This is a genomic window from Sphingobium sp. TKS (assembly GCF_001563265.1).
In the GTDB taxonomy this organism is placed as follows: Bacteria; Pseudomonadota; Alphaproteobacteria; order Sphingomonadales; family Sphingomonadaceae; genus Sphingobium.
Genome location: NZ_CP005085.1, coordinates 115,344 through 230,686, shown reverse-complemented (window position 1 = coordinate 230,686; position 115,343 = coordinate 115,344). Strand labels below are relative to the sequence as shown.

The 115,343-nt window shown below is 62.5% G+C and carries 103 protein-coding genes and 3 pseudogenes (1 of these 106 only partly in view); 60 read left to right on the top strand and 46 right to left on the bottom strand.

The annotated features are described in order from the left end of the window. Nucleotides 1–103: 103 nt before the first annotated feature. Genes K426_RS26310 through ectA form a run of 8 tightly spaced genes read right to left on the bottom strand, consistent with a single transcriptional unit; the run spans nt 104 to nt 8,598 of the window. On the bottom strand, nt 104–1,375 hold the full coding sequence (locus tag K426_RS26310) for a mechanosensitive ion channel family protein (protein WP_021243596.1): 1,272 nt from the start codon (nt 1,373–1,375) through the stop codon (nt 104–106). Further along, nucleotides 1,372–2,709: an MFS transporter gene (locus K426_RS26305; protein ID WP_021243595.1), complete on the bottom strand. Its 1,338-nt coding sequence runs from the start codon at nt 2,707–2,709 to the stop codon at nt 1,372–1,374. Before K426_RS26305 ends, K426_RS26310 begins: the two co-directional genes overlap by 4 nt. A gap of 9 nt (nt 2,710–2,718) precedes the next feature. Beyond that, a complete protein-coding gene (locus K426_RS26300; RefSeq protein ID WP_021243594.1) occupies nt 2,719–3,957 on the bottom strand; it encodes an MFS transporter in 1,239 nt (412 codons plus the stop codon). Between the two features lie 20 nt (nt 3,958–3,977). After that, the gene (locus K426_RS26295; RefSeq protein ID WP_021243593.1) at nt 3,978–5,417 is read right to left on the bottom strand and encodes an aspartate kinase; all 1,440 of its coding nucleotides are present in this window, start codon (nt 5,415–5,417) and stop codon (nt 3,978–3,980) included. Then, nucleotides 5,414–6,334, bottom strand: a complete 921-nt coding sequence (thpD, locus tag K426_RS26290) for an ectoine hydroxylase (RefSeq protein WP_031290523.1) — start codon at nt 6,332–6,334, stop codon at nt 5,414–5,416. Before thpD ends, K426_RS26295 begins: the two co-directional genes overlap by 4 nt. 24 nt (nt 6,335–6,358) lie before the next feature. Next, on the bottom strand, nt 6,359–6,772 hold the full coding sequence (locus K426_RS26285) for an ectoine synthase (RefSeq protein WP_021243591.1): 414 nt from the start codon (nt 6,770–6,772) through the stop codon (nt 6,359–6,361). A 12-nt stretch (nt 6,773–6,784) separates the two neighbouring features. Continuing rightward, complete coding sequence (ectB, locus tag K426_RS26280) at nt 6,785–8,092, bottom strand: diaminobutyrate--2-oxoglutarate transaminase (protein ID WP_021243590.1); 1,308 nt, start codon at nt 8,090–8,092, stop codon at nt 6,785–6,787. A gap of 29 nt (nt 8,093–8,121) precedes the next feature. Continuing rightward, the gene (gene ectA / locus K426_RS26275; protein WP_031290522.1) at nt 8,122–8,598 is read right to left on the bottom strand and encodes a diaminobutyrate acetyltransferase; all 477 of its coding nucleotides are present in this window, start codon (nt 8,596–8,598) and stop codon (nt 8,122–8,124) included. Nucleotides 8,599–8,876: 278 nt separating this feature from the next. Between ectA and K426_RS26270 the strand changes: the two genes are divergently transcribed. Both K426_RS26270 and K426_RS26265 read left to right on the top strand, forming a co-directional pair. Next, the gene (locus K426_RS26270) at nt 8,877–9,365 is read left to right on the top strand and encodes a MarR family winged helix-turn-helix transcriptional regulator (protein ID WP_021243588.1); all 489 of its coding nucleotides are present in this window, start codon (nt 8,877–8,879) and stop codon (nt 9,363–9,365) included. Next, the gene (locus K426_RS26265; protein WP_021243587.1) at nt 9,366–10,709 is read left to right on the top strand and encodes a chloride channel protein; all 1,344 of its coding nucleotides are present in this window, start codon (nt 9,366–9,368) and stop codon (nt 10,707–10,709) included. 86 nt (nt 10,710–10,795) lie between these two features. Here the strand turns inward: K426_RS26265 and K426_RS26260 are convergent, their stop codons facing one another. The 3 genes from K426_RS26260 to K426_RS26245 all read right to left on the bottom strand — a co-directional run bounded on the left by K426_RS26260 (nt 10,796) and on the right by K426_RS26245 (nt 13,072). Then, a complete protein-coding gene (locus K426_RS26260) occupies nt 10,796–11,320 on the bottom strand; it encodes a hypothetical protein (RefSeq protein ID WP_021243586.1) in 525 nt (174 codons plus the stop codon). A 465-nt stretch (nt 11,321–11,785) separates the two neighbouring features. Beyond that, a complete protein-coding gene (locus tag K426_RS26250; protein WP_021243584.1) occupies nt 11,786–12,424 on the bottom strand; it encodes a response regulator transcription factor in 639 nt (212 codons plus the stop codon). A gap of 78 nt (nt 12,425–12,502) precedes the next feature. Further along, nucleotides 12,503–13,072 (bottom strand): PilZ domain-containing protein, encoded by a 570-nt coding sequence (locus K426_RS26245; RefSeq protein ID WP_021243583.1) that lies wholly within the window; start codon nt 13,070–13,072, stop codon nt 12,503–12,505. A gap of 274 nt (nt 13,073–13,346) precedes the next feature. Here K426_RS26245 and K426_RS26240 point away from each other — a divergent pair, with 274 nt between their 5' ends. After that, a complete protein-coding gene (locus K426_RS26240) occupies nt 13,347–13,727 on the top strand; it encodes a BLUF domain-containing protein (RefSeq protein ID WP_236614710.1) in 381 nt (126 codons plus the stop codon). A gap of 441 nt (nt 13,728–14,168) precedes the next feature. On the opposite strand, the gene K426_RS26235 is transcribed toward K426_RS26240, so the two are convergent. Together K426_RS26235 and K426_RS26230 are read right to left on the bottom strand one after the other, a co-directional pair. Then, nucleotides 14,169–14,753 (bottom strand): response regulator transcription factor, encoded by a 585-nt coding sequence (locus K426_RS26235; protein ID WP_021243581.1) that lies wholly within the window; start codon nt 14,751–14,753, stop codon nt 14,169–14,171. Further along, on the bottom strand, nt 14,750–16,366 hold the full coding sequence (locus tag K426_RS26230) for an MASE1 domain-containing protein (RefSeq protein WP_082749227.1): 1,617 nt from the start codon (nt 16,364–16,366) through the stop codon (nt 14,750–14,752). Before K426_RS26230 ends, K426_RS26235 begins: the two co-directional genes overlap by 4 nt. A gap of 258 nt (nt 16,367–16,624) precedes the next feature. On the opposite strand from K426_RS26230, the gene K426_RS26225 reads away from it, so the two are divergent. The 3 genes from K426_RS26225 (at nt 16,625) to K426_RS26215 (ending at nt 18,730) form a co-directional block, all read left to right on the top strand. Beyond that, nucleotides 16,625–17,269: an outer membrane protein gene (locus K426_RS26225; RefSeq protein WP_021243579.1), complete on the top strand. Its 645-nt coding sequence runs from the start codon at nt 16,625–16,627 to the stop codon at nt 17,267–17,269. A 410-nt stretch (nt 17,270–17,679) separates the two neighbouring features. Continuing rightward, the gene (locus K426_RS26220; protein ID WP_021243578.1) at nt 17,680–17,880 is read left to right on the top strand and encodes a DUF5818 domain-containing protein; all 201 of its coding nucleotides are present in this window, start codon (nt 17,680–17,682) and stop codon (nt 17,878–17,880) included. A gap of 556 nt (nt 17,881–18,436) precedes the next feature. Then, nucleotides 18,437–18,730, top strand: a complete 294-nt coding sequence (locus tag K426_RS26215; protein WP_021243576.1) for an HU family DNA-binding protein — start codon at nt 18,437–18,439, stop codon at nt 18,728–18,730. Nucleotides 18,731–18,884: 154 nt separating this feature from the next. Here the strand turns inward: K426_RS26215 and K426_RS26210 are convergent, their stop codons facing one another. Further along, nucleotides 18,885–19,535, bottom strand: a complete 651-nt coding sequence (locus tag K426_RS26210) for a winged helix-turn-helix domain-containing protein (protein WP_046766109.1) — start codon at nt 19,533–19,535, stop codon at nt 18,885–18,887. A 404-nt stretch (nt 19,536–19,939) separates the two neighbouring features. Here K426_RS26210 and K426_RS26205 point away from each other — a divergent pair, with 404 nt between their 5' ends. The 12 genes from K426_RS26205 to K426_RS26150 all read left to right on the top strand — a co-directional run bounded on the left by K426_RS26205 (nt 19,940) and on the right by K426_RS26150 (nt 38,418). Then, on the top strand, nt 19,940–20,788 hold the full coding sequence (locus K426_RS26205) for a DUF7146 domain-containing protein (protein ID WP_031290520.1): 849 nt from the start codon (nt 19,940–19,942) through the stop codon (nt 20,786–20,788). A 112-nt stretch (nt 20,789–20,900) separates the two neighbouring features. After that, entirely contained in the window at nt 20,901–23,093 is a 2,193-nt protein-coding gene (locus K426_RS26200; protein ID WP_082749210.1) for a strawberry notch family protein, read from the top strand. Between the two features lie 90 nt (nt 23,094–23,183). After that, nucleotides 23,184–24,416, top strand: a complete 1,233-nt coding sequence (locus K426_RS26195; RefSeq protein ID WP_007015824.1) for a site-specific integrase — start codon at nt 23,184–23,186, stop codon at nt 24,414–24,416. Next, on the top strand, nt 24,413–25,768 hold the full coding sequence (locus K426_RS26190) for a tyrosine-type recombinase/integrase (RefSeq protein WP_009823940.1): 1,356 nt from the start codon (nt 24,413–24,415) through the stop codon (nt 25,766–25,768). Before K426_RS26195 ends, K426_RS26190 begins: the two co-directional genes overlap by 4 nt. Further along, a complete protein-coding gene (locus K426_RS26185) occupies nt 25,765–26,769 on the top strand; it encodes a site-specific integrase (protein WP_009823939.1) in 1,005 nt (334 codons plus the stop codon). The genes K426_RS26190 and K426_RS26185 overlap by 4 nt, the downstream gene beginning before the upstream one ends. Nucleotides 26,770–27,213: 444 nt before the next feature. Continuing rightward, on the top strand, nt 27,214–28,941 hold the full coding sequence (locus tag K426_RS26180) for a strawberry notch C-terminal domain-containing protein (protein WP_237230213.1): 1,728 nt from the start codon (nt 27,214–27,216) through the stop codon (nt 28,939–28,941). 75 nt (nt 28,942–29,016) lie between these two features. Then, entirely contained in the window at nt 29,017–31,104 is a 2,088-nt protein-coding gene (locus K426_RS26175; protein WP_046766323.1) for a ParB/RepB/Spo0J family partition protein, read from the top strand. Nucleotides 31,105–31,182: 78 nt separating this feature from the next. Further along, on the top strand, nt 31,183–31,932 hold the full coding sequence (locus K426_RS26170) for an ArdC family protein (protein ID WP_046766322.1): 750 nt from the start codon (nt 31,183–31,185) through the stop codon (nt 31,930–31,932). Nucleotides 31,933–32,089: 157 nt separating this feature from the next. After that, nucleotides 32,090–33,439, top strand: a complete 1,350-nt coding sequence (locus tag K426_RS26165) for a tyrosine-type recombinase/integrase (RefSeq protein ID WP_066553252.1) — start codon at nt 32,090–32,092, stop codon at nt 33,437–33,439. Next, nucleotides 33,436–35,223, top strand: a complete 1,788-nt coding sequence (locus tag K426_RS26160; protein WP_066553254.1) for a hypothetical protein — start codon at nt 33,436–33,438, stop codon at nt 35,221–35,223. Before K426_RS26165 ends, K426_RS26160 begins: the two co-directional genes overlap by 4 nt. Further along, complete coding sequence (locus K426_RS26155; protein WP_066553256.1) at nt 35,220–37,382, top strand: integrase; 2,163 nt, start codon at nt 35,220–35,222, stop codon at nt 37,380–37,382. Before K426_RS26160 ends, K426_RS26155 begins: the two co-directional genes overlap by 4 nt. Nucleotides 37,383–37,551: 169 nt before the next feature. After that, nucleotides 37,552–38,418: an ArdC family protein gene (locus K426_RS26150; protein WP_066553259.1), complete on the top strand. Its 867-nt coding sequence runs from the start codon at nt 37,552–37,554 to the stop codon at nt 38,416–38,418. Between the two features lie 84 nt (nt 38,419–38,502). On the opposite strand, the gene K426_RS32890 is transcribed toward K426_RS26150, so the two are convergent. After that, nucleotides 38,503–38,634, bottom strand: coding sequence for a hypothetical protein (locus K426_RS32890; RefSeq protein WP_257721804.1), 132 nt, complete (start codon nt 38,632–38,634; stop codon nt 38,503–38,505). A gap of 159 nt (nt 38,635–38,793) precedes the next feature. Between K426_RS32890 and K426_RS26145 the strand changes: the two are divergent. From K426_RS26145 to K426_RS26125, 5 genes and pseudogenes are all read left to right on the top strand, one after another. Continuing rightward, a pseudogene (locus K426_RS26145) lies at nt 38,794–39,030 on the top strand (zincin-like metallopeptidase domain-containing protein); the annotation flags it as partial. A 75-nt stretch (nt 39,031–39,105) separates the two neighbouring features. Continuing rightward, complete coding sequence (locus tag K426_RS26140) at nt 39,106–39,717, top strand: DUF6927 domain-containing protein (RefSeq protein ID WP_021243570.1); 612 nt, start codon at nt 39,106–39,108, stop codon at nt 39,715–39,717. A 39-nt stretch (nt 39,718–39,756) separates the two neighbouring features. Beyond that, nucleotides 39,757–39,963 (top strand): hypothetical protein, encoded by a 207-nt coding sequence (locus tag K426_RS26135; RefSeq protein ID WP_021243569.1) that lies wholly within the window; start codon nt 39,757–39,759, stop codon nt 39,961–39,963. Between the two features lie 234 nt (nt 39,964–40,197). Beyond that, nucleotides 40,198–40,632 carry an antirestriction protein gene (locus tag K426_RS26130; protein ID WP_021243568.1) on the top strand — a complete coding sequence of 145 codons (435 nt, stop codon included), beginning with the start codon at nt 40,198–40,200 and terminating at the stop codon, nt 40,630–40,632. 1,124 nt (nt 40,633–41,756) lie between these two features. Further along, nucleotides 41,757–42,785 carry a hypothetical protein gene (locus tag K426_RS26125; protein ID WP_158511791.1) on the top strand — a complete coding sequence of 343 codons (1,029 nt, stop codon included), beginning with the start codon at nt 41,757–41,759 and terminating at the stop codon, nt 42,783–42,785. Between the two features lie 218 nt (nt 42,786–43,003). On the opposite strand, the gene K426_RS26120 is transcribed toward K426_RS26125, so the two are convergent. Beyond that, entirely contained in the window at nt 43,004–43,273 is a 270-nt protein-coding gene (locus K426_RS26120; RefSeq protein WP_237230206.1) for a hypothetical protein, read from the bottom strand. A 404-nt stretch (nt 43,274–43,677) separates the two neighbouring features. Then, nucleotides 43,678–44,154, bottom strand: coding sequence for a hypothetical protein (locus K426_RS26115; RefSeq protein WP_082749226.1), 477 nt, complete (start codon nt 44,152–44,154; stop codon nt 43,678–43,680). 27 nt (nt 44,155–44,181) lie between these two features. Here K426_RS26115 and K426_RS26110 point away from each other — a divergent pair, with 27 nt between their 5' ends. From K426_RS26110 to K426_RS30725, 4 genes and pseudogenes are all read left to right on the top strand, one after another. Then, the gene (locus K426_RS26110) at nt 44,182–45,204 is read left to right on the top strand and encodes a deazapurine DNA modification protein DpdA family protein (RefSeq protein ID WP_046765010.1); all 1,023 of its coding nucleotides are present in this window, start codon (nt 44,182–44,184) and stop codon (nt 45,202–45,204) included. Between the two features lie 130 nt (nt 45,205–45,334). Then, complete coding sequence (locus K426_RS26105; RefSeq protein ID WP_046765011.1) at nt 45,335–45,979, top strand: hypothetical protein; 645 nt, start codon at nt 45,335–45,337, stop codon at nt 45,977–45,979. A gap of 49 nt (nt 45,980–46,028) precedes the next feature. After that, nucleotides 46,029–46,157: pseudogene (locus tag K426_RS32710) on the top strand (prevent-host-death protein); the annotation flags it as partial. Further along, nucleotides 46,147–46,426, top strand: a pseudogene (locus K426_RS30725) (type II toxin-antitoxin system RelE family toxin). The pseudogenes K426_RS32710 and K426_RS30725, both read left to right, overlap by 11 nt. A 72-nt stretch (nt 46,427–46,498) precedes the next feature. Here K426_RS30725 and K426_RS26090 read toward each other — a convergent pair. Together K426_RS26090 and K426_RS31915 are read right to left on the bottom strand one after the other, a co-directional pair. Further along, nucleotides 46,499–47,143, bottom strand: coding sequence for a plasmid pRiA4b ORF-3 family protein (locus tag K426_RS26090; protein ID WP_145907784.1), 645 nt, complete (start codon nt 47,141–47,143; stop codon nt 46,499–46,501). Between the two features lie 199 nt (nt 47,144–47,342). Next, nucleotides 47,343–47,495: a hypothetical protein gene (locus K426_RS31915; protein WP_157035819.1), complete on the bottom strand. Its 153-nt coding sequence runs from the start codon at nt 47,493–47,495 to the stop codon at nt 47,343–47,345. A gap of 29 nt (nt 47,496–47,524) precedes the next feature. On the opposite strand from K426_RS31915, the gene K426_RS26085 reads away from it, so the two are divergent. The 11 genes from K426_RS26085 to K426_RS26030 all read left to right on the top strand — a co-directional run bounded on the left by K426_RS26085 (nt 47,525) and on the right by K426_RS26030 (nt 53,696). Further along, nucleotides 47,525–47,851: a hypothetical protein gene (locus K426_RS26085; protein WP_046765013.1), complete on the top strand. Its 327-nt coding sequence runs from the start codon at nt 47,525–47,527 to the stop codon at nt 47,849–47,851. A gap of 147 nt (nt 47,852–47,998) precedes the next feature. Then, complete coding sequence (locus K426_RS26080) at nt 47,999–48,475, top strand: DUF736 domain-containing protein (RefSeq protein WP_046765014.1); 477 nt, start codon at nt 47,999–48,001, stop codon at nt 48,473–48,475. A gap of 124 nt (nt 48,476–48,599) precedes the next feature. Continuing rightward, nucleotides 48,600–49,112: a hypothetical protein gene (locus K426_RS26075; RefSeq protein ID WP_046765015.1), complete on the top strand. Its 513-nt coding sequence runs from the start codon at nt 48,600–48,602 to the stop codon at nt 49,110–49,112. Next, the gene (locus tag K426_RS26070) at nt 49,105–49,578 is read left to right on the top strand and encodes a DUF6878 family protein (protein ID WP_046765016.1); all 474 of its coding nucleotides are present in this window, start codon (nt 49,105–49,107) and stop codon (nt 49,576–49,578) included. The genes K426_RS26075 and K426_RS26070 overlap by 8 nt, the downstream gene beginning before the upstream one ends. A gap of 2 nt (nt 49,579–49,580) precedes the next feature. Further along, the gene (locus K426_RS26065) at nt 49,581–49,949 is read left to right on the top strand and encodes a DUF6915 family protein (RefSeq protein ID WP_046765017.1); all 369 of its coding nucleotides are present in this window, start codon (nt 49,581–49,583) and stop codon (nt 49,947–49,949) included. A 266-nt stretch (nt 49,950–50,215) separates the two neighbouring features. Next, nucleotides 50,216–50,410 carry a hypothetical protein gene (locus K426_RS26060; RefSeq protein ID WP_046765018.1) on the top strand — a complete coding sequence of 65 codons (195 nt, stop codon included), beginning with the start codon at nt 50,216–50,218 and terminating at the stop codon, nt 50,408–50,410. An 88-nt stretch (nt 50,411–50,498) separates the two neighbouring features. Then, nucleotides 50,499–51,269 (top strand): hypothetical protein, encoded by a 771-nt coding sequence (locus tag K426_RS26055; RefSeq protein WP_332307423.1) that lies wholly within the window; start codon nt 50,499–50,501, stop codon nt 51,267–51,269. Nucleotides 51,270–51,723: 454 nt separating this feature from the next. Continuing rightward, complete coding sequence (locus K426_RS26045) at nt 51,724–52,050, top strand: type II toxin-antitoxin system prevent-host-death family antitoxin (protein ID WP_021243547.1); 327 nt, start codon at nt 51,724–51,726, stop codon at nt 52,048–52,050. Further along, complete coding sequence (locus tag K426_RS32245) at nt 52,034–52,423, top strand: hypothetical protein (RefSeq protein WP_046765020.1); 390 nt, start codon at nt 52,034–52,036, stop codon at nt 52,421–52,423. Before K426_RS26045 ends, K426_RS32245 begins: the two co-directional genes overlap by 17 nt. Nucleotides 52,424–52,984: 561 nt before the next feature. Beyond that, nucleotides 52,985–53,314, top strand: coding sequence for a single-stranded DNA-binding protein (locus K426_RS26035; protein WP_021243545.1), 330 nt, complete (start codon nt 52,985–52,987; stop codon nt 53,312–53,314). Nucleotides 53,315–53,366: 52 nt separating this feature from the next. Then, nucleotides 53,367–53,696 (top strand): hypothetical protein, encoded by a 330-nt coding sequence (locus K426_RS26030; protein ID WP_066564177.1) that lies wholly within the window; start codon nt 53,367–53,369, stop codon nt 53,694–53,696. Nucleotides 53,697–53,812: 116 nt separating this feature from the next. Here the strand turns inward: K426_RS26030 and K426_RS26025 are convergent, their stop codons facing one another. Beyond that, nucleotides 53,813–54,205, bottom strand: a complete 393-nt coding sequence (locus K426_RS26025; RefSeq protein WP_197672834.1) for a hypothetical protein — start codon at nt 54,203–54,205, stop codon at nt 53,813–53,815. 625 nt (nt 54,206–54,830) lie between these two features. Between K426_RS26025 and K426_RS26020 the strand changes: the two genes are divergently transcribed. The 3 genes from K426_RS26020 (at nt 54,831) to K426_RS26010 (ending at nt 57,511) form a co-directional block, all read left to right on the top strand. Continuing rightward, nucleotides 54,831–55,820 (top strand): DUF2493 domain-containing protein, encoded by a 990-nt coding sequence (locus K426_RS26020; RefSeq protein ID WP_066564174.1) that lies wholly within the window; start codon nt 54,831–54,833, stop codon nt 55,818–55,820. A 189-nt stretch (nt 55,821–56,009) separates the two neighbouring features. Then, nucleotides 56,010–56,390, top strand: a complete 381-nt coding sequence (locus tag K426_RS26015) for a hypothetical protein (protein WP_237230205.1) — start codon at nt 56,010–56,012, stop codon at nt 56,388–56,390. Between the two features lie 899 nt (nt 56,391–57,289). After that, nucleotides 57,290–57,511, top strand: coding sequence for a hypothetical protein (locus tag K426_RS26010; RefSeq protein ID WP_066564168.1), 222 nt, complete (start codon nt 57,290–57,292; stop codon nt 57,509–57,511). A gap of 121 nt (nt 57,512–57,632) precedes the next feature. Here K426_RS26010 and K426_RS26005 read toward each other — a convergent pair whose 3' ends face one another. Next, a complete protein-coding gene (locus K426_RS26005; RefSeq protein WP_021243667.1) occupies nt 57,633–57,851 on the bottom strand; it encodes a hypothetical protein in 219 nt (72 codons plus the stop codon). A gap of 681 nt (nt 57,852–58,532) precedes the next feature. Here K426_RS26005 and K426_RS26000 point away from each other — a divergent pair. The 3 genes from K426_RS26000 to mobF are packed head-to-tail and all read left to right on the top strand — an operon-like array spanning nt 58,533 to nt 64,135. Further along, a complete protein-coding gene (locus K426_RS26000) occupies nt 58,533–58,823 on the top strand; it encodes a hypothetical protein (protein ID WP_066564166.1) in 291 nt (96 codons plus the stop codon). Beyond that, on the top strand, nt 58,813–61,107 hold the full coding sequence (locus K426_RS25995) for a type IV secretion system DNA-binding domain-containing protein (RefSeq protein ID WP_066564164.1): 2,295 nt from the start codon (nt 58,813–58,815) through the stop codon (nt 61,105–61,107). Before K426_RS26000 ends, K426_RS25995 begins: the two co-directional genes overlap by 11 nt. Before the next feature lie 4 nt (nt 61,108–61,111). After that, nucleotides 61,112–64,135, top strand: coding sequence for a MobF family relaxase (mobF, locus tag K426_RS25990; RefSeq protein ID WP_066564328.1), 3,024 nt, complete (start codon nt 61,112–61,114; stop codon nt 64,133–64,135). A gap of 467 nt (nt 64,136–64,602) precedes the next feature. Here the strand turns inward: mobF and K426_RS25985 are convergent, their stop codons facing one another. Next, nucleotides 64,603–65,589 (bottom strand): hypothetical protein, encoded by a 987-nt coding sequence (locus K426_RS25985; protein ID WP_145907781.1) that lies wholly within the window; start codon nt 65,587–65,589, stop codon nt 64,603–64,605. Then, complete coding sequence (locus K426_RS25980; protein WP_066564159.1) at nt 65,589–66,281, bottom strand: hypothetical protein; 693 nt, start codon at nt 66,279–66,281, stop codon at nt 65,589–65,591. The genes K426_RS25985 and K426_RS25980 overlap by 1 nt, the downstream gene beginning before the upstream one ends. Nucleotides 66,282–66,590: 309 nt before the next feature. On the opposite strand from K426_RS25980, the gene K426_RS25975 reads away from it, so the two are divergent. Next, nucleotides 66,591–66,986 (top strand): cupin domain-containing protein, encoded by a 396-nt coding sequence (locus K426_RS25975; RefSeq protein WP_066564156.1) that lies wholly within the window; start codon nt 66,591–66,593, stop codon nt 66,984–66,986. Between the two features lie 121 nt (nt 66,987–67,107). On the opposite strand, the gene K426_RS25970 is transcribed toward K426_RS25975, so the two are convergent. The 12 genes from K426_RS25970 to K426_RS25915 all read right to left on the bottom strand — a co-directional run bounded on the left by K426_RS25970 (nt 67,108) and on the right by K426_RS25915 (nt 78,309). Then, nucleotides 67,108–68,109, bottom strand: coding sequence for a site-specific integrase (locus K426_RS25970; RefSeq protein WP_066564154.1), 1,002 nt, complete (start codon nt 68,107–68,109; stop codon nt 67,108–67,110). After that, on the bottom strand, nt 68,109–68,969 hold the full coding sequence (locus tag K426_RS25965) for a nucleotidyl transferase AbiEii/AbiGii toxin family protein (protein WP_066564153.1): 861 nt from the start codon (nt 68,967–68,969) through the stop codon (nt 68,109–68,111). Before K426_RS25965 ends, K426_RS25970 begins: the two co-directional genes overlap by 1 nt. Further along, on the bottom strand, nt 68,962–69,648 hold the full coding sequence (locus tag K426_RS25960; RefSeq protein WP_066564152.1) for a type IV toxin-antitoxin system AbiEi family antitoxin domain-containing protein: 687 nt from the start codon (nt 69,646–69,648) through the stop codon (nt 68,962–68,964). The genes K426_RS25965 and K426_RS25960 overlap by 8 nt, the downstream gene beginning before the upstream one ends. 6 nt (nt 69,649–69,654) lie before the next feature. Continuing rightward, nucleotides 69,655–70,104, bottom strand: coding sequence for a hypothetical protein (locus K426_RS25955; RefSeq protein WP_145907778.1), 450 nt, complete (start codon nt 70,102–70,104; stop codon nt 69,655–69,657). A 251-nt stretch (nt 70,105–70,355) separates the two neighbouring features. Further along, nucleotides 70,356–70,814: a hypothetical protein gene (locus K426_RS25950; protein ID WP_046765024.1), complete on the bottom strand. Its 459-nt coding sequence runs from the start codon at nt 70,812–70,814 to the stop codon at nt 70,356–70,358. Between the two features lie 217 nt (nt 70,815–71,031). After that, on the bottom strand, nt 71,032–71,856 hold the full coding sequence (locus K426_RS25945) for a universal stress protein (RefSeq protein ID WP_046765025.1): 825 nt from the start codon (nt 71,854–71,856) through the stop codon (nt 71,032–71,034). Nucleotides 71,857–71,958: 102 nt separating this feature from the next. Beyond that, the gene (locus tag K426_RS25940; protein WP_046765283.1) at nt 71,959–72,714 is read right to left on the bottom strand and encodes a TerC family protein; all 756 of its coding nucleotides are present in this window, start codon (nt 72,712–72,714) and stop codon (nt 71,959–71,961) included. A gap of 488 nt (nt 72,715–73,202) precedes the next feature. After that, nucleotides 73,203–73,760 (bottom strand): hypothetical protein, encoded by a 558-nt coding sequence (locus K426_RS25935; protein ID WP_046765026.1) that lies wholly within the window; start codon nt 73,758–73,760, stop codon nt 73,203–73,205. Nucleotides 73,761–74,026: 266 nt separating this feature from the next. Next, nucleotides 74,027–75,832 (bottom strand): PAS domain-containing sensor histidine kinase, encoded by a 1,806-nt coding sequence (locus tag K426_RS25930; protein ID WP_052757477.1) that lies wholly within the window; start codon nt 75,830–75,832, stop codon nt 74,027–74,029. 31 nt (nt 75,833–75,863) lie between these two features. Continuing rightward, nucleotides 75,864–76,232, bottom strand: coding sequence for a response regulator (locus K426_RS25925; RefSeq protein WP_046765027.1), 369 nt, complete (start codon nt 76,230–76,232; stop codon nt 75,864–75,866). 32 nt (nt 76,233–76,264) lie between these two features. Next, complete coding sequence (locus K426_RS25920) at nt 76,265–77,695, bottom strand: ATPase domain-containing protein (RefSeq protein ID WP_046765028.1); 1,431 nt, start codon at nt 77,693–77,695, stop codon at nt 76,265–76,267. Between the two features lie 164 nt (nt 77,696–77,859). Then, on the bottom strand, nt 77,860–78,309 hold the full coding sequence (locus tag K426_RS25915; RefSeq protein ID WP_066564140.1) for a universal stress protein: 450 nt from the start codon (nt 78,307–78,309) through the stop codon (nt 77,860–77,862). Between the two features lie 251 nt (nt 78,310–78,560). Here K426_RS25915 and K426_RS25910 point away from each other — a divergent pair, with 251 nt between their 5' ends. Beyond that, the gene (locus tag K426_RS25910) at nt 78,561–79,571 is read left to right on the top strand and encodes a 2-hydroxyacid dehydrogenase (protein WP_021243687.1); all 1,011 of its coding nucleotides are present in this window, start codon (nt 78,561–78,563) and stop codon (nt 79,569–79,571) included. Nucleotides 79,572–79,781: 210 nt separating this feature from the next. Here K426_RS25910 and K426_RS25905 read toward each other — a convergent pair whose 3' ends face one another. Next, nucleotides 79,782–80,348 carry a hypothetical protein gene (locus tag K426_RS25905; protein ID WP_066564137.1) on the bottom strand — a complete coding sequence of 189 codons (567 nt, stop codon included), beginning with the start codon at nt 80,346–80,348 and terminating at the stop codon, nt 79,782–79,784. Nucleotides 80,349–80,682: 334 nt separating this feature from the next. Between K426_RS25905 and K426_RS25900 the strand changes: the two genes are divergently transcribed. Then, complete coding sequence (locus K426_RS25900; protein WP_021243689.1) at nt 80,683–80,958, top strand: HU family DNA-binding protein; 276 nt, start codon at nt 80,683–80,685, stop codon at nt 80,956–80,958. Nucleotides 80,959–81,022: 64 nt separating this feature from the next. Then, entirely contained in the window at nt 81,023–81,874 is an 852-nt protein-coding gene (locus tag K426_RS25895) for a hypothetical protein (RefSeq protein ID WP_237230203.1), read from the top strand. Nucleotides 81,875–81,999: 125 nt separating this feature from the next. Here the strand turns inward: K426_RS25895 and K426_RS25890 are convergent, their stop codons facing one another. Then, on the bottom strand, nt 82,000–82,410 hold the full coding sequence (locus K426_RS25890; RefSeq protein WP_046765032.1) for a MarR family winged helix-turn-helix transcriptional regulator: 411 nt from the start codon (nt 82,408–82,410) through the stop codon (nt 82,000–82,002). A 74-nt stretch (nt 82,411–82,484) separates the two neighbouring features. Here K426_RS25890 and K426_RS25885 point away from each other — a divergent pair, with 74 nt between their 5' ends. After that, the gene (locus tag K426_RS25885; protein ID WP_046765033.1) at nt 82,485–84,278 is read left to right on the top strand and encodes a chloride channel protein; all 1,794 of its coding nucleotides are present in this window, start codon (nt 82,485–82,487) and stop codon (nt 84,276–84,278) included. Nucleotides 84,279–84,368: 90 nt separating this feature from the next. Here the strand turns inward: K426_RS25885 and K426_RS25880 are convergent, their stop codons facing one another. Further along, nucleotides 84,369–85,229 carry a serine hydrolase gene (locus K426_RS25880; protein ID WP_237230202.1) on the bottom strand — a complete coding sequence of 287 codons (861 nt, stop codon included), beginning with the start codon at nt 85,227–85,229 and terminating at the stop codon, nt 84,369–84,371. Nucleotides 85,230–85,681: 452 nt separating this feature from the next. Here K426_RS25880 and K426_RS25875 point away from each other — a divergent pair, with 452 nt between their 5' ends. The 5 genes from K426_RS25875 to gdhA all read left to right on the top strand — a co-directional run bounded on the left by K426_RS25875 (nt 85,682) and on the right by gdhA (nt 89,215). Beyond that, the gene (locus tag K426_RS25875; protein WP_066564128.1) at nt 85,682–86,056 is read left to right on the top strand and encodes a DUF4168 domain-containing protein; all 375 of its coding nucleotides are present in this window, start codon (nt 85,682–85,684) and stop codon (nt 86,054–86,056) included. A gap of 98 nt (nt 86,057–86,154) precedes the next feature. Continuing rightward, nucleotides 86,155–86,652 carry a DUF2141 domain-containing protein gene (locus K426_RS25870; RefSeq protein WP_021243696.1) on the top strand — a complete coding sequence of 166 codons (498 nt, stop codon included), beginning with the start codon at nt 86,155–86,157 and terminating at the stop codon, nt 86,650–86,652. A 29-nt stretch (nt 86,653–86,681) separates the two neighbouring features. Then, on the top strand, nt 86,682–87,062 hold the full coding sequence (locus K426_RS25865) for a Rap1a/Tai family immunity protein (protein ID WP_021243697.1): 381 nt from the start codon (nt 86,682–86,684) through the stop codon (nt 87,060–87,062). 313 nt (nt 87,063–87,375) lie between these two features. Then, entirely contained in the window at nt 87,376–87,786 is a 411-nt protein-coding gene (gene rnk / locus K426_RS25860) for a nucleoside diphosphate kinase regulator (RefSeq protein WP_021243698.1), read from the top strand. 79 nt (nt 87,787–87,865) lie between these two features. After that, a complete protein-coding gene (gdhA, locus tag K426_RS25855; RefSeq protein WP_066564127.1) occupies nt 87,866–89,215 on the top strand; it encodes an NADP-specific glutamate dehydrogenase in 1,350 nt (449 codons plus the stop codon). Nucleotides 89,216–89,596: 381 nt separating this feature from the next. On the opposite strand, the gene K426_RS25850 is transcribed toward gdhA, so the two are convergent. The 3 genes from K426_RS25850 to K426_RS25835 all read right to left on the bottom strand — a co-directional run bounded on the left by K426_RS25850 (nt 89,597) and on the right by K426_RS25835 (nt 92,905). Then, a complete protein-coding gene (locus K426_RS25850) occupies nt 89,597–90,586 on the bottom strand; it encodes a rod shape-determining protein (protein ID WP_066564125.1) in 990 nt (329 codons plus the stop codon). A 143-nt stretch (nt 90,587–90,729) separates the two neighbouring features. Then, entirely contained in the window at nt 90,730–90,990 is a 261-nt protein-coding gene (locus K426_RS25845) for a hypothetical protein (protein ID WP_066564120.1), read from the bottom strand. 988 nt (nt 90,991–91,978) lie between these two features. Further along, nucleotides 91,979–92,905: a M48 family metallopeptidase gene (locus tag K426_RS25835; RefSeq protein ID WP_066564118.1), complete on the bottom strand. Its 927-nt coding sequence runs from the start codon at nt 92,903–92,905 to the stop codon at nt 91,979–91,981. Nucleotides 92,906–93,562: 657 nt separating this feature from the next. On the opposite strand from K426_RS25835, the gene K426_RS25830 reads away from it, so the two are divergent. The 6 genes from K426_RS25830 to K426_RS30655 all read left to right on the top strand — a co-directional run bounded on the left by K426_RS25830 (nt 93,563) and on the right by K426_RS30655 (nt 108,970). After that, nucleotides 93,563–94,327, top strand: a complete 765-nt coding sequence (locus K426_RS25830) for a metallophosphoesterase (protein WP_237230201.1) — start codon at nt 93,563–93,565, stop codon at nt 94,325–94,327. A gap of 384 nt (nt 94,328–94,711) precedes the next feature. Continuing rightward, complete coding sequence (locus tag K426_RS31570; protein WP_158511790.1) at nt 94,712–103,411, top strand: autotransporter-associated beta strand repeat-containing protein; 8,700 nt, start codon at nt 94,712–94,714, stop codon at nt 103,409–103,411. Nucleotides 103,412–104,362: 951 nt separating this feature from the next. Further along, entirely contained in the window at nt 104,363–104,962 is a 600-nt protein-coding gene (gene nusG, locus K426_RS25820; protein WP_066564114.1) for a transcription termination/antitermination protein NusG, read from the top strand. 70 nt (nt 104,963–105,032) lie between these two features. Next, nucleotides 105,033–106,337 carry a sugar transferase gene (locus K426_RS25815; RefSeq protein ID WP_066564111.1) on the top strand — a complete coding sequence of 435 codons (1,305 nt, stop codon included), beginning with the start codon at nt 105,033–105,035 and terminating at the stop codon, nt 106,335–106,337. A gap of 139 nt (nt 106,338–106,476) precedes the next feature. Next, the gene (glmS, locus tag K426_RS25810) at nt 106,477–108,300 is read left to right on the top strand and encodes a glutamine--fructose-6-phosphate transaminase (isomerizing) (RefSeq protein WP_066564108.1); all 1,824 of its coding nucleotides are present in this window, start codon (nt 106,477–106,479) and stop codon (nt 108,298–108,300) included. Between the two features lie 373 nt (nt 108,301–108,673). Then, nucleotides 108,674–108,970: an excalibur calcium-binding domain-containing protein gene (locus K426_RS30655; RefSeq protein ID WP_082749207.1), complete on the top strand. Its 297-nt coding sequence runs from the start codon at nt 108,674–108,676 to the stop codon at nt 108,968–108,970. A gap of 637 nt (nt 108,971–109,607) precedes the next feature. Here K426_RS30655 and K426_RS25800 read toward each other — a convergent pair. The 5 genes from K426_RS25800 to K426_RS25780 all read right to left on the bottom strand — a co-directional run. Continuing rightward, on the bottom strand, nt 109,608–110,435 hold the full coding sequence (locus K426_RS25800) for a hypothetical protein (RefSeq protein WP_046765045.1): 828 nt from the start codon (nt 110,433–110,435) through the stop codon (nt 109,608–109,610). Between the two features lie 195 nt (nt 110,436–110,630). After that, nucleotides 110,631–110,885 (bottom strand): hypothetical protein, encoded by a 255-nt coding sequence (locus K426_RS25795; protein WP_046765046.1) that lies wholly within the window; start codon nt 110,883–110,885, stop codon nt 110,631–110,633. A 518-nt stretch (nt 110,886–111,403) separates the two neighbouring features. Continuing rightward, nucleotides 111,404–112,300, bottom strand: coding sequence for a hypothetical protein (locus K426_RS25790; RefSeq protein ID WP_145907774.1), 897 nt, complete (start codon nt 112,298–112,300; stop codon nt 111,404–111,406). Nucleotides 112,301–112,590: 290 nt separating this feature from the next. Then, entirely contained in the window at nt 112,591–114,798 is a 2,208-nt protein-coding gene (locus tag K426_RS25785) for a GumC family protein (RefSeq protein WP_237230200.1), read from the bottom strand. Next, on the bottom strand, nt 114,798–115,343 hold the 3' portion of the coding sequence (locus K426_RS25780; RefSeq protein WP_046765048.1) for a polysaccharide biosynthesis/export family protein. It continues 192 nt past the right edge of the window; the window shows 546 of its 738 coding nt (coding positions 193–738); its start codon lies beyond the right edge, outside the window; the stop codon is at nt 114,798–114,800. Before K426_RS25780 ends, K426_RS25785 begins: the two co-directional genes overlap by 1 nt.

Below are 115,343 nucleotides of genomic sequence, written 5' to 3'. Positions count from 1 at the left end.
TTGGGCGGCGCGCGTGGACAGATGAACCGCCTCTCAAATCCTGTCGCCAACGCCTGCATCTTGCAAACCGGGTTGCCCGGTCCGCTCCTGCAGGAAGCCTGCGCTACGCAGCTTTTGTCGAAGGCTCGGGCAGGACCGCCAGCATGGAGAGATCGGCGCCCGTCGGACGCTGAAACAGCTGCAGACCAAAATCAGGCAGTATCGCGATCAGATGATCGAAGATGTCAGCCTGTATGCCTTCATATTCCGCCCAGACCGTACTGGTGGCGAAGGCATAGATCTCGAGCGGCAGCCCGTTCTCGCTGGGCGCAAGCTGGCGTACGAGCAAGGTCTTGTCCTGCGCGATATCCCGCCGGGATTGCAGATAGGCCAGCACATAGGCGCGAAATGTGCCGACATTCGTCAATCGTCTGCCATTGACCAGGTCGTCGGCGCCATGCTCCCTGTTCCAGCGGTCGATTTCCTGTCTCTTCGTCTCGAGATAGGGGCGCAGAACGAGGAAGCGGGCCATCTTCTTGACATCGTCCTCGTCAAGGAAGCGCACGCTGTTCTGGTCGATCATCACTGAGCGCATGATGCGCCGTCCACCCGATTCCGACATGCCGCGCCAGTTGCGGAAGCTCTCCGAGATCAGCCGGTGCGTGGGCACCGTGGTGATCGTCTTGTCGAAATTCTGGATCTTCACCGTATGCAGCGCGATATCGATGACGTCGCCGTTCGCGCTGAGCTGGGGCATTTCAATCCAGTCGCCCACCCGCACCATGTCATTGGAGCCGATCTGGACCGAGGCGACCAGGGACAGGATCGTGTCCTTGAACACCAGCATCAACACGGCAGCCATCGCGCCAAGCCCTGACAGGAGCAGCAGCGGCGACTGGTTCATGAGCGCGGCGATGATCAGGATCGCGGCCGCGCCATAGACCAGCAGCTTGCCGAGCTGCACATAGCCCTTGATGGGGCGGTTCGCAGCGTTCGGGCGGCGCTGGTAGAGGTCATTGAGCAGCGCCAGGCCGCCGCTCACCGCTATGGCGATCGTGAGGATGATGAAGGCCGTGCACAGGCTTCTAACGAACGCGCTGGCCCCTTCGGGCAGATGGGGTACAGCGCCGATGCCGGCCGCGATCGCCAGGGCGGGCACGATGTTCGACAGACGCGCGACGATCGCGCCGATATGCTGTGCTTCAATGCGAAAGGGCAGGTGGTTCAGCAGCCGCAGCAGCAGCCGTAGCACGATGCGCTTGGCGATCCAGTTGGCAGCCCATGCGAATATGCCAAGCAGCAGCAGCGCCAGCGCGCTCTGCACCCACGGCTCATTCACATAGCCGCGCGTCAATATCGATATGCTGTCGCTGGAAACCGGAAGGTTGGTAATCACGCCCGTTTCTCCGCGAAGGGATCGCCATGGAGCGAGCGGCCCGCCGTCTCGGGCATGAAGTGCAGCGCGATCAGACCGACGATGCAGGCCAGCATCATGTAAAAGGCGGGCATGAGTTCATTGCCGGTGAGGCTGATCAGCCCGCTGCCGATCGCCGGCGCGGTCCCGCCAAAGATGCTCGTCGATACATTATAGGCAATGGCGAAGCCCGCAAAGCGCACCCTGGTGGGGAACAGCGCGGGGAAAGTGGCCGTGATCGTCGCGAGTTGCGGCACATAAAGCAGCCCTAGAACGGCAAATCCTAGAAGGGCGCCCGCAAGCCCCGTCGCCATCAGCAGATAGAGCGGCACCACAGCGACGAGCAGCCCGATCAGCGATATGCGCCACATCGCCCGTCGGCCAACCCTGTCGGACCAGGCGCCGGCGAAGGGCAGGAACGCCATCATCGCGAGCATGCCGATGATCGGGACGATCAGCGCCTCGTCGGCCGATAATCCGATCCGGCGGTGGAGATAGGTCGGCATGTAGCTAAGAAGCGTATAGTTGACCACATTGAGCGCCACGACCAGCCCGGCGACCACCAGCATGGGGCGCCAGTGCCGGCGCACAAGAAGAGGAAGGCGAGGCGATGGCTGCCCCGCATCATGGAGCGCCGCCGCTCGGAAGACGGGCGTATCCTCCATCTTCGATCGCAGATACATGCCGACCAACCCCATGGGCGCCGCGACCAGGAACGGCACGCGCCATCCCCAGGCGTGCATCGCCGCATCGCCCAGCAGCAGCGAGAAGCCCAGCATCAGGGCCGCCCCCAGCGAAAAGCCTGCCAGCGTCCCGAATTCGAGGAAGCTGCCGTAAAAGCCGCGCCGCTCGTCGGGCGCATATTCGGCCATGAAGGTGGCCGCACCGCCATATTCGCCGCCGGTCGAGAAACCCTGCACCATGCGCAGCGCGATGAGCAGCACCGGCGCCCAGAAACCGATGCGCGCATGATCGGGTATCAGACCCACGCACAGTGTCGCGCCCGACATCAGCAATATGGTGAGCGCCAGTACGGATTTGCGCCCAAGCCGGTCTCCAAGCGGACCCCAGAAAAGCCCGCCGAGCGGGCGCACGAGGAAGGAGATCGCGAAAGTCGCCAGGGCGAACAAAATGGCCTGTTGCGTGCTGCCTGGCAGCAGCGCTGCGGATATGTAGGTGATCCCGTAAGCATAGATGCCGTAGTCGAACCACTCGGTCGCATTGCCAAGGGCAGACGCCGCGATGGCACGGCGCAGCGTGGCGGCATCGGTCTGCCTTGGGGAAGGGAAGGGGTGAATGGTGGCAGAGGTCGTCATCGTCTCACGTCATCCTGCGGCGGTTTCATCATCCGAGACATTGGGGTCGAGCAGCGAGGCCATCGGTGTCGTGCGCGGCACGATCTGGAAATCCTGCTGATATTTTCCCGGCACAGGCGCACAGGCCTGCTGCCGCCATAACCCGACCGCCATGGCCAGCCCGGCGCTCAGAGCTATGAACAGGAACAGTCCTCCCGTTCCCGCCACGGTCATGAAGCCCGCGCCTATGAGCGGCCCCAGCGCCGCGCCCACGGAGTAGATCAGCACCAGCCGGCCGCTCGCCGCTACCCTTTCTGTTTCCAGCAGGCGGTCGTTGCAATGCGCCACGCACAGCGGATAAAGAGCAAAGCTCAGGCCGCCGAACAGCGCGCCCAGCCCCATGAGCAGGGGGCCGCCGCCGATCAGCGATAGCGCCAGACTGACCAGTGCCGCCGCGGTGAAACTGCCCACGATCACCTGACGCCGGTCATGCCGGTCGGACAGACGTCCCAGCGGCCATTGCAGCGCCACTCCGCCCAGGATCACGATGAGCATGAACCCCGCGGTTTGCGAAAGGTCGAGGCCCAGCCGCCGGACATGGACCGCCGCCAGGCCGTAGAAGGCGCCGAGCATCATCCCGGTGGCGAGGGCGCCCCACGCGCCGAGCGGCGATGCAGCGAGCAGCGAACGGATCGAGAAGGCGCTCGCCTCGACCGGCGCGGGTGCGGCACTGCGCGTGAGGCACAAGGGGATGATGGCGAGCGAAATGAGAATGGACGCGAGCTGGAAGGGGATCGCGGGCAGCGACCCGCTCGCTCCGAGCAGCAGTTGCCCGATTGCCTGCCCTGAATAGAGCGCGACCATATAGGCGGCAAGCACGCTGCCGCGCATCTGCGGCTCTGTGCGATCGTTGAGCCAGCTTTCCAGGCACACGAAAACGCCTGCCACGCAGATGCCGTCGATCAGCCGCAAGAGCATCCAGAACAGCGGCTGCGTCCACAGCGCATAGGATAATGTGCTGGCCGACAGCAGGGCGACGAAAGCGGCAAAGGCGCGAATATGGCCTACCCGCCGCACTATGCCGCCCGCCCGCAGCGACCCGATGATCAGCCCGCCGAAATAGGCGGTGGCGACGATGCCGATGGTCATCGTGCCGCTGCCCGCCCGATTGAGCCGCAGGCTGATCAGGGTTGCCAGAAATCCGCTGCCCGCCATCAGCATGAAGATGGACAGCAAAAGGCTGCGCACGGGTTGGATGGCCAATAGCATGACAGTCGATCGGACGCCGTTCAGGCGGCGCGCCGTCCTTCCAAAGCCGTCTTGTCGCGCTCCACCAAGGCGCTGTGCAGCGCCCGGACGGCGGCATCATAATGTTCGACATCGACGATGAACTGCACATCGACATTGCGGATCTGGTGCTGCATCGCGATGACGCCGATCCCTTCATCGTCCAGCGCGCGCAGCGCATCGGGGACCAGAGAGGGCCGGGATATGTCGCTTCCGATTACCGACACCATCGCGACCGGATGAGCGGAGATCGAGGCATCCAGATAGCGTTGCTGGAGATCGTCGATCACCCGCTTCACCATCGCCGCATCTGCCGACAGATAATGGGTGATGGTGTTGGCGTTGGACGATTTGCTGACGATCCAGGCGCCATGCCGCGTGAGCGCCTCCAATATGGCGGCGTCATAGCCCTTCACGCCGACCATGTCCTGTTCGAAGAACTGGAGTGCCTGGGCGTGGCGGATGCCCGTCACGATCTCGACGCGCGGAGTCTCCGACACATAATCGCCGCAGATCAGCGTCCCGCCATCCTCCCGGTCGAACGTGTTGCGCACGCGCAGCGGAATATTGGTCTGGCGCAACCCGCGCCCGGCGCCCGGATGGATCGCCTCCATGCCCAAATTGGCGAGCTGATCGGCGACGTCATAATTGGTCCGCCCGATCTTGCGCGCCTTGTCCGTCCCGACCAGCTTGGGGTCGGCGCTCGACAGGTGAAATTCCTTGTGGATGATCGCCTCGCGCGCCCTGGTCAGCACCGCTATCCGCGAAAAAGTCATTTCCGAATAGCCGCGCGCATAGCGGCGCACCATGCCCTCGCTGCAGCCTGCATAGCCCGTGACGATCGGCATGGTGGAAGACAGATCGATCGGAGCGAGCGCCGTCATGATCCGCTCGTCGAGTTGCTGCATATTCTGCTGATGCCAAAGCGTCAGGTCCACGAAGACAGCATTGACGCCCCGGTCGCGCAGTAACAGGGCGGTGCTGTGGGCGCTATGCGCCTCGCCCAGCCCGGCCAGCATTTCGCGCACGGTTGCGAGCTGCTCCTTGACGCAGAAGCGCCCATGGCTGCGCAGCCGCGCCAGATCGTTCAGACAGGCCGCCGCTGCATCGATCCGCATATCGACGAAAGCGTCGGCTTCCCGCTGGCTGTCCGCTCGCGCGAACATCTGTGCATTGCGCGATTGCATGGCGGCGCGCACCGCTTCCATCGCCTCGCGCCAGCCGTCCGCGCCATCATCCGCGACGAAGCGGCCGTAGACGCCCGGCTGACCGCTCTTCTTATGTTCCAGCAGCAGGTCGGTCATCCCCGCATAGGCGGACACGACGAAGATGCGATTGTAGAGCTCAGTCCCCTTTCGGCCTCCAATCAGCACATTGTCGAACAGCGTGGCTGTCTCGGCCATGGATGTGCCGCCGATCTTCTCGACGCTATGGTGGTTCATATCAGCACCTCCTCGGCCAGCGGACCTGATACAGGTACGATCGGCTGCGGCTCGCCGCGCGCCGCGATGAATTCCGGGCGCGGCTTGTCGACCCCGAAGGGCGCGGCCAGCCGGTTGCTGACGGCATTATAGACCAGGAAGGCGTTGGCGCGGGGGAAGGGCGTGATATTGCCGTTCGACCCATGCATGATGTTGCAATCGAAAATCACGACCGAGCCGGGCTTGCCCGTTGGCGCCACGATGCCATGCTTGTGCGCCAGCTCGGCCAGGCTGTCCTCGTCCGGTACGCCATATTCCTGTTGCTTCAATGACATGCGGTAATGATCCTCGGGCGTTTCGCCCACGCAGGTCAGGAAGCTGCGATGCGAGCCGGGGATCAGCATCAACGGCCCGTTGTGGGCTGTGTTTTCAGCCAGCAACACCGACATCGAAAGCGCCCGCATACGCGGCATTCCATCCTCGATGTGCCAGGTTTCAAAATCGCTGTGCCAATAGAATTCCTTGCCCCGAAATCCTGGCTTATAGTTGAGGCGGGACTGATGAATATAGACGTCGTCGCCCAGCAGGAATCGCGCGACATCGGCCAGCCGCCGATCTGCCGCGAGACGCGCGACGACCTGGCTTTGTGCATGGATGCGGAAGATCGATCGGATTTCCCGGCTGCCAGGCTCACTGATGACTGTTTCTTCTTCCAGCGCGTCGGGATCGGCCAGAAGCCTGCCGGCTTCGCGCTGGAGAAAGGCGATCTCCTCGTCTGAAAAGAGATTGTCCATCACCAGATAGCCATCGCGGTCAAACTGCGCCGCCTGTTCCATGCTGATGGGCGCGTCCGCGTTCCAATCGCTGTGAACGACCGGGTCGAGGCGCGGCAAAAACTCCGCCACTTTCGCGTGGCGGGATGGGTAGACGTCTTGCAAGGGACTTCCCCCCTTTCGTAAAGGTCAGTTGGTCAGTGCGGCCTCGCGGTTCATGTCCGCTTCGGCCGGATAGGCGCCGCTTTCATCATGGACTTCCTGGCCCGTGACGGGCGGATTGAAGACGCAGGCGCACAATATGTCGGTGGTTGGCCGCACCACATGCCTGTCATGGGCATTGAGCGCATATATGACGCCGGAAGCCAGCTGGTGCGTGATGCCGGTGCCCAGATCCTCGATGGTCCCGCTTCCCTTGAGAACCAGCACCGCTTCGAGATGGTTCTGATAGTGCATCCTGATTTCCTCGCCAGCGTACATGGTGGTGACGTGGAAGGAAAAGCCCATGTTGTCGTCCTTCAGCAGAAGACGAGCGCTTTCCCACTGAGCAGATTTGACGTTGCGATCAGACTTGCGGATGTCCTGAAGTTTACGAACGATCATGATATCTCCTTCTTATTCGGCGGCAACGCCGTAGGGGAGGGCGAGCGCTTCGCGAATGCAGCTGGCCAATATGTCGAGCCCGGAAGAGAACAGCGCATCATCGATGATGAGCGGCGCCAGGACCTTGACCACCTCATCGCGCGCGCCGCTGGTTTCGATGATGAGGCCGCGCTCGAAGCAGGCCGCGGTAACCGCGGCCGCCGCCTCGCCTGATCCCATGTCGATGCCGCGCATCATGCCGCGTCCCCGGGTCGAGAGGCCATGTTCGGCCGCCATCGCGTCCAGCCTGCGCTCCAGCAGGGCGGCGCGGCGCGCGACGTCCCGTTCGAAGCGCCCGTCGCTCCAGAAATGGCGCAGCGCGGCCGTCGCGGTCACGAAGGCGTGATTATTGCCGCGGAAGGTGCCGTTATGCTCGCCCGGCGCCCATTGGTCGAGTTCGGGGCGCAGCAGGGTCAGGGCAAAGGGCAGGCCCATGCCCGAGAGCGACTTCGCCATGGTGACGATGTCGGGCGTGAAGCCCAGCCCCTCAAAGCTGAAGAAGCCGCCGGTGCGGCCGCAGCCCGCCTGGATGTCGTCCACGATCATCAGCGCGCCGTGCCGCCTGGCGATAGCGTTGATCCTGCGCAGCCAGCCGGGCGATGCAGCGTTGAGCCCGCCTTCGCCCTGCACCGTCTCGACGAGGATCGCGGCCGGGGCGTCAAGGCCGCTCGAGGGATCGGCAAGGCGCCGCTCCAGCAACGCGGCCGTATCGACATCCGCCCCATGATAGCCGTCATAAGGCTCGTGCGCGACATGGCTGAGCGGCACGCCCGCACCCCCGCGCTTGGCGGCGTTGCCGGTGCAGGCGAGCGCCCCCAGCGTCATGCCGTGGAAGCCGTTGGTGAAGGCGATCACCATCTCGCGGCCGGTCACCTTGCGCGCGAGCTTGATCGCCGCCTCGACCGCATTGGTGCCGGTTGGGCCGGTGAACATCGCGCGATAGTCGAGGCCGCGCGGCAAGAGGATCAGTTGCTCGAGCGCCTCGAGAAACGCAGCCTTGGCGTCTGTGTGCAGGTCAAGGCCGTGCGCGATGCCGTCGGCGGCCACATAATCGAGCAGCGCCTGTTTGAGCACGGGATGATTGTGGCCGTAGTTCAGCGTGGAGCAGCCTGAGAGGAAATCCAGATAGCGGCCTCCTTGATTGTCATGCATCCACACATTGTGCGCCCTGGCGAACTGGCGCGGCATCGACCGCGCATAGCTGCGCACGGCGGACTCGCGCCGCTCGTAGAGGCTTGTGTCAGGCGTCCGGGACGTGGGTCTGGGACCGGTGGGGATCATCTTGTTCCTCCTGTTGATAAGCGGCGCGCTCAGCGCGCCAGCGGACCGATGCGCGCTTCCCATTCGGTCGGGTGCGCGCCGGCAAAATGGGTATCGCGCTCGAAGAGCGGGCGGCGGTGAAGCGGTGCCCCCCAACGCGCCGCCAGCCCCTCGAAGAGCGCCCATGACGAGCCATTGTCGCCGGTCACGGTGGTGAGAAGGTGCGTGGCGCTCCTGACCGCGGGCCTCTCGAGCAGTGCCTCGATCATGCGGCCGGCAAGGCCCATGCCGCGCGCGGCCGGCGATACCGCCACCTGCCAGATGAAGAGAGCATGAGGGTCGCTGGGCGGGCGATAGCCCGACACCCAGCCGGCGGTATCGCCCTTCTGCTCGGCAATCACGCAAGTGTCGGCGAAATGCGTGCACTGGAGCAGGTTGCAATAAGCCGAGTTGGGATCAAGCGGCGGGCAGGCGCCCACCAGGCGGGTGACGGCGGGACCGTCGGTTGCAAGCGGCCGGCGCAACACGACATCTGCACGAGCCTCTGGCGCAGGGCGCGCGCCGACCCTCGGCGGCGGAACCGCCGTGTCGGTCAAACGATCGAAGATAATTAATCTCCCGAACCATATTATCAGGCAGCATGGTCTGCCTATTCAATTTTGGCGTGTTATATGCGCGTTTTGACTCGGTTTTCAACCCTTGAAGGGGAAAATCCATCCTTCGACCGATAAAGCATCTGAGAAAAATGCTTTATTTGACTAAGGATTTTGCTAGGGGATTTCGCTATCATTTCAGTAGACAGGCCATGGAACCACAACTTGCCTCGCTCACGCTCCGTGCCCTTCGCCGCGTCCTGCGGGCGACCGAGATCGGCAGCCGCCAGCTCGCCGCGGCGACGGGGCTTACGCCTTCGCAATTGCTCGTGCTGCGCGAAATCGCCGGCCGAACGGCCGCCACGCCCAGCGCCGTCGCCAGCGCCCTCCAGTTCAGCCAGGCGACGATCACCACCATCGTGGACCGGCTGCAGGAACTCGGCTTTGTCCAGCGCCAACGCAGCGAGCGGGACAAGCGTCAATTCATCCTCACCGCCCAGCCCGCAGGCAGGGCGGCTCTCGCCGACGCTCCCGATCCGCTGCAGATGACGTTTACCGGCCGCTTTGTCGATTTGCCTCCATGGGAGCAGGCGATGATCCTTGCCGCTGTCGAGCGTCTCGCCATGCTGATGGACGCCCAGGACATCGACGCCGCGCCGCTGCTCGACAGCGGCTTGATCGACCGGTCGGAGCCTGCCTGAATGCCGGCAGGTCACGACCGATCCGGACATGGGCGCTTCAGCCGGACATTTCGTCTTGTCCGCCTGCTGCTGCGGCGTCATGGACCCCAGGCTTTGATATGGCGGCGGCGCACCGCCATATTGGGCGGCGCTGTGCTGGTTGGCCTTGTCGCGCTGCTCTTTGCCCGTCTGGCCGACACGGCGGCCGAGCTGTTTCTGGAGGGAGCACGCCGCTGGTGGTGGGCGCCGCTGGTCTTGACGCCGCCCGGCTTTGCGGTTCTCGCATGGCTGACTTGCAAGGTGGCCCCGCTGGCGTCGGGCTCGGGCATCCCGCAGGTGATCGCCGCCTCGCGCGATCCTGAGCGCGGCCTGGAGGCCCTCGCCTCTGCGCGGACCGTTTGCGTGAAGTTCGTGCTGACCATCGCAAGCCTGTTCCTCGGCGCTTCGGTGGGCCGTGAAGGCCCCACGGTCCAGATCGCCGCGTCGATCATGGGCCATGCCCATCGGCTGATGGGCGTGCCGCTGCGGGCATCTGTGTATATTGCAGGCGGCGCGGCGGGGGTTGCGGCAGCCTTCAACACGCCGCTTGCCGGCGTGGCGTTCGCGATCGAGGAACTGGCCGCCGCCTATGAGCAGCGCATGACGCTTCTCGTCATGGCGGCCGTCCTGATCGCGGGCATGGTGAGCCTCGGCATATCGGGCGACTATGTCTATTTTGGCGAAATGCGCCAGACGCTGAGTGCGCGCGACGCGCTGGTGGCCGCGCCGGTCGCCGGCGTGCTGGGGGGGCTGGCAGGCGGTCTCTTCTCGCGCCTGATGCTGGGAGCAGGCACAACGATGTTCGCGCCGATGCGCTGGATGCGGGCACGGCCGGTTCTCTTTGCCGGGGCGTGCGGCGCGCTCGTGGCGCTTGTGGGCACGATCACCGGTCTCACCTGGGGGACGGGCTACCAGACCGCGCATGCGGTCATTGCCGGCGCGGACGTACCGGTCTGGTTTGGCGGCGCCAAGTTCCTGGCGAGCCTCGCGACCGCCGTATCCGGTCTTCCCGGCGGCATCTTCGCGCCATCCCTCTCGGTGGGCGCGGGGATCGGCGACATGCTTCGAAGCCTGTTTCCCTCCTATCCGCCCGGCGCGATTGTCCTGCTGGGCATGATCGCCTATTTCACAGGGGTCGTGCGCGCGCCGCTGACGGCGGTGATCATCGTATCGGAGACGACCGCAAGCCGGGGTCTCATGCTGCCTTTGCTCGCTTCGGCCCTGGTTGCCGATTTTGGAGCGCATCTCCTGTGCAAGGAACGGCTCTATCACGGCCTGTCCAGGCGCTTTGCCGCAGCCTCGCCGCCGATCGCCAGACAGGACTGAGAATGGCTTGGGTCAGGCCGTTGCGTTTTTCACCAGGATGATCGCCACGATGAGACGGTTGCAGGGCTGAACCGCCCGCGCTTCCCTCATTTTTCAGCGTCCCGCGCCTGTTCCTGCGAAGTTGCCGGCGGGCTCATGATCTTGCAGCTCTTGGCGGCCGCCAGCCCACGAAGATAGCCGCGCCGGGCGATCCCGGCCGTCACCGCCGCCTGCAAGCGCCGTTCGGCGGGCGCAGCGCCGCTTATTTCCCGCACCAGACCGCGAAAGGGAATGAGCGAATTGACAACGCTCTTGCCTACGGCTTCGGCGATCTTGCCCGCACGATTCTCGTTCGCATTTTCGCTGGTGGTGAAGTCGGAGCCGAGCACGGCGTTCAGGTCTTCCAGCGAGGCTTTCAGTCCCTTGCAGCTGCGCGAAGGCGGCCGCTTATAAGGGTCTTCCATCGCCTCTTGCAGGACCTGGGGTATTTCCTTCTTGTCGAGGCCGACGTCACGGACGGGTTGAGTGGCAATGTCGCCGGCCTTTTTGAGCGTCTCGTCCTTCTTGTCCTGTTGCTGCGCCCATGAGGCACTCGAGCAAAGCAGCAGCGCAGCCACGCCGATCCATTTCATCGTCGATTTTCTCCCTGGATGTCTCAAGCGCCTGGATTTGCACGCGGTTCCAAATTCGCATGGCGGATGATGCATATCAGGCGGAATGCGGTTCGGCATCCCGGTCGCAGGCGCTGCGCTTGTCAGGCAGCAGGAGAGATCGTTCCATCCGGGAATTTCCCCGGACGGATTGGTACGGCCCGATTCATCTGCGGACCTGAGGGCCGGCAGCCAGGAATTGATGCAGGCCATTCTGGCCGGCTCGCCTTTGCTCGAGGGTAAGGCGGCGATCGCCAACTGCGGCGGCATGGACCTGGCCGCGTTCATCCGGTGATTCTGAGAGACTGCGACGGTTTGTGGAAGCGCATCGGCCCGCATCAAGCCGGCAATTCATCAAATTCCCGAATTTGCTGATGACCCCAATGTAAATTCCAGAGCTGTGCGATCGTCGTAGAACCACCTTAGATCGTCATTGCCGGCTCGCCTTCAACAGGCCTTCTCGGGGAAGGGCGCGCGCGAAACCCCGGCTGCGGACAGCAAAAGCAAGGCATCGGAAAATCTGGTGACGCCTACCTTTCTCATTATGCGCGTCCGATAGGATTCAACCGTTCTGACGCTCACCTGATATTGCTCGGCGACTTTTCCATTATCCCTCTCCAGCGATAGAGAGATCATCATATGGAGCTCTTTCCTCGTGAGCTTATCAAGCTGCTTGGCTGCGCTGCATCGACGCGCGGCAAACTGGATTTTCCTGCCAAGTTCCGGGATGGCGTGCGCGACGAGCTGCACGATGGCATCGTCCTCGAAGGGCTTTTCCAGAAAGTCGTCCGCTCCCTCCTTGATGGCCTGGACTGCCGTACGGACGTCCGTGTTCGCCGCCATCATTATCAAAAGCATGTCCGGACGGCGGCCCTGTGTCTTCCGAAGCACGTCCAGGCCATCCATGTCGCACAGGCGCATGTCGATGATGGAGATGCCCGCTTCAAGGAAGCCCAGCGCTTCTACAAAGTCGTTGCCGGATGCAAAAGAAGTGGGCTTGTGGTTCTGCCCCCGCAGAAGCATCACCAGATGGCGGCGGACGCGCGCGTCGCTGTCCACTATATAGATCGAGCATCCGGTATTCATCGCAGGTCGCCCGCACTCCTTTCCCGCTCAACGCCCTGCCAGGAGTATCGTTGCGGGCGCCGCGACGGCGCCGCGATGTTACAGGCCTATCGCGCGGTCGAAGAAAATGCCTGCCAAATCGCCGCTTGCCCATTGAACGCGTCCGATACGCACATCAGCTCCGCGCGTCTTGACCAGAAGACGCGTGCCTTCCCGCAAGCCGGCCGTTTCGATCATCATCCCTTCAAGCGACATGTTGCGAACCGTGCCGACGAGCACGGGCGCAGACTTCACGATCGTTGCCGAAAGGTCGGCGGCGAGCCGGAGCTCGCGGGCCTGTTCGCCGGCTGCGGCGGCAGGTGAATTCCCTTCAACCCCGCCAAAGCACACAAGAGGCTCTTCAACGAGAAGCCCGCATGTCGAGCCCCTGGTCCAGCGAACCTCGGCCGTCACGAATTTCTCACCGTCGAAGCTCACATGCACCGTGTCCCTGAGGCTGAGCGGCAAGGCGCACTGGCCGCTCAAGCCGCTTCTGGAGATGTTGCCAATCGCCAACGTGGCCTCGCGCACCACAGGGTAGAGCAAGGCCGACTTGTAAACCGTCTGACGGGGATGGCGGCGCAGTTCGGCGCCTTCGAGCTGGAAATCACTGGACTTGTGCGCAAACATGGAAGGCCTCCGGGGTTCGGGGGCGCCCTTAAACCGCATTCCTCGACATCGCCTTACCAGGGCCTTCGTATTTTTACGAAGCTCGCAAGGGCGATGATATTCACCTCTCGCCTTGCAGAATGGGGTCTCGATCGCGACTCCCCCCCGCAGGCAGCTGCAAGATCTAGGTGGGGTGCGCCAACGCCTCCACCCTTGCGTCTCGCCTTTACTCTTCTGATCTAATGGGCATAAACGGCCTATGTTGGATCGATGGTTCTACATCAGCACGAGCCGGTTGGACGAGACCGACGCCGAGAGGCACGTCGGGGATATCGTCGCCATTTCTGTACAGAGAAATCGTTCGCTGGAGGTCACCGGAGCGCTTTTGTTTACAGGACGTCACTTCGCTCAGTATATCGAAGGTCCTCCTGCAGCCATTGCCGCACTCCAGGAGAGCATTCTCCAGGATCCCAGGCACCAGGATATCGGTACCATCGCCTGTGGTTCCTACCCGACCCGTCATTTCCTCACCTGGTCCCTTGGCTATGCGGGTCCCTCGCGCTTCGTCGCCTCGAAGGTTGAAGGCGCCCTCACCGATGCCCTGAAGAACCGCCAAGGGGGCGCCCAGGCGCTATTGCATATGCTTGAGCAATTCGCATTCCCGGGCAGCAGCTAGTTGCCTGGCCTGGCCTGGCCGGAGTCGAGGAGCCGCCTCGCTGTCCTTCCCGAAAATCCTGTCTGTCTTGACGCGCACCCTCGCTGATCACGGGCTTTGCCTTCTCCATCACGGCGAGCAGGCTCACCTGACCGATCAGGACGGCTGAGGTTGAAGGAGCCGCGATCTGCCGCGCACGGTCGATAGCTGGCATCATCTGTTCGCTCGGGCAAGGCGGGAAAGTCCAAGGCATGCAGCGCATGTTCCGGTCCGGCCTGGTCGAGATCATGCTTCTGTTGAAACCGGGCGGCGGGGTCGCAACGCCGCCCGGTGCCCATCCAAGACTGGACCTGGCGCGGCTCCTATCAGGCAGCAGGTGGGATCATTCCATCCGGGAATTTCCCGGGATGCAGGCAATGGCCAGGGGTCGCGAAACGGCTCGCTCTTCGCTTGCCTGGCGCGTCATCCGGGCGAGGCAAGGGCAATCAATTGGGCGAGCCCGCTGGTCCCCGTCTTCGCCATGATCGCCGCCCGATGATCCTCGACCGTCTTGGGGCTGAGCGCCAGGATCCCCGCGATCGCCTTGTTGCTATGGCCCAGGACGAGCAGGTCGAACACCTCCCTTTCCCTGGGCGTCAAGGCTGCGGTGCGGCCCAACTGCCTTCGCCTGCGGCTTGACCAGGCCACCCCTTCGGTGACAGCGGCGATCAGGCGCGCTTCATCAATCGGCTTTTCAAGATAATCGAGGCCGCCATGGCGGCGGACGGCATCTACGGCATTGGCCGTTGTGGGCCAGGCCGTCATGAAGACGATCGCGACGGCAGGATCGAGGAAGCGGACACGGTCGGCAAAGCCGAAACCGTCCAGATCGTCCATCATGACATCGGTCACGATGCAGGAGGCCGGCGCCTCGACATAGGCATTGAGCAGCATCACGGGATCGAGAAATGGCTCCGCGGCAAAGCCTTGCCGGCAAAGCAGTCGCGCGACGCTGCCACCCAGGTCGCGATCATCGTCCACCACATAGACTTTGGGCTCGCCCGTCATGCACAGTCTCCCGCCAGTGGCAGCATGATGGACGCGAGCATGACGCCGTCGGGCCCTTTGGTTCGGGTCAGATGTCCGCCATGCGCTTCCACGATGGCCTGGGCCACGAGAATGCCAACGCCCATGCCCATGCCGTGAGAAGCCTCAGGTTCATATCGGTTGAGAACCGTGATTTCGGCCCTGCCGCCCCTTCGTTCGCTGCCCAGCTCGACCGCCCGGTCGCTGGAGTGCTGAATGGCGTTGCGCAGCAGGTTCATCAGCGCCTGGCTCAGTTCGACCTCCTGTCCAAGAATGACCAGGTCCGGGTCTGTCGGGCCGACTTTCAAGGCGACGCCCTGGCTCCTGGTTTCAGGCGCGGCGATGGCGACCACGCTCTCGACCAGCGCCGGAACGGGCAGGGGACTGGGTTCATCGACCACGCGCCCGCCGAACCGGCGCAGGCGGCGGACGAGGTGGGAAAGGGCGGCCGCCTTGCGATCAATGAGCGCTGCGCTCTCCCTGATTTCCTGTCCGGACCGATCGGTGATTGCGTGAAGATGCCTCGCCTCGATCGCCAGGGTGGACAAGGGCTGGCTGATCTCATGGATCACGGCCACGGACATGGCCCGCAACGTCTTGAGACGCTCGGCCTGGAAGAGCAGCCGATCGCGTCGCTCGAGCGCTGCCCTGGCCTGCTTCTGGGCGTCGCGATAGCTGCCTGCAAGATAGCCCACCACCATGATGGTTGCGAGGTTGAGATGGCGCTCGAGACGGTCCGTCGTGCTGATGGCGTCGGCTGTCTCGGGCAGCAGCAGCCAGGCCACGGCCGCCAGGGAGATCCAGGCCGCAAGGCGCCCGAAGCGCAATCCCGTCCAGGCAACGGCGAGGATGACCGGGGTCGGCTGAAAGCCAAGGCCGATATGCGTGAGGAGACGGGTGACGACGATTGCTCCTCCTAGCAGGAAGGCCATCTCCATGACCGGTGTCCAGGCAATGGAGGGCGGCGCGAGGCGCGAAGGCAGGGACTTGCGCCCGCGTCCGGCTGTCCCGGCGATCCAGAGAAGAGGGGGCGCGATGAGGAGGACCCCGAGCAGGTCGCCAACGGCGAACGCGGTGAGCGAGGTGATCACATCGGGAAGGGTTGTGACCTGTGTCCGGTCCGGTCGCCAGAGAGCTTCGGGCAGCGCCGTGAGCGCCGCGAAAACCGGCGCGGCCGCCGCAGCGAGGCTAAATGGCATTGGCGGCGTCATCATGCCTGCCCTGCTGCCGCTCGAGAGCCAGCGGATGACCCCCACGATCGCGCCATAAGCGAGGACCGGGCGCACGATGCCCCACAGCGCGATCAGCCGGTCGGGCGAGGCGAGGGAAAATCTTCCCATCCCCAGATTGACCAGCAGTTCGACGATCATGATTGCAGGGGTCGCCCTCGGTCCAAAATGCCAGAGGAACGCGAGCCGAAGTCCTGCGGGCGGGAACCAGAGTGAATAATAGCCCTCTCCGCCCCAATAGGCGGCCATCGAGAGCGCGAGCCAGAAACCCAGCCCGTACAGCATGAGGATCAGCGGGCCCGGCGCTGGCCGCGCCGCGCTTTCTGCCTTGCCACTGCGGCGCATGGGGAGAAAGGCGCTGGTCATTTGGCCTTCATTGCCGGGACGGGCGCCGTTATTGAAGCAGGGAAATTCCCGGGGCCGCCATTTTTTCAAGCGCGGGCGCGCGCCTTGGTCCTTCGCTGTGCAAGCATAGTCAGACATGAGATATGCGCTATGCTTCCGGTAAAAGCCTCTTGCCAAGGAATCGAACAGAATTGGTTGACGTTGCAGGTTTGCCTCTCTAGGCGGCTCTCCGGGTCGCAACCGAAACGATTAGACAACGCGAACCAATTCAGGGGAACCATGAAAAATATTTCCATCGCGCTTCTGGCGATCGTCGCCGGGACCTCCTGCGCTCATGCAGAAACCTTTTCCGGCCCGTTCATCGGCGCGCAGATCAGCCGCGACGCCTATGAGGTCAAGGCTGAAGGCACCGACATTGGCATTGCGGCTCTGGACCTCGACGGTCTGAGCGGCAACGGCATCGGCGGCGGCCTCTATGTCGGCTACGACTATGCCCTCTCGAACAGCCTGTTCTTCGGCGTCGAAGCCAATGCGAACTATTCGGGCGCAAGCATCTCTGCCAGCCTTGATGACGGCACGAATAGCGTGAGCGGCAAGATCCGGGCGCGCGAATCCTTCGGCCTGAGCGGCCGGCTGGGCGCCATGATCGCCGACAACACCGCTCTCTATGCCCGGGGCGGCTGGCAATCGACCAAGTTCAAGGCGAGCGCCTTTGACGGCGTGGACAGCTACGGCACCAAGACCATGCAGGACGCGCTGGTCTACGGCGCTGGCCTGGAAACCCGCATCGGCGCGCAGACGTCGATCCGCGTTGAATATCTGATTGAGGATTATGGCAGCGCCGGCCTCAACAAGGATCTCGGCGCCAACGGCATCCGCGTCGACAACAACAAGCTCTCGCTGGGCATCTCCTGGCGCTATTGAGCTTGAGCGTTTTCTTGGCAGATGGAAACGCCAGTTCGGCGAAGCCAATCATCTGCTGACCGGGAAACGCGACACAATAAATATGTAGAGCGGTCGAGCCGATGCACTCGTTTCGCAATCTGCTCTTGCGCAACGAGCCAGGAGGGCGTCCGGACGACGGACGCCCTTTTTGGCAGGGCGCCCATGACCGTTTCGCGCTTTTCCTCAGACTGGCTCCGCTTGTTTCACAGTCGGGCGGAGTCCCTTTTGAGCGGCACGCCTTCACTTGCCTTGGCGCTTTCGCGCGGGGGAAGCCCCACGGAATGTTGCAAGCCCGCTTCGTTCATGGCAGGCAATCGGCGCGAGCGGCGGCGGAACCTCATCCTGGCCGGGGGACATGAAGCGTCCGTCGCCAGCCTGAAGGAGCATCGATGCCAAGAGGTTCACGCCACGATCTGACCGGAATCCTGCTCGAGGCTGGCCTTCACCCCGTCCTGCGCGTAGCCGATGGCGGTGAATGGCGCCTGGATGTCACCGGGCGCTATCGACACCTGCTCGGGCGCAGGGTTCGGGTCGCAGGCATCCGATCAGGTTTCGATCTGCTGGACGTTCTGCAAATCGAGCAGGCCTGACCGGCCGGGCCGTGCCCGGGCGCCTTCAATCAAGCTTCAGCGCCCCTGATCGATCAGCCACATCACCGCCATCCAGAAGGCCAGCGCCAGCGGCAGGAGCAGGATGAAGCAACTCCCCTGAGGAAGGCGGCGGCGGGAGGGACTTGAACCGGTCATGGAAACTCCAACTGTAAGGCCGCGATGTTTTTCGGGCGCCGTCGTGCGGTCACAGGGCATCAACGCCCGACGCTCGCATCGGATGCGCGCTACAGGAATAGCGGGAGCTTCTTACCTACTGGTTTACAGGGACGTGTCGGACCGCTCCTGCGACGGGGTGCCGGCAAGGGGCCAATCCCCTCCCAACGTCCACGCAGGCCGGGCGATGCGCGTCGACGGCGTGATGCGAATGCCAAGTATTGGAAGAATCAAAACTCCTGAATCCTTGCAATTTCATCGAACAAAGCTATTGCGGCTTGTTGAAGATCGACCGTGGTTCCTGTCCCTGGTCCTGGACGGCGCCATCATGGGGGCATGAAAGCGGCGATGGTTTGAGGAGGGGGATTGTTCAAGGTGCGTGATGATCAGATCTGAGCTGATCCAGAAGATGCTCGAAGAGCATCCCGATCTCTCCGCTTCGGAAGTCGAGAGCATCGTCAATCTTTTCTTCCAGGAAATCATCGACAATCTCGCAAAGGGCGGACGGGTCGAGATTCGCGGCTTTGGTACCTTTACCCCACGGCCTCGCATGGCCCGGATGGGGCGCAATCCCCGGACTGGAGAATGCGTCCCGGTGGCCGAAAAAAATGCCGTGCATTTCAGGCCGGGCAAGCGGATGCGTGAGCGGCTTCGCGCGCAGGGGTCAGGGGATTAGGCGACGCCTGGCTGAGGCTTGCGGCCGTTCCGGACCTGCCAATGCATGGAAAAGGAACGCGGGCAGCTCCATCGCCTGAGGGGAGCGGCTGCCCGACCGGCCACCGGCCGCCCCGCAGGCGCAGGCCAGCCCTTGGGCTGGCCTGGTGGCTCGGTCACCGCGCGGCAGCCTGGCTGTGGCTTTGGCTTTCACTCATGCTCGCCTTTCTGGTCGGTCTCAAGGACACGCCAAGCGCGTTGACGATCCCGAAGGCAGCGCTCGGAACTATCCGGTAGCTTCGCCGCCCGGTCTCGATGGCGCCATCCTCAAAGCCCCGGCTTTTGAGGCTTGAGCGCAGCTGGCAGATATAGACGCGCACGACATTGGGACTCTCCGAGAGGACGCAGGCCGCGTCCGCCAGATGGGCGTGCGAGACAAATTGCCCCGGCTGGCGGAGGAGGCAAAGCAGGACGCCGGCAGACGCCCAGCCTTCCAGGGCGAAGCAATCGACAAGCCGCTGGCGAATGAATTCTTCCCGATCTCCTGTCTTGAGGCCCCTGCATAGGGCTTTGAGGGCCTCTTCGACGTCGGCCTGGTCCTCCGTCATCGCCGAAAGCGCGTAACGCGCCGCCGCACCTGCCCGGCTCGCGCCAATGGCTTTTGTCAAAGGCGCGCCAGTATCGATGACCTGGTCAAGAACGTTGCGGACAGCCGCGATGGAATTAGCGGCTTCCAGAAAGGACTGTTCCAGAGATTTCAGGTCATCAATCGTGAGAGAATCCAGCCTTACACTCTGATTAATGGTAGATTTGTCTTCCGATCCCAAGTGAATTCTCCTAGTCCTGCGAAAAATTCCATCCATTCGTGGAATTCTATTATGTTAAAATTGACATTAACGGCTCCTTGCCCCTCGAATGGGGCTCGCATGCGCGCACAAGGTCCGAATAGATTTCAGTTAACCCCTTGATAGATCAGAAGCAAACAATAATGCGCTGATCTGAAAGGATTCGCATGTCACAAACATGAAATTGACGAAGAATCCATGTTCGTTCCTCCTTTTCGATGCTCTGGAATCAGCTGATCCCGCCGTCTGCAGCGTTGCGGTATTTCAGACCGAACGCCCCGAGGAGGCCCGCTCGACATCCGCATCATCGGATGCTGTCCCGACGCCACCCCTCGGTTCGGCCGAAAGGGGAGAGTGGCTGGGCGATGGGAAAAGGAGATGGGCTGATGCCGCTGATAACCCGACGACCGTCCCAGGACACCATCGACCTTGTAGGGGCCCTTGACGGGAGCTGGCATGGCCGCACCGCCATGTGCCGGTGTCCCGTGCATGATGATCGAGCCCCAAGCCTATCCATACGGCAGGGCGATCATGGGATTTTGGTCACATGCTTTGCCGGCTGCGCCCGGGAGGATGTGCTGCGTGCCTTGCGGCGCATCCCGCGCCGCAAGCGCTTCGCCTATTGTGACACGCCCTCCCGGTCTTCCGGGAGTGCAGCGCGCCTGTGGGCGCAGGCCGGCCCTGTCAGCGGAACCCTTGCCGAGCGCTACATGACCCTCCGGGGGCTCGAGCCGCCCGTCGCCGATGTGCGATACCATCCGCGCTGTCCCTATCGGCCGCTGCCCTGGACGAGTTATCAGCCCGCTCTTCTGCTCGCGGTCCGGGAGGGGCGGCAGCTGACCGCGGTCCAGCGCATCTTCCTTGATCCTCAAACCGGGGCGTGTCGCATGAAGCTGCTCCTGGGCAGGCCGGGCGGGGGCGCCTGGCAGGGCGGCGGCAGGCCCGATTCTGTGCTGGCGCTTGCAGAAGGGTTCGAGACGGCTCGCGCCTTCAACCTGCTCGAAGGCGAGCCCTGCTGGGCGAGCCTGGGCGCGAGGCGGCTCGACCGCCTCATATTGCCGCAGTCCCTCTCATCGCTGATCCTGGCGGCGGACAATGACGGCGAGGGCGAGCGCGCGGCCGCGCGGGCGATGCGTCGTTACGCCCGGCCTGGCCTCGAGATCAGCATCAGGACGCCCAAAGGCGTCAAGGACTGGGCCGAGGCGCTCGAAACGGTGCGTTCCCCGCAGCGCTGAAGCGCGACCAAAGCGCCTGCCGGTCTTCCAGCCGGCAACCCACAGGCAAGAAGAGGGGGCGTGAAGGGCTGACGCTGTCGAAGGGACAGCCAGCTTTTCGGAGAAATGATCCATGCCCGCCATCCCCGATGCCCTGATCCTTGGCGAACAGCGTGCCGCCGCCATTCTTGGCGATCGCCTCGGTTCCACAGACCCCATCACCCGCGCGGACCTCAGCGCAGCGATGATGCAGGCTTTTGGAGGCAGCGATGCCGATGGCCTCTGGACCCAGCGCGACAGCTTCGAGATCCTTGAGCATGCGCTGGTCCAGCATCTTGGGCTCCGCCCCCTTTCCCTGAGGAAACCCTGCGACGTCGCGGCCGCATGCGACCTTCTTGATCGCCTTCCAACCCACACAGTGCGCAGCGAGGAACAGGTGGAATGGCAGCAATTCTCAACGCCGGTCGATCTTGCCGCCCTCGCGGTGGTGCTGGCCGACATCCAGCCCGACGATATCATCCTTGAACCCAGCGCCGGCAATGGTCTTCTTGTGGCCCATTGCGGCCGGTCCGCCACCCTTCAGCTCAATGAACTTGCGCCGCGGCGGCGCATCCGCCTTACCCAGTCCTTTCCCGATGCCCTTGTCACCGGCCATGATGGGGCGCTCATCGATGCCGCACTGGCTGCCGCGCCTCGGCCAAGCCTGGTCCTTATGAACCCTCCTTTTTCCCGATCGGCAGGCCGCGGCGCCGACCGCCATGCCGCCCTGCGCCATCTTGCAGCGGCCCTGCGGCGGCTGCGGCCCGGGGGCAGGCTGGTCGCGGTCATGCCCGAATGGTTCAACCCCCATGCACGGATCGGCGACCCTACCTGGACGGGACTCCAGCATGCCAGCCTGCGCGCCTCCATTCGTCTCGACAAATGCTATTTGAGGCACGGCACGTCGATCAGCGTGCGCCTTCTCGTCATCGACAGGGTCGGGGGCGGCGAGGTTCCCCCAACCATCGAGAGCGGCTCGATCCGCGAACTCATCGCGACGCTTGCAGTCCCGTCCCGTGCCCCTTTGCCGCCATTGCCCGCGCAGCCCGGGCGTCCGGCAGCGATTTCCCTTTTCAGCGCCGCCAGAGCCACCCGGCCCCGGCCCCGGCCCTGTCATGCGCCGGTCCGCAACGACGTCGCCGCCGTGCGCTATTCAGCGCTCGATACGCCGGCCCCGCTTCTTGGACAGGTCGGGGTCTATCTTCCCTACAGACCGAGCCGTATCCGGTTCGAGACGGCCGGCGAGCATCCTACCGCGCTCGTGGAGTCCGTGGCGATGGGCTCGATCGCCGCTCCCATTCCCCGCTATGTGCCGCTCCTGCCCGAGCGTACTGTCTCTCACCGCCTGCTCTCGGCATCCCAGCTCGAGACGGTCGTCTATGCAGGACATGCCTGGTCCCAATTCCTCCCGGGCAAATTCCTTCCCGCCAGGGAAGGGGCGGGCCTTGAGGAAAGCGAACAGGGGCATGCCTATCGGAAGGGCTATTTCCTCGGCGATGGCACGGGAGCCGGCAAGGGCCGCCAGGTCGCCGCCTGCATTCTTGACAACTGGCTCCAGGGCCGCCGCCGCAACATCTGGGTCACCAAGAATGAAATGCTGCTCGAGGACGCCCGCCGCGACTGGACGGCGCTCGGCGGGCTGCCGGGCGACATTCAGCCCTTGTCCAACTGGAAGATCGACCAGCCCCTCGCGCTTGAGCAGGGCGTCCTCTTCGTCACCTACCCCATGTTGCGATCCGCGCGCGGCGCAAGCAGCCGGCTGCAGCAGATCATCCAATGGGCAGGCCCCGATTTTGAAGGTGTGATCGGCTTCGATGAAGCGCATGAAATGGGCGGGGTTGGAGGCGGTGAAGGCGCGCTTGGACGAAAAGAGGGCTCGCTCCAGGGCCTTTGCGGCGTTCTGCTCCAGAACAACCTGCCCGGCGCGCGCATCCTCTATGCCACGGCGACCGCAGCCTCCGACGTCAATAATCTGGCCTATGCCGTAAGGTTGGGCCTGTGGGGACCTGAAACCGCTTTCGCCAATCGCGAGCAGTTCATCGCCGATATCCGCAAGGGCGGGATTGCCGCTATGGAACTGGTGGCGCGCGATCTTAAGGCCCTGGGCCTCTACACCGCCCGCGCGTTAAGCTTTGACGGCGTTGAATATGAGATATTGCGGCACGAGCTGACGCCGGGCCAGATCGCGATCTATGACCGCTACGCCGAGGCGTGGGCGGTCTTATGCGCAGCTCGCCATAAGATGCCTTATCGCGAGGAAGCGGTAATGCGGAGGAGCGCGGCGTAACCGGCGAATTCCCATGATAGTGTGCGCAGTTGCTGCGCATTATATTGGTTGCGAACCTCGGCGGTCCCTGGACCAGCTGAGGAGGCAATCATGTTGAAGTTGCATGACGAGTTGATCACCGAACTCTCGAATTCGCTCACCACACAGAATTACAATCCCGTGGTCGTGGCGAACCACCGTCTCTACGCCCGCGCGTTTCTCGATTATCTGGCCGAGTGCGATATACAGGTCGAGACTGTGACGCCGCAGCAGGTCGATCAGTATTTTGGCTATGCGGTTCAGGATTTTGAGATCCAGTACGGTCGGCCTCCCAGTGCGCGTTGGCACATGTTGCCCCGCACCGCGATCGCCAAGCTCCTCCGGCTTGCTCAAGGCAATTGGCCCCCGGACGCAGAAATGATCGGTCCCGATGACGAGCATCGACATGAAATTTGCCGCGAATACGAGGCATGGCTGCGCGAGGAGCGCGGTTTGGCAAGCGCGTCCATTGCGGCGCTGATGTGGGAGGCGCGAAACTTCCTGCGATGGCAGTTCGACCGGGCCGGTGCCGCCAGCCTCGAAACGTTGAGCATCGTGGACATCGATCTCTACATGGACATGCGCGCGCCTGGTTTACGGCGCAAATCATTGGCCGATGTCGCTGAGCGTCTCCGTTCGGTGGTTCGCCATCTGCATCGGACGGGTCGCATCCCGACCGATCTGACGCCACACATCATCGGCCCCATGCTCTATGCCTACGAAGATGTGCCGTCGACGCTGGAAAGGAGCCAAATCGCCGCGGTTCTGGCGACAACGCAGGAGGACAGATCGCCACGCGGACTACGCGATTATGCGATACTTCAGCTGCTTGCCACGTATGGGCTGCGCGAAGGTGAGATATGCCGCCTTCGGCTCGATGACGTGGACTGGCGCGCAGAATCCCTCCGGATCTGCCACACCAAGACCAACGCGTACTCGTACATGCCGCTAATGGTGACTGTTGGTGAAGCGCTGCTGGATTATCTGCGCCTTGGGCGGCCCCAGGTTGAAGTGCGGGAAATCTTCGTCCGATCCTGCGCACCCTATATCGCAATGACGAACCTGTACGGCATGATCCGCGGTCGGTTGGCCGCCGCAGGCGTAGTGCCAGCAGGAAAGCGGGGGCCGCATGTCTTCCGCCACGCACGTGCGGTCGAAATGCTGCGGGCATCGGTCCCGCAAAAGATCATCGGCGACGTGCTCGGGCATCGATCCACCGAATCCACCAATACTTATCTCAAACTGGCAACAGATGATCTCCGAGCCGTGGCACTCGAGGTGCCTGGAATGGAGGTGCTGTCATGAGCGCCTGGCACGATCCCGATCGCACCGTCGTCGACGCCTTCCTGGTAAAATCGCAGTTCCGGCCGGGAAGCGTACCGACATATCGCTGGTTCCTTTGCACCTTCGAAGATGTTGCCCGCCGGCATCCGGCGGTGGACCGGCAGATGCTCGACGCCTGGCTGAAGGAGATGCAAAAACGTTGGCGATTGTCGACGCTGCTCAATCAGGTCTGCATTGTCGACCGCTTCCTCGACCACCTCGTCGAAATCGGGCTGATCGCCGACAACCCTGTTGCTGCACTTCGCCGTCGGTACAACGTCAAGCAAAGCAAGCCGATCTGGCGGGCCTTGGCTTCCCCGAATCCCGACGAATCCTTGGCCGCGTTACGACGGCCTGCGCCCTTCGGCAGCGTGCTGGGTGACTTCATGCAAGACCATGTCATGCTGATGCGCAGCCGGGGATATCAATATGAAGCGCAGGCTCACTGGCTGCTGCGGTTCGATCGGTTCCTTCAGGCCCGTCCCGACCTCGCGGAGCAACCACTTGAGGCAATGATTGCGAGCTGGGCGGCTGCCAAGCCGACCCGCAACCACGCGGCTGAATGCCAGAAGCTGGCGCGCATCCTGACCAAGGCGCGGTTCCGCCTCGATCCGACTATCCCGCCAAAGCGCTTCAATCCCCGGCCAGAGCGGGAAGTAGCGCGGGAGCATCGGCAACCGCATATCTTCAGCCCGGCTGACGTTCGGCGTATGCTCGATACCGCACGGACTTATCCGTCGCCGGACGCTCCGCTGCGGCCGTTGACCCTCTACACCATGATCATGCTGGCCTATTGTGCCGGGCTACGGCGAAGCGAGCTGGCATGGCTCGATCTTGGTGACGTGGACCTGCAATCAAGCACGATCACGATCCGGGAAACGAAGTTCTACAAGACCAGGATCTTGCCTCTATCCGACAGTGTCGCGGTCGAACTGCGCGCGTACATCGATGCGAGGCGGCGCGCTGGCGGCCCACAGAACCCGAAATCAGGGCTGTTCTGGCATGCCCACTTAAATGACCGCTACAGGCCCGAGGCGGTTACGACAATGATTACCAACGTCATGCGCCGTGCTGGGCTCAAGCCCGCTTCGGGCCGGACCGGGCCGCGGGTCCATGACCTTCGTCACTCGATGGTGGTGAACCGCATCCTCCAGTGGTACCGGTCCGGCATTAACCCTCAGGAAAAACTGCACTTCCTCTCGACCTACATGGGGCACCGGGATCTCCACTCCACGCTGGTCTACATCACCGTCACGCAGGATCTGTTGCAGGAAGCCAGTGAACGGTTCCGCGCGCTCGGCGCCCCGTGCCTTGTCACGGAGGCGCGGCCATGAGGAAAGGCAATCCATTGCCCGCGTTGTTGCGGGCGTTCTTCCAGGAGTGGCTGGCCGAGCAGCGCAGCGCGTCAATCCACACGATCCGCTCTTATCGCGACACCTGGCGGCTGCTGCTTCGGTTCGTCGCGGAGCGAAAAGGCTGCGGGGTCGCGCGGCTGACGCTCACCGACGTCTCGGCCGGCGAGGTGCGCGCGTTCCTTCATCATACCGAGCATGGCCGCAAGACCACGATCGGCACGCGGAACTGCCGACTGGCCGCCATCCGCAGCTTCTTCAGCTTCGTGGCGGACAAGAATCCGGAATACATCGCGCAGTGCTCAGAGGTCCTGGCTGTTCCGTTGAAGCGGGAGCCCACCTCCGCGCCGTGCTACCTCGAGCCCGAGGAGGTCGAGGCCATCCTCGCCCAGCCCAACCGATCGACACTCGAAGGGCTGCGCGACCATGTACTGCTCTCGTTCCTCTATAACAGTGGCGCGCGAATCCAAGAGGCGCTTGACCTCTGTCCCGAAGCAATCCGGTTCGATGCACCGAACTTCGTGCGTCTTTACGGCAAGGGGCGCAAGGAACGCATCTGCCCGCTCTGGCCAGAAACCGTGGCATTGCTCAGGAAGCTACTGGAGCGACAGCCCCGTGCGCCCGATGAGCGGATCTTCGTCAATCGATACGGTGAACCGCTAGGGGCGTCAGGGGTGCGGTTCAAGCTCAACGCCTACGTGGAACAAGCCGCGAAATCGACGCTGACCCTCCAGTCAAAACACGTTACGCCTCACAGCTTCCGGCACGCGACCGCCGTCCACCTCGTTGCCGCCGGGGTCGATATCACCGTCATCCGCAGTTGGCTCGGGCACGTCAGTCTCGATACGACCAATCACTATGCTCAGGCCAATCTGGAGACCAAACGAAAGGCGCTGGAACAGGTTGGCGCCCCGGCGGCGAGCAACGTGCCACCTTCGTGGAAGCGAGATGCCAATCTGATGGGATGGCTCGACACCCTATAGAATAATGTGAAGGACGTGGCGAAATGTTCCGCAGCTTTGCAGGACTACGCCGCGCTCCTCCGCATTACCGCTTCCTCGCGATAACAGGTGATTCACCGCAATATGGAACGCGCGCTGGAGCTGACGGGGGTGGTTGACCCGCTGGAGGACAGGACGCTCAACAGCGGCGCCAAGGCCGCCGCCCGCTCCCGCTTCGAGACGACGAAGCAGCGCTTCTTCGGGCAGCTGCTGCTCAGCATGAAGCTGCCGACGGTGATCGCGGCGATAGAGGCGCATCTTGACGCCAATCAGTCCGTCGTCATCCAGCTGGTGACGACCGCGCAATCCATCCTCGACCGTCGCCTTGGCGAGCTGAGCGCTGGAGAACGGGCCGACCTGGAGATCGACCTCTCGCCCCGGGAATATGTCATCGATTATCTCGAGCGAGCCTTCCCTACCCGGCAGATGCAGGTCTTCATCGATGACACAGGAGCGCCGCGCTCGCTGCCCATGGTCGATGGCAGGGGCAATCCGGTCGCCAACCCCGAAGCCGAGGCGGCGCGCGCCGAGCTGATCGAGACGCTTTGTGCCATGCCGCCGATCATGTCGGCGCTCGATGCGATGCTCGAGCATTTTGGGCATGACAATGTTGCCGAGGTCACCGGCCGCACCAGAAGGCTCATTACAAGGAGCGACGGCCGGCAGACTCTCGAAAGCCGGTCCGCCCGTCTCAGCCAGGCCGAGGCCGCCGCCTTCCAGTCAGGCCGCAAGCGCATCCTTGTCTTCTCCGATGCCGGCGGTACCGGCCGCAGCTACCACGCCTCGCTTGACGCGGCAAACCAGGAGCAGCGGGTTCACCTGCTGCTCGAGCCGGGATGGCGCGCAGACCGTGCGATCCAGGGGCTGGGGCGTACCCATCGAACGCACCAGGCAGCGACACCGCTCTTCCGCCCGGTGACGACCGACTGCAAGGGCGAGCTGCGGTTCACCAGCACCATCGCGCGGCGTCTCGACAGCCTGGGCGCGCTCACCCGGGGCCAGCGGCAGACAGGAGGGCAGGGCCTCTTCGATCCGGCGGACAATCTTGAAAGCGAATATGCCTGCGCGGCTCTTCTGAGCTGGTTCGATCTTCTCGCCGCCGGCAAGCTTGCCAGCATCACGCTTGATGACTTCCAGGACCGCACCGGGCTTGAACTGGCCGGCAGGGACGGTGTCATGAAGGACCAGATGCCGCCCATTCAGCGCTGGCTCAACCGGATCCTGGCCCTTCCCATCGCGCTGCAGAACAGCATCTTCGAGGAATTCCTGGCGCTTGTCGAAACGCGGGTATCGGCGGCGCGCGATGCCGGACGGCTCGACGCGGGCGTGGAGACGATCCTTGTCGACAGGGCGACCGTCATCGAGGACCTCGTCCTTCGCACCGATGCGCTCACCGGCGCTACCTCCCATCTGCTCACCATCGAGATCATGCGCCGGCGCAACTGTGTCTCGCTGGATCGCATCCTGCGGGTCGCCCACGAGGATGCCACCGCCGCCTTCATGATCAACCGCAGATCGGGGAAGGCCGCGCTGCGGACCAGGGCGCGCGCGCTCATGGAAGAAAAGGAAGGCACCCCCATTCCGCGCGTGGAGATGATGCGGCCGGGCCGGAATGAATATATGCGGGTTGACGACCTTCAAGAAACCTCCTGGGAGGAGGTCGACCGGGACAGTTTCAGCGCCATCTGGGCCGGCGAGGTCGAAGCATCGCGCCAGATCGTGGACACAGAGACGATCCGGCTCGCGACGGGGCTCCTCCTTCCCATCTGGTCCGCGCTCCCGAGCGATCATCTTGTGGTCAACCGTATCGTCGATGGGCAGGGGTGCTCCTGGCTCGGCCGCCTGGTGTTCGACGACCATGTACCCCAGCTTTTCGCAAGGCTCGGTATCGACCGTGCGCAAGCGCTTCCCGCAGATGCGGTCGCACGGGCGGTGTCGGCCGGTCGAACCATCGATATCGCGCATCCCTTTCCCCTCACGATCAAGCGATCGCGCGTCAACGGTTCCCACAGGATCGAGCTTGTGGGATGCCCTGCCGATCAGTTGCATCGACTAAAATCGCTCGGCTGCTTCACCGAGATCATCGCCTACCGCACGCGCGTTTTCGTGCCGATGGCGTCGGCGCAAGCGGTCCTGGGGCAACTCCTGGCCTGAGCCGGATGAATGAAAGGGGAGGAGGAGCGGAGTTGGTGTCCGGGATGATCCGGACGCCAGAAGGGAGTTCGCCCAATGACCACGACCGTAAAGCTCTCGAAGCTGACCCTTTCCCCCATCAACGTCCGCAAGCGGCCCGACGAACTGCTGGAAATCCCTCAGCTGGCCGCCGATCTCGAAGCGCGCGGCGTCCTCCAGAACCTGCTCGTCACCCCGGTCAAGAAGCCCCGCGGCACGTTCGAGGTCTTCGATGGCGGCCGCCGCCTGCGCGGCCTCCTGCTGCTCGCCGAACGTGGCGTCATCGCGGCCGATGAGTTCGACGTTCCGGTCAAGGTGCTCGTCGGGGACGAGGCTACCCTTTCCGAGACATCGACAGCAGCGAACTTCCACCAGCTCAAAATGACACCGGCCGAGGAATGCCGCGCCTTTCAGTATTTTATCGGCCTCAACAACGACATGGACGGTGTCGCCAAGCGTTTCGGGCTGACGCGGCGTTTCGTGGAAGGGCGCCTGCGTCTTGCAACGCTCGCCGAGCCGATCTTCGAGGCGCTCAGCGAGGGCGCCATCACCCTGGACGTCGCCAAGGCCTATGCATCGACCGAAAATCAGGAGAAGCAGCTTCTCGTCTGGAACAGCTACGGCACGAACTATGCCAATGCCGACACCATCCGGCGCGTCATCGCCAATGAAACCATGAAGTCCAGCGATCCTGTCGCGATACTGGTGGGCGAAGACCGCTATGCGGGTGCGGGCGGCAGGATCGATCGTGATCTCTTCAGCGACAGCGGCGACAAGTGGGTCAACCCGGAAATCGCCCAGAAGCTTGCCGGCGACATCATGGAAGAGGAAGCACGGCGCATTGGCGAGGAGACGGGCCTCGGCTGGATCCGGCCGATTGCGTCCAACTACATCCACAGCGCTGCGGCCGGGCTCTATCGGGTCATCCTGCCGCAGCCCGATCTCACCGCCGAGCAGACGGCGCGTCTCGAAGCGGTCTCCGAGCGGCAGGCGGCCATCGTCGAGGAAATGGATGGGGAAGCCATTTCTCAACAGACTTATGAGGCGCTCGATCAGGAATATGATGCCCTTGCCGAAGAGCAGCAGGCGATCCAGTGCCGCGCGCCTGTGCTGCCAGATGAGATCCGGCCGTTGGTAGGTGCGTTCCTCAAGCTCACGCCCAAGGGCGAAATGGTTCTCGACACCGAATATTATAGCGAGGAACCAGTTCGCGTCGGCGGTGTCGATGATGATGATGGCGGGCCCGCGGACGCTGGCGAGGGCGCGACCGCGCCGCAGGACGGACATGCGCCGCCCTCAGCTCCTCCCGAGGCGGTGGCGCCTGGCGGCAAGCCGCTCAGCGCGCGGCTCTATGACGAACTCGCGATGCAGCGCCGCGACATCCTCGGCGCCGCGCTTCTTGGCCACCCGGCGCTGGCGCTCGACTATGCCCTGTTCGTCATGATCGACGACCGGGCCAGCAGCTTCAGCGCCTATGGTTCGACCATGCGGGCGCGCGGACCCCAGGATCCGGTGTCGGGCGAACAGCCCGTGACGCATGCGCGCACGTACCTCGCCGAGGCCCATGCCGGTCTCGACTCCAGCTGGCTCGATCACAGGTCCGAGGTCGATCGTTTCGAGGCCTTCCGCGCCCTGGGCGATGACAGCAAGGCGGCCTGGATGGCCTATCTCGTCGCCGCGTCGCTCGAGGCCAAGCCTGGCTATCGCGCCGAACAATGCCCGCTACACAACCGGCTTGCGACGATCATGGATGTCGATGTCGCCAGCTGGTGGAGGCCGACGTCGGAGAATTTCTTCGACCGCATCAGCAAGGGCTCGATCCTCGCGCTATTGGGCAAGGTTGGCGGCGCCGCCCTCACCGCAAGGCACGCGACGATGAAGAAATCGGAGATCTCGCAATCATGCAACCGGCTCTTTGCCGGCGAGGCCATCGTCGAGCCTGAGGTCCGGGACGCGGCGCTGGCCTGGGTGCCTGACGCGATGCGCTTTCTCGATCAGCCGCAAGCCGATGGCATGGAGATGTCCGGCGGCGATGACCCGGACGCTTCCTCGGACCAGGAAGGCGATCGCGCGCCAGGGGATGAGGCGCCCACCGATCCGGGCGATGTGATCGAACCGGAAGATCAGGAGGCCCTCGCGGCCTGACCCCTCTCTCGTCTTTCGCTGACCGCCGGCGCTGTTCACGCGTCGGCGGTTTCCTTCCCTTCGTGCGAGGAACCTGCCATGCCATCTTGTCAGCGGAGCACCCGCGATGTCGCCGCCGAAATCACCGACCTCATCATCCGCAAGATCGAGGAAGGAGTTCCACCCTGGTCGCGACCCTGGCGTGTGCAGGGCGGTGGCGGACGGCCGCTGCGCCACAGCGGCGCGCCCTATGCCGGCATCAACACATTGTATCTCTGGGCGCTGGGAGATGCGCAGGGCTATCGTTCTCGCTACTGGATGACCCGCAGGCAGGCACAGGCGCTCGGCGGGGATGTCAGGCGCGGCGAGGCCGGTGCGGTCTCGGTCTATTACTCGACCTTCAGGAAGCAGGAGACAAATCCGGATACCGGACGCAGTGTTGACCGCAACATCCGCTTCCTTCGTCATTACATCGTGTTCAACGCCGATCAGATCGACGGCTTGCCGGCGCATTTCCATAGCGTCGATGCACCGGAGCAACCGATTGCCCTTTCGCGTAGGCAGACGCAAATCGACCGCTTTTTCGAGGCGATACCGGCGCTTGTCCGCCACGGCGGCAGTCAGGCCTATTTTACGCCGACCTTCGATTATATCCAGCTTCCGAGCCGATCCGCGTTTCAAACGATGGATCATTATGCATCGACGCGCTGTCATGAGACGATCCACTGGTCAGGCCATGCCGATCGGCTTGCCCGCACGTTCGGCAAGCGCTTTGGCGACAATGCCTACGCCTTCGAGGAACTGGTCGCCTTATCTGGACAGTCTGCGCCGCCCGCAACATTGCAGTAAGGTCGGCGATGGACGCCCACGGTAGGCAGTAATCAGGCTGGCCGTAGCGCTGACCCAAGAGCTGGCGGAGGCCAGCCTGATTGCTGCCGGGCCATCAGGCGCACCGGTGTGAAGGTCAGCTTCCGGGTGGGGGGTCCGGGGGGAGGGTTTCGCGCCGGTGTCGATCATTACTGTTTGCGAGCGCCGCGAGGCCAAGGGCCTTGATGCGCATGTGCCGCTGATCCTGCGGGACGATGCGCTCTATGATCCCGATCTGGATCGCTTCTTTCTCGACCTGCCGCTGTCGGGGGTCCGCTCGCGGCACTCGCTTCGCGCCTACGCCTATGATGTTGCGGTCTGGCTTCGCTTTCTCGATGCCTGCGGCAAGACCGTGTGGGCTGCGACCCGCGACGATGTCGATGCCTATCATCGTGAGCGACGCCGCGACGAGGCCGATCACCGGATCACGGCGGCAAGCTGGAACCGGGCTGTCGCCAGCCTCGATCGCCTCTACCGCTGGGGCGAGCAGCAAGGGCTGATCGCCGACGCGCCGTTCAGCCGCCGCGCCGTGTGGCGACCGGCGCAAGGTGGCCGTCGTGGCATGATCGCGGCGCGCAACGACGCCTATGAACGTGTCGCCAGGCGGTCGGATGTGCGGTTCGTCACGATGGACGACTACCACATTTTCCGCGAGGTCGGCCTGCGCGGCCTCGCCCCGGACGGCACCGAGCGCCCCGGCGCTCGCGATCGCAACGGGCTGCGCAACGCGCTGTTCGCCGACCTTCTCGTCACCACTGGCCTGCGTCTTGAAGAGGCGTCGGGCCTGCTCGCCGATGAGCTTGCGGCCATCGATCACGACCACGATCAGGCTCAGCAGCTTTGGCTGCGCCTGCCGCCGCCGCTCACCAAGGGCGACCGGGGACGCAGTGTGCTGGTCCCGCGTCGGCTGCTGCGTCAGATCGCCGCCTATGTCGCCGTCGAACGCGCCGCAGGCGTGACCAAGTTCGCCGCGCGCGACGGCGCGGCCAAGCTCGAACGACCGATCCCTGTCACCCGCGCCGGTCTCGACCGCATGCGCGATGTCTGCACCCCAGAGGAACGATGCCGCCTGATCCTGTGCGACGAGGATGGACCGCCCCACGAGCCGGCGGCGCTATGGCTGACCGAGGTAGGGCAGCCTGTTCGCCCCAACTCGTGGGAGGTGATCTTCACCCGTGCCTGCAAGCGGTGCGAGGAGAACGGTTTCCCGCTGTCGATCAGTCCCCACCAGCTTCGTCACACCTTCGCAGTCCATATGCTCGCCTTGCTGATCCAGCAGCGGCTGCGCGAAGCGGCATTGCCGGCGGGGCCGGTGGAGAGCTACCGGCTGATCCTGGGCGACCCGCTGCAACAGGTGCAACGTCTGCTCGGCCACGCGAGCCTCACCACCACCTATATCTACCTCGATCATATCGCGACGCGCGCCGATACAGTGGACGCGGCCGTCGAGGAGCTGCTCGCGCTGCTGCCGGGACCGCAGGGCGCATGAGCGGGCATCCCCGCAAGGGCCGGCCTGTCGCTTTCGCGCCGATCACGCCGGAGTCCGTGCAGCCCGATGCTGTGCTCGGCCTCAAGTTCACGATCGAGGCACGGCATGGCGGAACGGTCCTGATCGATATGATTGGGCTCGTTCCTCGCCCACTCGCCATCGCCTTCGCGGGCGCGCTACGTCGGTCAGCGGCGCTCGGCGGCCCCATCGGTGCGGCCAGCGTCATCAAGCAGTATGTAAATGCCTACCGCCTGTTCTTCGCCTGGCTTGGCGATGACGCGCTGAACGTGGCTGGCGTCAGCGACCTGCGCGCAGTCCATATCGATGGGTTCGCCTCCGCGCTCGGACAGCGCGGGATGGGCGCGATCCACCGGCACATAACGGTCGGCAAGATCATCAACACATTGCGCGCGATCGAGGCAGACCGGCCCGATCGGATCGCGTCCGACCTGCATGAGCGGCTGCGCTACACGCTGGCCACATCGGCGGGCCGCTCGACCCCGCGCGATGCTTATAGCCCCTTCGTCGCCCGCGCGTTGCGCGACGCCGCGAGGACCGATGTCGAAGCGATGTTCCGCCGTCTCGGCGCCGACGACCGGACCGATGAGGGCGACCCGGTCATCGCCAGCGCGCGCGCCGATGTCGAAGCGATCATCGCGCGGCAGGGCTTTATCGTCGCAGACCAGCCCGCGCTGAAGAGCCTCTATTTCATGCGCATGCGGCGCGCATTGCCGATCAGCACGCTCATCGACGACCTGCATGGCCGCCATCACCTGCTTGCGCGCGATCTGCCGGCGCTGCTCGTGTTGCTCACGCTCGATACCGGCCTCGAGCCCGAGTGCCTGAAGACGCTGACCGTGGATTGTCTCACCAACCCCCATGCCGGCACGGTGGAGCTGCGCTATCTCAAGCGCCGCGCTCGCGGCGCCGAGCACAAGAGCATGCGCGTCCGCGACGGCGGTGGTGGCACGCCTGGCGGTCTTATTCGTCGCCTGATCGAGGCCACGGCGACTGCCCGCACGCATCTAAACGACGATCGTATTTGGGTTTATCACAACGCTGGCGGCCTGCGGGCAGGTATCCGCCACCCGACGGAACGGATCGATGCCTGGGTGGCGCAGAACGATATTGTCGATGACGACGGCAAGCCGCTCCACCTGCTGCTCTCCCGGCTCCGCAAGACCCACAAGGCGCTATGGTACACCAAGACCGAGGGGCATATGGCCCGCTTCGCGGTCGGCCACTCGCGCGAGGTAGCGGCGCGCCACTATGCTGATCTGCCGTCGCTCCGGCCCCTGCACGAGACGGCCGTCGCCGACGCCTTCCGCGCAGCGGTCGCCGCCGCGATGCCGACCGTGCTTCCGCCCACCGCCGAGCAGGCGTTGCGCAAAGCGCCCGATCAGGCCGAGCCGCTGATGCCGCTGGCTACCGTGGGTCCGTTGCTCGACGGCGAACAGGATGTCTGGCTCGCCGCCTGCGCGGGCTTCCATAACAGTCCCTTCGCCGAGGCCGGTTCGCCCTGTGCGCAGCCCTTCTGGGGCTGCCTTGATTGCCCTAACGCCGTCATCACCGCGCGCAAGCTCCCCGCGATCCTGGCTTTCCTCGTCTTCGTCGAAGAGCAGCGGCTGAGCCTGCCCGCGACCGACTGGGCGGCCAAGTTCGGCCGCGTCCATGCCCGCATCACCGCCCAGGTCGTGCCGGCCTTCTCCGATGCCGTCATCGCCGATGCGCGCCGGCAGATGGAGAGCGAGCGGCTTTATCTGCCGCCGGAGGCACGCGCATGACCATACCCGCCCATGCCCAAGAGCCTGCCTTCGACGATCGCCCCGTGCTGGCGAGCGCGCCGCTCAAGGAGGGCCACGCCCGCGAGGAGCTGTCTCGCGTCGGCGACCCGAGCTGGGATCTCGGTCTCGCCGTATTCCGCGAGAACGCCCGGCGCTGCCACGTCACCGTGCATTTCGACGTGCTCGAACATGCCGATGTGCAGGCGGCGATGCGCGCCTATCTCTACGCCCGTCTCAACGTCGATCTTCCCGGCTACCGCCCGAAGCTGCCGCCGGCGAGCATTCGCCAGGCATTCAACCGTGCCCGCCGGTTCTTCGCCTTCGCCCGTGAGCGGCTCGGACGGCTCGACGTTTCCCGTATCGATCAGGCATTGGTCGATGCCTATGCCCGGCACCTTCGTGCCGATCCGGCCCGGCGACCCGTCATCGTCGGCCACCTCCTCGAAGTGGTCCCCGATCTCTATCACTATCGTGACCACCTCGCTGGCGGAGGCCTTGCATTCGAGCCCTGGGCCGGACAGGCGCCCGCCCGCGTCGCGGGCTACCGGCATGTCCGGGAGAACCGCACGCCGCGGTTCCCGGAAGAGGTCATCGCCGCGCTGCTCGCATGGTCGTTGCGCTACGTCACCGTCTTCGCTGACGACATTCTCGCAGCCCGTCGCGAGCTTGATCGGCTCGAAGCGCGCCGGGATCGTCTCGTCGCCGCCGACTCCGGCCTCCCGGACGCTGATCGCCGGCAACGTCGCCGCACCCGCCTGAAGGCCTATTTCGGTCGCCGACGCAGCGAGGGGCGCGGCGCACCGATCTGGGGCACCGCTCATAACGGCAAGCTGCGCGTCGACCCCAACACCGGCGCCGTGACCCCACCGATCAACGCCCATCTCCTGCATCTCCATGCCGGGATCGACGTGCAGGCCGAGCCAGGCGCGCATCTCCTGCTGACCGGCGGTGAAGCGAGGTTGATCGACGCAGTGGCGGCCGAGCTGGGGGTAGAGGTCGGCGGCATGGACACGCCGATCTCGATCGATCCCGAGAGCGGTCGGCCATGGCGCGAGCGCTTCGACGCGAAGACTCTCGCACACGAGGAACGGATGCTCCAGGCCGCCGCCTATATCGTGTGCGCCTACCTGACCGGCATGCGCGACTGCGAGGTGCAGGCGATGCGGCGCGGGTGTCTCTCTATCGCGCGCAGTGAGGACGGCCTGATCGAGCGGCATCGCATCCGATCGACCATCTACAAGCGCCGGGCGGCCGTGGGCGAGGCGGCGAGCTGGGTGACGATCGAGCCGGTCGCCGATGCGATCACGGTGCTCGAACGCCTGTCGGCAGGACCGGCGCGCGCCAGCGGCAGCGATACGCTCTGGCCGGTGCTGCGCGCGAGCGCCGTCTCCAAAACGCATCTGTCGAGCGAGGTGGTCCGTCAGCTCAACACCTTCCGCGATCACCTCAACACCGCCTTCGGCAGCCCCGATATGCCGGTCATCCCGCCCGGTCCCGATGGCAAGCCGTGGCGCATCACGACGCGGCAGTTCCGGCGCACGATCGCGTGGCACATCGCCAACCGTCCGTTCGGCACCATCGCCGGCATGATCCAGTACAAGCACGCCTCGGTCGCCGCGTTCGAAGGCTATGCCGGGACCAGCGCATCGGGGTTTCGCGCCGAGGTCGAGGCGCAGCGCCGGCTCGGTCAGACTGATGACCTGCTGGACTATTTCGACCGGCGTCAGAGCGGCGCATCGCTTGGCGGGCCGGCGGGACCGCGTATCGGGCGGACGCTCGACGATGCCGCCGTTCAACTCGGGCCATTGCCCGCCATGATCGCCGATCGCGCCCGCCTGCGCGTCATGCTCGCCAGCGTCGCGCGCACCTTCCATGTCGGTCCGCTCGCGGATTGCTTCTTCGATCCTGCAACCGCGCTCTGCCTCAAGCGCGTGACAACCCCCGATCCCGCGCAGCCACTCACCGCCCTGTGCGAGCCGACCCGCTGTCCCAACGCCTGCATCACCGCCCGGCACAGGCCGGCCTGGGAACGCGCGGCGGCCGATGCCAGGGCGCATCTACGCGAACGGCGCATCTCCGATCTCCAGCGTCAAGCTCTCCAGCGCGAGCTCGATCGCCTGACCGCGGTGATTGCCGGGATCGATCCTCCCGCGCCGTAGACCACCCCGGCTGTTGGCGGAGTCCTGCGCCGGTCGGCGCGCCCGCGCAACGGCTTCGCCGTCCTTCGCTTCGCTGCGGCCCTGACGGGTGCGCGAGCCCCCCTGTGCCCGGCGCGAACGGGCCTCCGCCGCCGGGGATGGTCCCCGGCGCGAGAACGGAGAACAGATCATGTCAGCCTCACCACGCTCAGACGTCTACGCTCGCGTCACGCAAGCGATCGTCGACGCCATCGAAGCCGGCACCGGCACCTGGCGCATGCCGTGGCATCATTCCGGCGCCGACGTCACCCGCCCGACCAACGTCGCCAGCGGCAAGCCGTATCGCGGCATAAATACGGTCTCGCTCTGGGCGGCCGCCTATGGCAGCGGCTATGCGAGCGGGGTCTGGGGCACCTATCGCCAGTGGCAGGCGCTCGGCGCGCAGGTCCGCAAGGGCGAGCACGCCAGCCTCGGCGTCCTCTGGAAGGAGTTTCGCGCGAAGGGTGACGAAGCCAGCGACGATGATGGCGACCACCGACGGCTTTTCGCCAAGGCGTTCAGCCTGTTCAACGCCGATCAGATCGATGGCTATGCGCCCGAACCGGGGCCGGTCCTGCCCGAGAGCGAACGCCTCGCCGCCGCCGAAGCCTTCATCGCCGCGCTCGGCATCGATACCGTCTACGGCTCGGCCAGCGCCTATTATCACATCGCCGAAGACCGCATCCACATGCCGGATTTCAGCGCCTTCCACGACGCCCACGGCTTCTACGCCACCCATATTCACGAGGCAGCTCATGCCAGTGGCGCAGCCCATCGGCTCGACCGGGATTTCAGCACCAAGTGGACCAAGCACGCGCTCGCCATGGAGGAAGCGACCGCCGAGCTGACCGCATCGTTCCTGCTCGCCGATCTCGGGATCGCGCACGAACCGCGACCCGATCACGCGGCCTACATCGCCTCCTGGCTGCAACTGCTCAAGGACGAGCCCCGGGCGATCTTCACCGCGGCGAGCAAGGCGCAGGCGGCGGCCGACTGGATGCACACCCGGCAGCCATGATCCAGCAGCAACCAACGCTGAGCGGCCGATCCCTCGCGGGCTCGGCCGCTTCGTCGCGCATGGCGATGCGCGGGCTTCGCCCGCTCACCAGCGGACGCCGCTGGCGCGGCGGCGCTGATTTTTCGGGCCTCCCTCGATGCGGGTCTGGTCGGCGCTCCCTGCTAGGCCCGCCACGGCGCGCCGCAAGCCCGGCTTCGCCGAGCTGCTCCATTTCATTTCGCCCCTCCGGGTGCGGCCCGCCGCTTGCGCGGGCCTCTCCGGTCGTTCTCGCCGCCCACCCCCGCCTCGGGGGAGCCATGGGGTTTTTGGGCAGTGCTGGAGGCACCGATGGTTTTCACCTTCCAACCGCCATTTTTCGCTGGACTGTCAGGATATGTCGCCGAGATCGGCGCCGGGCTCTGTTGCGCGGATCTCGGCCTGCCCAACGTCCTTCATGAAGGTCATGCAAGTTATGTCGGGCATTGGCTCAATATCCTGCGCGGTGACAAGAGCGCCATCATCCACGCCGCCGCGAAGGCGGAGCAGGCCTTCGCCTATCTGAGGTCCTTCAGCGCCCCTGCGGCGGCTGTTGAGCATAGGTCGGTCCAAAGCGCGATGCCGATAGCAGCCTGAACGCCGACCGGGAGCTCGACGACATGCGTGGGCGGATCCCCGGTTCCCTCTCATTCTACCGACAGGAGACTTGCCATGGGCTGGCTGTTCATGCCCTTCACAGCGATGGCCGGGCATGCCTCGGCCAAATCCTATCTCGATGCCCAGTTCACCTATGACCAGGCCCATGAGGACGGGACCCGTCAGGGTCTTGAGATCCTCGCCTCATCCTGCCCGGGAAACCGCGTCTATTACGCCGCCGCCCAGCTGACGACCAACGGGGTTCCGGGCGATGTGTTCGCGATCATCTGTCTCGTTCGATGGAACCCGCGATCAGCCGACGGTCACCAGTTCGGTTACAAGAGCATGGACGAATCCGCCGGTCCTTGCGAGGCGCAATGCCCGGCCCGCATTCTCGATCTGCTCACGCCCACCGACAGGGAATATGCCAACGATTGGCGTGCGCGTTGCCGCGCCAACCTCGCCCTGCGTTCCCGCAGGCTTGCTGACGGCGATCTTGTCCGCTTTCCCGAGCCGATGACCTTTAGCGACGGCCATGTCGCCCGGGAATTCCAGGTCATCAGGGATGGCCGCCGGATCATCCTGCGAGCCCCTGAGACGGGAGGCCTTTACCGGGTCAGCCGGTTCATGGAGCGCGACTGGTCCATCGTACCGAAGACCAGAGTTCATGCGACGCTTTTCTCCTGACCCTGGCGGGTTGTCCCGGCCCATGAGAAGGGGGTAGCCATGCTCGGCCAGCGCCCCTCCCATGCGATCTCGCCCAAGCGGGCCCTGCTCTGCAGCAGGGACAATGCCCTGCGTGTCGCCACTCGTCTCTTTGACCATGAGATGCAGCCCGTCAGCATCATTCGGACGGGCAATCCTCTCCAGCCCTACCGCATTTCGATGGCTCCGTTGCCTGACGATCATGTCGAGCTTGCGCTCGTCTCGTGACCAGGGGCTCAGCTCGTCGCTTCTCCGGCCGACGCCTGCTACATCAACAAGAGGGGAGAATGGCCCGACCGGGAAATTTGGCTTTTGCAAACGTCTTGCGCCGCAACGATCAACGAGGCGGGCGCAGCAGGGTGGGGCGACGTGGCCATAAGGCCAAGAAGAGGCGGGATGCGGGCGTGAGCCCGGAAGGACCTGAAAAGGTTCCGGGACTGCACTCATATCTGGAGGTTCGCTTTGTCCAATGCATTCGCCACCCACGACACCGGCTTTCATGCTCTTGCAACGCGCGTGCCTGATGCCCGGCGTAGCCGATTTCTGCCGAACCTCTTTGGCCGCCATCTCCTCGTCGCGGAGGCCTGCGTCTACAGCTTCATGCAATGGCTGTCGCCTGCTGACTATGCCGGTGGCTATTGGCATTTCCTCGAGCAAAACGGCTTGCCGCTCTATCTTGCGCCCGCAGCGCCTTCCAATTTCCGGATTTGCTGCCGGACCAACGGCTATGAAGGCGAACTCACTGCGGACGCGGCAGGGATCGTCGCTACCTTGTTCGCCTTTTCGCATCTCGCCTTCGAGATAGGTGATGATCAGCTCTCCGGGAGCTTCCATCGCCTGCGCGACCATGCCGGCCGCCACGGCGAAGCGGCGAAGATCTTCAGCGCGATAGACTAGTCAGGGACCGAGCGACGCCTGGCCTCTGTCACTGCTGGGCAAGACGGGTCACGCACGGCAGGCCCGTGGGACGCTGGACCCCTGCTCCAAATGGGGAGCGGGCCTGCCTTTCATGATGCGCGGTAGCGTCCCAAACCGGCGCTGCCGCACGATCATCGGCCTCTTGCCGTGCGCCTTGCGCATGATCGTGTTTGGCGGTCGCGGCCGTTCCCTGCCGTCCCGCCGCGTCCGCGCGGGATGAAGGGGAGAGGGGGCTGCTGGGGAGAGCAAGTCCGCTCTGCAATGGCGAGGCAAAATGCAGGCCTTCTGCAATGTGCGCTGGCGGCAGACGAGAGCGCCGGTCAGCTTGAAAGCCGAAATGCCCAGCTGGTTCGGCAATTGCGCAAATTTCGTCCGCCCGCGTCGATGAAATAGCCCCCGATCTACCGCTTCCGAGCCGGCAACATGATCGCCCCGTCCGGGTCCGCGATCCGGTGACGGCGCTTGGAGGGGAGCGGGAGGGTGAATGCAGCGAGCGAACGGTGCTGATGCGCCGATGCCGCTCATCTGCACGCCAACCTATCAGGACGGCCTGTTTGCGCGCTCCCCCTGATCATACCGGAATCCCGATCATGCCACCTTATCAGGACACTTCATTGTCAACCTGTAGGCTCTTCAACAATAGCCTCGGTGATGTGCTGAGCGCGCTTTTGCAGAACGCCCGTCGTGCAGGCGCAAAGATTGTCGACCTGGAGCTCCAGGTCGATGGCGCGGATATGTGGTTGTCGGTGACGGACGATGGCGCAGGCATAGCCGATCCTTCCGTCCTTCTTGCCCTGGGGCGTTCAGGGTGGGGCGACAGCGTTGCGCGGGGCGAGGATCCAGCCGGCATGGGCCTCTTCAGCCTTGCCGGCCGCGATGTCGCAACTCGCTCGAGCTGCCGTGAAACGGGAGAGGCATGGGAGGTGGACATTACTTCGCAGGCCTGGGAAGCAGGCACGTCGGCAACGGTTACGGCAGCGCCCCTCGCTTGTGGAACCCAGCTTCGCTTCCGGCTTGACGAGCGGTGGCGCGACGACATCGACCAGGCGGCGCACTATGCGGCTCTTTACAGCCCCTTGTCGGTTCGGCTCAACGGAGCGCCGTTGCCCCGGCGCGACTGGCTGGAAGGAGCCGAGGCCATATTCGAGGAGGATGGTGTCCGGATCGGCCTCTTCAAGGATTACCGCGCGACGCACATGAGCCCATGCATAAATTTTCATGGTGTCATCGTCACCAGTTCAATGCCTGTAGTCGCTGAAAAGGACCGCAGCTGGTGGGCCCGGATTGATATAATCAACGCTCCAAAGCTACATCTCGTGCTGCCGGCCCGAAAGGAGATGGTTGAAAATGCCGCGCTCGAGGCGCTTCGTGCTGCCGTTCGTCGCGCGATATACCGCCATATCCGCACGCTGGGTTGCCATCGCCTCCCGTTCGAGCGCTGGAGTGAGGCCAGGGATCTGGGCATCCCCCTTCCCGAAGCTGATCGCGTCCTCATGTCATGGACCCCGCAGAGGGCAGACTGGAACTCCCTCTCGTCAGCCCGCAGCCCGGTGCGGGTCGCTGACCATCTCCTCCTCGGCAGTTTCGGCCCCGCCCTTGAGCAATGTGCTGCGCTCGCCATGGAGAAGGTCGGCGCCTTCCAGGGGCGCCTCGCCTGCCCCGACAAGGATATGGAGGGCTATTCCTGGTACGACGGCCTGCGCTGCATCTCGTCGCTGCACTTCACGATCGAGAGGAAGGGCGAGGCATTCCGGATCGACGGGTCGCAATCCTCCGAGCTCGACAGCGGGCCGGTCGGCCGGCTTTCCCTCGTGCTCACGATTTTGGGCGTTGTTGAGGAAAAAGTCACGCTGCCGGCCCCGGTCGTTATCGACTATGATGATGTCCAATGCTGCTCGCTCGACGACGCCAGGATTCTGCTGGCCTCGGGCGATCCCGTGACGCCGGCGCAGCTCGTTGACTTGCTTGAAGGCGCCTGTTTTTTCTCCAGCGGCGACCGCGACGCCGATAGCTGGGAAAGTCAGCATGAGCGGTTCTTACTCGACGCCCGGACAATGGCTACACGGCTGCTGCTGGGTGATGACGCTGCTCTTATGGGGCGGCTGCGCGTCATTCTGGCCGATCAGGTCTAGTGTCGTCCCCGAGGGCCGGTAATTTGCCGCCATGATTGGACGCCATGCCATCGAGATTGCGATCGCGCTCCCGCCGCTGCCACCGCCGGGCGGAAGCCGGGAATGACAGGGCCTGCGGGCCTGATCGCGGACCATCGGCATCATGTTCGCGCCTGATTCACTTCAGGAATGAATGGAAATCCGGTGATTAATGCACTGAATTGACGATGATTTCAAACTCAGTGAAATTCAGACGATACCGCAACGCCGCGCGGCTCCAGCAAGCGATCGATCGCCAACTGCAGTTGGGGGGCCACGTCGGTGTCGCCCACCGCATCAAGTGCGGCAAGCGCTTCGCGCATCAGGACGAGCGCGAAGGCCCGCTGGATGATCGGCTCGCTCCCCTGGCCAAGGCCTATCCGTCCGCGCAATCCGCGAACCGAGATCAGCATCTGTTCCAGGAACATGCGGTCCTGCTGCTCGCGATCATTGGGCTCTTCCACGTCCATTTCTCCCGACCCTTGTTGCCGACCCGTTCATGATGCAGGCGGTTCAAGCCCACGGCCCCGCGCGTGAGTCGGGCTGATACCATGTCGAGACATGCGCCTGCGCTTTTAGAACCGGACCGACCGCTGGGCTCCCGGACGCATATGCAGACATTTCGGCGTGAGGTCACACCGAGTTGCCGTTCTCGACGGGATTACCAGTCCCGGCACCGCCGCAATCGAGGCGCACCAGACTCCTAGCACAGCTGTGGAATGGCACCAAGCGGCAGCGCGTTCGTCGCCCAGCGCGACTGGGACATAGCTGTTTCAAGATTCCGCTGGCGTGACCGCTAATTGATGCGACGGGCCGTTTGGTAACGACAAATCGGGGCCTCACTCGCGGCCAGAAGTTCGATCAGAGTGCCGGATCACCCCCACCAGGATCGCCCCTGCTCGAAATCCTCGCTCTCAGAGACAATGGGACCGTCCGGCTCGTCCGCAATATAGGGGGAGGGCAGGGGCTGCGTATGAACCTTTCGGCGATGCATTTCACCTGCCACTCGCCCGCGAGCTTCGAGGATGATTTCCAGCCACATCAGGTCGTCCATCATATTGACGATGCCGCGGCCTGCGAGACAGAAATAGATGCAGCGCTGGAAATCGTCGCCCGCCGGATTGCTGAGGATGGACGCCAGCTTGCGCTTTCCGCCGCGCTCGCCTTCATGAACCCAGCTTACCGCTTTACGCAGCTCGAGGACGCAATGATAAGCATCCTCTACATGCATGCCGATCGCGGCGTTCGCGATCATACGGCGCGTCGGGGCGTTCCGTCCGTCGAGTGCTGCATCCCGCAATGTCACATCGAGATCGAACGGAGCGAGAAAAAGTGAAGCGGAATCAAACACCAAATATCTCCATTGAAAGAACATATCATGAACAATTCGGAGGTCAAGCAAAGGTCGATCGAGATCATGGTCGGGCTCCCGCATCTGTCGGCCGGCAAGCTGCTCGAGCGCGCGCGAGCGCTTCAGCAGCCCGTTCTGGTTTCGGCAAACGCGGTTTCCCGCTGGTCATTGCGGCAGGGCTGGCGCGACTGGTCCGGCTGGTCGACAAGGGTGCTCGGCAATGCCACCGGTCTGCATAGCCTCTGTCTCGACAGCGCCGGCTTCAGTGCGATGACATGCCTTGGCGGCTATCCCTGGACCATCGACAATTATGTCAGCCTGGCTGCATGTCATCCGTTCCGCTGGTGGGCCAGCCTGGACTATTGCGTCGAACAGGAGATCGCGGGCGACCGAGACGAGGTAGTCGATCGCATCTCGCGGACTATCCGCGCCAATATCGACTGCCGTCAGCGCGCTGAAGATCGGGGGATTGCCGCGACTTTCATGCCGGTGATCCAGGGCCGCTTGCCGTCTGATTATGAACGCTGTGCGGATGCTATGCCTGCCATAATCGAAAGGGCTGGACTCATTGGGGTCGGCTCGATGTGCCGGCGCGCCATTCATGGGCCCGAGGGGATGATCGCGGTCGTCGACCATCTCGACCGGGTCCTCCCGCACCGTGTGCGCCTTCATCTCTTCGGCGTGAAGGGGCAGGCTTTGCCCTATCTCATACCCTTCAGCCACCGCGTCGCGTCGATCGACAGCCAGGCCTATGGCGTTGCAGCACGGGCAACCGCGCGCCGTCAGGGGCGATCGAAGAGCGACCTGATGGTCGCAGACTGCATGGAGCACTGGGTGCGCGTCCAGCGTGATCGGCTGCGACAACGACCGCGTCGGCTGACCCAGCCATCACCCGCTGTCGAACCAAGCGGGCCGCGCGATCCCTGGGCCTGCGCCATGGCCGAGGCCCGGCGGCAAATGCGCGAGCTGATCGAATCCGGCGATCTCGACCATGACGAGACGACTATCGGCTGGATCGAGCAGTGGGCTGCGGACCTCTACCAGGATTGAATGGGCCCAGCCTCCCGGCCGGGCGAACCCGCCTTATCCGGGTGCCGCTCCTCCGCGCAGGCGCCGCAGAAAGGGGAGGGGGAACCGGGGACGCGGGCGGATGGGCCGCCCGAGAACCCCGGAGGATCCCATGAGCTACGATGTCGCATTCCGCTACCAACTGGCGCTCGAGCCGGGCGCCTTGACCACGATCGGCGCCACGCTCCACGCCCTTCAGGCGGCCATCGCTGATTGCCGCAATGCGGGGCTTATAATCGAGAGTGATCCCGCGGTCATCCTGCTCGCGCGCCACCTCTCGACCCTGTGCGCAGACCGGGCCGATGACGCCGAACTTCGCCACGCTTGCGCAGCGCAAATAGCGGAGCTTCGCAGCCGCCCGATGCTCAAGACGCTGGCGCTGCGCGGGGTGGCCTATGACGAGCCCGCCAAGCGGTTGTTCCATTCAGAGGGTCGCAGCGCGATGCGCCGCCTGGCCGAGGCCCTCGGCCTTAACGACGGAAGCTTTGACGTTCGTTCCAACAAGGCCGGCCCCGCCGTCTCGGGGGAGGTAACGCTCCATGGTGAGACCATCTGGGTCCAGATGTCGCTCGGGCCATTCGGATCCGACCGCGCGATATGCTTCCGCAAGGTTCAGGGCCGCCAGGACCATATCGGTGAGCGCAACCATTGGGCTGCGGTTCGCGAGCTTCTTGAACCCGATCGCTTCGCGGCGCGCATCCGCCGGGACTTGCGGCTCCCTTTGCCGACACCCGCCCAGCCCCGCCTGGTCGCTTGAGAAGAAAGGGCCATGTCTATGCTCCTTGCGAGCACCCGTGCCGGTATCGGCATTCTACTGTGTGCCGGCCAAGGCTTTCGAGGCGCTTATGGACCGCCTCGAAGATCTCGAACTAAACGCTATCGCGGATGCGCACGCGGGCGAGCCCGTCATCAAGATTGCGCTCAATGACCTATGAGCTGGGCTTTCTAGAGTCGGCTTTTAAAGGAATGGCGCAAACTCGATTCGCAAGTTCGGGAACAGTTCAAGAAGAAGCTGATAGAACGCCTTGAGACGCCACATGTCCCTTCGGCCCGCCTGTCCGCGGGCAAGGATCGCTATAAAATCAAGCTGCGCGGTGTCGGTTATCGTCTCGTCTACGAAGTGCACGATGCTGAGGTGATTGTTATCGTTGTCGCTGTGGGTAGACGCGACCGTAACGCCGTCTACAAGGTGGCGCAAAAATAAACTGAAACCGCGGCTGCAGTGGAATCCATGCGTCAGATACGTCAGTCAGACTGACTGCGGTGACGTCGCCGACTATGATCGGGGAACGCGTCTGAACCTGTAATCACCCTTCGATGCCCTCAGGGCGCGCGCGATGGCCTTGTTCGTGGCGTCGAGATCGAAACGCTCGGGATCGAATTTCCGGCCAGCCCATCGGCGCATGGCCTTGTGCTCCTCGTGGGCCGGGTCGAGCCACGCTTCAAGAAAATCGGCATAGCCGGAATAGCCACCCACGTCTTCCGGCGGACCTGAGCGCCTGCCCGCCACGCAGCGCGGGTAGGCGGTGCCATTCTCGCGTGGCTGGCGGCGCAGACAGATCTGGTGACGCCAGCAATCCCCGAAATCATACTCATAGATGATCGTGAGCGTCGGGTCCGCTTCGTAGGGAAAGGCCAGGTCCTGGAGGCGGACCCCGGTTGCCTCGAATGTGCGAGGCCCGTAGAGGTCATCTTCGTTGAACTCCGGTGCGCCGACGGTAAGACCTCCGACGTGGAACTGGTGAAGGTGGCTGTCTGTCCATCCAAAGGCAACCTGCAGAACTTCGTGCAGTTGGGCGAAGTTGAGCTTGACCGGCAGTTCGAGGACGCGGCTGATCCTCGGTTCGATGCCGATGATGTGGACGTTGGCAGAGACGATGAAGCAGTCGGGGTCGAAAGGGTCGAGCATGAATCCGACCATGCCGTGGGCTTCCGGCGCCGGCAATGGTTGAGGTGACGACATTTGCGTTAATCGCTCGGCGGCAATCGCCAGCGGTGCGCAATGGTTCGCACCCGAAAGCCGTCGATTGACGGTGGCCCTGGGACGAAACGCGATAGAGGTCGGGCTCGAGCCCGGCTCCGGGTATCTCACCGGGTGTGGCGCAGGACGATGCCTGATATCAAGCCCGCAAGTCGCCGCCGATCGCGAAGCCATTCTTGCCGCTGTTGTGCATCCGCGGCTTGCGGGCGACCTGCTCGCCGGCGCTGCGGCCCCGCGCGCGGCAAGCGCCGCGCACGAAGCCTTGCGGAGCGCCGGAGGAGCAGCGCCCCACATCGACTACCCTTTACGCAGGAGCCCGTCATGAGCCGCTATGATCTCAAACCCAAGGCCCACAGCGGCGCTATTGCCGTGGTCGTCGGTTGGGATCGACCCTTGCAGACCTACTTCGCCCAGGTCTTCACCCCGACCCAAGACGAGCCGGAGGAAGGCGAGGCGATGACCTGGCTCGGGACGGAGCCGGGAGAACTGCCGACACCGGAGGCCGCGATCGCCGTTGTCGTGCGTTATGCCGAAATCCCTGCGACGCTCGCATCCGACCTTGAGGCTGACATGCGCGCGACCATCGGCGTGAAGGACGGAACGCACCAGGCCGAGGCCAAGCGCGGTCTGTTCGGCTCATTCCACTGACCGGAAGACTCGCCCTCGAGGCCGCGAAGTGCGGACCTCGGACAGGGGCGCTTGCGCGCCGGCTCGGCCGAACGGCCGAGGAGGGGAGGGGGCCTGAGGAAGGTGGTCCGGACAAGGTGTTCGAGGCCATCCTCCAGGAGAAGTCCCATGAACATCGGTACGATCAGGCAGAATGACGCCGGCATCCATGTCGGCAAGATCGCGACGCTCACCATCGCGATAACGATTGCGCTGCGCGAGGTACACTCGGCCAATCCCAAGGCGCCCAAATATGAGGTGCTGGCACTGTCGGCCTCGCGGGCCTGGGTTCACGTCGGTGCGCTTTTCGAGCTGTTCTCGAATGGCACCGGCGAGGCCTTCCTCAATGGCAAGATCGAGGATCCGAGCCTGGCAGCGCCGCTCTACATCTCCGCGTTCCGCCAGGACGACGGCAGCTACAATGTCGTCTGGTCGCGCCCGACGCGTCGCCGCGATCTCGCCTCCGAGATGACGCCCAAGGCCGATGACGGCCTGCCGCCACTGCCCGGTGCCGACGAGACCGCCGGTGCCGGCGCGGCCATGAGCGGCGAGGGCCCCGAGGCTGGCCTCGGCCAATCCTCGAGCGAACACGCCTTCGCCGGCTGATTGCCGCATCGCGCCCAAGGGCCTCGCTCCCCATCCCGGAGCGGGGCCCGATTTCTCGTCCTCCGGCCGCGCGGCCGAAAAGACGGGGGGCACCGGGTCAGTGCTCACAAGGAAGGAGAAGACCATGCCCGACGCCATCGATCTCGGCGGTGCGCCTGCAGATGAAGACTGCGCACAGCTTGGCCAGACGGAAGATTTTGCGCGGCTCAACCGCCTCGAGGTCGCAACCTACCGCGCGGCGATGATCGCCCGCTTCGGTCAGCCGCCTGAAGGCTGTGCCTTCGTCACTCTCGCCAACCGGCACGACTTCGGTATTTATCGTACGCTCGGGCTCACGATCGACGCCGGTTCCGCCCACAGCGACGCCGCCGTCCTAGCCTATTCACAGGCCGTCCAGGACGGACTTTCAAGCTGGGTCGAGGCGGGCTTCGCGCCGCCGGTACGTTATGACGATGATGGCGTCCCGACCCTCGAGCGCGACAGTATCGCCGATATCGTCATGGGGGCGATTCTCGCGACCCGCCCGAATGCGACGGGCCGCTATCCCGTCCACGACTTCGAACGCCTCCACCAAAATCTTGTCGCTGCCTATCCGGGCAGCGCCGCGCCATTCTGCAGGAGATCAGCGCATGACTGACTTCAAGCTCACCACCGAACAGGCTGCCACCGCGGCGCGCATCGTCGCCGAGATCGATGAACAGCTCGGCCGTGTCCGTGAGGCCGAGAGCCGCTGCAAGGCGAGCTTTCTGCCGATCCTGGCCGAACACGGCATCACCCGCGTCGAGATCGGCTATGATGGCGGCGGCGACGAAGGCTCCGTCGGCGATGTCACCGCCTATGCCGGCAACGAAACGAGGGACTTGCCGTCCGTTCTGTGCGATCATTTCGCCGTGGAATGGAGCGGCGACATGATGATCCGCGCCATCCAGCTGGAGGATGCGTTGAGCGCCTTTGCGGAAAACGCCGCGAGCGACCATCACAGGGGCTGGGAGAATGGCGAAGGGGCCTGGGGCACCATCGCGATCGACGTGGCGAGTGGCGCGGTTACACTTACGCATAACAGCCGCTTCGTCGACTATGACACGACTGAGACGGAACTCTGACCGTGTCGCACTGCCATTATCATGCGCTGAGCTCGATGCGCCGCTGGGGCGGCAAGCCGGACGATTATATCGCGCTTCATCAGTGGTTCGACGAATCCAAGAAGATCATCGCCGACCCGCGTCACCGCGCGCTGCGCCACCACGCCGAAGGTATCTTCCTGGCTGAGACGGTGTTTGGCGTCATCATCCGGAATAGCGACGGCCGCGCGGTGCCGGTGCGCCTCATCGGCGAGATGCATGTCACAGAAGATCTCGGCCGGATTCCCTCATTTGCCGATTGGGCACGGCTCATCCAGCCCATGCCGTGGGTTCTGCGGGGCAATCCGGCGGGATCGCCAGGACTGGATCCCAAGCTCGGGTCAATGGAGTGACATTATACGCAGAACGCTCGATTTCCCGGATGGCAAGGAGATTACGGATATCAGCAGCTATGCCAATTTGGGTGTGAGGGACACGCAATGCGCCTGTCCATACCATGATCATCGGTTTTCCGGGCCAGCATGAAGGCGCGGTCTGTCCCGTTGCGTTCGGGTTCAAGACCGAGATGATCGAACTGCTCAACCGCTGGCGGGATTTCGAAACCGACTAGACCTGCCACCGCTCGCGCGTTCGCGCGATTTGCGCTATCGTCGGAGCCATGGCGGATCTCGACCCCCATACGCTGCGCGTCGCCGCCTCGCTGGTGCGGGGTCGTATCGCCACGTTGAAGCTCGATCCCCGAATGGACGGGTTGCAGCGGCTCGGCGCGCACCGCACGCTGACCCAGCTGGCCATCGACCTTGAAGTCTCCGCCGACCATGTCGGGCCGCAGCGTCGCGGCCGCAAAGCCTGACAGCCCGACCGGAACGCCGGTTCATTCCTTTTTCGAATAGCGACACGCTGACTCCGCAGCCGCGCCTTGTGGGAAGAGGGAAGGGGGCGTGGGCAAATGGTCCGGGCTTTTTCCCGAGGCCGCCCCCGCGCCGGGATTGGCGCCGTCCCAAGGAGTAACACCCATGGCCAACAATTTTATCAAAGCGAGCTTCCTCTTGCGCGTCACAGATGCCGAGGCCCAGGTGCTCGGCCGTATCGACGACGCCGTCGCTATCCTTGCCAACGGTGATCTCGAGGGCGCCGTGCTGGCAGAGCACTACCAGGCCCTGGGCGACGATTTCGCCCGGATCTTCCCGCCCACAAAGGCCGGGCTGTTCGAGAGCTTCCGTTCTATCTTCAGCGATCCCGACTATCCACGTCTCGGTTTCACGCTGCAGATCGACCCGCCGGAGGGGACGGGAACACGCCAGGTCTGGCTGTCGGGCGACCAGGTCGACATCGAGACCGCAGCGCTGCTTCTCCAGTCGGTCGCCAGGAGCGCCCTGCCGATCGGTTTCGAATATTGCCTCGACTGCGATCGCCTGCGCCCAGGCGAATTCGGAGGCGGCTATGTCGTCATCAGTGCGAACGACATAGAATTCGGCGGGTCCGCGCGACTACTCGATCGCGCGATTGCTCGCCATCATCACGCGGGCGTCGATGGCTTTGTGCTCGCAACCCGTGATCCCGAGGATGGGCTGACGTTCTGGAACAGCGAAGCCGGCTTCGGCGCGCTCGCTGCCGCGACGGTCTTTTCCGACGCCGAGGCCGCGCACCATGACGTCCCGATCACGGACGATCAGCCGGAATGGCTCGCCTTACCGGCCCCTTTGTCCTGAGCAGGATCGCGATGCGCTGCATCAGTGCCCTTTTGACTGGCTCCAGCGCGTACCTGGTGCAGACCACACCGGGAGTGCCGGTGCCGACATTAGCGGGGAGGGTGCCGAGGCTGGCCTCGGCCAGTCCTCGAGCGAGCATGGCTTCGGCGAAGATTCCGAGGAGCCAGCGCGTCGCGACTGCCGCCAGCGCGCCCCTGAACCCGTCGAACAAGACTGACGCTATCGCCTGACCCCGCGTCCCGAGCCCCCGGCGCGGGGTGACAGGGCTCGCTTCGCACCCCTGGCGAAGCGGGCCCTGTCTTCGTTTAGATGCTGGCCGCTTTTGCTTCTCGTGGGAAAGGGGAGCGCATCGGCTTGCCCCGTTCGGCTCGTCCCGGGTCCGCATGCGCGTTGGAGCAAACTTGCAAAACTTGCCATTTTTGCTATATTGGCAATATTAATGAGGAGTTCCGCAATGGCTGCCGATGCCACGCTCGTTCCGACACGGAAAGAGAATGTCCCGCTGACCGATTTCCACAACCACACCGGACAATATCTCGATCGTGGGCGGCGGTCGCCTGTAACGATTACCAAGCATGGCCGTCCCGATCTTACGATCGCTGATGCGGCTTATTTCGAGCGCATCGAGCGCATCGCGGCCGGGCAGATCCTGGCGGTTCTGGATCTGCAGGCCGTCCCGACTGCTGAAATGACGGCGGAACATGCCGCACTCTTCGAGGCGGCTCGCCCGACCGCCCAGGAACTTGCCTCGGATCGGTGGAACGATGACGCCGCTGCCTAAGGTCGGCGACATCCTCCATTACGTCTTCCTCTTCACCCATGACAAAGCCGCGGGCCGCGACGAAGGAATAAAAACGCGTCCCGTGATGGTGGCCGCTGTCAAGGATCAGCGCGTATTCACTGTAGCGATCACGACCAAAGGAGAGGCGTCTGTCTCAACGCTCCCCATACCCGATGCCGTCGCCGACGCGGCGGGCCTCGTTCGCGGGACAGCCGTCGTCATCGATCAGTACAATCACTTCACATGGCTCGGCTACGATATACGGCCGGTCACCAGTGAACCCTCCTTTGTCGCTGGACGAATGCCCCCCGGTTTCACCAATTCCATCCTGTCCGCGCTGCTTGCCAACGCCGCATCCATCAATCGCGACTAGCGGCGCGGCGCCCGTGATTAGCCGAAGAATGAATTGACAGCGCCGGGTGGGGCGCTGCGCCTGGCCCGGCAGCACCGCGGGCAGTTCTGGTCATGCGCGCCACGCTTGTCCCTGTCGGCCTCCTGTCGTCAGCCGGCGGCCGAACCGATCGCGCGCCTGTGTCCGCCAGTCAACTGACCCATGTTCTCGCCACCAAAAATCCCCCCGACCCGCGCCGAAGCCGGAGCGGTGAGCAGACCCGTTGCGCCGCAGCTTCGCGCCGATCGGCCTTATCTGTGGGGTGATCTCGACCCCAACCCTTGTCATTTCTGACAGCAAGGCCTTTCGGTGGGCGCCGGTCGCGCCTCCCGCTTGAGGGGATGAACGCTACGCCCGGGCGGGTCCGTCGCAACCCCCGATTTTCCGGCCGTGTTGAGGCCTGACGGCCTCTGTCCGCACCACCCGTCAATTCGTGGGTTCCCCTCCGCTTCGCTTCGGTGCGCCGCCCCCTCGGCCCCGGGCCTTCGCGATTGTCCATCCCAGCGGGATCGGCCCGCTGGCGCATCGCAAAGGCAAAGCATCATGAACAAGGTTTTTCTCTCGGGTCGGATCACCTCGGAGATCACCCGCTTCGGCACCGACAGCAAGGGCGGCGTCAGCTTCTCCCTCGTCACCTCCAAGCCCGTCATCAAGGACGGCCAGGTCCAGAAGGACGGCAATGGCTATACCGAGACCTACGACGAGTTCCACACGATCAAGGCGTTCAACGGGCTCGGCAAGTCGGTCGCCAACCACAAGAAGAAGGGCGACAAGCTCATGGTCATCGGCGAGATCCGCTACAGCCGTAACGAGCGGGACGGCCGCACCTTCTACAACACCGACATCGTCGCTGAGGAAATCGAATTCCTCTGAACCCCGGACCGGCGGCCTTCGGGCCGCCCCCTCATCTTCACGGAGACGATGTATGTTCCAGCTCACCAGCTTCGAAGAGATCGCCGGGGTCACCCATGGCATCGAAGTCCTCAACCCCAGCCTCGTCGCTCGGATCCGCCGGGCCGCCGACCAGCTCAACCGCCACGAAATCGCCGCGCATCTCGCTGACGCGATTCTCGAGGCTGCGGACGCCGCTCACATCCGGTCGTTCGAGGAAGCCCAGTTCGGCGAAGCCAGCGCCGATGCGGTCGTCGATTGCGAATATCATGACGAGCTCGCCGCCGCCTGGTCGCTGGTAGCCGCCGAGCATCAGCTCGTCAGCCCCGATCTCCTCTTCGACCTCGACGGGTCGGTCCACTGACCCGTCGCACATACCCGGCGAGTCCACCTCTGGACTCGCCGTCGTGCGATATACCGGGCGGTGCGATCGGCAACAGGGGCAGCGACATCATCGGTGGCGCGATGCGACCGACTGGATCAAGCCAATGCGGCGACAGCCGCCGCCGCGCGAGCCGGGGCCGTTGAGGGAGCCGGCCTTGCCGTTGCCGCTTTGCTTGCCGGTGTTGAATTTACCTTCTCGAGCGCACCGCAGACCTTGGTCGCGACCTCGTCGAGCGTCGCTATCAGGCGATTGAGCTGAGACAAATTGCCGCTCAGCTCAGGGCCATAACGGATCGAGAGATATTCCCGGCCTTCGCTGAGTTTACCGAGATGCTCGAGCGTGCGTTGCCGGAGGCGCAAGGCGGCGACGGCAGGGTTCGCGGTGCGCTTGCGCAGGTCGTGTTGGTAACCTCGGATTTCGGCCGGCTTCACGCCGCGCGCGAGAAGCAGTGCGTTCAGGTAAAGCTCGATGGCCTGGATCGCCGTCATCCGCGCGGGCGCCCAGCTCGAGGGTTTGCCCCGCTTGCCGCGGCCCATCAGATCATGGGCCGCGCCGCGATATTCCTCGGCGAGCTGTCTTATGTCGTCCGGCGTCGCGACCTCGCCTGGATAGGCTTTTGGTTCCCCCTGCATCACCCCATTTTATGGTTGATGATGCAAAGTTCCAACAATGTTCCAATGCGAAAATAGAAAGCCGCAGCGATCGGCGCATCCGCCCCGTGCTGCGCGCCCGACGGGACCGGGGCTCTATTCGCTAAGCGGCCGCCGGCCTGCGGCCGACCCCGGCTAACCTCACGGAGCCGCGCACGCGTCTCCGCCCGTCCGGGTCACGATCCCTTGCGGGACGGTGACCTCCGGTGAGGTTTTACACCCCTATTCCTCTCTTGTGTCTGCCTAGTGTGGCATGCGGGGTTGGCGGTTCGTCAAGCATGAGCGGTCCCCCCAATTTTCAGCCCGCGACCGCTGCGCGGACCCGCTCAGAAAATCGGCTCCCCCGCTCCCCGCGCGGCGGCGGCGACGGCAAGCCGGTCGCCGTGCCTGACCTCCCTGACCACCGCATGCCCTGAGGCAAGCCTCATCGTGACGATGAGACATCCCAACCTTGGAGGCTCAAATGACCAACACTTTCCAGAACTTCGCCGATCTCGCCAGCTTCGTCGCGACCGAGACCCGAGCCGATGAGCGCAGCTCCCTCTATTCGGGCGCATTTCTCGAACATGACGAACGCGCCAAACTCTCGCCGGTCGACCAGGGCGAGCAGCTCGACATGCCTGATCCCGACCAGGCTCGCGCCGCGGTCGAGATGGTGATGGCGACCTTGTTCGACGTGTTCCGAGACACCCGCCTGGAGCCCTTTGCGGGCGACCTCGCCTGGGGCTTCGTCAACAGCTTCCACGTCGTGGCGAAGCGTATCAGCGACCGCGAGGACGATGCCGCCAAGGAACTCGGCGATCTCGCACGCAGCTTCGATCCAAGTGAAATCTACGCCACGCAGATCGAGGAAGCCCAGCTCCTCTGCCAGACGCTGCAAGGATGCCGCGACGCCATGGAATGCATGCGCGACCATGCCGCCGAAGTCTACCGGATCGAGGCCGGACGCCCCTATGCGCCGACCCGCGGCAGCCGCGTTTCGCACGGTGTCACCGCCTCGATGATCGACGCCCGCGATTTCCTTGCCGCCCGGGGCCGGGAACGTCGTGAGCAGTTCAATCCCGAAGGCCCCGTCGTTGCTTTTTCGGGCGGCCAGCAGTGGGAAGATCATGACATGCTCTGGAAGGGTCTGGACTCGATCAAAGCTCGCGTTCCGGAGATGGTCCTCGCGACCACGGCGCAGACCAAAGGCTGCGACGCCATCGCCCAGGCCTGGGCAGCAGCGCGCGGCGTAAAGGTCATCCTGTTCCGCCTGGATCGCCGTCTCGGCGCGAAGGCAGCCTTCGTGCGCAACGATCGTCTGCTCGCCCTGAAGCCGGTCGAAGCCGTGGTTTGCGAAGGTTCCGGCATCCAGATGAACCTCGCTCAGAAACTCCGCCAGGCCGGCGTCCCCCTCCACATCGTCAAGCTCACCCAGCAGCGTCCCGCCGAACGGTCCGTGCGCCGGGCCTGACCGCCCGCGCACCGAGAGGCTCCGGCATCCGTCGGGGCCTCTCTTTCGCACTTTTTCCGCTTGGCTCGCGCCGCGCCGGGCATCGAACCCGGCGCGGCGCGCCCGGGACAGCCCGAAGCTACCCGCGCGGGGCGGAGCACGGAGGAAAGGAGGGCAGGGGCAAGCCCAACAGCCAAGGAGGCAAAGATCATGTCCACCCAGTTTCGCATCGCCGTTCCCGCCGACGAACTTACCGACCCGGTGGCCGTCGTCACCGCCCGTCAGCTTGCCGCCTTCCGGGGCTTCCTGCGCGCGGAAGGCGATCGGCTGGGATTGCAGCTCCTCGAGCCCGACGAATATCCCGGCGAAAACTTCGAGGCGCGCGTCTGCCCAATCGCGCTTGCATCGATCACCGCCCGTTTCGACCATGACCCTGCCGTCATCGCTGTCGTGGAGGAGGCCCAGTTCCGAGCGCGGCGAGTGTCGATCCATCGTGACCGAGCGGCCGCCGAAATCCGCATGCGGGTGGCACTGACGTCAGACCGCAGCCTCGACTCCATCTCGCCTGTGGGAACGCCTATGCGCTTCTAGGAAGCCTTGGATATCGAAGCAGACAGCACCGGCGACATTGCCATGGGAGCCGCCCGCATCGATCATTATCCCGCGTCTGGAAACCCTGTTGTCGATGGCCAGAGACCTTGCCGTCGCGTGCTTCAGCTGTGCGTAGCGACGGACTTGGCGCCTCTCAGTAGGGCGTGGGTCGCGGCCTTTACAAGAGCGGTGACGACAGCTCCGGCAGAACCTCCCACAGCAGGGCGAGTGCCAGGACCGGGAGGACAAAACGCCCCGCAACAACTCCCGCGCAACAAGGCGCGGGAGCCGGGGCTGGTAACACGTCGAGACATGCGCCTACGCTTTTAGTGCCGAGGCACCTGGACATATGCGCAGGCACCCCGGCGTGAAGTCACACCGAGTTGCCATTCTCGACGGGATTACCAGTCCCGGCGCCGCAGCTTCGCAGCGCGCCCTGCCCCTAACACAGACTGAAAAAGGCACCAAGCGGCGGTCGCCGCCCTTCGTTTGATGCGCAAGCGATCAACCCGGCGGCCCGGTGCGCGACACAGGCGGTCTCCACCTGTCGAAGGAGGAAGAGGGCGTACATGGAACGCGCTGTTCTGTCCCGGCTCGCTCGCGTGCCGCGCGGCCCTGAGCAGGCCGCTCGCCGCTACGCTTTGCCGGACTCCACGAGAGGGAAAAATCTCTCACAGTCTTCCCATGATGTCGGGCGATCGAAGCCGCCTCAAGGACGGCGGGGCCCCACCATTTTCTTCGGCGGGTCAGGCGTGGCATCTATCCTCAAGCGGCGGTGGCTGCCGAAGAAAATCGTGACCCCCACCGCCGCTTCGCGGCCCGCTCTGCGGGTCCCTGACCCGGCTCCGCCCACCCGACGCGACTGCCCCTGTCATTCAAGACAGATGAGGAGCTTCACGATGCAGATGATCACAGCCGCCGCCGCGCACAACGCCGCCTACTTCGCCGCCGTCGCCAACGCCACAAGCCGGGCGCACCACAGCTACTTCGACCAGCATGTCATCGAGGACGCAGACCTTGGCTACCTCGCCGTCGATGAGGGCGACTATGGGGTGCTGAGCCAGGCGATGATTGACCGTATCGTCTACACCGCACCGGGCGGGCTGCTCGATGAATATTGAGACCGGAACCGGGAGGGGCGCGGGTCGCCTCTCTCCCCCTTTTTTGTGTGAGGATGGGTCGGACATGGGGGGCCATCGAACCCCCCATGTCCGAGCCGCGACTTGTGTCGCGGCGGGACGCTTACGCGGTAAGCCGCTTCTCGACCTCGTCGATTCCGAGGGACCGGATGCAGGTCATCAGACCTGCCAGGCGTTTGCCTTCAAGTTTCAGGAGCCCGGCCCTGTCGACGGCCTGGATTGCCGCCTCCCGCTCTTTCTCAACAAGCCGTTGCCGGCGCTCTTCCAGCTTGCGTTCGTCCTCTGCGAGCGCAGCGCGCTCCTGTTCCAATGTGCGTGCCATAAGGGCCTCTTGGTTCACGCTGATCGGGCTATGAACGAGGGGCATTCTACCGAGGGCGATGGGTTGCTGGAAGGGAAAGTTGCGGTGGCGGCCCGGCGGGACAAAAAGGATCCCCCGTCCGGGCTCTATTCGCCAGGCCGCCGCCCGCCGGAAGAAGCGGTTCCCGGCCAGGCTCACGGAGCCAGGGCGATGCCTTGTCCCCCCCCCCATTCGGGTCACGAACCCTGCCGCTCCCTGGACCTGATAGTCATCGCCAACGATCGGCTCCGATGGCCGCCGGGAAAGTCTGGGATGCACGGTTTCCGGCCCGAAACAGCGCATGTTTTTCCGTCCGCCGGACGGCCCGACGCCCCGCCGGAGGCAATAACCCACCCATGAAACCTGCGAACCCGCGACAGCCCTGGGATACGGATCAATCCTGGCGCAGAGATGCACACCGAACGCACCAAGGTGCATGGCTTTTCCACGGAAATTCCAAGGCTTGCACAGTTTTGCTACCGTGGGCCGCTGTGGGACATCCTGCCCGAGGGTCGAAATCTCCCTGAAACCCTTGATATCAGCGTGTTACACGAGACCACGCCCGCGCCGCCTGACGGGATATTCTTGCCTCCCCAATCTCGGTGAGATATAGAAGGAAGCGCTTTCCCAGACCCTGCCGGCCTCCCTGCTAGGAGGCTTGGTGTGACAACTCCCAACAAACATTGCACGGTCCGGATCGATCGGACCAAATACGACCGACTTGTTGCGCTCGCCCAAGAGCGTGGCTGCTCGGCGTCAGATCTCCTGCGCGCAGCTGTCGATAGTTTCCTCGCATCAGGTCAATTGCTGACCGCGAGCCAACGGCGGATCGCCAGGATCAGCGAGTTCCAGCAACTTGCGATCGACATCATCATTCGCGAGCGATTTCCTGAATATCGCGACCGCATCATAGCGGAAACCGACAAGCGACTGGAGCTATATCATGGCGCCTAAGGTTGACATCCGCTCCAATGGTCGGTCGATCCCTCTCGTCCATCATAGCGCCCGGGGTGAAGTCCAGCGCAACGCTGGTAATTTCACGCGTGGTAGTCAGCTCATCACCCACGAGATGATGATGTGGTTTTCGGGCGCCAAGCTGCCGTTAATCCTGTGGTTATTCGCTTTCGCCACCGCTTGGTCTATCATTGTGTCAATCAAGCTCGATGAGCACGGCTTCCAGCTCATCTGCATGAAAATCTACGCAGGACTGTGGAACTGGATCGGCCTGGACCCGAACAAGCGTGTGAACGTCACGCTTCCAGATGGCGAGATCGTGCGAACGGTCATGCAGTCCGTCCCCTCTATCCCCGACGTCATCAAGGCCTGGGCTATTGCGGTTCGCGGGCTGCTCGGCGCCTTCCTGGTCTCGGTGTTCGTCACCATTCCGCTGGCGATCTGGTTCGTCGATCTCTCCCGCCGTCGGGGGCGGTCGATCCTTCAGGAACGGCATGAGCGAGGCGCCATGCTTGTGGAGCGTTCCATCCTCCAGTCGGAGATCGGTGAACATAATCGCATAAAGTTCGAGGAGGAGGCACGCAGCCTGCTGCCTGGGGTGCCGGCACGACAGATATTGGCGCTTCCGTTCAGGGTCCGCAAGGACAGCGGTATCCATCACCCCTACATGCTGGCCGGTATCCCCTATCCGCATCGGACCGAGCAATCCCACACGATGGTGATCGGTACGACCGGATCGGGCAAGACCACCGAAATCAGGAGCCTGGTGGCACAGATGCGCGAGCGCCAGGATACAGCAGTCATTTTCGATTTGACCGGCGCCTATGTGGAGGCATTCTACGATCCCGAGCGCGATACGATCCTCAATCCGATGGATGCGCGTTGTCCGGCCTGGTCGATCTTCAATGACTGCCGCAGCCATAGCGAATTCACCGCGGCGGCGGCCGCGCTTATTCCCTCGGACGGGGGGGCGTCGGAACCCTTCTGGGCGCTCGCTGCGCGCACTTTGTTCATCGAGATGTGCGTGCGCCTCCAGGAACGCGGCCTGACCAGTAATCTTGCGCTCTCCGAGAATCTTATGACCGCGGACCTCAAGCGTGTTCACCATGTTCTTGCGAACACCATTGCCGATCCGCTGACTGCTCCGGAAGCGGCCCGCATGGCGGAATCAATCCGCGCCGTATTCAACACCAATGCACAGGTCCTGCGTTTCCTGCCGGACGAGGGTGAGGCCTTCTCGATCCGTGACTGGATCACACGCGACAAGAAGCCAGGTTCGATTCTGTTCGTGACGTCAAATTATATCGACCTGCCGATGAACCGGCCGCTGCTGACGCTTTGGATGGACCTTGCCATCAATCGTCTCATGACCCTTCCTCGAACATGGTCATTGCGGACTTGGTTCCTGTTTGACGAACTCGGAGCGCTGCACAGATTGCCCGCGATCGAGAATGGTCTGCAGACCGCGCGCGCTTTTGGCGGCGCCATGGTCCTGGGGCTGCACAGCTTCGAGAAACTGGTTGAGGTCTATGGTGAGCAGGGTGCCCGCAATCTTGCATCGCTGGCGCGCTCCAAACTCATCCTCGCGACCGCGGATCTCGACACTGCGGAGCAGTGCGCGCGCTATATAGGCAACCGCGAGGTACGCCAGATGGATGAAGCCTATAGCTATGGCTATAACAATACGCGCGATGCCTCGACCTTGACTCCGCGAAAGCAGGTGGAACCTCTTGTCATAGCCGACGACATCACGAACCTGCCATCGATGCACGGTTTTGTGAAATTTCCCGACGGTTTTCCTGCCGCGAGAATTCGCCTTGCATGGAAGGACTATCCGAGCGTCGCGCAGGGCTTCATCCCTCGGCCGGATATCCAGCCTGTAAGGTCAAGACGCGGAGAAAAGGTCTTCGAGGAAGAGGGAGGGGAGGGTGGTGGCCGCGATGGTGCAGGCCAGGTCGTGCAACAGGTCGTGGAACCCGGCTGCCTCTCCGGGCACGCGGCCGCCGATGCCCGCTCCGCTGAGGTCTGGGAGGAGCATCGTAGAGCAGGGCGCGCGGGTGCCCTCAGCGCTGAACCCCGCCAGCCGGCTTCCTCGCGCCATTCGGTGGAGAAGGACCGTACATCGCGTCCGGCTTCGGAGGCCCAGGCTGAGCGACAAACCCTGTCCCGAGCGCGGGAGGGTGAGAGCGCCCAACCTCCCCGCGCAGAAGACCTGACGCTGGTAGAATTGCGGCAGGCGTTCCATTCCGGCCGCGATCAGGATGGCGCGGACATGGGGATCTGAAAAGATGCTCTCGGTCGCCCCTGTCCGCTCTGCATCGGGTGCCGCGAATTATTTCGCGAAGGATGACTACTATACCGTCGAGGGGTCCTCCGAGATGACGAGTTGGGCCGGAGAGGGGGCGAAGACGCTCGGCCTTTCGGGGGAGGTCACCAAGGATGCCTTTGAAGCAGCGCTTAACGGTATCCTGCCCGGCGGCGAAGCCATTGCTCAGGTGGAAAATCGACGGGCCGGTGTTGACCTGACCTTCTCCATGCCCAAATCGGCTTCGATCCAGGCCTATGTGGCTGGCGACAAGCGGATTCTCGAAGCCAACATGACTGCGGTCCGAAAGACCATGGCCTGGGTCGAGCAGAACCTCGCGCAAGGGCGTCGCGATGTGGAGGGACGAAAGGTTCCGATCCAGTCAGGTAACCTTGTCTATGCCCTCTTCCAGCACGATACGAGCCGCGCTCTCGATCCGCAGGGGCACATCCACGCCGTCATCGCCAATCTCACGCAAATGCCCGATGGCAGATGGCAGGCGCTCCACGCTGACAAAATCTGGGCCCACAACAGCGTCATCGGCTCAATCTACCATGCCCATCTGCGTAGCGAGCTTGAAAGACGAGGATATCAGATTGAGCTCAAGGGCAGGCATGGGACCTTCGAGATCGCAGGCGTGTCCAAGGCGGCCGTGGCAGAATTCAGCCAGCGCCGAGTGGAGATACTTGAGCGCGCCACCAAGCTCGGGATCAGCTCGCCAGAAGGGTTGCGCGAGATTACGATGCGCTCACGCGATCCCAAGCTTGGCATCGAGGATCGGGCGGCCTTGCGGCAGGATTGGATCGATCGCGCGGCGGCGCTCGGGTTCGACGGGAAGGGACTTGCCCTCGCCGCACAAGGTCGTGCTGGCCTTTCATCTCCCGACAGCAGTCTGGAACGCGGCTATCGGTCCATCGTCGATGCGATTGACGCGGCCCGCACACTGGTGGGCGGACTGCTTGGCCCCCATGACCCGCTTGTCGACAATGCTCTGGCCCGCGCCGTCAAATCCCCCGCGCAAGCCCGCGCCCAATTTGCTGTCGCCTCGGCGGTTCGCATCCTGTCGGAACGAGAGGCAGCCTGGCCGCTTCACAAGCTTGCCAAGACTGCGCTCGACCTTGGCATGAAGGACGTAACCATAGAGGGGGTTGAAGGACGCATTGGGCAGCTCGTGCAGAACCGCCAGCTCATTCCGGGCGTCGCGCGAGCGGCCGACAAGAACGGACCAATGGTGACGACCCCGGAGGCCCTGCGCACGGAAGAGGCGATCCTTCGCCTCGTGGACGAGGGGAAGGACATGGCGCAGCCGATACTTGGTGCTCCAGATGCGCCGTCCAGGCTTCAGGACGTCGTGCATCGCCCGCTCAATTCCGGGCAACTCGGCGCTGCGACGATGATCCTCTCATCAGCGGATCGCACCGTTTCCGTTCAGGGGGTAGCGGGCGCCGGAAAGTCGACGATGCTCCAGGCGGTGGCGCAGGTCGCCAAGGCTGAGGGGCGTTCGATCACCGGCCTGGCGTTCCAGAACAAGATGGTGGCGGATCTTGCCGAAGGTGCGGGTATCGAGGCGCGAACGATCGCCTCCTTTGTCTGGGCGAACGAGCGATATATAACGGAGCGCGATACAGCCGGTTACGAGGCGGCGCGCGCAGCCTTGAGCGGCGTCATGCTGGTCGTGGACGAAAGCTCGATGGTTTCGAGCAGGGATATGCTCAAGCTGCATCAAATCAGCGATGCGTTGGGAGTGGACAAGCTCGTCCTGGTGGGCGACCGGCAGCAGCTCTCGTCGATCGATGCGGGCAAGTCCTTCGCGATGATCCAGGCAGGAGGCAGCACAGTGGCGCGTATGGACGAGAACATTCGCCAGCGCACCGATCAACTCCGCACTGTTGCCGCGCTCGCGAATGACGGTCATGCGCGCACGGCCATGAAAGTGCTGGGTGAGCGCATCATCGAGCATGCACAACCAGCCGCTGCCGCAGCCGATCTGTGGATGGCTTTGCCAGCCTCCGATCGAGATGTCACGGCGGTGTTCGCGTCTGGACGCGAAGCGCGCGCGATCATCAACGCCGCGATCCAGGACGGTCTTGTTGCGGAGGGTTCGGTCAAAGGCGCCGCTATTCAACTTACCGTCACCGAACGGGTCAATATGACGCGCGAGGAATTGCGCTTCGCCTCGACCTACCGACCCGGACAGACGCTTGAGGTGGCGCGGGGCGGAGCGCGGGACATCGGGATCGGCGAAGGCCGCTACAATGTGTTGAAGGTCCATCGTAACGGCAAGGTCGATCTTTCTGATGGTAAAAGGAAAATTCGGATCGATCCTCAGCGGTTATCACCGACCGAAAAGCGCGACCGGCTTCAGCTGCACGAGAAAAAGACCCTCCAGCTTCGTGAAGGAGACCGCATCCGCTGGACTGCCAATGACAAGGATCGCGGTCTTCACAATGCGGCGATCGCACGAGTGGTTGGCGTGGAGGCGGGCGGGATAACGGTTGAAACCGCAGATCGTGGCCGCCTGACTTTGGGGGCTGACGATCCGATGCTCTCACGGCTGGACCTCGCCTATGCGCTGAACATGCATATGGCACAGGGAGTGACCACCGATAAGGCGATCATCGTCATGTCGGCACAGGAGCGCAATCTCTCGAACCAGCGGCTGTTCAACGTCGGTGTCACCCGTGTGCGCGACGTTATCACCATGGTTGTAGACGACAGAGAGAAGCTCGCTCGGCAGCTCGACATGAACGCTGGGAACAAGACCTCGGCCCTCGAAACGCTCGGGAGATTGAGTATCGACGGGACAAGCCGGCAAGATCCCCGCGGGAAGTTCGATCCCGGTTCCCGCGGACAGTTGCCTGATCTCCCTCCCTTGCCCGGCAACCTGCCCCCGCTTCCCAGAGGCGCCACAGTGCCGACGAGCGGCCGGGATGAAGCAGGCCTCAAGGCAGAGGAGGTCGCTCGCCTGCTGCCCCTCCCCGAACGCAGCCTTGGTCTCGATCTGTGATGGTGGCCTTGGGCCTTCATCGGGCGCGATCGCTCTGTCCTAGCCTCGAGCAAGGAGAAGCTTGGATGAAAGTGCTTCGCAATCCCCGCTGCAGGGAGCGTTCGGTTGCCTCCAAGCACTCAATTCAGGTCTGGCCTGGTTCTTGTTGAGCGGTTTTAAAATTGGCGCCTGGACGGGCTCTTGGCGCGCGAGAGTTCTACTTCGCACGCCATAACAGTTGACATATGCGCCAGACTTGCCATTTAAAGGCTTATCTAATGCCCCTATGGGCATCGCGTGGATTCTAACGCAATTAGAAGAAAGCGCTGGAGCTACGGCTTCAAGATCCGCTGGTCCTTAGGGACCTTTCGCTTCGGTTGCGACCTAAGCGAAACGATGGGCTTCCAAAGCCTTTCGACCGGCTGATGAGCGATAGAGGGATGATTGGATAATCGCCGTACACTCGAATGAGAGTGTCGGCGGATTATCTATTCCGCCTGGTCATAGCTTGCGATCCGTACAAAATCATTAGGATAGATGTTGGCGTAGCCACCCTTGCCGTGGATACGCCCCTTCTCGCTGCACTCGAATGCGGCACCTCCGAGTTCGGACCCATCGGCACGCTGCGCATCGTGATGCATGCCCGGCTCGAGCGCTCCACCAAAACGGTACAGCGCCCGGAGGGTGGCAAGCAGTTCCTCGATATCATTTTCTTCCTCGACCTCACGTGGGGGACCGTCATACGCGTTGGGATGGGCGATAAAGAAGGCTACACCGCGGCTGTCCACGAAGGGTCGCCGCGTCTGCTGCGGCTTCACCCGCAGCGGGACATCCTCATGGGTGAGCGGAACCGGACCCAGGTCTTCAAGGCGATCGTCCCACGGCCTATCTCCCCGGCGGAAATCAAGGAAAAGGGGGACAAGGTTGCCGTTCTGTGTCATGAAATTTCGCGGCGGCAGGAGGAGGGCCTCATTGTCCGATCGATAGCCAAGCCGGCGGACTACCTGATTGAGGTTCATACGCGCCTCCCCGGCAGCCGCGACGGCGGCGATGAGCGCCTCGGCGACCGCGGCGGGATCGTGGCGGAGCTGAACATATTTCTCATCTCGCGCCACGAGCGTGGCGAGCGGCGCGGACATGAGGACGAAATCAAACCGGCTCAACAGCACCTCCTGATCGGGCGCGGGCACGAATAGCAGGGTGATCGTAGCCGGCGTGGGCTGAGCGTTGCCGTTGCCGCGTCTGCGAATTGCGAACGCGCCCACGGACCGCACGAGGAGGTTCACCATGGCCGGTGAGTAGAGCGCGCCATCCTTAGAGGATGATGGAATACCTCTCACAATCGTCTCGGGCAGCCGCGCCTGCAGACCGTCGATTGCGCTCTTGTGAACCGATTTGGGTAACCCGGCAATCAGATACATTGGCTGCGGGCCGCGCGGCTGCACGACCCGGCGACGCTTAGAAACCTTCATCATCAGTGCATGCGGCTCAACGCCAGAGCAATGTCAATCGGCACGGTCAGCCGCTTGGCTACGTCCGGATCCTGCGCCGCGTAGAGCCTCTCCAATGCGCTCGAACCCTTAAAGCTGGGAGCGGGTGCCGGTGGGCCGGGTTTTGCCGGCATGCGCGCGAGCGAGGCCGGATCGATATTATGCCGTTCGCACCATGCCCTAACGCGCGTGTCGATCTGCTCGACCTCCTCGTCGCCAAGCGCAGCTATGTCCATCACCGTGAGACCGGGCAAGCGAAGGTCTTCGTCCACACGGATCGCGCCCTCCGCCAGTTCTGGGCCGACCGAGTAGGTGATTTTATGTCCGATCAGGACCGACATGATCTGATCCTGCGGCGTCGCCAAGGTAAACGCCAGCAGCAGTGCCCTTGGCAAACCGCGCAGAAAATGGCGCTTGCGCCGATCGTCAATCGCCCTAATGGCCCTTTGCTCATCGCCCGCGAGTACGACCGCGATGAAGGACTTTGCATCGTCATCGCGGACTGCCTTTACGGCGGCCGTGGCTTCAACCGCGTCGTAGAGGGTTCGCTTGTCGTGGGCAGATGGCCATAGCCCCGCCTCCGTAAGCTGCATCCCAATTTGCGACAGGAGCAGGAGGCCCGCCTTGGGATCTTTGTAATGCTCTTCGACGAGCGCCTTGATGTCATTCTCGATCATGCGATCCTCTTAGGCGTTTGATAGCCTCGCTGCCACTGCCGACATCGCGTGAGGCATCGAGAGGCGGCCAATGCCCTCTTCTGCTTACCCAGCACGCGCAATGCGTGGCGTCACCAGCTATGTTCCCGTGATGTTCATCAGCGCCACACGCCAGCCTGTCACCTGTCCTGCGCTTAGCTTACTAAGTATCATACCGGATGGGGGGCATATCCGCCTTCAGGCTATTCTCAAACTCTCATTCATCAATTGTAGCGCAGTCCGCTTTAGCAAGTGCGGCTAGGGCGACATTTTAAGGATAACCGGATCAGCATGAAAGGATTTGTCAAAAACATCGAGAAGATCACCGAGGAAAACGAAGATTTCCGTCGTGTGCTTTACACAGGCCAGAATCTGCAGCTCGTGTTGATGGCGTTGCGACCCGGGGAAGAGATCGGCCTCGAGGTCCACGACGACCGTGATCAATTCTTCCGCGTCGAACAGGGCAAGGGAGAGGTCGTCATCGATGGCGTCCTAATTCCGATCAGTGGCGACGACGGTATCATCGTGCCTGCTGGCGCCCGTCATAACATCATCAACACAGGCGAAAGTCTGCTCCAGCTCTACACCATCTATGCGCCGCCTGAGCACAGGGACGGCGTCGTTCATGGCACCAAGGGCGATGCCGAAGCTGATCACGAGCATTTTGACGGCCGAACGACCGAATAGGAGCATTTCGCCGTGCCCAGCACAGCTTTGCTATTGTTCCGCATTTTCGGATCGGGGTGCGCCCGTCGTCGCGCATTGCCGGGCCACATGGGCGGTCTACGCACGACAATGGCTGAAGCGCCTACAAGAAATCTTGTCCAGCGTGGTCATCGAACATCGCTGCGTCGCGGACATATTCCGCCACCGTTTCGAGTGACTTGTGCCTTGAGTGATCCTTCATCTTGAACAAATTCGCGCGATCCGCTGCGGCTTGGGTAAGGAAGCCTGCGCGCAGGGAGTGCGCCGAATAGATAGTCTCGTCCAAACCCGCGGCGGCGGCGGTCGCCTTGACCAGGCGGGCCACCGTTTTGTCGGTGATCGCACTGATGGTCAAAGCGTCGGACCGCGTCAGCCTTCGGAACACCGGACCGATCGGGGGCCTCCCGCTGATGGGATCAGCCCGATCGAGCTCCGCTGCCGTGAGCCAGTCTCTGAGCAGCGCAACAGGGCGAATGAACCGCCCATCTGGAATAGCAATGACTTGGCCATGGCCCTCCTGGTCGCGCTTGGACTTGGGAATTGTAATGCGCAGCCCCGCTTCGACGAACTGGAGATCGGAGAGCTGCATGGCGGCGAGCTCGGAGCGCCGCAGCGCGCCCGCCATTCCCACAGCCAGGATCGCCCGATCCCTTAAAGCTCGCAGGCCCTCGCCCTCAATCGTCGCGAGCATGGTCTTCAAGACGTCGGCCTCCGCTGGCGCCTTCTGCTTCTTCTTTCGCGCATATTTCCGGCGGACGCCGGCCATCATTTGCGCGATGACGCCGGCACCGTCGCGCGCGATGGGCGAGGCGAAACCGGACTCCTTGTGGTGATGGTTGATTGCCGCGATCCTGCGGCCGATTGTGACCGGCGCTATGCCTGCTTCGGCTTCGACATGCGCGAACAGCGCGACGACATCAGGATGAGCCGGCAATGCCTCGACATTGCGCGCTTCGCAAAAAGTGCAGAAGCGATCCCAGTCCGACGCATAGGCCTTTTGGGTGGAGTTCGCCTTGGCAGCCGCAAGCGTCTCGTGCGCGCCCTCGATTTCAGCAAGGAGGTCGGCCGGCAAATTGGGGGAGAGGGGGAGCAGCGCACGCGACATCACGCCGGCGCTCCCTTCGCAAGCTGATCGAGCTTTGCATGGAAGAATCGTTCGCTCCACAGGCCAAGCGACTTCGCCTCCGCCGGGCGCAGGAACCGCTCGACATCGGCCGCCGCCTCGGCCCAGTCGATCGCCGCGACCTTCGATTTCAATGTGTCGATGAGCCACGCACCGTCGATTTCCAGCGCATCCTTGCCCGGCCATGGGCCGGCTTGCAGCAGCGCTGATCTGAGCAATGGCAGATTTGGATAGACGCGGTTTGCGACATACCAGGAGAAGTCGAACCAGTCGCACCCCTTTAGATAGGGCCGGCAGAGCAAGGCGTGGATCTTGAGCGCGAAGTTGGAGCCGAGATCCTGGTGGCGCACCTCGTAATCGGCGGGAAAGTCGAGAAATGTGGATGCCTCGGCGGAACCCGCGGGGGGATTGGTATCGATCCCGAGCGTGATCCTGAGCGTCCGGGAGGGGCCAGAGCCGGCGAAGCTGAGGTTGAGCTGGCTCGCGATCGAGCTGTCCTTGAGGGTCGCTTCCCGGATGACCCTGTCCATCTTTTCTTTCGGCTGCGCTTCGAGCTTCAAACCGAACTGGCCGAAGACCTCGACGAGCGTGGCGAGATAGGGCGCCCATTGAAAATCGGGACCGGGCGCGCGCAGCAGGAAATCAAGATCCTCGGAGAAGCGGGGAAGGGCGTGGAGGATGCGCAGGCTGGTCCCGCCGTGGAACAAGGCGACATCAAAGAAGTCCGCGCGCCACAAGGCGTAAAGCGCGATCTCCTGGATGATCTCCTTGGTCGCGTTTTCTTCCTCGACTGCGTTGGTCGTCCCGTAGTCGCGGAGCTTTTTCTGGAGCATCTCAATCATCAATCGAGCCTCCCGCCGCAGTGAGGCGCCGGGGGCGGACCTCATTTTCCAGCGATCGCAGAAATGCGTTCACACCCTTGTGCTTGTAGACGCTCTTGAGCACCGCGAACTCCTTGCGCTTGAGGACGCGAAGATGGTCCTCATCGATACGCAGGCCGCCCGTTAGCCAGTCGAGATCGGTCCATTGCTGTTTGCGCAAGGCGACCAGGTCGAGAAGAGCGCGAAGGGGGCTTGCGACGAAAGCGGTGAGGGCGCCCAGCTTGTGCCGCTCGACACTCACCAGGAACTGATACTCATGGAGGGCAAGCGGATGGAAGGTGAACCGTCCCATGGTCGGGGTATCATAGGCCAGTGACTTGCGGGCAGGGGTGACACTGGCGGTTGCATGAACCGCCTCGGGAATCCAGCCATGGTGGGCGAGGGCGGTCTCGAATGAGACATAGCTTCCGGGCAGGAGCGCCTGCGCGACGGCAAAAGGATGGATCGGGTCCGGGCGATAGGACTGGCCGAGCAGATAGCTCCCGCGCTTCAGGCGAATGAGCGAGCCGTCCTTGATCGCCCGGTTGACTAGCGCGTACCGGCGTCCTTCGCTCCCGCCAAGCGCCTCGCCGAGCTGCTGCTCGTCGAAGACGCGGCCGACGAGGTTGCTGGCAGAAAGGGCGGAGGCGAGGGCGCTCATAAAATTCTAGATACTTCCAAAAAATGAAAGTTTCAAGAATTTTATATGGGAAGGGGAGGGCGCCGCTATTCTCCACTTGGCGGATGATTTGTCGTGTACGTGCCTATCATTGCCGATCCCGGAGGGCAGCAGATGAATGAGCTGGTCTTCGGCGTAGAGGGACAATACGGCACGCGGGTCGAGGCCCGCGGAGCGAACTCCCGCCAGGGTGTTTCCCGCCTCGATGACCGCCCCGACCAAGATATCGGCGATCTGCACCGCCGGGCTAGTCCTAGAATCGACCTGAATGAGTTGCGTGAGCTGCAAGGGAAACCGAACCCGCGCGGCCGCCGACATCCGGAACTCGGCCGCCTTCTTATGATCGGCCAGACGGCGGATGAGGTCATGATAGGGCGCCAGGTTCTTCGATTGGTCGTGTTCGACCCGGTAGGGCCCGGCAGCATAGCGGGTCGCCACAGACGCTTCCATACATGTCTATGGCGACATTTTATATGTCCGAGAATCGCATTTATCGGACATAATGGCGTGGCGTTTCTACTATCAGTGTCCGGTCTGTCGCTGATCGGGGGATCGTCTGATGGCTCGGTGCAGATCGCCGTTTTGGCGAGACGGACCGGCCAGAGGTTTCCGATATTCTGAGAGGAACAGCCACATTTCTGAAAAAATGCCGTGCTGCTCATTTACGAACCGAGCGTTGCCGATCCAGCCTACGGGACGGACGGGCTGCTTTTTCGCTTTCCCGAGAAAGAACCGAGGGTTTTTCGCCGCGGCGGAATGGTTTTAATCGTTGCCGCATATTCTGCAAACAGGACGATCAGTGCTCTGACGGTTCCGTCGGTAACCGTGCCGGTGAGCGGGACGAAAGCAGCCCCGGAAAGGAAGAATATCCAGAAGATGCCGCGGAAAAAGCCCGATGAGCGGGCCGGTCGGTCAGGATAGAGCGTGGCGTTGACCAGAGTTGCGACAACCCATCCCCACATGAAGACGGAAAAAACCAGGCCCTTCTCTGCCGTCAGGCCATAATAGGTCGCATGGCAGGCGGCAAAGAACCACAATGCGCGGTATAGCGCATATTGTGACTGCCGTGTGAGTTGGCAGACGAGGATGATAGGCGGATGGAACAATGTCGTTCCCAGCCAGACATCGAGGCGGGAAAGCATGTTCATGCCCGGCTTCCACGATGTGGAGATGCCGATTGTCGAAATAGCTTCTTGTCTATCTGGGCCGCCACTCTTTCCGTCTTCCCAGCCATTAGATCAGTGTTTGTGCCGAAGGCGTCCAATCGCCCGAAAGCAAGGACATATCCTCGAGTGCGATGGGTGCAAGAGAGCTTTGGCGGTCCGCCATCTTTTTGACACAGCTCTGCTTGGACGGCGCAGACTATCAATGCGAAATGAACACCGGCAAGCGCGGCCCGTCCAGGATCGAACGGGTCACCCCGCCCAGGACAAATTCGCGTACGCGTGAGTGTCCGAACGCACCCATGACGAGCAAATCGTAACCGTTCCGTTCGCAATAGGCCTGAAGAGAGGCTGCCGCATCCTGCCCCTCGAGCGGGACGTCGATGGCCTGCGCTTTGATGCCATGATGTTCCAGGTGAACAATGGCGTCCTCAGCGGCTGCCGCTTGCGTCAAATCCTTCTCGCCGGTGATCTGCACGATGGAAACCGCTTTTGCGAGCCGTACCAGCGGCAGCGCATCGGCCAAGGCTCTTGCTGCGACACGGCTGCCATCCCAGGCGATCGCGATCCTCTCAGGATTGAGTGCCTGAACGTGCGGCAACAACAGGACAGGACGGCCTGACTCAAAGATCAGCCCCTCGGCGACAGCGACGGATCCGCGATGCCCGTAAACCGGGACCACCGACAGATCGTGGGTTCTTGCCCTTACCGCGAATTGCCAATGGGTGACCGTGCCCGGGCAGTTGATAAGGAACGCCTCTCCCCGATGTGTCGCAGGCATCCGGGATGCAAAGGCGGTGACGAGCGCATCGGCGTTGTCAGCGCTCTTCCTGTTTTCTCCTGCGATAATGCCATCGACGTCCAGAAGCGAGTTTGCCAGCCAGTTCGAAAGCGGAGAAATATGAACCTTGCAGACGCCGATCCCAATCTTGGCCTCGAGGCGCGCAGCAAGCTCCGCCATTCTGTCGAGGGCCCAGTCAGGCGTCGGTTCGGGATGGCTGTTGGCCTGCAGCAGAATGTCACGCACGTCCCTTCTCTCCTCTCGTCTGCATTACAAACTGGCTGAGGTTCTCCCAGCCTTCTGTGAACAGGACCAAGCACCGCAAGCGGCTGGATTTGACTCTGTGGTCTAGGCCGGTTCCCGTGTGGTTGACCCGCTTGCCTGACGGCGCCGGGCGAAGATGTTCAGCGCTTCGACAGCGGCGGAAAAAGCCATGGCCGCATAGATATATCCTTTCGGGACATGGGCTCCAAAGCCTTCAGCGATAAGGGTGGTGCCGATCAGCATCAGGAATGCCAGCGCAAGCATGACCACGGTCGGGTTCTGGCCTATGAAGTTCGACAAGGGCGTGGCGGCCAGCAGCATGACGCTTACCGCGGTCACAACGGCCACCACCATGATCGCAATATTGTCGGTCATGCCTACGGCCGTGATGATACTGTCGATCGAAAAGACAAGATCGAGCAATATGATCTGCCCGATTGCCGCGGCAAAGCCCATGCCGACGCTCTTGGTGTCGAAGAGATCATCGTTCGGCGCGGGATCGATATTGTGATGAATTTCCTTGGTCGCTTTCCAGACCAGGAAAAGGCCGCCAGCGATCAGGATCATGTCGCGCCATGAGAAACCATGACCAAAAGCCTCGAACACCGGCTGCGTCAGTTGGATGATCCAGGCAATGGATGCGAGCAGCAGCAGGCGCAAGCCCAGCGCCAGCCCTATGCCGATCCGGCGCGCCCGCGCGCGATGCTCTTCGGGCAGCTTGTTGCTGAGGATCGAGATGAAGATGAGGTTATCGATGCCCAGCACGACCTCCATCACGACAAGCGTCGCGAGGGCGGCCCATGCGGCAGGCTCGGTCGCGAGCGCCGCGAAACCTTCCATCAAGGTCATCGAGCGGCTAACCGGTTGACACGTGCGCTCATGGTGCGCGGATGTTCAGCAGGCTGGTCGGGCATCACAGCATTCCTCGTTTGACTCTGTCGAACGAGTGGCTCGCCATCTGTCCTGAAGGACTTTTTTATGGACCGGCATCGAGCGCACTCGATGCGGTCCGACATCACAGTCGCCGTAAACGACCGTCAGAGGGGCCCGGCCCGCACACCAGGAAAATTAAACCAATTGGAAGTAAATGCAAGGGCGCGCGGCATAGCCACGCCAACTTTGGCCGGCGATGTCATTGGCGCCGGGGCAAGATTGGACGCGGATGACAGGTGGGAACCAGCGCCGCTGATACCATAAGCTAGCGTCACAATCGCTGTGCTCTCGCGCTTATCGGCCCCTCGTGCCGGGGCGTTGGGACAAAGAAGCCCCTCCAGTGAGACGGGGAGGCCGGAACTGCCTCCCCCAAATGAAGCGTCTTGCCAGGCGGCTTAGATCATGTTTGCAGGCAGCCGCCCTCTCGCATCTGACCGCTGGCTATTCTCTGCTGGCGCAGAGCCGGCGCCGCAGTCGCCCGAACTCTGCGACACCACGCTGGGTTTCGCGCCGGATCCGTTGGACATGATCTGTACCGATTTGCTGCAATAGCTACCGCCCTCGCCTGTCATGACATAGCTGTAACGCACCGTGCCAGAGGGCATGGTCCGCGATGCGAAGGTCATTCCATTAGATTGTGCCAACGCAACCGTCTTCATGGTTTCAGCCTGCCGCATCATGGCAGCAAAGGTCCGGTCCATTTCAAGAGACATGCGTTCCAGCATCGTGAAGGGCGCGGAATGGAAGGGATGCAGCCAGACAGGCGTGAGATGCGCGTCTGGTATAATGCGCGCGCCCTGAGCGATATCGCCGGTATAGGTGATCTGGATGAGAGGTTCGTCAGGAAGGTCTACGGTCATCATCCGGCCGTCATTTGAGGCTGCCATCGCCGCACCAGTGGCAAAACATGCAGCAACGCCCATCAGGGCGACTGAACGAAGCGCTTTGCGCATCAATCATCCTCCGATCTGATTAAGGGGAGGTGCATGTCTATCGGTTCAAGCTGAACGCGAGATGAGCAGAAAGAAGGGGGTGCTCGATGGCTTGCGCCATCCGTCTGGCTTACGGCAGCTTATCAGCTTCACTCTTTGAATTTGGCATACAGGCAACTGGGTCACGATATCGACGGGCGCGCCTTGGACATGAGCTGCCGGCTGTGCTGGCCGGCTCAGCGCGCCTCAACGAGGAATTTCGACGAGGCCGAAGTCTACCCTGGCGATCAAGCGGACACGGGCAGCACGATAATGTTGCGGACACCGTCGGGCAGTAGCTCGAAACTCGTTTCCGCACTCAACTGATAGGGCAGTGCGTGCTCGAGGAGCTCCAGTCCATAGCCACTGCGGCGTGGCAGCCCATCGGCAGGCGGCATTGTCACCCCGCTTTCAAGCCAATCGATATAGAGCCTGGAAACTGATCCCCTGCCCGGCTCCAGGCGCCAACAGATCTTGAGGCGTCCGCTATCCTGGGACAACGCACCATGTTTGGCCGCATTATGGAATAGTTCGTGTAACGCGAGGGCGAAGGTCTGTACCGTTCCCGATCGCAATCTGATGTTGCGAGGCCCTGTGAGTGCGATTCTGCCCTGCGCATATTCCCGGGGAACAGTAAGGGCGTCGATTTCGTCTTGGACGAGAGCGTCGAAGGTGATCCGGTCGCCATCTTCAAGGCGTGAAAGGAGGCTGTTGACCCGAGCCAGGGCGCCAAGACGGTCATCAAAGCGCTGCCCAAACTCAACCAGGCTGTTGCTGCCATGAAGGGTGCGCTGCGACAGGGAGCGCACGACACCAAGCAGGTTTCGCGTCCGATGCTGGAGCTCAGCAACGAGAATGCGCAGACGTTCGGCGCTTGCCTTCGCGTCCGTTATATTTTCGCTGATGCCGCCCAATCTGACGACCTGTCCCCGGTCATCGATCATGGGGAAAATTGTGTCGCGCAGCCAACGTGTCCTCCCATCTGACCCGCTCCTGATCCTGAATTCCCAGGTCACATTCGCGCCGCCGCAGGCGCTTCGGATCGCATCAAATAGGCCGCCACGATCTTCGGGCAGGACCATCCTTGCCCATTTCCTCAGATTGGATTGCCCCAAAGCATGTGCGGCAGGCATATCATAGACATGGTCAAAGGCGGCACTGGCATATTCCAGCCTGAGCGTCGCAGCGTCCCTGATCCAGAGCACGTCGCCAGTGGCATCGCCAAATTGCCTGAAGCGTTCCTCGCTGTGATGCAGCGCCCTTTCCGCCTGCCTTCGCGCCGTGAGATCGGCAATCACGATCAGAAGGTGGCCTGACCCATCTCCTAACGGCGTCACGTTGCTGGTCGTCCAGACTGGGCGGTCCTCTGACCTTAAAAAGCGCGTCTCGACCTGACGGGTTTCCTGGGCCGATCCTGCCTCTCCCAACGCCGCAAGAGCAGGCGCGAGATCATCGGGATGGACGATCTGCCGTAGCTCAAGCGTCAGCAATTGGGCGCTGCTGCGGCCGAGAAGCCGACAAAATTCATGATTGACGCGAAGGATGCGCCCTGGACCATCGACCTCCGCGAGACCCAAGGGAGACTCCCGGAACATGGCCGCCAGTCGCGCTTCAGCCTGCTCGCGCGCCTTCTGCTCTTCAAGGCGGATGGTAACATCACGCTGAACTGAAACCCAAGCTTTTACCGTCTCCGCATCATCCAGCAGGGGATTTATAACCCATTCGACGATATAGCTGCTGCCATCCTTGCGGTAATTGACAGTCTGGGCGGCAAAGCTTCCCTTCTCGCGCAGGGCGATCTTCAACTCTTCGAGGATGGCCCGGTCCGTCGCTGGCCCCTGGAGCAGGCGCGGCGTTGCGCCCACAAGTTCGTTGACGCTATAGCCCGTGAGCGATGCCATGGCCGAATTGGCGAAGAGGATGACGGGCCCCGGAGGATCTAGTGCCGGTGCCGTGATCAGCACTGCATCGCCGCACGCCTCCATCGCTTGCTTGAAGAAATCCCGTTCCATGAGTGGATCGGCTGCATGCGGGCAGTCTGTGGTCGACGGCATGATGGCTATCCTTGCTACCCGTGATAGCAGATTAGGGGCGCTCCGGCCTGAGATATTTCGCTACCTCGTCGAGTATCGTCTGGTTGCGATAGGGCTTGTCGAAGACCGCCTGGAAAAGTTCAGGCCGTTCGCGGGCAATCGACCCCTGCGCGCCGCTTACAAGGACGATCGGCAAATCGCACAGGGCTTCGTCGGCGCGAACAGCCTCGGCAAATTCCAGCCCGGTCATGGCGGGCATCATGAAATCCGTGATGACAAGACCCGGCCGCCTGGACTGGACAGAATCCAGCGCCGCCTGTCCGTTTGAGGCTGTCTCCACCTCATATCCTTCATCCTCAAGAATATCGGCGAGCATCATGGCGAGAAGGAATTCATCGTCGACTACAAGGATATGCGCCATGTTCAGTTTCCCTGATTCCTCCCGTGCGGCGGTCAGCCTTCACCGGGTTGAGGATGAGGGGCAGCATGGCGGGTGCCGAGCGCTTCACCGATGACGAGGCCCTTGTCAGCGATGTAGGTTGCGTGGACTGCCGGATCGAAATGGCTGTCGCGCATTTTCTGGACCGAGACGGTCCTGAGGAGACTGTGATCCTCTTCGAAAAGCCGCAGGAGGATCATGTTGTCGAGAATGGCGGATATTTCCCTTGCAGGCGCTGAGACGTCGGAACCGACCATCTCGCGAATTTCCCAGGTCGCCATCGTGGTAACGCCGCTCCCCCTCAACTGATCCATCAGATTGGCAAAAAACTCCACCAGCCGGGGCCGATGCACGCAGGCTCGCTCGAAGCCGCCCAATCCGTCGATGAACAGCCTCTTGACACCGAGAGAGCAGACCCGATCAAGCAGCTGATGCGCCAGCTTGTCGACGATATTGTCGACCAGCGGCATGCGGTCGATCGCAAGCGTTGCGCTGTCCTGGGCAGCGAGGCGGATGCCAAGCGCTGCTGCCTTCGCGCGCAGCCTGTCGGGCGTTTCGAAAAATCCAAAATGAAGCCCTGGCTCAGCCTCCTTCGCCTGGGACAGAAAGTGAAGGCCTAGCGTCGTTTTCCCGCTCCCGGTGGGGCCGGCAAGCAAAGTGATTGAACCTTTGGGAAGTCCGCCGCCGAGCATCCTGTCGAGACCCGCGACGCCCGTCGGAACCCTGACTTCAACCCTCGATGCTGCCGCGCTCGCCGGAGGAGAGAGCGTCTCGATACGCGGATAGACTGTCACCCCGGCATCATCGATCTCGAACTTGTGCAGGCCGCCCAGAGCCTTGCTCCCCCGAGACTTGCGCACCTGGATCTGCCGGACCGTGCGTACCCCAGCGAGCGTGTCGGTGAGTTCGAGGACGCCGTCCACCATGGTATGTTCCGGGCTGATCGCGGTGACGCTGGAACTGGTCAGGAACAGCACCGTGCAGCCCACGAACGCGGCCTGGCCCTGCACCTCGGCGACGAATGTCTTGACGTCGAAATCGGTGTCGGCCCGGTCGCGGGCGTTCAGCAGCCCATCGAAGATGAGCAGGGAGGCGTCCTGGCGCTTGGTCTCCCTGCGCAGCAGCTTGACGACGGCATCGAGCCCTTCATCCCGCAGCGTCTGGAAGACGCTGATATAGGTGATTTGCGCGCCGAGCCTGCTGCGATCAAAGAAGGCCAGCGGTTCAAGGGCCTGGAACAGCCGCTCGTGGCTTTCGGAGAGGAGCGTGACGTAAAGGACGCGGCCGCCCTCTGCGACATGAGAAAAGGCGATCTGGTTGGAGAGGATGGTTTTCCCTGCCCCGGGCTGTCCCTGGATGATATAGGATGCGCCGGTGAGAAACCCGCCCGCCAGAATCTGGTCCAGGCCTTTTATCCCGCTGCGCAAACGGGCTGTTTGATCCATCGAGATTATCTCCTCCAGGCGATCGTCCCCTTCTCCTACAGTCACAGTGCCGTCGGTAAAGAGAAAAGCGGCGCGCCCCCCGAGACATGCGGGAAGGCTCGTCCCGCCGGCCGGCGGGGCCGATCCCAGCGGATCGTCGGCTAACCGCCCGCTCGCCCCAAGGCTTACCGCACGACAAGCACCGGAATATCGCTGTGGGTGAGCACCTCGGATGCCTTGCTGCCGAGCATCAGGCGGCCCAATCCCCTTCGCCCATGCGAAGCCATGACAATGAGACCGCAACCGCCTTCCCTGGCGGCCGCGATGATCGCCTCGCCCACCTCCGCGTCAGGAACATGAAGCGTTGCGGCGGTCACTCCCAGCGCGTCTGCGGCTTGCTTGGCGCCAAGAAGGATGCCGTCGGCCGCCTGTTTCTGGCCCTGGGCATATTCGCTCAGCGCCGCATCGCTCCAGGCAAGGTCATAGCCAGCGCCGCTCGAGAAGACCGGAAAGCGCTCGGTCACAGTGACGATGATGACATCGACGCCCAGCGCCTTGGCGAGGGCAAGGCCGTGATCCACGCCCTTTTTCGCGAGGTCCGATCCGTCCGTCGAGATGAGAATCCGATCATACATGGGCGTTCCTCTTCCTGTGGTCTGTTCATCTTGCGCCAAGTTGACCGACATGCCGTGCCTTCGTCAAGCGCCGCCGGCGCGTCGGTTTGCGCCGATATCCGCCCGCGCGCGAAAACAGGGACGAGCGCAGCCACGCGGCAGATTGTCCGAGGGATCAATTGTTCAGCCTCTCCTCAAAATCGCCGACTGGAGGAGAGGGGCCCTTTGCGCTATCAAGTTTCACCTTGCAGGGATGGGCAGAGGACACGGGCATGGAGATCGCCGTTTTCAGTTCGCGGTCCTATGATCGAAGCTTCCTTGAAGCAGCCAATGCCAAGGGCGGCAATCGGCATCATCTGCAATTTCTCGAAGCGACACTCACCTTGCAGACGGTTTCGCTCGCCGCAGGCAGCGATGCGATCTGTTGCTTCGTCAACGACAGCCTTGACAGACCCGTCGTCGAAGCGCTCTCCCGGCTGGGTGTGCGCCTCATCGCCTTGCGCAGCGCGGGTTTCAACCATGTCGATCTTCAAGCGGCGGAAAGCGCGGGCATCCGCGTCGCGCGCGTGCCCGCTTATTCCCCTGAGGCGATTGCCGAGCATACGCTTGCGCTCATCTTGTGCCTCAACCGGAAAATCCACCGCGCTTATGTCAGGGTGCGCGAAGGGAACTTCGCGCTGGATGGTCTCCTGGGCTTCAACCTCTGTGCGCGAACGGTCGGCATCGTCGGGACAGGCAAGATCGGCGCGGCACTTTCGAAAATCCTCTCCGGGTTCGGCTGCCGGGTCGTTGCCCACGACCCCGTCCCCAACCCTTCCCTGGCTGACATGGGGGTGGAATATCTCCCGCTCGATGATCTTCTGGGCGCCGCCGACATCATCAGCCTCCATTGTCCGCTGACACCTGATACCCATCATATGATCGATAAGGCAGCGCTTGGCCGCGTCAGGAACGGCGTCATGCTCATCAACACAAGCAGAGGCGCGGTGATCGATACACGAGCGGTGATCGAGGGGCTTAAGTCGGGGAAGATCGGGTCGCTTGGCCTTGATGTCTACGAGGAAGAAGGCGACCTGTTCTTCAGGGATCTGTCCGGCCAGATGCTGCAGGACGACGTCTTTGCCCGGTTGCTGACCTTTCCCAATGTGTTGATTACCGGCCATCAAGGCTTCTTCACGCAGGAAGCGCTCGAGGCCATCGCTGATGTGACCATCGAAAATGCTTCCAGTTTCGAGACCTGCGGCCGAGCGGCTTATCCGGTCGGAACCGAGCGACTGGCCTGACCTGCCCGCCGCGTGGAGGCGTGCCGGCGAGGCCCTGGTGTCCGGGATTTCCTATCCCCATTTTCTTGATCGATTTATATCGACGCTGCGACCCGAGGGCTCTGCGGTAGTAACCAAAAGAACCCTTCAACTGTCCGCCCGCCGCATGGCGGGCGGACTTTTCCGATCAATCGAGATCGTGGCCCCCGCTGCAGATGCGCTACTGCGCGGCTAATTCGGAGCCGAAGGATGTTGTCCACCGGCGGCCCCTGGGTGGAGCGCGTTTCGCACCGTCTCAGGCACGGTATAAACCGCATGTCGTCCTGCGCCGCGATTTTCGTGGTCAACACGATAGCCTTGATAATGGCGTTTGATGAGTCCGGCCCGCACAAGTTCGGACACCGCGCGGCTGACAGCGGTCATGCCGCTATCTCGGATCCGTTCGCTGACCTGCGTTTCCACGAACCTTTCGGCCTCCGCGGGATCTAAGGGCAAGGCTCCGCTGGCCGCCAGCGCGGATCGCAGCTTGCCGATGGTCGCGCGGCGCTGGTGATGCCGGGCGGCGCTGGGGGCGATCGTGGCCGCGAGCCATTCGCGGATGGGGACAAGCGCCTCGCCGTCCCGGACGAGGGGGCCGGCCTGCCCGTTTGATCGAGCGACGCGGGCGATGAGATCCAGCACCATGAAGGTGTAGCGTGGCCTGCTTGAATGTTTCGCTATGGCATGGACGACATCCGACAGCCCCGCTTCTGGAACGAGATCCGATACAGGGCGGCGAAAGAGATCTTGTTGCAGCATGGAACGAATCAAGCACAAAGCCCGATTCTTGTGAATCCCCGAAATGCGGATCGGTCGTCAAACAAGTCGTTTTGCCATCTGTGTCACTTTACCAGGATGGCGGGGTAAAGTGACACAGATGGCAGGCTGAGTGCTCTTGCCGGTTCGTGATCATTCGTGAACTTGCGATAGAAAATCCATACGGAACCAGCGCTCTCCCCGCTCAGATCTGGTGGGCGCCAGGGTTCCGCAAGGCCGCGATGTCGTGCCTGACCCGTTTCATGGGTCTAAGCGTGGCGCTGCCGGCAGCTTCAGGCTATGCAAGCGAGCATCATGACGGGAAGGATGAGCTTCGATGACGAATAGCGACCTTGCAGACTATCTTGCCAATGAGACCGGCTCCACCAAGGCGGACGCCCGCAAGGCGGTCGATCTTGTCTTCGAGGCGATTGGCAGCGCTTGCGCCAGGGGAGAGGAAGTCAGCGTCGCAGGATTTGGGAAATTCAAGGTCAAAGACGTCGCCGCGCGCGATGGACGCAACCCGGCCACGGGCGAAGCCATCAGGATCGCAGCGTCACGCAAGCTCGTCTTCGCACCGGCAAAAGCTACAAAGGACAAGATCAACGGCTGACGCGCATCGGGAAACGGCGCCGGACATCGAACCCGACCGTACATCCGCGGCGGAGCTTGGCGCCGTGCGGGCATCGCCGCGCCCGTTGTTCCACATCACCGCTGACGCCATGCTGCCTGCGGCGCCGGGTATGGCTATGGTCGCGCCCCGCGATCCTCTGGCGCTGCTGCTGGAGGAACTCCTGGAGGCGGCGGATTGCAGCATCATCCCTCCACCGGCCCTCGCACCGGATGGTCCCTCAGCGACCAGGGCGTTTGCGGCCCTGCGGCGGGCGAGCGCCTTTTTCGAGGTAGCAGCCGGCGCCAGCCTCGCCGATCACTTCTGGACTCATGGCTCGGCCTTGCGGAGCGGTGAGGTTGCTGCCCGGCTTCGCGCCACTGCGCGGTGCGGGAGGCCGGTCCAGGGTTTCCTGGCCCTGTACGCCACGGATATCTGCTCATCATTGCTCTACAGCCCGAACGCGATGCCCGTTCGCGTTCGTACCCGGATATCCTTCCAAGGCGACGCAGGAGGGCCCTTTTTAGCCCTGATCGCTTGCGAAGCAGATCCGGTAGGCCGCGTGCAAGCCATTGCCGGCCATGCGCTGCCCATTTATCACGGCCGCCGTTTCATGCCGGTCCGCTCGCCGCTGGACCGGGATGTGCTGCGCGCACTCGAACATCTCCAGGTTGCGCTCGATGCCCATGGTATCGAATGCTGGATCCAGCGAGCCCGCTTCCCTCAATCGGAAGCTGCTGCGCGGTACAACATCAGGATTTGCGTTCCCGGTAAAGCAGAGCGACAGTTCATGATCGCCGTCGATCCAGGCGGCTTGGCTGGTGACGACAGCGCCCCGCCCGCGGACTTTCTCGTCGATGCCGGCAATTGGGCAAACGGGACGTTCATCGCCTGGCTCACTCGCACAGTTTCCGGCTAAGCGCCTCATATTTCTCCAGTCTCGCGCGCCCTGTCGGCCCCTGAAGTGCGCACAGGAACAGGACGCTGCCCTGCCCGGGCAGCGCTTCGGGTGGTCCGGAGTAGGCCTGCGGCTCCGCTCTGGGATCAACCAAGCTGCGTAAAGACTTCTGCGAGGATAGGCGCCATACGACGGATCTCCTCCCGATGGGTGGCCGACAAGGCGTCTAGAAGCGCATAGGCTCGAGGAGTCAGGCGAAGAAGCGCCCGCCGCTTGTCATCTGCGGCCTGCTCTCGCCTGATCAGAGCCAGCGCCTCGAGCCGGTTGACGAGGCCGGTCGCGCTGTGCGGCTTGAGGATCAGCCGCTCTGCGACGTGACCCACCGTTGCCTTGTCGGGGTCGCAGCCCCTGATCGCCAGCAAGGCCTGATGCTGCTGCGGCGTCAGGCCCACAGCTGCCGCCTGCTCCTCGCTGAAGGCCTGAAATCTGCGGATGGCGTGTCGAAAGGATGCAAGCGCTGCATAATCGGCGTCGGCAAGGGTTTCGTTCTTCTGCATTCCGGTCTCATACTTGATTTATATCGTATTGCGACATAGGTGGCGGCATCAATCTTCCAGGATCAGTCCAGAACATGCATCCCACCTTTCAAAGGGCCGCTGACGCCAAACTTGCCGATCACAGTGTTGACCGGCGCATGATCATGCTTGCAATCATGGCTCTTGTCGTCGGCTCGGGCGGAGCCCTGGGCGCCTGGATACTTGTAAAGGCGATCGCGCTTGCCACCAATTTCTTCTGGTACGGCCGCCTGTCTGCGGGCGAGAGCAGCATTGCCGATGCCTCTGCAGGCTGGATGATCCTGTTCATTCCCGTTCTCGGCAGCCTCATCGTCGGGCTGATGGCACGTTTTGGTTCGGACAAGATCCGCGGACATGGCATTCCTGAAGCGATTGAAACCATCCTCTTCGGGGAAAGCCGCCTGTCGCTCAAGGTCGCGTTGCTCAAGCCGCTGTCCTCGGCGATCTCGATCGGCAGCGGCGGCCCGTTCGGCGCTGAAGGGCCGATCATCATGACCGGAGGGGCCATCGGTTCCCTCTTCGCACAATGTTTTCATCTAAGCGCGGCGGAGCGCAAGACATTGCTCGTCGCCGGCGCGGCGGCCGGCATGACGGCCATTTTCGGCACGCCGCTCGCGGCCATCCTGCTCGCCGTGGAGGTCCTTCTCTTCGAATGGAAGCCGCGCAGCTTCGTGCCGGTCGTGACCGGTGCCCTGATCGCCTACGCCTGGCGTCCCTTGCTCTTCGGGTCGGGCCCCATGTTCCCGATGACAGCAGCCCTGCCCGGCGAAAGCTGGGATCTGCTCGCTTCCGCCGGCATGGGCGTGGTCGTCGGACTCCAGGCGACCTTTCTTTCGACATCGCTCTACCGGATCGAGGACCTGTTCCATCGCCTGCCCGTCCACTGGATGTGGTGGCCCGCCATCGGCGCCGTCGTCGTGGGCCTGGGCGGCCTGATAGATGCCCACGTCCTGGGTGCCGGCTATGCCAATATCGAGGGCCTCCTCAACGCTACGTTGCCCTTCAAGGTCGTCGCAGCGCTCCTCCTCGTCAAGGCCATCGTCTGGCTCGTGGCGCTGGGTTCAGGAACCTCGGGCGGCGTGCTGGCTCCCATCCTCATCCTGGGCGGCGCCGCAGGCTTCCTGATGGGACAATTTCTTCCGGGCGACCCGGGCTTCTGGGCGATGGTCGGAATGGCCGGGATCATGAGCGGCGCGATGCGGGCGCCCATGACCGGAGCGATCTTCGCCGTCGAACTTACCGGCCAGTTCCATGCTATTCCCTGCACGGTCGCGGCTGCCGGCAGCGCCTATGCGATCAGCGTCCTGCTCATGCGACGGTCGATCCTGACAGAGAAGATAGCGCGGCGTGGACGGCATATCCTGCAGGAATATACGGTCGATACCCTCGATATGCTCCAGGCGGGCCAGATCATGAGCCCCGACCCGGCCACATTGCCCGGGACGATGACGCTCGAGAGCGCCATCGCCTTTTTCGAGCGCGATGCCGTTCACCGCAGCTACCCTGTGATTGATGCTCATGGGCGGCTGCTAGGACTGGTCTCGCGCTCCGACGCCCTGCGCTGGCAGCTGGAGGGCCGGCGCGACCAGACTATGCTGGCTGACGCCGTGTCGGACGCTGCGCAACCTGTCGCCTATCCAGAAACGCCAAGCGGCGCGGTTGCGGATCTCATCGTGAGTTCCGGCATCGGTCGCATCCCGATCATCGAGAGGGAAACGCGCAGGCTCCTGGGCATCGTCTCCCGCCAGGACCTCCTCAAGGTCCGCAGCGCAAGCCGACAGACCGAAATCGGCCGCCAGGCGCATATCCTTCCTGACCTTCCGCTCCGGCGTGGATGGCGGCGGGAATAGCTGAAAAGCCGCGCGCCGGGGCAGCGGCGTGGTCGCAGCACCGATCCGCTATCCCGGCTGAGCGCCCTCTCCGCTCCCATACGGCTAATTCTACTCGGTTCGGATGATGGCTCTGGTGACATCGCCCATCAGGCGCATGCGGACGGGGATCGGCTGGCGCGTGCTTGCGATCATGACAGAGACGGCATAGCGGTGGCCGTCAGGCGAGTTCAGGATACCCACATCATTATAGCCGGTCGACAGATTGCCAAGATCCTGACCCGTGCCGGTCTTGTGGGCAAGCGTCCATCCAGAGCGAAGTCCTGACCGCAGGCGCAATGGCCCCGTCCTGCTCGCGCGCATCAGAGAAAGAAGATGCCGGGTGGAGGCAGGTGTCAGCAATTCACCGCGCTTGAGCATCGCAAGACCAAGGGTGATGCCATTGGGCGATGCGCCGTCATAGGGCGCGGCGAGATAGCGCTTGAGGGCTCGGTCCCGCGCTGCATAGCTCATGGCCGCCCGCGCCTTGAGGAAGCCCCAGCCTCCGGCCCATTCGGGGCGCCATGTGAGACCGGCGGTCTTTGCCTGCAGCAACCGTTCACCAGGACCAAAGCCAACCCCTGAAACCCCCTTTCGCGCCAGCATGGTGCGGATCGCGCTGGGTCCGCCCACTTTCCACAAGAGCACATCGTTGCAACTGTTGGCGCTGCGCGTCATGGCTAGCTCGAGCAGCTTTCCGATCGTTGTGTGATACCCCGACTTCGTCACCAATGGCCGGATCGGCTGATGAAAGACGGTCAGATCGGATCGCCGTACCGTCACCGGATCGGACAGCTTGAGCTTGCCGCGATCCACGGCATCCATGACCGCGATCGCGACCCATAATTTGCTGACGCTCTGCTGCGGCAGCGACGCGTCCCCATTGAACGACACGGTCCATCCTTCGTCGATGTCGCGAACGGAGATGCCCACTTTTCCCTTATACGCGCTCCCCAGCCCCTGAACTGCATTGAGGAGGTCGGCTGGAGGCTGCGGCCGCGCCGGCTGTGAGGGCTGTGGCGCCTGCACGGTGGCGACTCTGGTGGGCTGTGCCGGCCTTGCCGCCTGCACGCGTTCGCCCGCCGGAACGCAGCCTCCAAGGAAGGCGAGACCCAATGCAGAACTCAGGACCATTCGGCTCGATGGAAATCTGGGCAACGGGAAATCCTTTTCTTTGCAATGCGTTGTGAGAGGCAGGGCCTACCAGCCCTTCGCAAGTGATCGGTTCATCGCTATAAAAGGGGCGTTCAGCGCAGAAAGCTTCATAACTGGGCCCAGTGGACGCTCTGGTCTGGCAACATGCGAACCTCGCCAGAGGGTAGCGGGGAGAGAAACTGCCTCTCCCGCCCGACCCCAATCCGATCAACCTTTGTCTGAGGATATTCATGGTCAGAAAAGCTTGTATTCCAGCGCTGCTGCTCCTTGCCGCCCCTGCTGCGCTCGCGGCCGCGGGTGCGCCCGTCCCCAACATGAACGGGACCCTTGGCACAGCCTTTTCCAACCGGCAGATCCATGCCTATGCATCGACCCTGCTTGAAATCCAGAAAATCCGCCAGGCCGTCTCGTTTCGCATCGACAGCCTCCCACAGGACAAGGCGGACCTTCTCCAGGAGCGTGCGAAGGCGGAAATGATGCAGGCGCTGAGCCGGCACGGCCTTGATGTCGCCACCTTCAATGCGATCAGCAGTGCGGTCGACAAGCAGCGTTCCCTGCGCCGCGAGGTACGCCAGTTGATGATGGAGGAAAAGCTTTCGATCTGAATTTCTCATGCATTCCACAGCATTCAGGAGATTTGAAAATCGGCATAATCCACGATTTCCGCGTTGAAACAAGACATCGCGCCCGCAGGAGCTGGGGATTGTTCCAGGCAGCTTTCATCTTTCTGGCCTGTGGCCTGCCGGTACAGGCCCACGCCCAGCGAGGCATCATGGGCCCCGACGCACAGGCTTGCGAACAAGGCGCCGGTCCCGCTTTCCTGGTGCAGGTTCGCGGCTTCAAGAAGAGCGCGGGCGATCTTAGGGTCCAGATATATGGCAGCGATCCGCAATCGTTTCTCGCCAAGGGAAAATGGCTGCGGCGGATTGATCTGCCCGTAAGCAATGTCCCTTTCATGCCGGTTTGCGTCAGTCTCCCCGCGCCAGGCGCTTACGCGGTGGCTGTTCGCCATGATGTCGATGGTAACGGTAAATCGGGGTGGAACGATGGTGGCGGGTTTTCGCGCAATCCTTCCCTCTCGCTGTTCCACCTCAAGCCTGCCTTTGCAAAAGTCGTGGTCAGTGTTGGCACGGAGGTGAAGAAGATCCCCATAGTGCTGAATTACCGCCGCGGGCTCTCGATCCGGCCGATTGAGGAGTGAAAGGGCCATAAGGCCCGCAAGGAGATGATATGAACCGCACGTTTCTTGTCATGACGCTGTCAGCCCTGCTGTTGCCGCTCTCCCCGGCTCTGGCTACCGCGCCGCTTAAGGAAATACCCGCCTTTTTCTCGGGCGAACGCCTGTTCGAGATATGCTCCCATCCCAATTATGGTCAGTGCTCGATGTATGTAGCCGGCGTCATCGACGGTATTTTCTACGCTGACGGAGAAGATGGACGCCAGGGCCTGTGCCGCATGGAGATGACCAATCAGGGCGCCGCCGAATTGGTCCTCAGCCGCCTGGAATCGGACGAAGCGCTGCGCGGCCTGTCCGCGGCGGCGGCCGTTCATGCCGCGGTCGCCGACAGCCTGTCCTGCGCTTCTACCCGGGTTATCGCGGCGACATCCTGACGGTACGGTCTCATCTGGAGAGCGGCAGTCCTTGCTCGGGCGAAATCGGGAGCTGGTGGCTTCCGCGGGACGCGGGGTGCACGAGATGGCGTTCCAGGGGCGGCCGTGAATTTGACTTGGGCAGGCCCCTCTGACAGGATTGCGATCATGAGCATTTGGGTTAAATTCTGGCATTTCCGCCACAATGGAGGGCAGCTTCTCGCGGGCGCCTAGCCCCGGGTTCTGGTGCAAATGCCCCGGGCTCGGGGCAGATCGATGAAATGATGTTCGCAGCCATTAGGCCGGCGACCCCTCACTCTCGAAAGCCAGCGCCATGACCAGCCGCATATATTTGAAGCGCCCTCCGGTCCGTCTCATCGACTCCGAAGCCGATAATCTGACCAATCTTGCACTCTCGGCAGCAGAGCGCGGGATGCAGGCGGGCAAATTGCTGCTTGACGAAATAGCCCGGGCCGAAACGGTCAAGGCAGACCGTCTTCCAGCCGACATCGTCACCATGAACTCGATTGTGGAATTCCAGGATGACACGAGCGGGAGCAGCCGCACGGTGCAGCTTGTCTATCCGGGAGACGCCGACATTTCGGCGGGGCGTATCTCGATCCTCACGCCTGTTGGCGCAGGTCTCATCGGATTGGGTGAAGGCCATGTGATCGACTGGCCCGATCGCGACGGTCGCGAGCGGCCACTTGCCATATTGAAGGTTACGCAGCCCGAGCGGATCTAGGCCCTGCCCCTGCCCCTGCCCCTGCCCTCGGCGCGAGGCTCTCGCGCGCTTGTATTTTCGAGAAGAAAGGAACCCGCCCTTGCCCCGGATCGATGAAAAACTTCTTCCCATTTATGAAGATGTCCTGCGGAGAAATGCAGGAGAAACAGAATTTCACCAGGCGGTCGAGGAGGTGCTCGAAAGCCTTGGCGCCGTTATCGCCAAGCATCCCGACTATATGGACAACGCATTGATTGAACGGATCTGCGAGCCGGAACGGCAGATCATCTTCCGTGTTCCCTGGGTTGATGACAACGGCCAGATCCAGATCAATCGGGGATTTCGAGTCCAGTTCAATTCAGCCCTTGGCCCGTATAAGGGGGGGTTGCGCTTCCATCCTTCCGTCAATGTCGGGATCATCAAGTTCCTGGGGTTTGAACAGACCTTCAAAAATGCCCTGACCGGCATGCCTATCGGCGGCGGCAAGGGCGGCTCCGACTTCAATCCGCGTGGGCGATCCGATGGTGAGGTCATGCGCTTCTGCCAATCCTTCATGACCGAACTCTATCGGCATCTGGGCGAATATACCGACGTTCCCGCCGGCGATATCGGTGTGGGCGCGCGGGAAGTGGGATATTTGTTCGGACAGTATAAGCGTCTCACCAATCGCTATGAAGCCGGTGTCCTGACGGGCAAGGGTCTGATCTACGGCGGATCGCGAGCCCGCACCGAGGCAACCGGATATGGCGCCGTCTATTTCCTCGAGCAGATGCTCAAGACCCGGGCCGAGAGCCTGGAAGGCAAGCGGGCCGTTGTGTCAGGATCGGGCAATGTCGCGATCTATGCGATCGAGAAGATCAATGCGTTTGGCGGCAGGGTGGTCGCCTGCTCGGATTCTTCAGGCTTCATCGTTGATGAGGGCGGGATCGACCTTGAACTGCTGAAAGAGATCAAGCTCGTGCGTCGCGAGCGGATTTCCGATTATGCGCGCCTCAAAGGCGCCGGCGCCCATTTCCGCGAGCAGGGCTCCGTCTGGGAAACGCCGTGCGAAGTGGCGGTGCCCGCGGCCACCCAGAATGAACTCAACGGCAACGATGCCTCAACGCTGATCCGCAACGGCGTCATCGCCGTGGGTGAAGGGGCAAACATGCCCTGCACGCCCGAGGCTGTGCGCCTTTTCCAGGGCGAGGGCATTCTTTTCGGTCCTGCCAAGGCGGCCAACGCCGGAGGCGTTGCGACCTCCGCGCTGGAAATGCAGCAAAACGCATCGCGCGACAGTTGGACATTCGAGGAGACCGAAGCGCGCCTGGCCGCGATCATGCGCCGCATTCATGACAGTTGCGCGGAAACGGCCGACATTTATGGCGCGCCTGGCAACTATGTGCTGGGCGCCAATATCACCGGCTTTATCCGGGTTGCAGAGGCGATGCAGGCGATGGGCGTGATCTAGAGTTGCGATCCAATTGCATCGGCTCGACCGCCCTAGATATTTGGTTTGTCGTGTTTTTCTGAGTCAGCCAATGATTGGCTTCGCCGAACTTGCGTTTCCATCTGCTTAAAAACGCTCCTGGAATATCCCGTGGAGCGGCCACGGGAGTGCGCTTGCTGCAAATCGCGTGAGGCGCCGAAAATAGGCGAAGCTTCTGCGATAACTGCCCTCAGCGCTCTCAAACGGTACGCTCCGCCGATATGCGTCGAGTGCAGTTATCGTGACCGACCCTGTTCGTCACTTGCCAGACTTCATCCCGCAGAACGCTTGCGGCAATCGCGCCCGGATACTCTCTTACTCCAGGGAGGTGAGCATCGCCCGGTCGTCTGGACCTTTGTGACGTCAGTCTTGCAGAAGCCGATGCAAGCCCTGGGCGACGCAAAGCGATGGATCGTCTGCTATCTTTACCGGCAATCCGGTGTCCTGCTCGATCATTTCGCGCAAACGGGGTGTGGCGGCACTGCCGCCGGTCAAAAGAATGCCATCCATATGGAGGTCGCGGCTGAGCTCGGGCGGCGTGCCGTTAAGCACCTCTCCTATGGTTTCGGTGATCCTGGCCGCATGCTTCCCTATCACATGATCCAGTTCTGCAGCATCGATACGCAGCGAGTGGGGGCCCATCGAGACGAGGCTTCGGCCCTTCACTTCCAGCGCCTCTTGGCGGCAGCGCCGTTCAGTATAGCCCTTCTTTATCCGCTCGGCCGTCTGGCGGCCGATCAGCATTTTGTGCTCGAAATGCAGATAGTCGGTTATCGCCTGGTCCAGCGCCGCGCCACCGACGCGCACAGAGCGCGTGACGCACATACCCCCAAGCGAAAGCACCGCCACCTCGGTAATGCCCGCACCACATTCGACGATCAACGCACCGCGAGGTTCATGAACACGAACCCCGGCGCCTACGGCAGCGGCAAAGGGTTCGGGCACCAATTGGGCAGCGCGGAGCCCCGCATCGTCCGCCGCGGTCAGCAGCGCGCGGCATTCAGCCTGGGTTGCGTCGGCGGGCACGCCGATAAGCGCACGCGACTTGCGCGAAAGCCTGCGTCCAAGAGCAGCGCCGACGGCATAGCGCAAAAGCTCGCTGGCGGTGTGAATATCCTGGAGCACGCCCCGCCGCAAAGGGCGCCTGACCGTCATCTTGCCAGGCGTCCGATCAACCATTGCTTGCGCCGCGGTACCTGCGGCGACCAGGCGCGGCATCGTTTTGAAATCCGCAAAGCAGCACAAGGACGGTTCATTGAATATAAGGCCGGCGTCGCGGCGGACGATGCGCAGATTGGCGGACCCGAAATCTATCGCGATTTCCGGCCGCTTCCATGATGCAATTGAAAGCATGCCGATGCCATAGCAAGCCGCGACGACCTTGTCTTGCCGCTTGCGTGTCCTGGCGCCGTGCTGTCAACTGCGTCTGGCGCGGCCGACTGCACGCGCTCCAGACTTGTATCACGCCATCTTGGTTGGCGCTGCCTCGGCGAAGTTCAGCTTCGCGTCAGGGCCCAGCCAATCGCAGCGCAAGTCAGAACCAGAAGGACGGGCCCGGCGAGGCTGGAAACCGACTGGATGATATGTTCCAGCGTGTCGAACCTGTACTTCATTCGCGGGAGATCGGCATAGGTCAAGGGAGGCCAGTCCGGATCTTGCAGGAAAACGACATTGTCCGTTTCCTGCGGGCGTGGCCGTGCCGCGTGGAGAGGCCCCTCACCCTGCCAATTCTCCCCCTGGGAGTCAGCCTTCATCATTGTTCGCGTCTTCCCTGTTTGACTGCACCTGGCAGACCTTCACCGCCGCCTCCCACCTTCGGAAATAGACAGGTCACCCCGGGCGAGGGGCGTCCTGGAACTGCAGATCTCCTGTAGAATTTCGCAAAGCAGACGATGGCTGACAATGCAGCCCGCCCCAAAAACGCCCTCAGGCGCTGCTGCCCCAAAAAGCCAATAGGAAGCACGGTGTCTCCCGTTTTGGCAGACACCGTGCTCCTCCCTTAGTGCGACCCGAGGGCGACCTGCGCATGCGCGGAAAGCCAAACTCCATTCGGGGAGCCTGCGCTGATCTGCAAATGCTGACCCTGTTCGTGAAGGACTGAATGCGTTGAACGGATTAAAATCTTTTCTGAACTACTGCTTTCGAGTCGTATAGCAAATATCCGCATGATTCGGAAAGACATAAATGCATGTCTATTATAATCCATTCCTTCTTCTTTATCTGTCATAAGGCAATCGCCAAGGAATGACGGCTTCCCCCCTCTCCTGGCTGCCCTGGCTGCAAACGAAGCCACTCCGGAGCGAGCCGACCATCGCGCGGGGGTCTGGCGTCCGAAGGGCGGTGGGCTCAGTGCATTGCGATCCGCAGCAACGCTTCTGCCTTTTTTGCATGCCCAAAGCCATAAACAGAGCCTGCCAGTTCATTCTGGATGGTGCCGGTTCTTCGCCACTGGCCCTGGACACATCGTGCGCCCGCCTGACCCTGATCAAGCGGCGCTTCTATCGCGGAAGGTATCGCTCGCTGGCGCCCTGAATCCGCTTTCCCCAGGGACGCGCCCCAAAAGCATAGGGCCGTGATGCCGCCAGACTCTTCTCCATGCCGTCCATGACCGATCCCTGATCTTGGGCGTCGCCGCGATCCCTCAGAGCGCGCCTTGCCGCATGCGCGCGCCAGATGCGCAGCCGCAAAGCCTGCAATTGCCGGCCGGCGCCGCTCCCTCACAATATGGCCTGCCGATTGAGGTCATCAGGGAGCGGAACCACGCCTTTTGAGTTCCAGGGCCATGAGCGCCGCCCGCGCTTTTGCTCCCCTGTGTGTGGAGGCGTGAAACAGCCCGCCGCCGATCGCGCGTCCTTCGCCACGCCAGAAGTCGACTGCCGTCATGGGATTGATGCCGGCGGCCGAGAGAAGATGAACGCTGAGCCGGTCCGCCTCGTCTTCGGCCTCCCGCACGAGACGGGCGCTTCTGCCAAACGCTCCGGCAAGGCCCCGCTTCACCTTTTGGCCCTCAAGCCTTGCGCGATGGCCAAGGATATTATGGGCAAGTTCATGGGCGGCTACGACGGCAAGAGCGGTGTCGCCGAACCTGGCGAGAAAGCGCGCGGAGAGCTGGATCGTTTCCCCGTTGGAGATCGCCCACTCGCCAAGACCGGAACTTACCTCGAAGCGGGTACGGCAGGCTGGCACAGGCCGGACTTGAACAGGAAATTCCTGGCCGCCTCGCCGGATAGAGAGGCGGATCGCTTCTGCAGGCGGCTGCGCGGCGATATAGCGTTCGATTTCGTCCCTGCGCCTGCTCGAGCCTGAATCCTTGCCGCCTGCTTCCCGAACCGTGATACCGTTGATGCTTGTTATGCCGTCGCCCGGCGCAAGGCCAGCGTTGCTGGCAGGACTTCCAGGCACGACTGCCATGATCGACAAGGTTGCCGGGAAGCCAAAGGTCGCGCGGGCTTCTTCGCGCAGGTCAGGCGCATATTGTTCGAGCGCGTGAACCACCATGCCGGTGGCAGGCATCCTGTGAGGGCATGACGAGACATTCCCCGTCGTCAGACGGAACATGATGGACGCAAGACGCATATCCATGTCGCGCATTGTCTCGAGAAGACCTGCCTGCGCTGGCCATGACAGCGTGACGGCCAGTCCAAGAATGAACGCACGGATTGCAGGCAGCATGTTCAAAACCTCCAGGATGAAGGATAGCTATATCTTTCCTGCTTCATTCAAAAGGAATGGATGAACCGGGATCGCTCGAAACGATGCTGATTACCGTCCCGTTCCTGTAAAAGCTTGCTTTCATCGAAAAGCGGGAGTTGCGCCTCAGGCATCCGATGTTGTACCGCGGCGCGATAAATTCACAGGAGCCCCATCATGTCTCTGGCCAAAGGATGGCGGCGCGCAGGGCATTGGCACGGGATCATTGAAGCTCATCGGGATGATTGGAGGGCCAGCATGAACTGGCGTCACCCCATTGGTACTCTATCCAAATCTAAGAGGGGCTCGAAATCCTTGGAATCTGGCGCGGCATGGTGGATCGTTGACCCTGACCATGCCTCCTCGGATTTCTGGCAACAAATGTGCCTGCGGCCTTCTGCGCGTGCCTGCATGTCCACAGGCCCATTATCCCGATCATCACAAATGCCGTCGCTTTCACCTGGTCAAATTAAACAGCCATAATCCGATGGACCCCTTCCCCACCCCCTTTCCCATTCACCATGCCGTCATCTTTCGGTTCACCCGAGCTGGGCATGGCCTCTTGCAAGCGCGACTGCTCCGGCATGCAAAGTCGCTATGCGCCGGATGCAGCCGGCCCGACGGGTCGGGAGGAAAGGCGTGATATTTCGGCGATGGTTCTGGCGAGGAAAGGTGGAGCAATGGGACAGCCTCGCTCCACAGGGCGAGCGCATCTATGCCATCGGCGATGTCCACGGCCGGTTCGACCTGCTCGAAGACATGCTCGGCCAACTCGAAAAAGACTGTCGGGACGCGGATGCCGACGTCATACGCCTCATTTTGCTGGGGGATCTTATCGATCGGGGTCCCGCTTCACAGGCCGTTGTCGAAAGGGCCATGCAGGCAAGCGGTCAATTTCGCCCGTTTCATTGGCTGACGGGCAATCATGAAGAGATGCTTCTCGCCGCCCTTGACGGCAATATCCCGGCCCTGCGTCAGTTCATTCGTGCTGGAGGCCAAGCCTGCCTGATCAGTTATGGGCTTGACCCGGTCGAATATCAGCGCGCCTCGCTCGAGCAGCTGAGCCTTGCGCTCCCAGACCTCATCCCGCCTGCCCATCAGCAATTTCTGAGGCGCGGGGAAGACCTCATCATCCGCGGCGATTATGTCTTCGCGCATGCCGGCATCCGGCCGGGATTGCCGATTCAGCGGCAACGGCAACAAGATTTGCGATGGATCAGGAACGACTTCCTGAGCGCGGGGCATTTTGAGGGTCTCACTATCGTCCACGGCCATACGATCTCCCCCAATCCTGTGAACCTGCGCCACAGGATCGGCATCGACACAGGAGCCTTCCAGACCGGGCGGCTTAGCGCGGTGGCCCTGGAGGGCAATCGACGCTGGTTCCTCGAAGCCCGGGCATAGCGGCAGGCTGCATACAGGCATCCAGGGCAAGGCGGCTTGCCAGTGCAGTCCGCCTGCCGTGCCTCGCCAGATGTCAATGCAGCATTGCGGATCCGATTCCTTCATTGAAGGACGGCCTAATACCATTATCCCAAAGGAATCCTGTCAGCATAAGCCGGATCGGGTTACGCCAATACATAAGCATCCATTTGGTTCCATGAGTCTTTTATTCGTGATTCCTTCCATACCGGACTATACACAAGCATTCAAGAAAGCTATCGATTTGCCGATTCTAAGGCTTGCCTGTCACAGGTTAGTCGCGGGTCGATGCTGTCTGGGGTCAGGGCATTTCGCGGCCTGTGGCTGACGCGGGCGCATGCGGTCTGTACGAACAGGGGAAACGACATGAAAATCGGTGCGCTTCAAACGGTCAGTTCTGCGGCATTGGCCATCGCATTGGCAGTATCCCCTGCCCAGGCGCAGGTCACGACATGGCTCGGCGGAACGGTGGGCGCCGAACAGGATTGGTCGACAGGGACAAATTGGTCCGGCGGCGTTCCGGCCAGTGGCAGCGACGCCCGGATCGATGGCGCAGCGTCGCCGAGCGTCAGCCTGAGCGCTGGAGCGGGACAAGCAAATATTCTGAGGATCGGAACCGGGGCCAACGGCCTCCTTCAGATCAGTAATGGCGCGAGCCTTGAAACAAACACCGGCATGATGGGGAGCAACGCCGGAAGCTCGGGTGTCGCGTCCATCACCGGCGCCGGAACGAACTGGACGAGTGAGTGGCTGTTTCTCGGTCTCCAGGGGGCAGGCACGCTTGACGTCTCGGATGGCGCGCACGCTGAGAGCGCGATCCTGGCTCTTGGAGCCAATCCCACCGGGAGCGGATTTCTGACGATAAGCGGCGGCGGCTCCGTCGCGACGAACTCCGCGGTCATCGGGGATCAGGGCATTGGCAACGTGATCGTCAATGGCGGCGCTCTTACGGCGGCGGCACTGTCGGTGGGCAATTATGCCGGGGCGACAGGGAATGTGATCCTCGTCGGGCCGGGCTCATCCCTGACGTCATCCTCGGCCACCATGGTGGTGGGCGGATCGGGCTCGGGCTATGTCAATGTGTGGAACGGGGCTTCGGTGCTCTCGAGCGGCACCCTCAATATCGGCACTTACGCCGGCTCCCATGGTGAGGTTGTCGTCAGTGGCGCCGGCAGCTCGATTGATGCCGCGTCGACGACAAGCGCAGCCATGATCCTGGGAGACCGGGGCACAGGCGTGCTCAACATCTCCGATGGCGGCACTGTCAATGTCGTGGGAGGTTCTGGAACGCTCAGAATTGCATCGCAATCCGGTTCTGCAGCTGAACTTCGCATCGGCGGAAACGGCGCTGCGGCTGCCGCAGGCTCGCTCAACGCGCAAAACGTCGTCTTCGGCGCCGGTGAGGGCGCAATCCTCTTCAATCACACCGACGCAGATTATCAGTTCGCCGCCAATATCCTCGGCAGCGGCAGCATCCAGCAGCTGGCTGGCACGACGAGGCTTCTCGGGCTCAATAGTTATACGGGAGGGACTACAATCACCGGGGGCAGGCTGATCGGCGACAGCGACAGTCTGACAGGATCGATTTCATTGAATTACCCTGGTCATCTCGAGTTCGATCAGGCCAGTGACGGGATCTTCGCCGGACAGATTACGGGATTTGGCGATGTCACCAAGAGCGGTGCGGGTCAGCTGACGCTGGCGGGCGGCAACAGCGTGCGGTCCTTGTCAGTCACCGAGGGCAGCCTCCTGGTGAGCGCAGATCTCTCCAGCAACAGCGGAAAAATTGATGGCGAGCTCAATCCGATCGTTAAAGTCAGCGGGAGCGCGGCCAGCTGGGCAAGCAACGGGCTCCTCAACGTGGGCGACGCCGCGCAGGGAACCTTGCAGATCAGCGGCGGCGGCCAGGTTTCAAGCCGCGCGGGCGTGATCGGCGGACTCGGTGGATCGGTCGGCCATGTCACCATCGAAGGCGCCGGATCGCAATGGTCCTCCGTCCCCGGTAGCGGCCCGCTCACCATCGGTCAGCTTGGCGCTGCCTATGTGGATATCGAGGATGGCGGCGCGCTTTATACCCAGGGCGCCAATATCGCCACTTTCGGCTCAGGCAAGGGCGTCGTCACGCTGAGCGGGGCAGGTTCCACCTGGCAGAATAATGGTTCGCTCGTCGTTGGCCAGGTCGGCGCGGGCCAGGGCTCGGGCAATTTCGTGAATGTGCTGGACGGGGCCGCCCTTGCAACAGACCAGCTCCTGATCGGTGGCGACGATAATTTCAACGGCAGCGGCATTGTGCAGGTGAGCGGCGCAGACTCCTCGCTGGTGGCGCGCACGGCAGCGAGCGTCGGTCATGGCGGCGTCGGCACGCTGGTCGTGGCGGACGGCGGCGTCGTGGATGTCGAGGCGGCCGGTATAAGCGGCGCAGGCATTTTGTCGGTTGGCCTTCGCCCAGGGTCTGTCGGCACCCTGGCGATAGGAGCCATGAGCGACGAGGCTGCCCAGGCGGCGGGCCTTGTTAAGGCCAGCGCGATTGTCCTTGGGAGCAGCTTCGACCGGATCGTTCTCAATCATACCGATGACGCCTATGTGCTGTCATCGACGATCGCGGGAGCGGGCTCCCTCAACGTCTATGGCGGGACGAGCAGCCTCACGGGCAGCAACAGCTATACAGGCGGTACGTTCATCCGCGGCGGCGTCCTTGAGATCGCGTCCGAAGGCGCCCTCGGCACCGGAGCGGTGGAGATCGGAGGTGGTTCCACGCCAACCGCGACGCTGCGCTTCGCGGCCGACACCGACTTCACCCGGGACATTTATCTTGCCACCAACACGTCGCGGCTCGACGTGGGAGATCATGACGTCATCCTCTCGGGCGACATTTCAAGCGGCGCCACTGTCAGCCTTCAGAAAAATGGTGCAGGTTCGCTCACTCTTCGCGGGACCAACAGCTATCTTGGCAATACGTGGCTCAATGAGGGTTCGCTGATCGGCGATGCCGACAGCTTTGCGAACGGATTCATTGTCACCGCAGATGACACCCGCCTCATCCTTGACGAGGGCTCTGACACAATTTTCGCCAATCAGATCCGGGGCACGGGCACCTTCGTAAAGCGCGGCCTGGGAACCGTCGACCTGACGGCAGAGAATGGCTTTTCGGGCGGAATGGTCGTTGAGGCAGGCATCCTCACCACAAGCGTCACCGGCGCCTTTGGCGCGGGAACAGTCGATGTGCATGCGGGCGCTGGCGCTCGTGTCGGCGGCGTCGCGGAAGCTGGTCATATTCGCGTTTCCAACGACGGCGATTTCAGCTTTGAGGGCGAAGCCACCGGCGCGCAGGCCCGTATCGTCAATGCCGCTACCGGCCAGCTCTTCATTGATGACCTCGCCAGCGCCGGCACCAGCATCGGCAGCGTATCGGGCGAAGGCAGCGTCGTTCTTGGAAGCAAGTCCCTGACCCTGGGCGGGCTCAACCAGGATGATGTGATTTCGGGCGTCATATCCGGTTCGGGCGGCTCGCTCGTCAAGACCGGTTCCGGCGCTTTGACCTTGAGCGGCGCCAACACCTATTCCGGTGGCACGACGCTCCTCTCCGGCACGCTGGGCCTCGGCCATAGCGGAGCGCTGGGATCGGGCGGTCTCGTCATGGCAGGCGGCACGACACTCGACTATCTCGTGAGCGGCGACTTTGGCGATGAGGTCCGCCTGGTTCTTGACGGCAATGCGAAGCTGAACGTCGGCTCGGGCCTCACCGTCAACCAGAATGGCGCGCTCTTGGGAACAGGAGGATTTGAAAAGACAGGCGCAGGCACCCTGCATCTCTGGTCGCCTGTCGCCTATGGCTTCGCGCCCAGCGAGCCAGGCAACTCCTATGAGGGTGACACGACCGTCTCGGCCGGGCAGATGGTTCTCCACGGCCCCAACGCGATCAGCGACCTCTCGGGCGTCACGGTGGCTTCCGGCGCCGGGATGCTGCTTTCGAGCGACTATTATGGCAATGGCGAAACGATCGGCTCGCTCGCTGGCGCCGGCCTCGTTGATCTTGGCACGCGCGAGCTGATCACCGGCGGTAATGGCCGATCGACGATTTTCTCCGGCAATATCCAGGGAACTGGTACGCTCGTGAAGACGGGCGCGGGGGCGATGACCCTTGCCAGCGACCAATCCTACACAGGTCCGACCTTCGTCGAGGGCGGCCGCCTCACCGTCAACGGAGCACTGGCCTCTGGCTATGTAGGGGTCGATGATGGTGCGAGCCTGGGCGGGGCGGGAACGATCGCCGGGGACGTTTTCGTCAACAGCGGTGGCGGGATCCTGGGGACTTCGGGCCAAACCCTCACAATGAACGACCTGACGCTTGGCGCAGGATCGATGATCGACGCTAATCTTGCCTCGCCAAGCGAAACCGGTCTGCTTCGCGTCAATGGCGATCTTCGTCTCAATGGTGCCACGCTCAACGTCATCTCAGCGGGCGGGACTGCCCTTGATGCTGGCGTCTATCGCGTCATCGAATATGGCGGCGCGCTGTACAACAATACGCCGCTCGGCATCAGTTCCTACCCTTCGTCCATGGCGCTTGGTGACCTTGGCATCCAGACGGCTGTTGCAGGCCAGGTCAACCTTGTCAGCGCACAGGGTCTAACGCTCAATTTCTGGGACGGCAGCGCCGCTGCCAATCTCAACAATGGCATTGTCGATGGAGGCGATGGCCTCTGGTCGGCGTCAGCGCATAGCTGGACCGACATGGACGGCGCCGTCACTCTCACCAGAGCCACCAATGCGATGGCTGTCTTCCAGGGCGCAGCCGGTCATGTCACGGTCGACGGAACGATCGCGACAAACGGCATCCAGTTTGCCGTCGATGGATATGATCTGGCAGGCGGCATCCTCGACATCGGTGCTGGCAACACCATCCGCGTTGGCGACGGCACCGCGGAGGGTGCCGCCTATGGCGCTGTGATCGGATCCACCATCCAGGGCAATGGCACTCTGGCGAAAACCGACCTTGGCACCCTGACGCTGACCGGTGACAACAGCTATGAGGGCGGCACCGTCATCTATGCCGGTACCCTTGTGGGATCGAGCGGCAGTTTGGGCAGCGGAGACATTCTCACCGCCGGCGCCCTCGTTATCGATCAGGACGACAACGGCACCCTTGCCCAGGATATCAGCGGCCTTGGAACATTGACCAAGACCGGATCCGGCACACTCGCGCTCACAGGCGCCAACAGCTATCATGGAGGCACGACGCTCAACGGCGGCGGTATCGTCACGAGAACGACTGGCGCGCTTGGCACCGGCAATGTGAATGTCCTCTCGGGCCTACTGAGCTTTGAAGTGGGCGCTACGGCTGGATCGCTCGGCATCGCAAATGACGGAACGGTCGAGTTCGCCGACACAGCTTCTGCTGCAAACGCCCAGATCGCCAATCGCGGCCAGACCAGTTTCTGGAACGATGCGAGCGGCGGCGACGCGCTGATCGTCAACAGCAATGGCGGCGACACCAACTTCTTCGACACGTCCTCGGCTGGAACGGCAAACATCAGCAACAGCGGCGCGGGGAGCGAGGTCTGGTTCTTCGACGCCGCAACCGCCGGGTCGGCCAGTCTCACCAACGATGGTGGCCGCCTCATCTTCCGCAACACCTCTTCGGCAGGGCAGGCCTCGATCAACAATGTTGCAGGGACGATCATCTTTGCCGATGCGTCGAGCGCCGATGAAGCCACGATCACGCATGGCGGGGGCACCCTCTCCCTTGCCAATCTCACCACCGGAGGACTTGCCATCGGATCGCTCGATGGCGCGGGCGCGGTAAATCTTGCTGACAAGACCCTGACGCTAGGTGGCCTCAACGCCGACAATCTCCTCTCAGGCGCCATTTCCGGCGAGGGCGGTTCGCTCGTCAAGATCGGGACGGGAACCCTTACCCTTGAGGGCGTCAACGACTATTCGGGCACGACACTCGTCAGCAGCGGCAGCCTCAAGGTCGACGGTTCGATCGCGACAGGGGCCACCGTCGCGGATGGGGCGACACTCTCAGGCACCGGTACGCTCGCAGGGACTGTCACGATCGCCGATGGCGGACATCTTGCCGGTCGTGCTGGCCAAACGCTCAATCTGGGTGCCCTTGCCCTTTCGGCGGGCTCGATCGTCGATCTCGAGATCGGTGCGCCAACCCAGGTCGCGGCCTTCGATGTTGCCGGGGACCTCACGCTCGACGGCACGCTCAACATGACCAGGGCTCTCGACTTCATGCCAGGGGTCACCCGCCTCTTCGACTATGGCGGCGCGCTCGTGGACAATGGCCTTGAGATTGGGTCGGTTCCCGAAGGTCTGTCGAGCCATTATCAACTTCAGACCGCAGTCCTCGGCCAGGTCAACCTCGTGAACGCGGCAGGTCTCACGCTCAACTTCTGGGACGGCAGCGCGGTCGATCATCTGAGCAACGGCCAGATCGATGGCGGCGACGGCATCTGGTCGCTCGAACATGCAAGCTGGACCGACGCAGACGGCCTCGTGAGCAAGTCGATGCAGCCGCAGCCGGGCTTCGCCATCTTTGGCGGCGCAGCCGGCACGGTCACCGTCGATAACATCCAAGGAGCGGTCGTGACCGCCGGCATGCAGTTCGCATCCGACGGCTATCTGCTGCAAGGCGATGCGCTGACCCTGGGCGAGGCTGCAACCGTGGTGAGGGTCGGGGCCGGTACGGCTACGGACGAGACCATGGTCGCCCGCATCGACGCTCAGCTGACCGGCAGCGGTGGATTGACGAAGACCGGCGCTGGAACGCTGCTCCTGGCATCCTCCAATGATTTCACCGGCGGCACGACCATCGGCGAAGGCACGGTCGTCGGCACAGGAGGCAGCTTTGGCAGCGGCGCGATCGTCAATGAGGCTCGTCTGGTCCTGGCGCAGGAAAGCGACGGGACGCTCGCCAATGATCTTTCCGGTTCCGGATCGTTCGTCAAAGCCGGAGCAGGCACGCTCACCTACTCAGGGGATGGCCATGCCTATGATGGCACGACGTCCATCGAAGAGGGCACGCTGCTTCTGACCGGTTCGCTTGGAGGCAGCAGCCAGATACTGGCAGGCGCGACGCTCCAGGTCGGCGACGGCGCAGCCGCTGGCGATTTGCTTGGCGCGACACGCAATGACGGCAGGCTCATCTTCGCACGCTCGGACGATTATGACTATGAGGGCGCCCTCTCAGGTGCAGGATCGCTGATCAAGCGCGGCGATGGTCTCCTGACGCTGTCAGGAGAATATAGCTACACAGGCTCGACGGTCGTTGAGGCAGGGCGGATCGCACTTAACTCCGTACTCGATCCGGCCACGAATCTCGTCATGACCGGCGGGTCGTTCGAACTGGGCGATCAGCATCAGGAAGTCTCGAGCCTCAGCGGAACGGGCGGCACCATCGCCATCGGCTCATCTGGCCAACTTACCGTCAACCAGTCGGTCAACAGCGAGTTCGCCGGTGGGTTCACAGGGTCGGGAACCTTCGTCAAGACCGGCGATGGCCGGCTCAACCTGACCGGTAACAGTCAGACTTTCACCGGCTCGACCCTGGTTCAAGGTGGGCGCCTTGCGGTCAACGGCGCCCTTGGCGGCCTTGTCGGCGTCTCGGGAACAGGCAGCATCGGAGGCAACGGCACAATCGGTGGGCTCGTCGTCCAGAATGGCGGCACGGCTGCACCGGGCAATTCGATCGGTCTTCTCCATGTCGCCGGCAATGTGACCTTTGAGGCCGGGTCCATATTCGAGGTCGAGGCGAGCCCGGATCTGGGCACGGATGGATTTGGCATCGCCGACCGGATCGAGGTTGCCGGAACGGCCGCCATCGAGGGTGGGACGGTCCAGGTGGTTGCAGAGGGCAGCAATTATGCTCCCGAGACGACCTACAAGATCCTCTCTGCCAATGGAGGCGTTACCGGCACATTCGAAGGGTCGGCGGACAATTATGCCTATCTCGACAGCTGGCTTAGCTATGACCAGAACAATGTCTTTCTCAGCCTGATGCGCAACGATATCGACTTTGCTGCAGCGGTTTCCACGCCCAACCAGAAGTCGACCGCGAGCGCTGTGGAAGCATTGGGCTTCACCAATGAAATCTACCGTGCGGCAATCAGGCTGAGCGAGACCGAAGCCGGCAACGCCTTCGACCAGCTCTCGGGCGAGATCCACATGTCGGCGACGACGGCTCTCTATGAAGACAGCCGCCAGTCGCGTTCGGCAGTCCTGGCGCGCATGAGCAATGCTCACCAATCGGGCGTCGGCTTCTGGATGCAGAACATCAGCAACTGGGGCAAGAGCGACGGCAACCGCAATTCCGCGTCAGTCGATCGCGACACCACCGGCGCACTGTTGGGCGTCGATATTGCCGCTGGCGATCACTGGACGCTGGGCGTTGCGGGTGGATGGACCCAGACCGACCTGCGTTCCTCGGCGGGAAGCGGCAAGATTGAGAGTGCCAATTTCCTTGGCTATGCAGGCGCGCAATATGGACGCGCGCGCATCAAGATGGGCCTGGGCTATTCCACGGCAGATCTCGATCTTCGCCGCCAGATCAGCTTTACCGGGTTCCAGGACAGTGCGAGTGCCCGTCATGACGGAGACGTCTATCAGGCCTTCGGCGAGATCGGATATGCCTTGCCGCTGAGCCGGGGCGAGTTTGAGCCATTCGCGAACCTGACCACGGTGAAGGTCAAGACCGACGCCTTCTCCGAAAGCGGCGGTCCGGCGAGCCTGGCCGTCGACAAGCGGTCGGACACGTTCACTTCTTCCACCATCGGTGCACGGCTCGCCACTCCGGCGACCGGTCTCGTTGCGGCAAAGGCCATGCTGGGCTGGCGGCATGTCTATGGCGACACCGTCGCTGTGGGCCGCAACCAGTTTGCAGGCGGCCTGCCTTTCGCCGTCAGCGGGGCGCCCATCTCCCGTGACGCAGGATTGTTCGATGCGGAGGCCATGCTGCGCCTGACTCCCGCGATCACCTTGAGTGCAACCTATAACGGCATGATCGGAACGACCTCCGTGGATCACTCGGTCGCGGGCAGGATTTCCTTCCGCTTCTAGACCCACCTCCAGGCGGCGGGGACGGCACCTGCTGACTGGTAACGGATCAGGAGCAGTTGATCATTAAATGTGATCGGCTGCTCCTTTCCGACGAACATTCCTGATTATCCGGTCCCACGATCGATCTAAAACGCATCCGTATTTCTTCGTGAGATAGTGGCAGTGGAATAGCGCCCATGCGGTGTTTGTCTGAGCCGCGTAATTCGTGCAGCCCAGATACTTCGGACGAAAGAAAGCAGTCAGGATATCGCTCGATCATCTCATTGAGTCCCTCTTGGGTTCCTGAAGGATTGACATGTAATCGCTCCAAAGCATCTATTCCGGACGCTCATACCCAGGTCGGGTTGCCTGGGACGACTCACGCTTCCAGATGCCAGCACACAGGTGGCGCACACCGACCAGCTCCCTTCCATAACTCGCCATGCCTTCGCCAACCGTGAGCACGCCTTCGCCCATCGCCGAAGCTGCCAAACGGCATTCACAATTTTGGAATGCCCGATCGGAAACACCTCTTACCGACGCAGCTTTGGCCAGAACGACCACAGTCCGGCAGCGCCAGGGAAATGGCCCGTTGAGCGTTTGGGAAGGTCGGCTCCATAGGTTGCTGCCATGGCCCTCGCTTTGCTGGGCTATGCCGACGGCGCTTGCGGGTCAGTGGTCGCACATCACTGCTTGGTACAACAAGCAGAAGCAATGCGAGGAGTAGCGGTCACATCAGGACCCGCGCCGCCCGAAATCATGCATCGCGCGGGATGGAGCTCGGCAGCAGACGCGCGCGACGGACGGTGCATACTTGACGCATTAGGTATCCAATCCTATGCGGCATTTGAAACATAGATGAAGCATTCGATATTGATTCGAGAAGAAATGCTGCGTTTCGATGTTTCTTGGTGGTTGAATCAATTGCGTTCCCGATCCGCCTCACCTGTGGATCCATAAACAATCGAGTTGATGATGGTGACGGTGCAAGAATTTGCGGTTGAGGAAGGCTTGACCACTGGGATGAAGCTGGCTGGCGCATCGTCCAGGCGAGCGCGGGGCGTTTTAGCCGCAGGCGCCCGCTGGTACGTGGCCCAGACGCACCCGCGCAGCGAACAGCTCGGCCAATCGCATCTTGAACGCCAGAACTTCCGCTGCTTCATCCCGCGATTTCAGACGACGCGACGTCAGGCCCGACGCTCCGTCACGGTAATGGCGCCGCTCTTTCCCGGCTATATCTTCGTCGAATTCTGTCCGACACGGGATCGGTGGCAATCGATCAACGGCACGATGGGCATAAAACATTTGGTCGGGGCCTCGCAGGGACGGCCAACACCAATGCCTGCCAGCGCGATGAACGCGATCTTCGAACGGTGCGATGGCAACGAAGTCAAAAGCCTCGTTCCTGACCTTCGCGTGGGTGATCAGATTAGAATAACCAGGGGGCCGTTCTCCGATCAGCTGGCTGCCATTGAATCGCTCGATCACAGCGGCCGAGTTCGGGTCCTTCTCGACATATTGGGCCGTGCAACCAGGGTGGAAGTCCCGCTGCGCAGCGTCGGTCCGGCCTGATCGAGACGCAGCGTCGCGAGCGCTTGACCCGATGCGCTGGCGCGAGGCGGGCTTCTAGGGGGATAAGTTGATGACCGTTCATCCATTTCACCTGCATCATCAGGGAGCATATCGGCAAAGCCGGTTGCGCAAGATCGTCCATCAGCTCGTTTCGAGCAACCGCTTCGCCATTGCCGGCGTTCTGCTACTCGGTGTCGTGATCCCTGAACTTCTGCATCCACTGTTTGCTTCTGAGCAAGCGTGGGCCCGTCCGATCGCGCCCCTCGATCCGATGCTTTATGCGACAGCGGCCGCGCTGCTCCTTGCCCATCTGATGTTGCGCCGAACCAGCCCCCTGCCCTTCGTCGATGCAAAGATCATCATCCTCCCCGTGTTCACGGTCGCCTTTGCGACGGTGATGTTCCTTATGAGCCTTATTTTCCGAAAGCTCGGCTTCTATCACCTGGCGACAGGCTTCCTGGCCGGCATCATATGGCACACGGGGCTTACCGTCCTGCGTTCGCGCCTCGGATGTCCGGTGCTGGCGCTTGTCGGCATCCCGGAGGTCACGTCTGAGATGCAGGCTGCCAGGGTGATCTGGCTCCCATGGAACCAGACCCGGATGCCGTCTGGCGTTCACGCCATCGTCTATGACAGCAGCCGCGACTATCCGCCGGCCTGGGAGCGATTTTTTGCGCGCGCCGTGCTGCGTAATATCCCCGTCTATGACCTTGATCATGTAAGCGAAATGATGACGGGACGCGTCCGCCTGCGCTCAAAGCCCGAGCTTGTCTTCGGCCAACTCCTGCCCTCGCTTCCCTATCTGCGGCTTAAGCGCATCCTTGATTTCTCGCTGGCCCTCTTCCTCCTGCCGGTTGTGCTCCTGATCCTCGCCTGTTGCTGCCTGTTGATCAGGCTTGAAAGCCGTGGCTCGCCGATTTTCCGGCAGACCCGCGTTGGCTATCAGGGCCGGCTGTTCACCTGCTATAAGCTGCGTACGATGCGCAACGACGTCGCGGGGCCCCTCTACACCCAGGAGCGCGATCCAAGGATCACGCGGCTCGGCCATCTTCTGCGCATGTCCAGGCTCGATGAGTTGCCGCAGATCTTCAACGTCCTTTTCGGCGACATGAGCTGGATCGGGCCACGTCCTGAGGCCCTGCGTCTCTCGCGCGACTATGATCGCTCGATTCCCTTCTATTGTTACCGGCATAGCGTTCGCCCGGGCATCTCTGGCTGGGCTGCCGTTCGTCAGGGCAATGTCGCGTTGGCCGATGCCGTCACGGTCAAGCTGGAATATGACTTCTACTATATCAAATATTTTTCGATCTGGCTGGATTTCGCGATCATCCTCATGACGGTCCGCACCATGGTCACAGGCTTTGGATCGCGCTGATCCATAAGCCCGGCAAGGCATTCTTGCCGCGCAGAACGCTAACGGCTCCCGACCGCCCCAGGCATGAAAGCAAGCCGCGCCGGGCCGCGCCAGCCGGCTACTAACTAACTTTGGTAATCTTGGATTGGGGAAATTTTTCATGTGCGGCATAATCGCCATCGCAGGCAAAGGTGACGCCGCTAGGCGGCTCGTCGATGGCCTAAAGCGCCTTGAATATCGCGGCTATGACAGTGCTGGTGTCGCGACGCTCCACAATCATGCCATCGACCGGCGGCGGGCAGAAGGCAAGCTTGCCAATCTTGTAGACGTGCTGGAGAGGGAGCCTCTCTCAGGGTCCACGGGCATCGGACACACGCGTTGGGCAACGCACGGCATGCCTACAACCGCCAACGCGCACCCGCATGCGACCGAAGAGGTCGCGCTCGTACACAATGGCATCATCGAGAATTTCAAGCCGCTGCGCGAGGAGCTGATGACGCGCGGCCACAGCTTCGAGAGCCAGACCGACACGGAGGTGGTCGCCCATCTGCTGAGCGAACTGATCGAGGAGAGGGCCACGCCTCGTCAGGCGATCGCGCAGGTCCTGCCGCGCCTGCATGGCGCGTTCGCGCTCGCGATCCTGTTCCGTAGCCATCCCCACATGCTGATTGGCGCGCGCCTCGGATCGCCGCTCGTTGTCGGCTATGGCGATGGGGAGACTTATCTCGGATCGGATGCCCTCGCGTTGGCGTCGCTTACCCAGCGCATTGCTTATCTCGAGGAAGGGGACTGGGTCATTGTCACCCCTGACGGAGCGGAAATCTTCGACAAGTACAATCAGCCGGTGGAACGGCCCGTCACCGTCTCAGGCGTCACCGGAGAACTTATCTCCAAGGGCAATCATCGTCACTACATGCTCAAGGAGATTTACGAGCAGCCCGTCGTCGTCGCCCAGACACTGCGCTCTTATCTACGCAGGATGGACGACCAGCTCGCATTGCCCGTTCCCGATTTTGACCTAGACGCAATTCGACGCGTGACGATCGTGGCATGCGGGACCAGTTATTATGCCGGCATGGTTGCCAAATATTGGTTCGAGCAGTTCGCCCGCGTCCCTGTCGATATCGATGTCGCCAGTGAATTTCGCTACCGTGCGCCGGTCATGGCAGATGGCGGGCTGATGATCGTGATCAGCCAGTCCGGCGAGACCGCTGATACGCTCGCGGCTCTGCGTCATGCCAAAGCTGAAGGCCAGAAGATCGCCGCGGTGGTCAATGTGCCCACGAGCAGCATGGCACGGGAAGCCGACCTCCTGCTTCCCACGCATGCCGGGCCTGAAATCGGTGTTGCTTCCACCAAGGCCTTTACCTGCCAACTCGCCGTTCTTGCCGCCTTTGCCGCCAATCTCGCGCGCGCGAAGGGACGGCTCAACCCAGGTGAAGAAAGGGAGCTTGTCCGTCATCTCGCCGAGGCGCCGTCAGCGCTCAACGCAGCGCTCGCCTACGACGAAACGATCGAGGCGATGGCTGATCTCGTGGCCCATGCCAGGGATGTACTTTATCTTGGACGCGGCCCCGATTATCCGCTCGCGCTCGAAGGAGCGCTCAAACTCAAGGAGATCAGCTATATTCACGCAGAGGGCTATGCCGCGGGAGAGATGAAACATGGTCCGATCGCACTCATCGACGACACTGTGCCGGTGATCGTCCTGGCGCCTAGCGGTCCTCTGTTCGAAAAGACGGTCAGCAACATGCAGGAGGTCCAGGCACGCGGTGGCAAGGTGGTGCTCATCTCCGACTATGACGGGGTGCAGGCGGCGGGTGAAGGCTGCATTGCCACCATCACCATGCCCAAGGTCCATCCCCTGATCGCGCCGATGGTCTACGCCGTGCCCGTGCAGTTGCTCGCCTATCATGTGGCGCTGGCCAAGGGGACGGATGTCGATCAACCGCGCAATCTGGCCAAATCCGTCACAGTGGAATGACAAGGACTGGTCCGGAACAGCAAAGCGTGTCGATTGGAGTCATTCATGCCGTGCCGGATCAATGACGGCTGGTCGGCAATCCTGGACAGATCTTCGCCTGGTCTTTGTCGAGCGACCGCTGGATGTTCCTGTCACGAGCGTTCTCGCCGGATTGGCACCGCCCTCACGCTCGAGCGCTGGCGGCGCGCGCACTACTATGCGCATGCCGCAAATGGAAAAGAGCAACAGCCGTGGGCAAAAAGGGTAGCGCCGGAGTTGAAACGGTGGACATGATGCTCGCCCCTCAGGCTTCTTCAAAGGGCTGCGGTCTCGCGGTCGTAAAAGATTCCGCTTCACAGAAAAAACCATGAAAACGCACAGACGGAAGACCCGTATGCGACGACTAACGATATTCGGCGTGGTTGCCTTGATGGCAGTGCCTGTCCACGGACACCCGGGTGGACTGAACGCGCAAGGCTGCCACAATAACCGCAAAACTGGCGATTATCATTGCCACAAAGCATCCACCGTTCCCGGTCGCAGACAGGCATTGCCGAGCAAAGGCGGTGGACGGCGGATATTCGCCAATTGCTCGGCTGCCCGTGCCGCCGGCGCTGCCCCCGTCCGCGTCGGCGATCCAGGATATGGACGGCATCTCGATCGCGACGCCGACGGCGTGGGCTGCGAATGAGCGGAAAAATGGCGCGGTGGCGAGCCAATGATTATCGTTTCCAACCCCGCCCGGACGATCGTCGACGATAGGCTCAACGATTATAAGGACCAGCGTGGCAGAACGGACCTCTCCTTCCATGAGCCACGTTTCAGTGCACTCGAACACCTCAGCGCTGCACGCCGGGAGTCTCCCTTTGGACTGACCACCGACCTCTCCTGGCCGCCGAGGTGCCCGCTTGGTGGAGATGCTAGTGCTGCCCCGGCAGGATGCCAATCTTGTTGCCAAGGTTAATTTTGCCCTGGCAACAGTTCCAACCGGAGAACTGTACTTTGCGGAGCGGACGTTTCACTTTGCTTATTTAGACAGGCAAGCGATGGGTAGAATTGTCGCGAGCAGCGATGCTTTCGCCAAACTCCGTCGTTGTGTGGCGATGTCTAGGCTCAGGGGCATCACCACATTGTCTTTACGCAGTCACTTCAAAGATCCGGCCAGTCGGCGACGATATTTCTTTCCGTCGGATCAATCCGACCAAGCCGTTCATGAATGTCTTTGCAACCTCTATACCATATATTGGCCAGCTCATCTCATTGCGACTGACAGTTACTTTCTCGCCCAAGACGCTCGCGGGGTCACGCCCGTCGAACTTTCCCGCTCTTTAGCCAGATTTTGCCCGCACCGTGCAAAGGTCTAGCCTGGGCGCCAGCTGCTGCAGTTCGATCTGGCTTACTACCGCTGCATCGAGACCGGTAGAGGACGTGAGCCCGACCGACCGCAGGCTAGCCTGGACCGCGTTGGAGGCGGCCGGATCCTCTGCCTTGTCGAGTTTATTGCCAAGCGCCCGAATCTCGTCGGCAATCGCGCTCGGCGAATAACTACCCACCGACATCAATCGCTCACCCACAATCGCCTGAACGGATTGGAGGCTCGAGGATACAAGCTGGAAATACTGCCTTTCCGGCTCGAGTGTTATCGTTCCACCTCCGACGATGGAGGCGAAGGGCGCCGTGCCGTTCTGCACCTGGGTGCTGATGCCCGAGGCTTCCCGTTTGATGCACATGATCGCATCCAGTGCGGCAGCGACAATCCTCGCCTTGTCCTGGGGTGCGTAATAGCTGTTGCCATGATTGAACAGCGATGCCCCGGCACCTGTCGCGATAGCAGCGTCTGGCCCCGCGCCCAGCGCCGCCGCTGTTGCTCCACCCGCCAGTGCCAGTGCTGCAGGCACCTGGAAAACCTGCCTTCCATTAGCCAACTGCTGAAATGCACAATCGTAGGAAATGCGGAAATTGTCGACGAGCTGCAGTGCCCCGGTGACGTCCGGCTCAATGGCCGCCGCTTCATCCGACGGCTTCCCAGCAGGGCATCTGCCGTTTGCCGCAATAGCCTTGTCCTCATGAACCCTGGGCGGTGCGAAGCTGGTGGTAGCGCAGCCTCCCAGCACCAGAGGCAAAGCAAATGTCGCGCACAGCAAGAACTGCTTCATCAAATCCCCCCATTCCCCTTCGGACCTGCAAACACCGTCCACGACATCCGTAGTCGGAACTGCCGCTCCCTTGTCAAGCGGGAGTTAGAAGGAGCGTCGGCAAGGCCATAAATCGGGGAACATCAAACCCATTACGAAAGCTACGGCATTTCAGAATCGCCATTCATCTACCAGGCACCGCCGAGCGCTACGCGGCTAAGGACTGGCGGGGCTGCCTTTGTCATCCGCTCGTGCGACGGCAGCCACTGTAACGGCGGTTGCCGTGATGCCGCCGATAATCAACGCCGTCAACAGCACTGGTGCAATGCGCTCGCCCTTCTTGACGGGGGTTGAAGCCCTGACCTTCTTGGAAAAGCTAGGCTTGACATTGCTAGTAACTGCCTGAGCGGGGATCGCACATCCCAATGCTGCGACCGCAGCCCCTGCGACCAAGGATTTGATCAGAGACATTATCATTCTCCCGTTTGATTATTTGCGAATGCCATGCAACACATGGTGAGGCAAGTGAAATGGCATGAATCACGCACATCACATCATCACTGAGTACAACCGGTCAGCTTGTAGATTCGTTCAATGCATGACAGCTCGAAACGCCACATAGCATAGTCTGATGATTTCGGTTAGAAAACTGGTGATCAGATATTTGTATCGATGCTTCTTCCGTCCCGCAGACAGCGTACTGCTCACACACTGTCCAAGATGTTAGGAAGTACCGACGTCATACCCGCGCTCATGCCCGAACGTCCCGGGTACATGCAGCATATTTACCCCGGCCTCTTCAGCCCGATCACGTCATTGGGTATGACAGCCCCGAGAAATGAATGCCCCCTGCATTCAGATGAATGCAGGGGGCCGCCCGGCGCGGTAACGCAGGCTGGGTCACCGCCATTTTTGGGGGCTCCGGGCGATCCGGCGACAGGGGTGGCGCCGGATATGGGTATCAATGATCCCGTGCAACGCGCACTGAGTTATTGCGGCACCGCTTCGAGACCATTAAGTCCTACGGCAAGGCTCATGGGCCAGGCGGACGCACCTGTATTGGCTCTCAAAACCCATCTCTGCCGTGTGCAGCCTGGATCGATCCTGGCCGGGATCCGTTCCTCACGCACATCACCAGGGTTCAGATCCTGGCGCCAGAGAGGCCGATACTGTGCCGAGCGGTTACAATAAAGGATCCATTCCAGCATGAGCGATCCCGTCCTCATCTTTGTCTCTTGCCGGAAACTATAGATACCCGGCTTATAGGCAGTGGACCGTTCGAGCAGTTTAAGGAAACTGTCTGGCGCCACAAGGAATTCGATTGCGCCATGCGGGCGATACGTGCCGCTCACCTCGCGGCCGGCCGGAAGCCTCCATGTCAGCGGAGCGTAAACCTGATTCACCGTGAGAGGCGACGCGCCAAAATAATCCAGCAGTGTCTCTGGTTTCCCCGACAGCGCGGCAGCCCACTTCCTCGCCTCGGGAAACGCATCCTGCTCAAGCATTTTCGCGATCAGCACCGAAATGAGTTCCTTGGGCAAACTTCCTCCGGCCCGGCGCCGGCTCGACAGCATGAGCGCGATCGCTCCAGGCTCGACCTGCCGGCGAACCGCCTGGCTCACGAGAGGCAGGAACCACGGGCGATCGACGTAAGGAGATAGAAGCGCCCTCCCCTCGCTGGTCGCGATCAATCCCGCAAGGCCGGGGAGGATTTCGCTTCCGGTTTCTGGATAGACGCGCAAGATCCGGTCGATATGCGCCAGGACGTCAGCTGCATCATCCGCTTCGGCCGCCCGCTGCAGGAGAGCGGCCTGTACCTGCATGTTGCGCCTCGAGACGTCGGCAGCCAAATGAAGGGCGGTATCCGCCCTCTCATCAGCGCTCACGATGCTCCAGCACCATAGCATGTCGGGCGAGAGGGGCTCTGCCTGCAATCGCTGCCGGATGTGTGCGCTGGTTCCGCACCGCGCACTCGCCGTTCCTAAGCTATTCTTGCCTCGTAGCGTCGCCTCTGCCCTGAAATCCCCCCCGTCTTGCGGATATCGAACACCGAACCAATAAATTTTCAGGCCGTAACGAGCAGCCGGCATGCCGAGGCTGGCGAGTAGGACAAGGACGCTAAGGAGCTTTAGCGTTATAAAGGCTCGCGGCAGTCCTATGCGTGACAGCAGGAGCGTCACCCCGCCTCGCCAACCTCCGCCGTCCTGCCATAGGCATAACCGTACCCATAGCCATAACCGTAGCCATGTTTGGAATAATCCACCTTGTTCACGATCGCCCCAAATAGATGCGCGTTCACCGCTTCGAGACGCTGTAGGGCAGCCTGAGCGGCTCGGCGCGATGTAGAGGCGGATTCCACCACATAGATGACTCCCTCGACCTGGCGCCCGATCAGGGGTGCGTCAGCTAGACCCAGAACCGGTGGGGTATCCACTATGATGTGATCGTAAGACTCAAGGAAACGAGCGATGATTTCCCGGAACATGTCGCTGCTCAGCAGTTCAGCGGGGCTCGGCGGGATCGGGCCTGCGGTCAGCACCGAAAGCCCGCGTTCGCCCGTCGCCTTCACTTGATCGAGCAATGGTTCACCGGCAAGCAGGTTGCTTAGCCCTTCCTTGTGATCCGTTCCAAAATGGCGGTGCAAGGTCGGTGAACGCATGTCTCCATCGATCAAAAGAACCCGTTTGCCCGTCCGCCCGATGACGGTTGCGAGCGCTAGGGAACCGGTCGATTTACCTTCGCCCCGTTTCGTGCTCGTGACGGCAATCGTGCGGGGCAGACCGTGATTCGTGGCGAAGGCGAGACTCGACCGTATGCTGAAATAGGCCTCGGCGAGTTCGGATTTGGGATCTGAAATTTCGGCGATCGTGGCCTCTTCGCCCAAGGGCACATGACCCAATAGTGCAGTCCCCAGTGCCGTACGAACCTCCCCGGGCTCCCTTATGCCCTCGTCGATCTGTTCAAGGCCGAAGACAGCGGCTGCAGACAGCGCGATGCCCGCCAAAGTCGCAAGCGCGATATTCAGCATGAGATTGGGCGCGGATGGCGATTGCGGCACCTTGGCCGCGTCGACGATCACGATGTTGCTCGCCCCGACGGTCCCCGCAACGCCGATTTCCTTGTAACGCTGGAGGAGCGCGTCATAGAGTTGTCGGTTGGTATCGGCATCCCGCTGATAGATATTCTGCTGGATGGAAGCCTGTCGCTGGTCATTTAGCACCTGCTTTAGTGCTTCGACTTTTGCTCTGAGATCCTGCTCGCGCTTGAGTGCCTCCGTAAAGGCCAACTTCCGGCTGCCGCTGATCCGTTCGACCTCGCGCGCGATGGCCGCGTCGAGGGTCGCCATCTGCGCCTTGAGCGCACGTGCGGCCGGATATTTGGGCTCATATTGGAGAATGAGCTTTGCATATTCCGCAGCGGCCTGGGCGCGTCGTGCACGCAGATCGACAATGGCTTGGTTTGTAAGAACCTCCGGGCTGTTCTCGGCAGAGCCATTTGCCCGGCTCTCTGCGGCGATGCGCTCGGCCTCGGCTTGTGTCAGTGCCTGGTTCAGCGCCTCGAGGTTCGCCGAGGCCAAAGTCCTCTGGGTAAATGTTCGCCCTTCAGGATCGCGAGTAGCATCCAGCGTCACAATGCCCTTGTTATTCGCATAGCTAACGACGTCACGCTCTGACTGCTCCAGCTTGTGGCGCAATTGCGCTAGCCGCGTTTCGAGAAATTTCCTCGCATCCGCCGTCGCCGCAAACTGCCGGTCCATCGTCGAGCTAATGAATTGCTGCGCCCATTCATTGGCAATACGCGCGGAGATTTCCGGCTTGCGGCTGGTATATTTGATGTCGATTAATCTAGAGCCCCTGATAGGGGAGATATCGAGATTTTGTTGGAGCAGTGCAACAGCCTGACGAACGCGCGCCTTCTTGGTCTCCGGCGAATTATCGGGAAATCCAATAAGTTCTGCTGGCTTCTTTCCATGCGCTTCGAAAAATTCAGATGTTTCGGCGAGGCCAAGCTCGCGCACCACCCGCTCCGACAGCGACTCTGCCTTCAGCAGTGCATATTGCGTCGCATAAAATTCGACGTCCCGGCCTTCACCGGCTGAATCCAACCCTTCGACATTGGTGACATTCTTCCGCTCCCGGCTCACTTCAATCTGTGAGCGAGCCGTGTAGAGCGGCGCCATCAGAAGGGTCACGACAAGGCCGATTATCACGGCTCCCGCGACGAGGCCCGCAATCAGCAGCCGCCATCGGACAACGGCCTGCCAATAGCGCGTCAGCAGTTGTGCAAGCGAGAAAGTATCCCGATCGACCGATGGCGTGGCCTTGGCATCGCCGGCAATGAGAAGATCCTGGTTAGAGTTCTTCATGGCAGGGTTGGTCGACATCAGCGGGTCAGCCGATCGATGCCAATCACAAGAGGCGTAACCAAAGCTGGCATACCGGCAAGAATATCCTTGAAAAGACGGCGGGACCGGGAATCGCCCACCATGATGACGTCATTGGCGTAAATGTCGGGGTCGGAGTACGCCCCATGTCTTATGGCATCGAGATCATAGAGCGCCGCGTAGCGCTGCCCTCCAACCGTCCGGAAGATCACGACGTCATCGAGCTTTGAATATTCGTCCGTGCCCTCGGCCCGGGCGATCGCCCTCATCAGGGTCATGCGACCCACGACAGGATAGAGCCCGGGCTTCTTGACCTGGCCTTCAATCGTCACCACTCGGCTTACAGTCTCTTTCAGATTGACTGTCACCTGGGGGTCTCTCACATAGGCCGCGCGCAGACGTTCGGCCAAGGCCTGCTCAATTTCTCCAGGCGTCATTCCCGATACGTTCACGACGCCGGCAAGCGGAAAGGAAATCCGCCCGCTGGCGTCAACCTGGATTTCCCGTTCCGAGAGCTCCTCAATCCCGAACACATCGACGACAAG

Excerpts from the sequence above, each read along its gene's own strand:
- K426_RS26300 (WP_021243594.1), bottom strand. The coding sequence starts at position 3,957 with ATGCTATTGGCCATCCAACCCGTGCGCAGCCTTTTGCTGTCCATCTTC.
- K426_RS25800 (WP_046765045.1), bottom strand. The coding sequence starts at position 110,435 with ATGAAGCAGTTCTTGCTGTGCGCGACATTTGCTTTGCCTCTGGTGCTG.
- K426_RS25845 (WP_066564120.1), bottom strand. The coding sequence starts at position 90,990 with ATGATGAAGGCTGACTCCCAGGGGGAGAATTGGCAGGGTGAGGGGCCT.
- K426_RS26195 (WP_007015824.1), top strand. The coding sequence starts at position 23,184 with ATGTTGAAGTTGCATGACGAGTTGATCACCGAACTCTCGAATTCGCTC.
- K426_RS32890 (WP_257721804.1), bottom strand. The coding sequence starts at position 38,634 with ATGAAATGGAGCAGCTCGGCGAAGCCGGGCTTGCGGCGCGCCGTGGCG.
- K426_RS25975 (WP_066564156.1), top strand. The coding sequence starts at position 66,591 with ATGAAAGGATTTGTCAAAAACATCGAGAAGATCACCGAGGAAAACGAA.
- K426_RS26045 (WP_021243547.1), top strand. The coding sequence starts at position 51,724 with ATGGCTGCCGATGCCACGCTCGTTCCGACACGGAAAGAGAATGTCCCG.
- K426_RS26205 (WP_031290520.1), top strand. The coding sequence starts at position 19,940 with ATGCCGCTGATAACCCGACGACCGTCCCAGGACACCATCGACCTTGTA.
- K426_RS31570 (WP_158511790.1), top strand. The coding sequence starts at position 94,712 with ATGAAAATCGGTGCGCTTCAAACGGTCAGTTCTGCGGCATTGGCCATC.
- glmS (WP_066564108.1), top strand. The coding sequence starts at position 106,477 with ATGTGCGGCATAATCGCCATCGCAGGCAAAGGTGACGCCGCTAGGCGG.
- K426_RS26035 (WP_021243545.1), top strand. The coding sequence starts at position 52,985 with ATGAACAAGGTTTTTCTCTCGGGTCGGATCACCTCGGAGATCACCCGC.
- K426_RS25960 (WP_066564152.1), bottom strand. The coding sequence starts at position 69,648 with ATGAGCGCCCTCGCCTCCGCCCTTTCTGCCAGCAACCTCGTCGGCCGC.
- K426_RS25795 (WP_046765046.1), bottom strand. The coding sequence starts at position 110,885 with ATGTCTCTGATCAAATCCTTGGTCGCAGGGGCTGCGGTCGCAGCATTG.
- K426_RS25965 (WP_066564153.1), bottom strand. The coding sequence starts at position 68,969 with ATGATTGAGATGCTCCAGAAAAAGCTCCGCGACTACGGGACGACCAAC.
- K426_RS26105 (WP_046765011.1), top strand. The coding sequence starts at position 45,335 with ATGAGCTACGATGTCGCATTCCGCTACCAACTGGCGCTCGAGCCGGGC.
- K426_RS26225 (WP_021243579.1), top strand. The coding sequence starts at position 16,625 with ATGAAAAATATTTCCATCGCGCTTCTGGCGATCGTCGCCGGGACCTCC.
- K426_RS26080 (WP_046765014.1), top strand. The coding sequence starts at position 47,999 with ATGAACATCGGTACGATCAGGCAGAATGACGCCGGCATCCATGTCGGC.
- K426_RS25910 (WP_021243687.1), top strand. The coding sequence starts at position 78,561 with ATGGAGATCGCCGTTTTCAGTTCGCGGTCCTATGATCGAAGCTTCCTT.
- K426_RS25950 (WP_046765024.1), bottom strand. The coding sequence starts at position 70,814 with ATGAACATGCTTTCCCGCCTCGATGTCTGGCTGGGAACGACATTGTTC.
- K426_RS26245 (WP_021243583.1), bottom strand. The coding sequence starts at position 13,072 with ATGTTTGCGCACAAGTCCAGTGATTTCCAGCTCGAAGGCGCCGAACTG.
- K426_RS26200 (WP_082749210.1), top strand. The coding sequence starts at position 20,901 with ATGCCCGCCATCCCCGATGCCCTGATCCTTGGCGAACAGCGTGCCGCC.
- K426_RS25930 (WP_052757477.1), bottom strand. The coding sequence starts at position 75,832 with ATGCCGTCGACCACAGACTGCCCGCATGCAGCCGATCCACTCATGGAA.
- K426_RS25925 (WP_046765027.1), bottom strand. The coding sequence starts at position 76,232 with ATGGCGCATATCCTTGTAGTCGACGATGAATTCCTTCTCGCCATGATG.
- K426_RS26250 (WP_021243584.1), bottom strand. The coding sequence starts at position 12,424 with ATGAATACCGGATGCTCGATCTATATAGTGGACAGCGACGCGCGCGTC.
- K426_RS25920 (WP_046765028.1), bottom strand. The coding sequence starts at position 77,695 with ATGGATCAAACAGCCCGTTTGCGCAGCGGGATAAAAGGCCTGGACCAG.
- K426_RS26230 (WP_082749227.1), bottom strand. The coding sequence starts at position 16,366 with ATGACCAGCGCCTTTCTCCCCATGCGCCGCAGTGGCAAGGCAGAAAGC.
- K426_RS26295 (WP_021243593.1), bottom strand. The coding sequence starts at position 5,417 with ATGAACCACCATAGCGTCGAGAAGATCGGCGGCACATCCATGGCCGAG.
- K426_RS25850 (WP_066564125.1), bottom strand. The coding sequence starts at position 90,586 with ATGCTTTCAATTGCATCATGGAAGCGGCCGGAAATCGCGATAGATTTC.
- K426_RS26170 (WP_046766322.1), top strand. The coding sequence starts at position 31,183 with ATGCCATCTTGTCAGCGGAGCACCCGCGATGTCGCCGCCGAAATCACC.
- K426_RS25985 (WP_145907781.1), bottom strand. The coding sequence starts at position 65,589 with ATGATGAAGGTTTCTAAGCGTCGCCGGGTCGTGCAGCCGCGCGGCCCG.
- K426_RS26175 (WP_046766323.1), top strand. The coding sequence starts at position 29,017 with ATGACCACGACCGTAAAGCTCTCGAAGCTGACCCTTTCCCCCATCAAC.
- K426_RS25785 (WP_237230200.1), bottom strand. The coding sequence starts at position 114,798 with ATGTCGACCAACCCTGCCATGAAGAACTCTAACCAGGATCTTCTCATT.
- K426_RS26155 (WP_066553256.1), top strand. The coding sequence starts at position 35,220 with ATGACCATACCCGCCCATGCCCAAGAGCCTGCCTTCGACGATCGCCCC.
- K426_RS26110 (WP_046765010.1), top strand. The coding sequence starts at position 44,182 with ATGAACAATTCGGAGGTCAAGCAAAGGTCGATCGAGATCATGGTCGGG.
- K426_RS26085 (WP_046765013.1), top strand. The coding sequence starts at position 47,525 with ATGAGCCGCTATGATCTCAAACCCAAGGCCCACAGCGGCGCTATTGCC.
- K426_RS26265 (WP_021243587.1), top strand. The coding sequence starts at position 9,366 with ATGCCGGCAGGTCACGACCGATCCGGACATGGGCGCTTCAGCCGGACA.
- K426_RS26285 (WP_021243591.1), bottom strand. The coding sequence starts at position 6,772 with ATGATCGTTCGTAAACTTCAGGACATCCGCAAGTCTGATCGCAACGTC.
- K426_RS26020 (WP_066564174.1), top strand. The coding sequence starts at position 54,831 with ATGACCAACACTTTCCAGAACTTCGCCGATCTCGCCAGCTTCGTCGCG.
- K426_RS25980 (WP_066564159.1), bottom strand. The coding sequence starts at position 66,281 with ATGATCGAGAATGACATCAAGGCGCTCGTCGAAGAGCATTACAAAGAT.
- K426_RS26135 (WP_021243569.1), top strand. The coding sequence starts at position 39,757 with ATGCTCGGCCAGCGCCCCTCCCATGCGATCTCGCCCAAGCGGGCCCTG.
- K426_RS25885 (WP_046765033.1), top strand. The coding sequence starts at position 82,485 with ATGCATCCCACCTTTCAAAGGGCCGCTGACGCCAAACTTGCCGATCAC.
- K426_RS26270 (WP_021243588.1), top strand. The coding sequence starts at position 8,877 with ATGGAACCACAACTTGCCTCGCTCACGCTCCGTGCCCTTCGCCGCGTC.
- K426_RS25915 (WP_066564140.1), bottom strand. The coding sequence starts at position 78,309 with ATGTATGATCGGATTCTCATCTCGACGGACGGATCGGACCTCGCGAAA.
- K426_RS25875 (WP_066564128.1), top strand. The coding sequence starts at position 85,682 with ATGGTCAGAAAAGCTTGTATTCCAGCGCTGCTGCTCCTTGCCGCCCCT.
- K426_RS25835 (WP_066564118.1), bottom strand. The coding sequence starts at position 92,905 with ATGCTGCCTGCAATCCGTGCGTTCATTCTTGGACTGGCCGTCACGCTG.
- K426_RS26120 (WP_237230206.1), bottom strand. The coding sequence starts at position 43,273 with ATGGACGTGGAAGAGCCCAATGATCGCGAGCAGCAGGACCGCATGTTC.
- K426_RS25935 (WP_046765026.1), bottom strand. The coding sequence starts at position 73,760 with ATGCGCAAAGCGCTTCGTTCAGTCGCCCTGATGGGCGTTGCTGCATGT.
- K426_RS26140 (WP_021243570.1), top strand. The coding sequence starts at position 39,106 with ATGGGCTGGCTGTTCATGCCCTTCACAGCGATGGCCGGGCATGCCTCG.
- K426_RS26150 (WP_066553259.1), top strand. The coding sequence starts at position 37,552 with ATGTCAGCCTCACCACGCTCAGACGTCTACGCTCGCGTCACGCAAGCG.
- mobF (WP_066564328.1), top strand. The coding sequence starts at position 61,112 with ATGCTCTCGGTCGCCCCTGTCCGCTCTGCATCGGGTGCCGCGAATTAT.
- K426_RS26090 (WP_145907784.1), bottom strand. The coding sequence starts at position 47,143 with ATGGTCGGATTCATGCTCGACCCTTTCGACCCCGACTGCTTCATCGTC.
- K426_RS26180 (WP_237230213.1), top strand. The coding sequence starts at position 27,214 with ATGCAGGTCTTCATCGATGACACAGGAGCGCCGCGCTCGCTGCCCATG.
- K426_RS26030 (WP_066564177.1), top strand. The coding sequence starts at position 53,367 with ATGTTCCAGCTCACCAGCTTCGAAGAGATCGCCGGGGTCACCCATGGC.
- K426_RS26215 (WP_021243576.1), top strand. The coding sequence starts at position 18,437 with ATGATCAGATCTGAGCTGATCCAGAAGATGCTCGAAGAGCATCCCGAT.
- K426_RS26260 (WP_021243586.1), bottom strand. The coding sequence starts at position 11,320 with ATGAAATGGATCGGCGTGGCTGCGCTGCTGCTTTGCTCGAGTGCCTCA.
- K426_RS26025 (WP_197672834.1), bottom strand. The coding sequence starts at position 54,205 with ATGACGGCGATCCAGGCCATCGAGCTTTACCTGAACGCACTGCTTCTC.
- K426_RS25900 (WP_021243689.1), top strand. The coding sequence starts at position 80,683 with ATGACGAATAGCGACCTTGCAGACTATCTTGCCAATGAGACCGGCTCC.
- K426_RS26305 (WP_021243595.1), bottom strand. The coding sequence starts at position 2,709 with ATGACGACCTCTGCCACCATTCACCCCTTCCCTTCCCCAAGGCAGACC.
- K426_RS26005 (WP_021243667.1), bottom strand. The coding sequence starts at position 57,851 with ATGGCACGCACATTGGAACAGGAGCGCGCTGCGCTCGCAGAGGACGAA.
- K426_RS26015 (WP_237230205.1), top strand. The coding sequence starts at position 56,010 with ATGTCCACCCAGTTTCGCATCGCCGTTCCCGCCGACGAACTTACCGAC.
- K426_RS25865 (WP_021243697.1), top strand. The coding sequence starts at position 86,682 with ATGAACCGCACGTTTCTTGTCATGACGCTGTCAGCCCTGCTGTTGCCG.
- K426_RS26185 (WP_009823939.1), top strand. The coding sequence starts at position 25,765 with ATGAGGAAAGGCAATCCATTGCCCGCGTTGTTGCGGGCGTTCTTCCAG.
- nusG (WP_066564114.1), top strand. The coding sequence starts at position 104,363 with ATGATGGTGACGGTGCAAGAATTTGCGGTTGAGGAAGGCTTGACCACT.
- rnk (WP_021243698.1), top strand. The coding sequence starts at position 87,376 with ATGACCAGCCGCATATATTTGAAGCGCCCTCCGGTCCGTCTCATCGAC.
- K426_RS25815 (WP_066564111.1), top strand. The coding sequence starts at position 105,033 with ATGACCGTTCATCCATTTCACCTGCATCATCAGGGAGCATATCGGCAA.
- K426_RS25890 (WP_046765032.1), bottom strand. The coding sequence starts at position 82,410 with ATGCAGAAGAACGAAACCCTTGCCGACGCCGATTATGCAGCGCTTGCA.
- K426_RS26070 (WP_046765016.1), top strand. The coding sequence starts at position 49,105 with ATGACTGACTTCAAGCTCACCACCGAACAGGCTGCCACCGCGGCGCGC.
- K426_RS26075 (WP_046765015.1), top strand. The coding sequence starts at position 48,600 with ATGCCCGACGCCATCGATCTCGGCGGTGCGCCTGCAGATGAAGACTGC.
- K426_RS25905 (WP_066564137.1), bottom strand. The coding sequence starts at position 80,348 with ATGCTGCAACAAGATCTCTTTCGCCGCCCTGTATCGGATCTCGTTCCA.
- K426_RS25995 (WP_066564164.1), top strand. The coding sequence starts at position 58,813 with ATGGCGCCTAAGGTTGACATCCGCTCCAATGGTCGGTCGATCCCTCTC.
- K426_RS26235 (WP_021243581.1), bottom strand. The coding sequence starts at position 14,753 with ATGACGGGCGAGCCCAAAGTCTATGTGGTGGACGATGATCGCGACCTG.
- K426_RS25940 (WP_046765283.1), bottom strand. The coding sequence starts at position 72,714 with ATGGAAGGTTTCGCGGCGCTCGCGACCGAGCCTGCCGCATGGGCCGCC.
- K426_RS26010 (WP_066564168.1), top strand. The coding sequence starts at position 57,290 with ATGCAGATGATCACAGCCGCCGCCGCGCACAACGCCGCCTACTTCGCC.
- K426_RS26160 (WP_066553254.1), top strand. The coding sequence starts at position 33,436 with ATGAGCGGGCATCCCCGCAAGGGCCGGCCTGTCGCTTTCGCGCCGATC.
- K426_RS25970 (WP_066564154.1), bottom strand. The coding sequence starts at position 68,109 with ATGTCGCGTGCGCTGCTCCCCCTCTCCCCCAATTTGCCGGCCGACCTC.
- ectB (WP_021243590.1), bottom strand. The coding sequence starts at position 8,092 with ATGATCCCCACCGGTCCCAGACCCACGTCCCGGACGCCTGACACAAGC.
- K426_RS26220 (WP_021243578.1), top strand. The coding sequence starts at position 17,680 with ATGCCAAGAGGTTCACGCCACGATCTGACCGGAATCCTGCTCGAGGCT.
- K426_RS26190 (WP_009823940.1), top strand. The coding sequence starts at position 24,413 with ATGAGCGCCTGGCACGATCCCGATCGCACCGTCGTCGACGCCTTCCTG.
- K426_RS26060 (WP_046765018.1), top strand. The coding sequence starts at position 50,216 with ATGGCGGATCTCGACCCCCATACGCTGCGCGTCGCCGCCTCGCTGGTG.
- K426_RS30655 (WP_082749207.1), top strand. The coding sequence starts at position 108,674 with ATGCGACGACTAACGATATTCGGCGTGGTTGCCTTGATGGCAGTGCCT.
- K426_RS32245 (WP_046765020.1), top strand. The coding sequence starts at position 52,034 with ATGACGCCGCTGCCTAAGGTCGGCGACATCCTCCATTACGTCTTCCTC.